This is a genomic window from Flavobacterium sp. TMP13, from assembly GCF_050847115.1.
Lineage (GTDB): Bacteria > Bacteroidota > Bacteroidia > Flavobacteriales > Flavobacteriaceae > Flavobacterium.
On sequence record NZ_CP193656.1, the window covers coordinates 865,070 to 980,412 of the forward strand.

The 115,343-nt window shown below is 34.8% G+C and carries 102 protein-coding genes and 1 tRNA gene; 47 read left to right on the plus strand and 56 right to left on the minus strand.

Annotated features, from left to right (window positions below):
- Nucleotides 1-98: 98 nt before the first annotated feature.
- Complete coding sequence (locus tag ACRASX_RS03800) at nucleotides 99-1,274, plus strand: dicarboxylate/amino acid:cation symporter (protein WP_432222466.1); 1,176 nt, start codon at nucleotides 99-101, stop codon at nucleotides 1,272-1,274.
- Here ACRASX_RS03800 and ACRASX_RS03805 read toward each other — a convergent pair.
- Both ACRASX_RS03805 and mtgA read right to left on the minus strand, forming a co-directional pair.
- Nucleotides 1,263-2,213, minus strand: a complete 951-nt coding sequence (locus ACRASX_RS03805; RefSeq protein WP_432222467.1) for a lipid A deacylase LpxR family protein — start codon at nucleotides 2,211-2,213, stop codon at nucleotides 1,263-1,265. The genes ACRASX_RS03800 and ACRASX_RS03805 overlap by 12 nt on opposite strands.
- Nucleotides 2,210-2,866, minus strand: a complete 657-nt coding sequence (gene mtgA / locus ACRASX_RS03810; protein WP_432222468.1) for a monofunctional biosynthetic peptidoglycan transglycosylase — start codon at nucleotides 2,864-2,866, stop codon at nucleotides 2,210-2,212. Before mtgA ends, ACRASX_RS03805 begins: the two co-directional genes overlap by 4 nt.
- On the opposite strand from mtgA, the gene ACRASX_RS03815 reads away from it, so the two are divergent.
- The 3 genes from ACRASX_RS03815 to ACRASX_RS03825 all read left to right on the plus strand — a co-directional run bounded on the left by ACRASX_RS03815 (nucleotide 2,766) and on the right by ACRASX_RS03825 (nucleotide 7,647).
- Nucleotides 2,766-3,002: a hypothetical protein gene (locus tag ACRASX_RS03815; RefSeq protein WP_432223105.1), complete on the plus strand. Its 237-nt coding sequence runs from the start codon at nucleotides 2,766-2,768 to the stop codon at nucleotides 3,000-3,002. The two genes, mtgA and ACRASX_RS03815, sit on opposite strands and share 101 nt — an antisense overlap.
- 235 nt (nucleotides 3,003-3,237) lie before the next feature.
- A complete protein-coding gene (locus ACRASX_RS03820; RefSeq protein ID WP_432222469.1) occupies nucleotides 3,238-5,139 on the plus strand; it encodes a S9 family peptidase in 1,902 nt (633 codons plus the stop codon).
- A 75-nt stretch (nucleotides 5,140-5,214) separates the two neighbouring features.
- Entirely contained in the window at nucleotides 5,215-7,647 is a 2,433-nt protein-coding gene (locus tag ACRASX_RS03825) for an ATP-binding response regulator (protein WP_432222470.1), read from the plus strand.
- On the opposite strand, the gene ACRASX_RS03830 is transcribed toward ACRASX_RS03825, so the two are convergent.
- The 12 genes from ACRASX_RS03830 to pdxA all read right to left on the minus strand — a co-directional run bounded on the left by ACRASX_RS03830 (nucleotide 7,644) and on the right by pdxA (nucleotide 15,988).
- Nucleotides 7,644-8,981: a sigma-54-dependent transcriptional regulator gene (locus ACRASX_RS03830; RefSeq protein WP_432222471.1), complete on the minus strand. Its 1,338-nt coding sequence runs from the start codon at nucleotides 8,979-8,981 to the stop codon at nucleotides 7,644-7,646. The genes ACRASX_RS03825 and ACRASX_RS03830 overlap by 4 nt on opposite strands.
- A gap of 121 nt (nucleotides 8,982-9,102) precedes the next feature.
- Complete coding sequence (locus ACRASX_RS03835; protein WP_432222472.1) at nucleotides 9,103-9,396, minus strand: hypothetical protein; 294 nt, start codon at nucleotides 9,394-9,396, stop codon at nucleotides 9,103-9,105.
- A gap of 5 nt (nucleotides 9,397-9,401) precedes the next feature.
- Nucleotides 9,402-9,698, minus strand: coding sequence for a hypothetical protein (locus ACRASX_RS03840; RefSeq protein ID WP_066311480.1), 297 nt, complete (start codon nucleotides 9,696-9,698; stop codon nucleotides 9,402-9,404).
- 41 nt (nucleotides 9,699-9,739) lie between these two features.
- Entirely contained in the window at nucleotides 9,740-10,036 is a 297-nt protein-coding gene (locus tag ACRASX_RS03845) for a hypothetical protein (protein ID WP_432222473.1), read from the minus strand.
- 42 nt (nucleotides 10,037-10,078) lie between these two features.
- The gene (locus ACRASX_RS03850; protein ID WP_432222474.1) at nucleotides 10,079-10,375 is read right to left on the minus strand and encodes a hypothetical protein; all 297 of its coding nucleotides are present in this window, start codon (nucleotides 10,373-10,375) and stop codon (nucleotides 10,079-10,081) included.
- Nucleotides 10,376-10,417: 42 nt separating this feature from the next.
- The gene (locus ACRASX_RS03855; RefSeq protein ID WP_066311488.1) at nucleotides 10,418-10,714 is read right to left on the minus strand and encodes a hypothetical protein; all 297 of its coding nucleotides are present in this window, start codon (nucleotides 10,712-10,714) and stop codon (nucleotides 10,418-10,420) included.
- 257 nt (nucleotides 10,715-10,971) lie between these two features.
- Nucleotides 10,972-12,321: an acetyl-CoA carboxylase biotin carboxylase subunit gene (accC, locus tag ACRASX_RS03860; RefSeq protein ID WP_066311490.1), complete on the minus strand. Its 1,350-nt coding sequence runs from the start codon at nucleotides 12,319-12,321 to the stop codon at nucleotides 10,972-10,974.
- A 92-nt stretch (nucleotides 12,322-12,413) separates the two neighbouring features.
- On the minus strand, nucleotides 12,414-12,887 hold the full coding sequence (gene accB, locus ACRASX_RS03865) for an acetyl-CoA carboxylase biotin carboxyl carrier protein (RefSeq protein ID WP_066311493.1): 474 nt from the start codon (nucleotides 12,885-12,887) through the stop codon (nucleotides 12,414-12,416).
- 24 nt (nucleotides 12,888-12,911) lie between these two features.
- Complete coding sequence (locus tag ACRASX_RS03870) at nucleotides 12,912-13,910, minus strand: beta-ketoacyl-ACP synthase III (protein ID WP_066311495.1); 999 nt, start codon at nucleotides 13,908-13,910, stop codon at nucleotides 12,912-12,914.
- Nucleotides 13,911-14,085: 175 nt separating this feature from the next.
- Nucleotides 14,086-14,280 carry a 50S ribosomal protein L32 gene (rpmF, locus tag ACRASX_RS03875; RefSeq protein ID WP_066311504.1) on the minus strand — a complete coding sequence of 65 codons (195 nt, stop codon included), beginning with the start codon at nucleotides 14,278-14,280 and terminating at the stop codon, nucleotides 14,086-14,088.
- 9 nt (nucleotides 14,281-14,289) lie between these two features.
- A complete protein-coding gene (locus ACRASX_RS03880; protein WP_432222475.1) occupies nucleotides 14,290-14,832 on the minus strand; it encodes a YceD family protein in 543 nt (180 codons plus the stop codon).
- A gap of 106 nt (nucleotides 14,833-14,938) precedes the next feature.
- Entirely contained in the window at nucleotides 14,939-15,988 is a 1,050-nt protein-coding gene (gene pdxA, locus ACRASX_RS03885) for a 4-hydroxythreonine-4-phosphate dehydrogenase PdxA (protein WP_432222476.1), read from the minus strand.
- Between the two features lie 59 nt (nucleotides 15,989-16,047).
- On the opposite strand from pdxA, the gene ACRASX_RS03890 reads away from it, so the two are divergent.
- Nucleotides 16,048-16,632, plus strand: coding sequence for a riboflavin synthase (locus ACRASX_RS03890; protein ID WP_432222477.1), 585 nt, complete (start codon nucleotides 16,048-16,050; stop codon nucleotides 16,630-16,632).
- Between the two features lie 32 nt (nucleotides 16,633-16,664).
- Here ACRASX_RS03890 and ACRASX_RS03895 read toward each other — a convergent pair whose 3' ends face one another.
- The 5 genes from ACRASX_RS03895 to ACRASX_RS03915 form a co-directional block, all read right to left on the minus strand.
- The gene (locus tag ACRASX_RS03895) at nucleotides 16,665-16,967 is read right to left on the minus strand and encodes a hypothetical protein (protein ID WP_432222478.1); all 303 of its coding nucleotides are present in this window, start codon (nucleotides 16,965-16,967) and stop codon (nucleotides 16,665-16,667) included.
- 52 nt (nucleotides 16,968-17,019) lie between these two features.
- Nucleotides 17,020-17,093: transfer RNA gene (locus ACRASX_RS03900), tRNA-Ile, on the minus strand.
- A gap of 145 nt (nucleotides 17,094-17,238) precedes the next feature.
- Nucleotides 17,239-17,640 (minus strand): methylmalonyl-CoA epimerase, encoded by a 402-nt coding sequence (gene mce, locus ACRASX_RS03905; protein WP_432223064.1) that lies wholly within the window; start codon nucleotides 17,638-17,640, stop codon nucleotides 17,239-17,241.
- Between the two features lie 33 nt (nucleotides 17,641-17,673).
- Complete coding sequence (locus ACRASX_RS03910) at nucleotides 17,674-19,971, minus strand: hypothetical protein (RefSeq protein ID WP_432222479.1); 2,298 nt, start codon at nucleotides 19,969-19,971, stop codon at nucleotides 17,674-17,676.
- Nucleotides 19,931-20,935: a hypothetical protein gene (locus tag ACRASX_RS03915; protein ID WP_432222480.1), complete on the minus strand. Its 1,005-nt coding sequence runs from the start codon at nucleotides 20,933-20,935 to the stop codon at nucleotides 19,931-19,933. The genes ACRASX_RS03910 and ACRASX_RS03915 overlap by 41 nt, the downstream gene beginning before the upstream one ends.
- Nucleotides 20,936-21,116: 181 nt before the next feature.
- Here ACRASX_RS03915 and ACRASX_RS03920 point away from each other — a divergent pair, with 181 nt between their 5' ends.
- A complete protein-coding gene (locus tag ACRASX_RS03920; RefSeq protein ID WP_432222481.1) occupies nucleotides 21,117-22,820 on the plus strand; it encodes an Ig-like domain-containing protein in 1,704 nt (567 codons plus the stop codon).
- Nucleotides 22,821-22,822: 2 nt separating this feature from the next.
- Here the strand turns inward: ACRASX_RS03920 and ACRASX_RS03925 are convergent, their stop codons facing one another.
- Nucleotides 22,823-23,590, minus strand: a complete 768-nt coding sequence (locus tag ACRASX_RS03925) for a nitrilase family protein (RefSeq protein WP_432222482.1) — start codon at nucleotides 23,588-23,590, stop codon at nucleotides 22,823-22,825.
- Nucleotides 23,591-23,809: 219 nt separating this feature from the next.
- Here ACRASX_RS03925 and ACRASX_RS03930 point away from each other — a divergent pair, with 219 nt between their 5' ends.
- The 4 genes from ACRASX_RS03930 to ACRASX_RS03945 are packed head-to-tail and all read left to right on the plus strand — an operon-like array spanning nucleotide 23,810 to nucleotide 27,848.
- Nucleotides 23,810-25,129, plus strand: coding sequence for a GntP family permease (locus tag ACRASX_RS03930; protein ID WP_432222483.1), 1,320 nt, complete (start codon nucleotides 23,810-23,812; stop codon nucleotides 25,127-25,129).
- 3 nt (nucleotides 25,130-25,132) lie between these two features.
- The gene (locus ACRASX_RS03935) at nucleotides 25,133-25,597 is read left to right on the plus strand and encodes a RidA family protein (protein ID WP_066311545.1); all 465 of its coding nucleotides are present in this window, start codon (nucleotides 25,133-25,135) and stop codon (nucleotides 25,595-25,597) included.
- A 45-nt stretch (nucleotides 25,598-25,642) separates the two neighbouring features.
- Nucleotides 25,643-26,758: a D-TA family PLP-dependent enzyme gene (locus ACRASX_RS03940; protein ID WP_432222484.1), complete on the plus strand. Its 1,116-nt coding sequence runs from the start codon at nucleotides 25,643-25,645 to the stop codon at nucleotides 26,756-26,758.
- Nucleotides 26,759-26,777: 19 nt separating this feature from the next.
- Nucleotides 26,778-27,848 carry a dipeptidase gene (locus tag ACRASX_RS03945; RefSeq protein WP_432222485.1) on the plus strand — a complete coding sequence of 357 codons (1,071 nt, stop codon included), beginning with the start codon at nucleotides 26,778-26,780 and terminating at the stop codon, nucleotides 27,846-27,848.
- On the opposite strand, the gene ACRASX_RS03950 is transcribed toward ACRASX_RS03945, so the two are convergent.
- Nucleotides 27,845-28,618, minus strand: coding sequence for a DeoR/GlpR family DNA-binding transcription regulator (locus ACRASX_RS03950; protein WP_432222486.1), 774 nt, complete (start codon nucleotides 28,616-28,618; stop codon nucleotides 27,845-27,847). The genes ACRASX_RS03945 and ACRASX_RS03950 overlap by 4 nt on opposite strands.
- Nucleotides 28,619-28,799: 181 nt before the next feature.
- Between ACRASX_RS03950 and ACRASX_RS03955 the strand changes: the two genes are divergently transcribed.
- Nucleotides 28,800-31,106: a family 20 glycosylhydrolase gene (locus ACRASX_RS03955; protein ID WP_432222487.1), complete on the plus strand. Its 2,307-nt coding sequence runs from the start codon at nucleotides 28,800-28,802 to the stop codon at nucleotides 31,104-31,106.
- Nucleotides 31,107-31,167: 61 nt separating this feature from the next.
- Here ACRASX_RS03955 and ACRASX_RS03960 read toward each other — a convergent pair whose 3' ends face one another.
- The 3 genes from ACRASX_RS03960 to ACRASX_RS03970 form a co-directional block, all read right to left on the minus strand.
- Nucleotides 31,168-31,914 (minus strand): succinate dehydrogenase/fumarate reductase iron-sulfur subunit, encoded by a 747-nt coding sequence (locus ACRASX_RS03960; RefSeq protein ID WP_066311561.1) that lies wholly within the window; start codon nucleotides 31,912-31,914, stop codon nucleotides 31,168-31,170.
- Between the two features lie 76 nt (nucleotides 31,915-31,990).
- Nucleotides 31,991-33,991, minus strand: coding sequence for a fumarate reductase/succinate dehydrogenase flavoprotein subunit (locus ACRASX_RS03965; RefSeq protein WP_432222488.1), 2,001 nt, complete (start codon nucleotides 33,989-33,991; stop codon nucleotides 31,991-31,993).
- 4 nt (nucleotides 33,992-33,995) lie between these two features.
- Complete coding sequence (locus ACRASX_RS03970; protein ID WP_432222489.1) at nucleotides 33,996-34,829, minus strand: succinate dehydrogenase cytochrome b subunit; 834 nt, start codon at nucleotides 34,827-34,829, stop codon at nucleotides 33,996-33,998.
- A gap of 354 nt (nucleotides 34,830-35,183) precedes the next feature.
- Between ACRASX_RS03970 and ACRASX_RS03975 the strand changes: the two genes are divergently transcribed.
- Both ACRASX_RS03975 and ACRASX_RS03980 read left to right on the plus strand, forming a co-directional pair.
- Complete coding sequence (locus tag ACRASX_RS03975; RefSeq protein ID WP_432222490.1) at nucleotides 35,184-36,545, plus strand: hydroxymethylglutaryl-CoA synthase family protein; 1,362 nt, start codon at nucleotides 35,184-35,186, stop codon at nucleotides 36,543-36,545.
- A gap of 185 nt (nucleotides 36,546-36,730) precedes the next feature.
- A complete protein-coding gene (locus ACRASX_RS03980; protein ID WP_066311579.1) occupies nucleotides 36,731-38,023 on the plus strand; it encodes an aminopeptidase P family protein in 1,293 nt (430 codons plus the stop codon).
- A 148-nt stretch (nucleotides 38,024-38,171) separates the two neighbouring features.
- Here ACRASX_RS03980 and ACRASX_RS03985 read toward each other — a convergent pair whose 3' ends face one another.
- Nucleotides 38,172-38,690 carry a ferritin gene (locus ACRASX_RS03985; protein ID WP_066311582.1) on the minus strand — a complete coding sequence of 173 codons (519 nt, stop codon included), beginning with the start codon at nucleotides 38,688-38,690 and terminating at the stop codon, nucleotides 38,172-38,174.
- Between the two features lie 89 nt (nucleotides 38,691-38,779).
- A complete protein-coding gene (locus ACRASX_RS03990; protein ID WP_066311585.1) occupies nucleotides 38,780-39,136 on the minus strand; it encodes a hypothetical protein in 357 nt (118 codons plus the stop codon).
- A 226-nt stretch (nucleotides 39,137-39,362) separates the two neighbouring features.
- Here ACRASX_RS03990 and ACRASX_RS03995 point away from each other — a divergent pair, with 226 nt between their 5' ends.
- Nucleotides 39,363-40,145: an alpha/beta fold hydrolase gene (locus tag ACRASX_RS03995; protein ID WP_432222491.1), complete on the plus strand. Its 783-nt coding sequence runs from the start codon at nucleotides 39,363-39,365 to the stop codon at nucleotides 40,143-40,145.
- On the opposite strand, the gene ACRASX_RS04000 is transcribed toward ACRASX_RS03995, so the two are convergent.
- The 12 genes from ACRASX_RS04000 to gdhA form a co-directional block, all read right to left on the minus strand.
- The gene (locus ACRASX_RS04000) at nucleotides 40,131-40,805 is read right to left on the minus strand and encodes an ATP-binding cassette domain-containing protein (protein WP_432222492.1); all 675 of its coding nucleotides are present in this window, start codon (nucleotides 40,803-40,805) and stop codon (nucleotides 40,131-40,133) included. The two genes, ACRASX_RS03995 and ACRASX_RS04000, sit on opposite strands and share 15 nt — an antisense overlap.
- Before the next feature lie 2 nt (nucleotides 40,806-40,807).
- Nucleotides 40,808-41,107, minus strand: a complete 300-nt coding sequence (locus ACRASX_RS04005; RefSeq protein ID WP_066311590.1) for a hypothetical protein — start codon at nucleotides 41,105-41,107, stop codon at nucleotides 40,808-40,810.
- A 9-nt stretch (nucleotides 41,108-41,116) separates the two neighbouring features.
- The gene (locus ACRASX_RS04010) at nucleotides 41,117-43,879 is read right to left on the minus strand and encodes a PD-(D/E)XK nuclease family protein (RefSeq protein ID WP_432222493.1); all 2,763 of its coding nucleotides are present in this window, start codon (nucleotides 43,877-43,879) and stop codon (nucleotides 41,117-41,119) included.
- 64 nt (nucleotides 43,880-43,943) lie between these two features.
- Nucleotides 43,944-45,425: an OmpA family protein gene (locus ACRASX_RS04015; protein WP_432222494.1), complete on the minus strand. Its 1,482-nt coding sequence runs from the start codon at nucleotides 45,423-45,425 to the stop codon at nucleotides 43,944-43,946.
- 110 nt (nucleotides 45,426-45,535) lie between these two features.
- Nucleotides 45,536-46,732: a glycine C-acetyltransferase gene (kbl, locus tag ACRASX_RS04020; protein ID WP_066311595.1), complete on the minus strand. Its 1,197-nt coding sequence runs from the start codon at nucleotides 46,730-46,732 to the stop codon at nucleotides 45,536-45,538.
- Between the two features lie 70 nt (nucleotides 46,733-46,802).
- The gene (locus ACRASX_RS04025) at nucleotides 46,803-49,964 is read right to left on the minus strand and encodes a UvrD-helicase domain-containing protein (RefSeq protein WP_432222495.1); all 3,162 of its coding nucleotides are present in this window, start codon (nucleotides 49,962-49,964) and stop codon (nucleotides 46,803-46,805) included.
- An 87-nt stretch (nucleotides 49,965-50,051) separates the two neighbouring features.
- Nucleotides 50,052-50,645: a lipoprotein signal peptidase gene (locus tag ACRASX_RS04030; protein WP_432222496.1), complete on the minus strand. Its 594-nt coding sequence runs from the start codon at nucleotides 50,643-50,645 to the stop codon at nucleotides 50,052-50,054.
- A gap of 84 nt (nucleotides 50,646-50,729) precedes the next feature.
- The gene (locus ACRASX_RS04035) at nucleotides 50,730-51,110 is read right to left on the minus strand and encodes a TraR/DksA family transcriptional regulator (RefSeq protein WP_066311603.1); all 381 of its coding nucleotides are present in this window, start codon (nucleotides 51,108-51,110) and stop codon (nucleotides 50,730-50,732) included.
- A gap of 6 nt (nucleotides 51,111-51,116) precedes the next feature.
- Entirely contained in the window at nucleotides 51,117-54,518 is a 3,402-nt protein-coding gene (gene ileS, locus ACRASX_RS04040; protein ID WP_432222497.1) for an isoleucine--tRNA ligase, read from the minus strand.
- Between the two features lie 80 nt (nucleotides 54,519-54,598).
- Nucleotides 54,599-55,312 carry a DNA repair protein RecO gene (gene recO, locus ACRASX_RS04045; protein WP_066311617.1) on the minus strand — a complete coding sequence of 238 codons (714 nt, stop codon included), beginning with the start codon at nucleotides 55,310-55,312 and terminating at the stop codon, nucleotides 54,599-54,601.
- 47 nt (nucleotides 55,313-55,359) lie between these two features.
- A complete protein-coding gene (locus ACRASX_RS04050) occupies nucleotides 55,360-57,642 on the minus strand; it encodes a T9SS type A sorting domain-containing protein (RefSeq protein ID WP_432222498.1) in 2,283 nt (760 codons plus the stop codon).
- 127 nt (nucleotides 57,643-57,769) lie between these two features.
- Nucleotides 57,770-59,113 carry an NADP-specific glutamate dehydrogenase gene (gene gdhA / locus ACRASX_RS04055; RefSeq protein ID WP_066311622.1) on the minus strand — a complete coding sequence of 448 codons (1,344 nt, stop codon included), beginning with the start codon at nucleotides 59,111-59,113 and terminating at the stop codon, nucleotides 57,770-57,772.
- A gap of 279 nt (nucleotides 59,114-59,392) precedes the next feature.
- Between gdhA and ACRASX_RS04060 the strand changes: the two genes are divergently transcribed.
- Entirely contained in the window at nucleotides 59,393-60,184 is a 792-nt protein-coding gene (locus ACRASX_RS04060; protein WP_432222499.1) for a THC0290_0291 family protein, read from the plus strand.
- A 58-nt stretch (nucleotides 60,185-60,242) separates the two neighbouring features.
- Here the strand turns inward: ACRASX_RS04060 and ACRASX_RS04065 are convergent, their stop codons facing one another.
- Entirely contained in the window at nucleotides 60,243-61,385 is a 1,143-nt protein-coding gene (locus ACRASX_RS04065) for a cystathionine gamma-synthase (protein ID WP_432222500.1), read from the minus strand.
- 196 nt (nucleotides 61,386-61,581) lie between these two features.
- Between ACRASX_RS04065 and ACRASX_RS04070 the strand changes: the two genes are divergently transcribed.
- Nucleotides 61,582-62,325 (plus strand): DUF3298 domain-containing protein, encoded by a 744-nt coding sequence (locus tag ACRASX_RS04070; protein ID WP_432222501.1) that lies wholly within the window; start codon nucleotides 61,582-61,584, stop codon nucleotides 62,323-62,325.
- 3 nt (nucleotides 62,326-62,328) lie between these two features.
- Here the strand turns inward: ACRASX_RS04070 and ACRASX_RS04075 are convergent, their stop codons facing one another.
- Genes ACRASX_RS04075 through ACRASX_RS04085 form a run of 3 tightly spaced genes read right to left on the minus strand, consistent with a single transcriptional unit; the run spans nucleotide 62,329 to nucleotide 65,123 of the window.
- Nucleotides 62,329-63,468 (minus strand): ATP-binding protein, encoded by a 1,140-nt coding sequence (locus ACRASX_RS04075; protein WP_432222502.1) that lies wholly within the window; start codon nucleotides 63,466-63,468, stop codon nucleotides 62,329-62,331.
- 3 nt (nucleotides 63,469-63,471) lie between these two features.
- Entirely contained in the window at nucleotides 63,472-64,227 is a 756-nt protein-coding gene (locus ACRASX_RS04080) for an SDR family NAD(P)-dependent oxidoreductase (protein WP_432222503.1), read from the minus strand.
- Nucleotides 64,228-64,250: 23 nt separating this feature from the next.
- Entirely contained in the window at nucleotides 64,251-65,123 is an 873-nt protein-coding gene (locus tag ACRASX_RS04085; RefSeq protein ID WP_432222504.1) for an aldo/keto reductase, read from the minus strand.
- Nucleotides 65,124-65,336: 213 nt separating this feature from the next.
- Here ACRASX_RS04085 and ACRASX_RS04090 point away from each other — a divergent pair, with 213 nt between their 5' ends.
- The 8 genes from ACRASX_RS04090 (at nucleotide 65,337) to ACRASX_RS04125 (ending at nucleotide 74,507) form a co-directional block, all read left to right on the plus strand.
- On the plus strand, nucleotides 65,337-66,341 hold the full coding sequence (locus ACRASX_RS04090; protein ID WP_066311651.1) for an AAA family ATPase: 1,005 nt from the start codon (nucleotides 65,337-65,339) through the stop codon (nucleotides 66,339-66,341).
- An 81-nt stretch (nucleotides 66,342-66,422) separates the two neighbouring features.
- Nucleotides 66,423-67,286 carry a DUF58 domain-containing protein gene (locus ACRASX_RS04095; RefSeq protein WP_066311653.1) on the plus strand — a complete coding sequence of 288 codons (864 nt, stop codon included), beginning with the start codon at nucleotides 66,423-66,425 and terminating at the stop codon, nucleotides 67,284-67,286.
- Nucleotides 67,287-67,342: 56 nt separating this feature from the next.
- Nucleotides 67,343-68,974, plus strand: a complete 1,632-nt coding sequence (locus ACRASX_RS04100; protein ID WP_432222505.1) for a hypothetical protein — start codon at nucleotides 67,343-67,345, stop codon at nucleotides 68,972-68,974.
- On the plus strand, nucleotides 68,974-69,975 hold the full coding sequence (locus ACRASX_RS04105; protein ID WP_066311666.1) for a vWA domain-containing protein: 1,002 nt from the start codon (nucleotides 68,974-68,976) through the stop codon (nucleotides 69,973-69,975). Before ACRASX_RS04100 ends, ACRASX_RS04105 begins: the two co-directional genes overlap by 1 nt.
- A gap of 102 nt (nucleotides 69,976-70,077) precedes the next feature.
- Nucleotides 70,078-71,112, plus strand: a complete 1,035-nt coding sequence (locus ACRASX_RS04110) for a vWA domain-containing protein (protein WP_432222506.1) — start codon at nucleotides 70,078-70,080, stop codon at nucleotides 71,110-71,112.
- 35 nt (nucleotides 71,113-71,147) lie between these two features.
- Entirely contained in the window at nucleotides 71,148-71,906 is a 759-nt protein-coding gene (locus tag ACRASX_RS04115; RefSeq protein ID WP_432222507.1) for a tetratricopeptide repeat protein, read from the plus strand.
- 57 nt (nucleotides 71,907-71,963) lie between these two features.
- Nucleotides 71,964-73,724: a BatD family protein gene (locus ACRASX_RS04120; protein WP_432222508.1), complete on the plus strand. Its 1,761-nt coding sequence runs from the start codon at nucleotides 71,964-71,966 to the stop codon at nucleotides 73,722-73,724.
- A 36-nt stretch (nucleotides 73,725-73,760) separates the two neighbouring features.
- A complete protein-coding gene (locus ACRASX_RS04125; protein ID WP_432222509.1) occupies nucleotides 73,761-74,507 on the plus strand; it encodes a tetratricopeptide repeat protein in 747 nt (248 codons plus the stop codon).
- A gap of 42 nt (nucleotides 74,508-74,549) precedes the next feature.
- On the opposite strand, the gene ACRASX_RS04130 is transcribed toward ACRASX_RS04125, so the two are convergent.
- Together ACRASX_RS04130 and ACRASX_RS04135 are read right to left on the minus strand one after the other, a co-directional pair.
- Nucleotides 74,550-75,119: a 5-formyltetrahydrofolate cyclo-ligase gene (locus ACRASX_RS04130; RefSeq protein ID WP_432222510.1), complete on the minus strand. Its 570-nt coding sequence runs from the start codon at nucleotides 75,117-75,119 to the stop codon at nucleotides 74,550-74,552.
- A complete protein-coding gene (locus ACRASX_RS04135) occupies nucleotides 75,106-76,086 on the minus strand; it encodes a succinylglutamate desuccinylase/aspartoacylase family protein (protein WP_082706659.1) in 981 nt (326 codons plus the stop codon). The genes ACRASX_RS04130 and ACRASX_RS04135 overlap by 14 nt, the downstream gene beginning before the upstream one ends.
- 133 nt (nucleotides 76,087-76,219) lie before the next feature.
- Here ACRASX_RS04135 and uvrC point away from each other — a divergent pair, with 133 nt between their 5' ends.
- The 15 genes from uvrC to nadD all read left to right on the plus strand — a co-directional run bounded on the left by uvrC (nucleotide 76,220) and on the right by nadD (nucleotide 95,037).
- The gene (uvrC, locus tag ACRASX_RS04140) at nucleotides 76,220-78,016 is read left to right on the plus strand and encodes an excinuclease ABC subunit UvrC (RefSeq protein WP_066311685.1); all 1,797 of its coding nucleotides are present in this window, start codon (nucleotides 76,220-76,222) and stop codon (nucleotides 78,014-78,016) included.
- Nucleotides 78,017-78,019: 3 nt separating this feature from the next.
- Nucleotides 78,020-80,371 carry a patatin-like phospholipase family protein gene (locus tag ACRASX_RS04145; RefSeq protein ID WP_432222511.1) on the plus strand — a complete coding sequence of 784 codons (2,352 nt, stop codon included), beginning with the start codon at nucleotides 78,020-78,022 and terminating at the stop codon, nucleotides 80,369-80,371.
- A 201-nt stretch (nucleotides 80,372-80,572) separates the two neighbouring features.
- Complete coding sequence (locus ACRASX_RS04150) at nucleotides 80,573-81,730, plus strand: homogentisate 1,2-dioxygenase (RefSeq protein ID WP_432222512.1); 1,158 nt, start codon at nucleotides 80,573-80,575, stop codon at nucleotides 81,728-81,730.
- Between the two features lie 188 nt (nucleotides 81,731-81,918).
- Nucleotides 81,919-83,079 (plus strand): 4-hydroxyphenylpyruvate dioxygenase, encoded by a 1,161-nt coding sequence (gene hppD / locus ACRASX_RS04155; protein ID WP_432222513.1) that lies wholly within the window; start codon nucleotides 81,919-81,921, stop codon nucleotides 83,077-83,079.
- Nucleotides 83,080-83,374: 295 nt separating this feature from the next.
- Nucleotides 83,375-84,145 carry a DUF3108 domain-containing protein gene (locus ACRASX_RS04160; protein WP_066311691.1) on the plus strand — a complete coding sequence of 257 codons (771 nt, stop codon included), beginning with the start codon at nucleotides 83,375-83,377 and terminating at the stop codon, nucleotides 84,143-84,145.
- Entirely contained in the window at nucleotides 84,145-85,080 is a 936-nt protein-coding gene (locus ACRASX_RS04165) for a tryptophan 2,3-dioxygenase family protein (RefSeq protein ID WP_432222514.1), read from the plus strand. Before ACRASX_RS04160 ends, ACRASX_RS04165 begins: the two co-directional genes overlap by 1 nt.
- Before the next feature lie 28 nt (nucleotides 85,081-85,108).
- A complete protein-coding gene (locus ACRASX_RS04170) occupies nucleotides 85,109-86,332 on the plus strand; it encodes a peptidoglycan DD-metalloendopeptidase family protein (protein WP_432222515.1) in 1,224 nt (407 codons plus the stop codon).
- A 120-nt stretch (nucleotides 86,333-86,452) separates the two neighbouring features.
- On the plus strand, nucleotides 86,453-88,096 hold the full coding sequence (pgi, locus tag ACRASX_RS04175) for a glucose-6-phosphate isomerase (RefSeq protein ID WP_432223065.1): 1,644 nt from the start codon (nucleotides 86,453-86,455) through the stop codon (nucleotides 88,094-88,096).
- A gap of 310 nt (nucleotides 88,097-88,406) precedes the next feature.
- A complete protein-coding gene (locus ACRASX_RS04180; RefSeq protein ID WP_432222516.1) occupies nucleotides 88,407-90,968 on the plus strand; it encodes a TonB-dependent receptor in 2,562 nt (853 codons plus the stop codon).
- 103 nt (nucleotides 90,969-91,071) lie between these two features.
- A complete protein-coding gene (locus ACRASX_RS04185; protein WP_066311701.1) occupies nucleotides 91,072-91,494 on the plus strand; it encodes a hypothetical protein in 423 nt (140 codons plus the stop codon).
- 87 nt (nucleotides 91,495-91,581) lie between these two features.
- Nucleotides 91,582-92,076 carry a septal ring lytic transglycosylase RlpA family protein gene (locus ACRASX_RS04190; RefSeq protein ID WP_066311703.1) on the plus strand — a complete coding sequence of 165 codons (495 nt, stop codon included), beginning with the start codon at nucleotides 91,582-91,584 and terminating at the stop codon, nucleotides 92,074-92,076.
- Nucleotides 92,077-92,327: 251 nt separating this feature from the next.
- The gene (locus ACRASX_RS04195; RefSeq protein ID WP_432222517.1) at nucleotides 92,328-92,678 is read left to right on the plus strand and encodes an arsenate reductase family protein; all 351 of its coding nucleotides are present in this window, start codon (nucleotides 92,328-92,330) and stop codon (nucleotides 92,676-92,678) included.
- A 100-nt stretch (nucleotides 92,679-92,778) separates the two neighbouring features.
- Nucleotides 92,779-93,639: a YicC/YloC family endoribonuclease gene (locus ACRASX_RS04200; RefSeq protein WP_066311709.1), complete on the plus strand. Its 861-nt coding sequence runs from the start codon at nucleotides 92,779-92,781 to the stop codon at nucleotides 93,637-93,639.
- 75 nt (nucleotides 93,640-93,714) lie between these two features.
- Nucleotides 93,715-94,287, plus strand: coding sequence for a guanylate kinase (gene gmk / locus ACRASX_RS04205; RefSeq protein ID WP_432222518.1), 573 nt, complete (start codon nucleotides 93,715-93,717; stop codon nucleotides 94,285-94,287).
- Between the two features lie 168 nt (nucleotides 94,288-94,455).
- A complete protein-coding gene (nadD, locus tag ACRASX_RS04210; protein ID WP_066311714.1) occupies nucleotides 94,456-95,037 on the plus strand; it encodes a nicotinate (nicotinamide) nucleotide adenylyltransferase in 582 nt (193 codons plus the stop codon).
- A gap of 2 nt (nucleotides 95,038-95,039) precedes the next feature.
- Here nadD and ACRASX_RS04215 read toward each other — a convergent pair whose 3' ends face one another.
- Entirely contained in the window at nucleotides 95,040-95,933 is an 894-nt protein-coding gene (locus ACRASX_RS04215) for a LysR family transcriptional regulator (RefSeq protein ID WP_432222519.1), read from the minus strand.
- Between the two features lie 85 nt (nucleotides 95,934-96,018).
- Here ACRASX_RS04215 and ACRASX_RS04220 point away from each other — a divergent pair, with 85 nt between their 5' ends.
- The 4 genes from ACRASX_RS04220 (at nucleotide 96,019) to ACRASX_RS04235 (ending at nucleotide 100,284) form a co-directional block, all read left to right on the plus strand.
- Nucleotides 96,019-96,789, plus strand: a complete 771-nt coding sequence (locus ACRASX_RS04220) for a type 1 glutamine amidotransferase domain-containing protein (RefSeq protein ID WP_432222520.1) — start codon at nucleotides 96,019-96,021, stop codon at nucleotides 96,787-96,789.
- A gap of 100 nt (nucleotides 96,790-96,889) precedes the next feature.
- Nucleotides 96,890-98,047, plus strand: a complete 1,158-nt coding sequence (locus ACRASX_RS04225; protein WP_432222521.1) for an iron-containing alcohol dehydrogenase — start codon at nucleotides 96,890-96,892, stop codon at nucleotides 98,045-98,047.
- A gap of 298 nt (nucleotides 98,048-98,345) precedes the next feature.
- Nucleotides 98,346-99,341: an NAD(P)H-dependent glycerol-3-phosphate dehydrogenase gene (locus tag ACRASX_RS04230; protein ID WP_066311717.1), complete on the plus strand. Its 996-nt coding sequence runs from the start codon at nucleotides 98,346-98,348 to the stop codon at nucleotides 99,339-99,341.
- Nucleotides 99,342-99,540: 199 nt separating this feature from the next.
- Nucleotides 99,541-100,284, plus strand: coding sequence for a COG4705 family protein (locus ACRASX_RS04235; protein WP_432222522.1), 744 nt, complete (start codon nucleotides 99,541-99,543; stop codon nucleotides 100,282-100,284).
- 58 nt (nucleotides 100,285-100,342) lie between these two features.
- On the opposite strand, the gene ACRASX_RS04240 is transcribed toward ACRASX_RS04235, so the two are convergent.
- The 3 genes from ACRASX_RS04240 to ACRASX_RS04250 all read right to left on the minus strand — a co-directional run bounded on the left by ACRASX_RS04240 (nucleotide 100,343) and on the right by ACRASX_RS04250 (nucleotide 102,329).
- The gene (locus ACRASX_RS04240) at nucleotides 100,343-100,750 is read right to left on the minus strand and encodes a hypothetical protein (protein ID WP_066311724.1); all 408 of its coding nucleotides are present in this window, start codon (nucleotides 100,748-100,750) and stop codon (nucleotides 100,343-100,345) included.
- Between the two features lie 77 nt (nucleotides 100,751-100,827).
- Complete coding sequence (gene pheS / locus ACRASX_RS04245) at nucleotides 100,828-101,847, minus strand: phenylalanine--tRNA ligase subunit alpha (protein ID WP_432222523.1); 1,020 nt, start codon at nucleotides 101,845-101,847, stop codon at nucleotides 100,828-100,830.
- A gap of 125 nt (nucleotides 101,848-101,972) precedes the next feature.
- Complete coding sequence (locus tag ACRASX_RS04250; RefSeq protein ID WP_432222524.1) at nucleotides 101,973-102,329, minus strand: hypothetical protein; 357 nt, start codon at nucleotides 102,327-102,329, stop codon at nucleotides 101,973-101,975.
- Nucleotides 102,330-102,473: 144 nt separating this feature from the next.
- Between ACRASX_RS04250 and ACRASX_RS04255 the strand changes: the two genes are divergently transcribed.
- Complete coding sequence (locus tag ACRASX_RS04255; RefSeq protein WP_432222525.1) at nucleotides 102,474-103,010, plus strand: CvpA family protein; 537 nt, start codon at nucleotides 102,474-102,476, stop codon at nucleotides 103,008-103,010.
- 78 nt (nucleotides 103,011-103,088) lie between these two features.
- Here ACRASX_RS04255 and ACRASX_RS04260 read toward each other — a convergent pair whose 3' ends face one another.
- The 3 genes from ACRASX_RS04260 to ACRASX_RS04270 all read right to left on the minus strand — a co-directional run bounded on the left by ACRASX_RS04260 (nucleotide 103,089) and on the right by ACRASX_RS04270 (nucleotide 106,347).
- Nucleotides 103,089-104,078 carry a Gfo/Idh/MocA family protein gene (locus ACRASX_RS04260; protein WP_432222526.1) on the minus strand — a complete coding sequence of 330 codons (990 nt, stop codon included), beginning with the start codon at nucleotides 104,076-104,078 and terminating at the stop codon, nucleotides 103,089-103,091.
- 243 nt (nucleotides 104,079-104,321) lie between these two features.
- Nucleotides 104,322-105,089, minus strand: coding sequence for a TIGR03915 family putative DNA repair protein (locus tag ACRASX_RS04265; protein ID WP_432222527.1), 768 nt, complete (start codon nucleotides 105,087-105,089; stop codon nucleotides 104,322-104,324).
- Entirely contained in the window at nucleotides 105,067-106,347 is a 1,281-nt protein-coding gene (locus ACRASX_RS04270; RefSeq protein ID WP_432222528.1) for a putative DNA modification/repair radical SAM protein, read from the minus strand. Before ACRASX_RS04270 ends, ACRASX_RS04265 begins: the two co-directional genes overlap by 23 nt.
- A gap of 197 nt (nucleotides 106,348-106,544) precedes the next feature.
- Between ACRASX_RS04270 and lepA the strand changes: the two genes are divergently transcribed.
- Both lepA and ACRASX_RS04280 read left to right on the plus strand, forming a co-directional pair.
- A complete protein-coding gene (gene lepA, locus ACRASX_RS04275; protein ID WP_066311740.1) occupies nucleotides 106,545-108,341 on the plus strand; it encodes a translation elongation factor 4 in 1,797 nt (598 codons plus the stop codon).
- Between the two features lie 129 nt (nucleotides 108,342-108,470).
- Nucleotides 108,471-109,430, plus strand: a complete 960-nt coding sequence (locus tag ACRASX_RS04280; RefSeq protein WP_432222529.1) for a helix-turn-helix transcriptional regulator — start codon at nucleotides 108,471-108,473, stop codon at nucleotides 109,428-109,430.
- 44 nt (nucleotides 109,431-109,474) lie between these two features.
- On the opposite strand, the gene ACRASX_RS04285 is transcribed toward ACRASX_RS04280, so the two are convergent.
- On the minus strand, nucleotides 109,475-109,954 hold the full coding sequence (locus ACRASX_RS04285) for a DinB family protein (RefSeq protein WP_066313425.1): 480 nt from the start codon (nucleotides 109,952-109,954) through the stop codon (nucleotides 109,475-109,477).
- A 192-nt stretch (nucleotides 109,955-110,146) separates the two neighbouring features.
- On the opposite strand from ACRASX_RS04285, the gene thiL reads away from it, so the two are divergent.
- Nucleotides 110,147-111,202: a thiamine-phosphate kinase gene (thiL, locus tag ACRASX_RS04290; RefSeq protein WP_066311744.1), complete on the plus strand. Its 1,056-nt coding sequence runs from the start codon at nucleotides 110,147-110,149 to the stop codon at nucleotides 111,200-111,202.
- Between the two features lie 35 nt (nucleotides 111,203-111,237).
- Here the strand turns inward: thiL and ACRASX_RS04295 are convergent, their stop codons facing one another.
- The 4 genes from ACRASX_RS04295 to ACRASX_RS04310 all read right to left on the minus strand — a co-directional run bounded on the left by ACRASX_RS04295 (nucleotide 111,238) and on the right by ACRASX_RS04310 (nucleotide 115,310).
- Nucleotides 111,238-111,927 (minus strand): response regulator, encoded by a 690-nt coding sequence (locus ACRASX_RS04295; RefSeq protein ID WP_432222530.1) that lies wholly within the window; start codon nucleotides 111,925-111,927, stop codon nucleotides 111,238-111,240.
- Nucleotides 111,920-113,836 carry a tetratricopeptide repeat-containing sensor histidine kinase gene (locus ACRASX_RS04300; protein WP_432222531.1) on the minus strand — a complete coding sequence of 639 codons (1,917 nt, stop codon included), beginning with the start codon at nucleotides 113,834-113,836 and terminating at the stop codon, nucleotides 111,920-111,922. The genes ACRASX_RS04295 and ACRASX_RS04300 overlap by 8 nt, the downstream gene beginning before the upstream one ends.
- Nucleotides 113,837-114,071: 235 nt before the next feature.
- A complete protein-coding gene (locus ACRASX_RS04305; RefSeq protein WP_432222532.1) occupies nucleotides 114,072-114,320 on the minus strand; it encodes a hypothetical protein in 249 nt (82 codons plus the stop codon).
- Nucleotides 114,321-114,494: 174 nt separating this feature from the next.
- Nucleotides 114,495-115,310 carry a LytR/AlgR family response regulator transcription factor gene (locus ACRASX_RS04310; protein WP_432222533.1) on the minus strand — a complete coding sequence of 272 codons (816 nt, stop codon included), beginning with the start codon at nucleotides 115,308-115,310 and terminating at the stop codon, nucleotides 114,495-114,497.
- Nucleotides 115,311-115,343: the final 33 nt, after the last annotated feature.

Genomic DNA, 115,343 nt, shown 5'->3' on the forward strand with positions numbered 1-115,343 from the left:
GCAATCATATTGTGCTGTTTTATCACATTGCATTATATTCGCCACCTTAAAATAATCTATACTAGGCCTTAGCAGTCTTGAAGTAATCAGCATGTATTATGAAACGTTTATTATCTAACTTACTATTTAAAGTTTTTTTAGCCATCGTATTAGGTATTGTTTTCGGACTGTATTTACCTGAATCTATAAACCGAATATTCACAACCTTTAATGCTTTTTTCGGACAGTTTTTAAATTTTGCTATTCCGTTAATCATAATGGGTTTAATAATGCCCGCTATTTCTGATTTAGGAAAAGGTGCTGGTAAACTACTATTGCTCACTGCTGCTATTGCTTATGGTTCGACTTTATTTTCGGGGTTCATGACTTATTTTGTTGTTTCAGATATCTTTCCACAACTTTTAGAATCGCATGTTACTACTGTTGCTGAAGTTGGAAATTCAGCTGCCGAACTAACTCCTTATTTTACAATCAGTATTCCTCCTGCTTTGGATGTAATGACGGCTTTAGTTTTTGCTTTTGTTATTGGATTGGGATTGTCTTTTCAAGAAAAATCAAGCTTGAAATTAGTCGTAAAAGATTTCGAGAAGATTATCATGCAAGTGATTGAAAATGTAATCGTGCCTTTATTGCCTTTGTTTATATTGGGTATTTTTGCAAGTATGTCTTTTAACGGAAAAGTATTCTCCATTTTATCCGTTTTTATTAATATCATCGGAGTGATTTTCGCCTTACACATCATCTTATTATTACTACAATATACTATTGCAGGTATCATTACAAAGAAGAATCCTTTTAAATTATTACTAACAATGATGCCTTCTTACTTTACTGCATTGGGCACTCAATCTTCGGCAGCTACTATTCCAGTTACACTTGAGCAAACCTTAAAAAACGGCGTTTCTGAAAAAATTGCTGGTTTTGTAATTCCGTTATGTGCTACAATTCACTTATCTGGCAGTACTATGAAAATTACTGCTTGCGCAATTGCATTAATGATTTTGCAAGGAGTGCCGTTTGACTTTACGCTTTTTGCTGGTTTTATATTTATGCTGGGTATCGCAATGGTTGCAGCGCCCGGCGTTCCAGGTGGAGCGATCATGGCTGCGGTGGGAATTTTACAATCGATGTTGGGCTTTAACGACGAAATGATAGGACTAATGATTGCCTTATATATTGCAATGGACAGTTTTGGTACTGCGTGTAACGTTACGGGCGATGGAGCTATTGCTTTGGTTGTGGATAAAATAACCAAGGATAAATTAGTTTCTTGACCCGAACAAGTACGAAATTCCAATTGATCCATAAAAGAAACCAGTTGCCGCACTTTCTGCTACTTCTTTGGTTGTATACACAAACGAATAAGAAAGGTTCAAGTTGTTTTTTTGATAAGCGAAACCTGCTTTGGCATTGAATCGAAACGGGTTAATTGGAAATGATAACGGACTATCGCCATTAAATAGACTACCCTGAATTGTGGCATCATAAATTTGATATCTGATACTCGGTGCTAGATAAAAATAGAATTCATCGTTGCTCGATTTAGTTGCCCCCAGAGAAGCTCCAAAAAGATTTGAATCTGAAATTGCTACTAGCTTTTTAAATCCGATACGCGTTACAAATCCACTACTGATTCCCGTAAAAATGGTTCCCATATCAGCCTCCGATTGCCAGTTAAAATCAATAAAATCTTGATTTTTGTGAGGAAATAGCTTTTTTGAAAATAAAACATGCGCCTGAAAACCCAAAGCATTCTGAATTTGATTTTCCCAACCATACACTTCTCTATATTGAAATGCTTTATGAAAGTTTTCTTGAAATTCTTTAGCATGCGAATTGGGACCAATTGTACCAACTTGAAGCGCAACTTTCAGCACATTTTGATTGGCATAAAAAAAACCTTTTTCAAATCCTCCAAAAAGATAACCTGCAAAAGGTCGATCGTTTATGTCGACTGCTTCAATATTTAAAAACCGGGGTGTATACACATATTGTCCAATTTTAATTTCATTGATTTTCTTTAGTACGTTGTCGCTTTTAGATTTTCCTAAAAAGCGATAATAAAAAGCCAATCCGTTGGTGTAATATTTGTCGTTTCTACTAGAAGTATATAAATCGTTGTCGGACAATATCCCAATTTCGTTAGTCCTGATTTGTGCAAAAGTCAAGCTAGAATAAAACAGCAGAAAAGAAATACTTGTTATTAATCTCATTTGTACTCCACTTTTCCGATGCTATGCATAATTTTAACAATTTTATTTTTTCGTTTGTTTATGTAACTCGAAGAACCTGTTGCTTTAAACTTTCTCGGGTTGGGCAAAATAGCAGCAATTCCTGCCGCCTCTTTTTCGGTTAAACTAGCACAGCCTTTTCTATACCAATGTTGACAAGCTGCCTCGGCACCATAGACACCATCACCCATTTCTATGCTATTCAAGTACACTTCCATAATTCGTTCTTTACTCCAAATAAGCTCAATTAAAACAGTAAAATAGGCTTCTAATCCTTTACGAACATAACTTTTTCCTTGCCAGAGAAACACGTTTTTTGCCGTTTGCTGAGAAATTGTACTTCCACCACGAACCTTTCTGCCGCGTTCATTGCTTTTATACGCTTTGTGCATGGCCTCAAAATCAAAACCACTGTGCTTTAAAAAACGGCCATCTTCACTCGAAATTACCGCTTTTTGTAAATTCATTGAGATTTTTTCAATCGGTTCCCAATCGTGATCAAAATACACTTCTTTTCCATCCATTTTGTTTTCGATGGCACGGATAACCATTAAAGGGGTAAAAGGAACTGGTACAAATTTAAAGAAAACGACCGACCCAATTGAAAGTGCAAAAAACCACAAAATAACTTTCAAGACAAATCGCCCAATTTTACTTGAGGATGACTTAGTTGATTTTTTTGAAGTTTGCCTCGTTGATTTAACGACGGTTTTTTTAGGTATCGGTTTTTTGACTGCCATTGTAATTAGTAAGGTAATTTGGTGGTATTAAGCATCAATTAAAAATACAAGCATTTAAAATAATGAATTGGTAAAATTACCTTTTTTACTAAATCTTCCAATTTTTTTTAAAGGTTTTCTACTTCTTTTCGATCGCTACTTATATACCGCAGAAAAAAGTATAACTAGAAAATTTTATGTTTCTTTTAAGGAAATCTAAAGGCGCTAAAATCGGCGTTCCCTTATATTATTTGTACATTTAAATTCTCAAAAAATACAATACTATTATGAAAAGAATATTAATTACAACATTGATACTGATGAGTTTAAGCGCCACATCACAAAACGTGATGACTCCAAAATTGCTATGGGAATTAGGAAGAGTTTCAGCTTTGGGAATTACAAAAGATGGAAAAAACATCGTTTACAAAGTAACTACTCCTTCAGTTACCGAGAATAAGTCAAATTCTAAATTTTATACTGTCCCCGTAAACGGAGGAAATGCAATTGAAGTGAAAGAGTATAAAACACTTTTGACGGATAAAAATATTTCGGCAAACGGCAAATACATCGTTTATGATAAAGCAGTAAAAATTGACAAAGTTTTAGGAAAAGACTTTTACACTGATTTAAAAAAATCTGATGTTCAAATTTATGATGGATTAGATTACCGCCATTGGGATACTTGGAATGATGGAAACTTTAACCACGTTTTTTATAGAGAAAACAAAAAAGACGCCAAAGGAATTGACATAATGCCAGGTGAAAATTTTGATTCTCCGCAAAAACCTTTCGGTGGAGATGAAGATTACATTTGGTCTCCAGACAGCAAATCGATTTTATATGTGTCTAAGAAAAAAGCGGGTACAGCCTATGCTATTTCTACTAATACCGATATTTACGAGTACAACTTAGAGACTAAAAAGACAACCAATAGAACCGAAGCTAATTTGGGTTATGATATGGCACCACAATTTTCTCCTGAAGGAAATTTGTCTTATCTACAAATGAAACGTGACGGTTACGAAGCCGATAAAAACGATATTATTGTCGATTATAAAGGAGCAAAAACCAACTTGACCGCCAATTGGGACGGAACGGTAGATGGTTTTATGTGGAGCAAAGACAGTAAAAACGTCTACTTTGTTGCTCCAATTGACGGAACCAAACAATTGTTTGTGGTTAATTATCCTGGTTTAACCAAAATAATGCCTCGTGTAGAACAAATTACAAGAGGAGAATTTGATGTGAGCTCTATTGTTGGTTTTGTAGACAATTCGGTTATTGTAACCCGTCAAGATATGAATCATGCGGATGAGATTTTTTCTTATAATTTAAATAAAAATACGTGGAAGCAACTTAGCAATGTCAATACTAAAACCTACGATTCACTTGCTTTAAGCAAAACCGAGAAACGCTACGTAACGACAACTGACGGTAAAAAAATGTTAGTTTGGGTTATTTTACCTCCAAACTTTGATGCGACTAAAAAATATCCAACCTTGTTGTATTGTCAAGGTGGACCTCAAAGTGCCTTAACCCAATTCTACTCTTTCCGTTGGAACTTTCAATTGATGGCAGCAAACGGTTATATAGTTGTTGCACCAAATCGCCGAGGAATGCCGGGTCATGGTGTAGAATGGAATGAGCAAATTAGTAAGGATTGGGGCGGTCAAGTAATGGATGATTATTTATCAGCTATTGATGCCGTTTCAAAAGAATCGTATGTTGACAAAGATCGTTTGGGCTGTATTGGCGCCAGCTACGGTGGTTATTCTGCTTTTTATTTAGCTGGAATTCACAACAACCGATTTAAAACATTTATAGCACACGATGGTGTTTTTAATACGCAAAGCATGTTTGGCACTACCGAAGAAGTCTTTTTTAACAATTGGGATTTTGGTGGCGCTTATTGGGAAAAAGACAATGCAATCGCTCAAAAAACGTACACTACTTTTAATCCAGCGACGCATGTAGATAAATGGAATGCTCCAATATTAATTTTTCAAGGAGGACTTGATTTCCGTGTACCAATTGGTCAAGGACAAGAGGCTTTCCAGGCAGCACAACTTCGCGGAATCAAAAGTAGATTTGTGTATTTTCCTGAAGAAAATCACTGGGTATTGAAACCTCAAAACGCACAAGTTTGGCAAGGTGAGTTTTTTAAATGGTTAAAAGAAACCTTGTAAAATAAAGTATTAGTATTACATTTATTTAGCCACAGTTTCGTTAATAGCAACAATACTGTGGCTAATTTTTATATTATGAGTTCAAAAAATAGTTACATTCCGGTTAAAGTTTTTATCAGCTACATTGCACTTGCGGCTTTGGTAGTAAGTGTTGGTTGGATTTTATATACTGAGAATGTAGTATATTCTAAGATTGAAAATAAAATTGCCTTTGAAAAAAGTAAAGTGCTCCGGGTGAGTAAACTTTTTTCGAATGTATATAAAACCGAAAGTTTAGCTAGAAAGACCATCCAATCCAATTCTGAAACTGATTTTCAAGATTATCTTAGACAGACTGATTCTTTACAAATCGGAATTGATTCTTTAAAAAGAGACGTTTCTAGTCAATATCAAATAAAGTTGCTAGACAGTGTAACCATTTTATTAACAGAGAAAACACAAAACATTCGGCAGCTCAAAGAAATAAAAAATAAAACCACCGACGAAGCTTCGGTAACGGATGCCATTCAAGAATTAACGCAACTCGAGTTTTCGCTTCGCAAACTACAACTGAGCGATTTTACCAAAGAACCAGATCAGCTCGGCAGTTACCAACGCAATGTTTTGCAGCGTTATGTCGATTATCTTAACCAAAATATTCCCGACGACAGTACCAATACCTTAACAAAAAAGGCAACCGATTCTATTTTATCAGCTTCTAAACGTTTGCTTAGCAAAGTTAAAGTTGAGACCGAGAAGAAAAAAGAATCATTAAGTGTACAAGAGAATAAGTTGCTTACCAATGAAATCTTAATTTCAGATCAACTGCGAAAAGTACTTCGAATAATTGAAAGTGAGATCATTGTATACTCTATTAAAAACAATACCGAAAAAGAAAAGTCCCTTAAACGAATCAATGAAATTGTTACGTATGCTGCTATTGCCGGATTGTTGCTTACCATTTTCTTTTCTGTTTTAATTACCAGCGATCTCTCCAAAACGCAATCCTATAAAAAACAATTAGAGCTTGCTAATTTTAAAACCCGCAATTTACTGCGAAGTCGCGAGCAACTTATTTCCACAGTAAGTCACGATTTAAAAACGCCATTAAGCACGATTGTTGGTTATACCGAATTATTAGGCCATTCTGATTTAACAACAAAACAAACTTACTATACCACCAACATTAAGAATTCGTCTGAATATATTTCGCGACTAGTTCAAGATTTATTAGATTTTTCGCAAATAGAAGCGGGTAAAATTGCTATCGAAAAAATTTCGTTTCAGCTAGATGAAACCATCACTGAGGTGGCGAAAAACGTCCAATCGGTTCATAAACAAAAAGAGATCGAACTAATTATTTCTATCGCTGAACAGTTAAAAAACCCTATTATTGGAGATCCTTTTCGATTGAAGCAAGTGTTGATTAATATTATTGGAAATGCCTACAAGTTTACAACCACTGGTTTTATAAAAATAAGTGCAACTATTTCTGCAAATGAACGAATTGCCTTTATAATTATTCAGGACTCAGGAATTGGAATTGCCAAGGAAAGCCAAGAATTGGTATTCGAAGAATTTGCGCAAGCCAATGAAACTATTGAGAAAAAATATGGAGGAACTGGTCTCGGATTGGCAATTTCAAAAAAAATAACCACACTTTTAGGTGGCGAACTGTATTTAAAAAATAGCTCTGACAAAGGAAGTTGCTTTGAAATTCGCTTACCACTGGTTTTTGATACACCAACCAACGAGATTAAAATAAGTCCAGTTGTTTTTAAAACAACGCATCAAAACAAAACAATTGTGGTTGTAGATGATGATACTGACTTATTAGGACTTTCAACCGAAGTTTTAAAACAACGTTTTAACATTATTCCTTTTTCGAACTCAGAAACTGCGTTACAATTTATGCGCTCTAATGCTTTTGATCTTTTAATTACCGACATCCAAATGCCTATTATGGATGGTTTTGAATTGGCAGCGGCTCTGCAAAATGACAAAAAAAGTAAGTATGCTAATCAGCCGCTTATTGCCGTTACAGGCCGTGCTGATTTAAGCGATGACGTGTACCAAAAAGCTGGTTTTACTACGGTAATCAAAAAGCCGTTTTCTCCGAATATTCTGCTACAAACGATTGACGCCTTGTTGTACAAAACTTCATTGCCCATTCAAATAAAAGAAGAGTTTAAGTCTAAAGCAACCGATTTATATTCTCTGCATTCACTTGAATTGTTTTTAAATAATGACAGAGAAGCGATCAAAAATGTATTAGAAACTTTTATCACTTCGACCAACTCTAATTTATTTATACTTCAAAACACTATCGAGTCAATTGAATATGAGAAAATAAAACAAGTTGCCCATAAGATGGCACCGATGTTTAAACAAATTGAAGCGATGGAAATTGCAACTATTTTAAATCAATTGGAATTAAATGAGTATTCGAAAGTCGAAATGAAGAAATTATTTTCGCTACTAAAATCAAAAATTAGAGCTTTATTTTCTGAACTAGAAAAAGTAATTTAAGTGATGTCGTACAATTTGAGTTTATTGTATAAAGTCTTACGTGTTATTTTTAACAATTTTGCTGCTTCTGATTTATTGTTTTGTGTCTTAATCAAAGCATATTCAATGGCTTCTTTTTCATTTTCTGATAAAGAAAGTGAATCTGTTTTACTTTCTTGCTTCTGAAAAAATTCAGCTGGTAAAACCGTTGCTTCAATAAAATCGCCTTGCGTTAGTAACGTCGAGCGTTTTACACAGTTTTGCAATTCACGTAAATTTCCGGGCCATGAATAATTTTGAAAAATAGTGACAACTTCTTTCGAAAAACCAATAACCTCTTTGTTTAGTTGTTCATTTGCTTTCTCTAAAAAGAATTCTGCAAAAATCATTAAATCTTCGTCTCGCTCTGAAAGCGCCGGCGAATGAATCGAGAATTCGTTTATTCTGTGATATAAATCTTCTCTGAATTCACCATTTTTAACTGCTTCACGCAAATCTTCGTTGGTAGCCGTTATAATACGAATATCAACATCTAATTCTTTATTACTCCCAACAGGCTTTATTTTTCGCTCTTGCAAAGCACGCAACAACTGAATTTGATTTTCATAAGATAAGTTACCTATTTCATCCAAAAAGATAGTTCCTCCATTCGCTGCTTCAAAATAACCCATTTTATCAGTAATAGCCCCAGTAAAAGATCCTTTTAAGTGACCGAAAAATTCACTTGCAGCCAATTCTTTTGGAATTGCGCCACAATCAACTGCGATAAAATTTTCGCTTTTTCTATTGCTTTGTTGGTGAATACTTTTTGCAATAATCTCTTTTCCCGTTCCACTTTCGCCAATTATTAAAACGGACATGTCAGTAGGGCTAACCAATTGAATGTGCTGCGCTAATTTTTTAGATTCAGTTGAAATTCCCTGAACATATTCGCTGGATCCTTTCGTTTTCTTAGCAGGCTTTGGAAGTTCCTTTTTTGGTACTACAGCTTTTGTTTCAATTTGCAGAGCGTTGGTAATAACCAGCAGAACCTCGTCGGGGTTGAAAGGTTTCGAAATATAATCGGAAGCTCCATTTTTTATAGCTTTAACCGCAGTGTTAACATCAGAATAACCTGTCATTAAAACGACCGGTATCTCTGAATTTAATTTTTTAAACTCATTCAACAAATTAATTCCGTCCGCATCTGGTAATCGCAAGTCGGTTAAAATTAAGTCGAATGTTTCGTTTTGAATCGCTACTCTAGCATCAGCTGCAGAAAAAGAAGTAGTTACTTCGTAACTATTTTTGATCAGAAATTTTTCTAATAGTTTACAGAAGGAAATATCATCTTCAATAATTAAAATCTTGGGCATTGGTCTAGGTGCTTTTTACGCTAAATTAAGGCTAAAATTATTGTAATGTCATAATATTATGCAAAAAAAAGAGACTGCATATAGCAGCCTCTTTTCCAAAACATAAACTTAATCCACCTAATTATATTTTTAACCAATTGCCAGCGACATCTGCGTAAACAGTAGCCTTCTGGTCTTCGACTTCAATTTCTAATTTGTATTCCTTTTTATCATTCACATACGCTTTTACCAACTTTGCAGAAGGATACGCTTTGCTCAAGACTGTTTGCACAAGAACTGGAACCGATTCAGGAGACACTTCTATATAATCGTCTTGAGCAATTTTAGACAGTTCGATTACACTATATGTCGCTACCGAAGCATAGGTTGTTAAACCTACCAAAACGAAGGTAATCGCTAAGGTTAATCTTTTCATCACCGTTACTTTTTGATGATTTTACCTTCGGCATCTGTAAACACGGTATAACTTTTTTCGCCCATAGCAATTTCTAGTTTATACTCTTTATTTTCGTTACTATACGCCTTTAGCAATTTAGCCCCAGGAAAAGAATTTCCAATCGTTGCTGTAACCGCTGCAGGAACTGCATCTATCGCTATTTCAGTGAATCCATCTTGCATAATCTCAATTCCGTTCGTACCAATTATTGGTACCAGTGGAGTTGCAAATGTGCTCATTGTTCCTAATAAAATAGCTGCTGAGAAGATTAATTTTTTCATGATATTATATATTTAGTTATTGACAACTCAAGAGTTATGGCTTATTTTTGAATCCAGTTTCCTGTTTCATCTGCAAATAAATTTCCTTCTTTATCTCCTACTTTAACGTCAAGTTTGTATTCTTTATTTTCGTTAACATAGGCTTTAGTAAGAACTGCATCTGGATACGCTTTTTTTAGTGCATCAATGATGGCTGCTGGAACTTCTTCTACTTTAATTTCAGTGTAATCATCAGCAATAATTACTGATTTTACAATTGGATTTACATTTGAAGCTGTTGCTGTAATTGTTGACAAACTCCCTAATACTATTGCTGCTGATAAGATTAATTTTTTCATAGTGTGTATATTTAATTTGTTATATAATTGAATGTTCTAGTGTTATTTTTGAATCCATTTACCGCTTTCGTCTGCGTATAAAAACCCTTCTTTGTCTCCAATTTTAACCTCAATTTTATATTCCTTAGTTTCGTTGACGAACGCTTTATTTATTATTCCTTCTGGGTAAGCTGCTTTAAAAGCCTCGCTAATTGCAGCAGGTACTTCAGTTACTTTAATTTCTGTGTATTCATCAGCAATTATCACTGAATTTACAATCGGATTCACATTTGTTGCTGTTGCTGTAAATGTTGACAAACCTCCTAATATAATTGCTGCTGATAAGATTAACTTTTTCATAGTGTGTGTATTTAATATGTTATTTGTTTGATTGCTTTTTAATTATTCCTGAATCCAATTTCCACTTTCGTCTGCAAATAAAGAACCTTCTTTATCACCGACTTTCAGATCTAATTTGTATTGTTTGCTTTCATTGATGTATGCTTTTGTAAGAACTGCGTCTGGATATGCTTTTTTTAATGCTTCAGTAATTGCAGCTGGCAATTCTTCGATCTTAATCTCTGTATATTCATCAGCAATCGTTACTGACTTTACTGTAGGATTTACTGTTGATGCTGATGCTGTAATCGTTGATAAACTTCCTAAAACGATTGCTGCTGATAAGATTAACTTTTTCATAATGATATGTTTTTAATATTTGATAGTCTTGTTTTACACTTCAGACAATGAAATAACTGTGCCTATAAATTAATTTTTCTAGCTCCATGTCTAAATTACTGATTGTCAATTGATTGCTTTATTTATTGAAAATTGAACTGACACACAAAACTGTGTAATAACCACATACGCTGTGTAGTTTTTATACACTTCTTAAAAAAAAGCACAAAAAAAAGCCGCACTACTGTGCGGCTTTGTCATAAAAAATAATAAAAATATTATTCTTGTAATGGTTTCATTTTAAATGTATCCATAAAAGCAGTTGTATAATCTCCCTCTATATATTTTGGATCATCCATTAATTGTCTGTGAAAAGGTATTGTTGTTTTTACTCCTTCGATAACGAATTCGTCTAAAGCTCTTCTCATTTTACTAATTGCTTCTTCTCTTGACTGCGCCGTTGTAATCAACTTAGCAATCATCGAATCGTAATTAGAAGGAATAGTATATCCTGAATAAACGTGCGTATCTAAACGAACTCCATGTCCACCTGGCATATGCAAAGTAGTTATTTTTCCTGGAGAAGGGCGAAAATCATTATATGGATCTTCGGCGTTGATACGACATTCAATTGCGTGTAATTCTGGCAAATAGTTTTTACCTGAAATCGGAATTCCAGCTGCAACCATAATTTGTTCGCGAATTAAATCGTAATCAATAACTTGTTCTGTAATTGGGTGCTCTACCTGAATACGAGTATTCATTTCCATAAAATAGAAATTACGGTGTTTATCAACCAAAAACTCTACTGTACCTGCGCCTTCATATTTAATAAATTCTGCAGCTTTAACTGCTGCATCACCCATTTTCTGACGCAATTCGTCAGTCATAAAAGGGGATGGTGTTTCTTCTGTCAATTTTTGGTGACGGCGTTGCACTGAACAATCTCTTTCAGAAAGATGACATGCTTTACCATACGCATCTCCAACAACTTGAATTTCGATATGTCTTGGTTCTTCAATTAATTTCTCCAAGTACATTCCGTCATTTCCAAAAGCAGCGGCAGATTCTTGACGTGCTGACTCCCAAGCTTTCAATAAATCTTCTTGTTTCCAAACTGCACGCATTCCTTTTCCACCACCACCAGCAGTTGCTTTAAGCATTACTGGATAGCCAAATTCGCCTGCAATTTGTTCTGCTTGTTCGTAGGATTCTAAAATTCCATCAGAACCTGGCACGCAAGGAACTCCTGCAGCTTTCATGGTTGCTTTAGCCGAAGCTTTATCGCCCATTCTATCAATCATTTCTGGAGCTGCACCAATAAATTTGATCCCGTGCTCTTGACAAATTTTTGAAAATTTAGAGTTTTCAGATAAAAATCCGTACCCTGGATGTATTGCATCTGCATTGGTAATTTCGGCAGCAGCAATAATATTTGACATTTTCAAATACGACAAATTACTTGGCGGAGGTCCAATACAAACGGCCTCATCTGCAAATTTCACGTGTAAACTTTCTGCATCTGCGGTAGAGTAAACGGCAACAGTTTTGATTCCCATTTCTTTACACGTACGAATAACACGAAGCGCAATTTCACCTCTATTTGCTATTAATATTTTTTTAAACATCTTTTTTGAGTTATGAGTTATGAGTTATGAAGTTTTTAAAATTATGATTGATCAATTCAATTCATAATTTATAATTCATAATTGATAAATAATTAAGATGGATCTACTAAAAATAATGGTTGATCGAATTCTACAGGAGACATATCATCTACTAAAATCTTAACAATTTTACCTGAAACTTCAGATTCGATTTCGTTAAATAATTTCATTGCTTCAATTACGCAGAGTACGTCACCAGTTCCAATTGAAGTTCCTACTTCAATAAAAGAAGGTTTATCTGGAGATGGTTTTCTATAAAAAGTACCAATAATTGGAGATTTGATCGTGATGTATTTAGAATCTTCTGTTGGTGCTGCTGCTACTGGAGCCGCAACAACTGGCGCTGCCATTTGAGATGGTGCAGCTTGCATTGGCAACTGCTGTACATACGTACTTTCTGTTGTTCCACCGCCACCTTCAATAGTTGATCTAATGGTAATTTTCACATCATCCATTTCTAACTTTACCTCAGCAACTCCCGAATTTGCTACAAATTTAATTAGGCTTTGAATTTCTTTTAAATCCATAATGATTTCTTTTTAGTTTAATTTCTATTTTGTGTCGTATGCCCATTTTAAGTAAATAGATCCCCAAGTGAATCCACCACCAAATGCAGCAAAAATAACATTATCTCCTTTTTTAAATAAATGTTCGAAATCAGCCAAAACTAAAGGCAAAGTTGCCGATGTAGTATTACCGTATTTTTCGATATTCATTAAAACTTTTGAATCTTCTAAGTTCATTCGACTAGCAGTTGCATCAATGATGCGTTTATTAGCTTGATGTGGTACTAACCAATTTACGTCTTCATTGGTCAAATTATTTCTTTTCAAAATTAATTCGCTCGCGTCAGCCATATTTGTAACAGCAAATTTAAATACGGTTTTACCATCTTGCATAATGTTATGCTGATTGTTTTTAATCGTCTCTAAAGATGTTGGAACTAACGAGCCTCCTGCTGGAATTTTTAAGAAGTCTCTACCAACAGCATCGCTTCTTAAGTACTCATCTTGCAAACCTAAGCCTTCATAATTGGGTTCAAACAATGCCGCTCCTGCACCATCTCCAAAAATAATACAAGTAGAACGGTCGGTATAATCAACAATGGAAGACATTTTATCTGCTCCAATTACTAATATTTTTTTGTATCTCCCTGATTGAATGTAGGCTGCCGCTGTAGACATTCCGTATAAAAAACTAGAACAAGCAGCTTGTAAATCGTAAGCGAAAGCATTAGTTGCTCCAATTGCAGACGCCACGTAAACGCCTGTTGCAGCTACCGGCATATCTGCTGTCGCAGTAGCCATAATAACCATATCGATTTCTAGTGGATCGATGTTGCCTTTTCTCATTAAGTCTTCCGCAGCTTTTATAGCAAGGTATGAGGTCCCTTTATCGGCGTCCTTAAGAATTCTTCTTTCTTTAATTCCCGTACGAGAGGTAATCCACTCGTCATTGGTATCTACCATGGCTTCGAGAGCTTTGTTGGTAAGAACAAAGTCTGGAACATATGATCCAACAGCGGTTATTGCGGCTGTGATTGTGTTCATTATATTCTATTATTTCTCTTCAAATAAAGCGCTATTTGAAAAATTTTTCAAAGACTTGAAAATTACAAAAAAAAATCCAAACGTATTGTCAGCTATTTCCTTAAAAAAGGAAAGTTATACGAAACAAAAAAAACTCTCACATAGTGAGAGTTCTAATATCATTCGCTAAAATGTATTAAGCAACCGCTTGTGATTTATCAATCACAACTTGCCCTCTGTAGTACATTTTACCTTCATGCCAGTAAGCTCTATGGTATAAATGCGCTTCTCCAGTAATAGGACATGTAGCGATTTGAGCTACAGTAGCTTTATAATGTGTTCTTCTCTTATCTCTTCTTGTTTTCGAGATTTTTCTCTTTGGATGTGCCATTTTACTATATTATTTATCCGTTAATAGTTTCTTTAATTTGTCCCAACGTGGGTCAATATCTTCTTCGTTTGTACTCTCTTCTTTTTGTTCTTTTACTGTTAATTCAGCTAGCTTATCGAGTACGTCGCTTTGCAATGTACCATCTTTAATACCAGTATGAATTCGTTTCTGAGGAACCGACAATACAATCATTTCATAAATGTATTGCATAACATCCAGTTCAAATTCGCCATGAGGTAAAATCAACAACTCTTCGTTGTCATTATTTAACTCATCTCCAAAACGAACAATTAAGTTCATTTTTCCTTTAATGGGCAAATCAAAATCTTCTCCTGTTAGATCACAAGGCACATTTACAGTTCCCTTATGCTTAAAACTCAACTCTAACATAGAGCTCTTTTTATCAAAAACCAAACTAACCTTGACGTCTGCGTCTTGAAATTCGTTGAAATCAAAGCTCTCAAAGAACTTGTTATTTATCTGATACTCAAAATTGTGTTTTCCTAACTTTAATCCCGCGAACGGAATTAAAAATTCTTTTATCTTACTCATGCTAACATCAATTTGAACAATTTTGAACTTCTAAACGAAGGTCAGAATTGGGGTGCAAAGATATAAAATTATTGTAAAACAAATAATCTTATTCACCTTTTTTTGTTTATAACTGTTTTTCTTTTATTTTAAGAGGTTTTGCACTTATTTCGGCATACAGATTTCGCGAACGATAAATGTCAATTGCCAAATAAACTGCTTCCTTAAACGAACCAAAATCAGCCTCATCTTTTCCAGCAATATCGTAAGCTGTTCCGTGATCTGGCGATGTTCTAATCTTATCCAAACCGGCTGTATAATTCACTCCTTTACCGAAAGACAAAGTTTTAAAAGGAATCAATCCTTGGTCGTGATAGGTTGCGATAACTGCATCGTACTTATCGTACTGGTTACTTCCGAAAAAGCCATCTGCGGCAAATGGGCCAAAAACCAAAGTTCCTTTTTCGAACAACTTTTTAATAACTGGTTTTAAGATCTCATCGTCTTCTTTTCCAATCACTCCACCATCTCCACAATGCGGATTCAATCCTAAAACGGCAATTCTCGGTTTGTTTATACTAAAGTCTTGAATTAAAGACTTTCTAACAGTTTCTATTTTTTTCTTAATTAAATCCTCTGTTAAATGAGAAGCAACTTCACTTAATGGAATATGATCGGTCAATAGACCAACCCGCAAATTATCTTGTACCATCATCATTAACGCATTTCCTTCCAACTCCTGATCTAAATAATCAGTATGCCCAGGGAATTTAAAATCTTCTGATTGAATGTTGTACTTGTTTATCGGCGCGGTAACCAAAACATCAATCACGCCTTCTTTTAAGGCGGCTGTGGCAGCAACAAATGACTTGATTGCATATTCTCCAATCTTAGCATCATTTACGCCTGCATTTACATCAAGCCCTTCCTTCCATAAATTAAAAACGTTTACTTTTCCGGGAGTAATTTGATCCAATCGATCTATGCCGTGCATCAATACAGTCGACGTAAAATTTTTCTTTAAAAAAGAAAGAATTTTTACATTAGCAAAAATAACTGGCGTACACAATTCAAGCATTCTAGAATCTTCGAATGTTTTTAGAACAACTTCGCTTCCAATACCGTTTAAATCTCCAATTGAAATTCCGACGATTATATTTTCTGCACTTTTTATCATGACCTGAGGTTATTTATTACTAATTTTGATGTTGCAAATTTAGTAAAATAAAACAAGAAATGTTTACAGGAATCATAGAAACCCTTGGCACAATCAGCGAAATACAAAAAGAAAAAGGCAATCTTCACATTACAATAGGCTCTAGCATCACGACCGAACTTAAAATTGACCAAAGTGTTGCTCATAATGGCATATGTCTTACGGTAGTCGCGATTAAAGATTCACTATATACAGTTACTGCAATTGAAGAGACTATTAAAAAGACCAATATTGGTTCGTGGCAACAAGGAGACATTGTAAATTTGGAAAGAGCGATGAAGCTTGGAGATCGTTTAGATGGCCACATTGTACAAGGACACGTAGACCAAACAGGAACCTGCATAGCAATAGAAGAAGCCAACGGAAGCTGGAATTATACTTTTGAATACGACTCAACTTTAAGTAACCTCACTATCGAAAAAGGATCTATAACAGTAAATGGAGTAAGTTTAACGGTAGTAAATTCGAAAGAAAGTCAGTTTAGCGTATCGATAATTCCATATACTTACGAACATACTAATTTTAAGGATTTCAAATTAGGATCAGTTATTAATTTAGAATTTGATGTAATCGGAAAATACGTTTCGCGACTGTATAAGAAGTAAAAAAAAACTTTAAGACAAAAAAAAATCCAGTTTTAAACTGGATTTTTTTGTTTTTGATTGTATCTGTAAATCATGTAGGATCCGAAAATTAAAGCAAATACGAAAACTGCAATAATATAGTCGTCTATAGGAAGCCCCGGGAGAACTGGCGGCCCACCACCACCTGGCGGACCACCTGGCGGAGACGGCGGCACTTGCGCAAGAGTCATCGTAGTACTCAGTAAACACAAAAGGTTTGCTACATATCGATAAATATTTTTTTTCATAAGAAGCATTCCCTCTCTATTATTTGAATCATTCAAACGTGGCTTTTGAATGGTGTAAATATATAACAATTCATTTATATAAAAAAGCCTCTACATTGCTGTAAAGGCTTGATTTTACTAGTGGTCCCACCTGGGCTCGAACCAGGGACCACCTGATTATGAGTCAGGTGCTCTAACCAGCTGAGCTATAGGACCGGTTTTGAGAATGCAATATTACTACTATTTTTTATGTACTGCAACTATTTTTATCATTGATTTGTATCTCTATAAGAGATTTATACTCCATTAAATAAAATGTACTGACTGTCAAAGTACTAAATAGTAATTAAATTACTTTTTTTTAATTTATTTCTTCGCAAAGCTCGATTAAAACACCATTGGTGCTTTTGGGATGTAAAAAAACAATACGTTTATTATCAGCACCAAGTTTAGGTTGGTCATTTAAAACAACAAAACCTTCCTTCTGCAGCCGAACAGTTTCGGCTTCGATATCACTTACATCAAATGCAATGTGATGAATTCCTTCTCCCTTTTTTTCTAAAAATCTTGCAATCGGACTGTCAGGATTTGTAGCTGCTAAAAGTTCAATTTTATTCGGTCCACTCTTAAAAAAAGAAGTAAGTACACCTTCACTCTGCACTTCTTCGGATTTGTAAGGAGCAATACCCAGTAATTTTTCAAATAAAAGATTCGAAGTTTCTAGATCCTTTACCGCAATTCCAATATGTTCAATTTTATTAATCATTCTTTTACCTTTAAATTTACAAAAATCGTACTATAACTGATTAACATAAGTTCCAAAATAACCACATTCACGAATTACATCCTTGTAATATTGGGTGTCCGAGTAGTCGTTTTGCAGTGATTTAAATCCGCTCCAAGCTTTAAAATTTATTTCATCACCGTAAACATCCCAATAATCTTTATTGAGAGCGTAATACCTTTTATTATAAAAATCATTGCGCTCGCATTTGGCTAATAAGTACATGCATTTGGCTTTTTGTTCTTTTGTCGTAGCTGCTGCTAGCGCCATTTGATAGTACCTTTTTGAAACGGAACAATCGACAATCATCTTTTTCATCGGTTCTCTAAAATAAGTCGGATTAGAGCCATAACCGACTATACTTTTCTCGTAAAAAGTTCTCGCATTGCCAAAGTGAGATATATTATAAAACGCATTTCCTAATAATATGCTGTTGTTATACACATCTTCGTTTTGAATTACCTTAGTTTGCATCTCACTCAGCAAAGTAAGAAAATCAATTTCTGTAAACTTCCTTTTTTGATTCGCCGAATGGTCACAATCATGACAGTCTTTAATTGTACCGTTGAATGGGTTTCCTAAAAGTGTACTACTTCCTAAACTATCTCCTTCATTCATAAATGCAATCGCTTCTGGTATTTTATTTTGGAATGTTGCTTTTATTGCTTGAAAATTAGAAATATCGCTCACATCCAATGTATAAATAGCAGCGCCAATTTCTTCTATTTCTGTTTTGTTCTTTTTAGACAGAAAAGCTTTCATCGCTAACAAATCTTTCTCATTATCATAAAAAGCATTACCGGTATTTCCCCAATAATCATCTTGAGATTGACCAAAAATTTCTGCCATTACTTTATTTCCTTGATCTTTATAAAGCGCTGCTAAATACATTTTACTCCAACTTGAAGCATTTTGATATCTAAAAACACTTTCTTCATTTTCAGTTTTGGGCAATTCTTGGTACAACCAATTTAAATCTTTCAGAATTATTTTTTCGTTTTTAGCGTTCAACTTTTCAATTGCACTTAAATTATTCACAAATCGAAGCAATCGCAATTGGTTTGTAGCCAGCGCTGTTTCAGGAAGTTCTTTTGCCGCTTTAATAAAACTTTCGTTTGCCTTTTTATAATCGCCACTTAAAGTTTGCAAATAACCCGCCGCCATATTCCACATAAAAGGCTGGTTTGTTTTTCCAGACGATGCAATTTTTGTAACCAATGCCAAAGTTGTTTTGCTAATTTTAAGTTGTTCCTTTTTCTTATTGGCAGCAAGCGAATTGTCCTTAAAAGAATTGTCTGCTTTATTTTCCTGATTGTTTACCAATCGGGTCAATAAATAATTAAGATGCTCGCTTGAAGGTTGTAAATCAAAAATTTTAGAAATTGCCTCTTCCTCGTCGTTATAATATGCTCGAATCGCCCAAAGTGCTACTTGCTCGTCGGTGTTTTTGGCCATTTGCAACGATTGATTCCAGTCTGCATCTTCTTCTGGATGAAAACTATAAGCCGCTACAACTCTCATTTCGGGACATTTATCAAATACTCGACTGTACAAATAATTAGAAGTTGCATAATTGCCTTGCTTGTAATTGATACCCGCTAAATAACCAATTGCACGATAATACAAACTGTTTTTAGGAACCAAAGCCTCGGTTTTATTAAAAAATGTAATCGCATTTTCTTTAGAACTGCTATAAAAATAAGCCTTGATCGTTTGAAACCAATACCTGTTTTTAAGAAATTCATCTTTAGTGGTATTGTATTTATTCTCAATTTCTTTAATCAACTTTAAGTCATCAAAGCTTTTAGTAACGACAGGCTCATAACTCCATCTTTCGTCAGAAATTGAAGCCGTTTCAATTTGTTGTGCTAGGTATAAAAACGCTATAAATTCTTTAGTCTTTGTATCTTTTAAATCAATTTTAGAAGCATAGCCAACCGAAGATTCATTTTTGTTCTTCGTTTTATAAAAGGAGTACAATTCTTGAACCGCCATTTTTCGATCGCCATTTAATAAAAAAGCATTCACTTCCTCTGGCTTCATTTTTCCTTTTAAGAACGATTGCCAGTCAGATGTAATTTGATCGTTAAAACGTGAATTGTGTTCGGTATCAAATCCAATTCGGTAAAAAACATCTCCCGATAAGAATAAAGGCGCATATGATGGATCTACAAATGTCTCGGGCGTAAAATTAGAGTTAGTGCCAAAATAGTTCCAATCGCCATCTGCGCAAGCGTAAATTACACCACCTACAAAAAGTACGAGTACACTAAAAGCGAGTACTAACTTGTTTAAAAATACTTTTTTCATAATTCTTTAAATTCAATTCGTCTAAGTCGTAAAAAATAATTTCTTTAGGTTGTTGATTTAAATTTTCTTCCAAATCACTAGCCATTTCTTTTAAATCAGCCGCACTTATGGCTTCGATTTTTACAATATCTTCTTTTTGATAAAAAACTCCTTTTCGATAATTAGACTTGTTCACTCTAAAAGTTATTTCATCAATTTCAGTAAAATTTTTATCTGATTGCAAATCTTCGACCGTTAATTTACTTCTTAAACCCACAATAGCATTATCTCTAATATGAATTCCCCAAGCATAAATTGGTAACGCTATATTTAAAGGTAACGGATATTTTTTTAAACTAGATACATACCGCTTCGCAATTCCTCTATCATAGATTGAGTTCAACGATTCTACTGCAATAGTTCCCATATTATAATACATTAAAACACCCGAATCCACATTTGGAATTTTAGTTTTTTCGAAATACTTTACCTGATGCAATCGAATCGTTGCCGATAATTTTTTGTTCGAAATACGCTTGAAACTTTCTATAAACGCCAAATAATTAGACTTGCTTTTTAACGTCCAGTCACAATCAATTTGAATTTCATTACAAGAAAGTTTATTCTTTAGATTGATTAGTTCCACATAATCAAACGTTTTTTGTGCTAATTCCTCCACATTCAAATTATCCTGCAGCATGACATTGTTTTTAATGTAAATGACAGGAACAATGTTTTTAATTTGTGGTTTATGAAGGAAATGGATTGGACTTCTTGGAAATGCTTCTTTCGTTTTGATATCTAAATCAACATCAAAATAGCGAACGTACAACTTCTGAACGTTATTTTCATCTAGCGTTTCCTGTTCAAGCGGAGTCAATTGGTAATTGGTTTTCCAATAATAAAACGAGATTACGGGGCTCTCTTTTTTATCACAAGAAATAAGTATAAAAAATAAAAATATATATAGAAATTGCTTTTTCAAAAAAAATAGATTTAATACTAACAAAAGTAAGAAATCACTTGATGAGAAACCAATTATTCACGATTTTTAAAATGAACAAAAGACTTCTTATTTAATTCTATATTCCTTAATAAATCATTAAAAAATTTCAATTACAGTAAATATAATCGTTATTTTGTGCTACTAATTTTCAATAGAAATCATGTTGCAAAAATCTGCAAAATACATACTTTTTTTATCGGTCTTGTTTTTGGCAAGTTGTGCTAAACGCGGCAGCATTACTGGCGGATTAAAAGATACTTTAGCTCCTGTTTTAAAAAATAGCCTCCCAAAAAACTTTAGTACTCAATTTAAAGGAAACGAAATTAAGTTGACCTTTGATGAATACATTAAACTAAAAAACATAAACAAACAGCTGATTGTTTCGCCTCCTATGAAAAATGAGCCGATCATCACTCCAACTACTGCAAGCAAATATATTAGCATAAAAATTAAGGATACGTTACTGCCTAACACAACGTACAGCTTTAATTTTGGTCAAAGTATTGCTGATAATAATGAAGGAAATCCATACAATCAGTTCAAGTATGTTTTCTCTACGGGAGAATATATCGATTCGTTAGCGATCGGCGGAAGAATTAAAGATGCGTACGACAAAGAGGTTACTAATTTTGTTTCGATAATGTTGTATGAAGTGAACGAAAATTATACTGATTCTATCATTTATAAAGAAGCTCCGCGTTACATTACCAACACCTTAGACAGTTTAAAAACGTTTCGATTGGAAAATCTAAAAGCAGGTAAATATCTTTTGGTTGCTTTAAAGGATCGCAATAACAACAATAAATTCAATCCAAAAGAAGAAAAAATTGGCTTTATCAAACAGCCTATCACTATTCCGAATGATACTGTTTTTGAACTCGAACTATTTCAAGAAAAATTACCTTTAAAAGCATACAAACCAGTACAGGTTTCAGGAAACAGAATTTTAGTTGGTTATGATGGCACCCAAGATTTTAAAAAGAATCGACCAAAAATTGTATTAAAAAACAACGACGAAATACTAGAGACAATTGTAACGCAGTTTCCTAAAAAAGATTCTTTGCAAGTTTGGTACAAGTCTGTAAAAGCAGATTCGCTGCAAATGGAAATTAGCACTGCAGAATATCAGAAAAATTATTCGTTTAAAATTAAAAATCAGAAAAAAGATTCATTAAACGTTCGAGCACTACAAAGTGGTGGACTGAATTTTAGAGACCGTTTTACATTAGAAAGCGAAACGCCTTTGGTGAAATTTGATTCTACTAAAATTAAAATCATCAATAAAGATTCTGTTTCTGTTAAATACACTACAGAATACGATGCTTTTAATCAGCGTTTGTATTTTGATTTTAAGAAAGAACCTTTAGAAAAGTATTCGGTTACACTTTTACCGAATGCACTAACTGATTTTTATGAAAAACAAAACGATACTTTATTGTATCAGTTGACTACAAAAGAATTGGCTGACTACAGTAATTTGACAGTTACGCTGCAAAATGTAAAACGTTTTCCCCTTATTATTGAACTAACGAATGCAAAAGGAGATGTTATTGCCTCCGAATATTCTGAAGGAAAAACCTCTATTGAATTCGGCTTATTGCAGCCTGACCTTTTATGGCTTCGAGCGATCTACGACGACAACAAGAATGGCGTTTGGGATTCAGGAAATTTCATGGAAAAGCGTCAAGCCGAAGAAGTCATTTATTCTTCTAAAGGTTTAGAAAGCATACGAGCAAACTGGGATCCGATAGAAAATTTTGACCTAAGCATGCCTTATGTTCCAGAGACAAAAAAGAAAGTAGAAAAGAAAAAAGAAGATCCAGCAAAGAAAAAGAAACGTAGTAGCCGCAGCAGTATTTTTTAAATCTAATACCGAATCGTAAATTCATCTTGGTCTTCTAAAAATGCCACCTTTTTGCGTGTTTTTACCAGTTCCGTTTTATCAATATTCACAATAAAAATACCTTCGTTTTCTTGTGGAGATAAAATGGAATTGCCTAAATAATCATTGACTTGTGAGTGACCAACATGTTCAAAATTATGCGCATCTATCCCCACCCGATTTACACCTATTGAGTAACAAACGTTTTCGATAGCGCGCGCTTTTAACAAAGCATTCCACGCTTGAGTTCTTATTTTTGGCCAATTGGCAACGTAAATCAAAACATCGTAGTTTTCAGTATTTCTAGAAAAAACAGGAAAACGCAAATCATAACAAATTAACGGACAAATTTTAAAGCCCAAATAATCTACTATTAATTTAGACGTTCCTTTGGTATAACACTGATCTTCATTTGCCAACGTAAATAAGTGTCGCTTGTCGTAAAACTGAACTTCACCAGAGGGAAACACAAAGACCAAACGGTTGTAAAAGTTCCCGTTGTCTGTGATAATTAGACTTCCTGTTAGTGCAAGATTTCGATGTTTTGCCAAATTCTTCATCCAACTTATTGTTTCTCCTCGCATGGTTTCTGCTTGAGATGTTGCATGCATCGAAAAACCAGTAGTAAACATCTCGGGCAAAATGATCAACTGAACTTCCTCAACAATTGAATTGATTTTTGCCTCGAAACTAGTTCGATTTTTTTCTACATTTTCCCAAACCAAGTCCGATTGAATTAAGGCGATTTTCATACGCGTATTTTTTAACCTAAAGATAAAAACTAAAAGACAGCTCCAATTAAAATGATTATACTTTATTTTGCGAAAAATATGCAATATCTGCGAAAAATACGCAATTTGTAAATAAAATTTCTATATTTGAAATTCTGTTGAACCACTTTTCTAAGCACTTGTATTTGCTTTTTGAAATGCAGAAGCTATTAACCTAAATCCAAAAATCACCTCAAAATCATGAGTATTTTAATTCTTACCGCATGTATTGTTTTTTTAATTCTGCAAATAACGTGGTTTAAAATTAATCCTTTCCTTGCCTTTGTTTTTACCTCCTTACTAGCTGGTTTCTGTTTAGGGCTACCTATTGATAGTTTGGCACCATCCATCGAAAAAGGTCTGGGCGAAATGTTAGGTGCTGTCGCACTGATTATTATATTTGGAACTTGCATTGGTAAACTAACTGTAACTTCGGGTGCAGCAACTAGTATTGCACAAACTGTAATGCAATTTACCGGTGAAAAATACATTCGCTTAGGTTTAATGATTACAGGCTTTATTGTTGGCATTCCACTTTTTTACAGCGTGGGTTTTGTTTTATTAGTTCCGCTTATTTTTTCCGTCGCACATCAATTTAAATTACCAAAAGTATATTTAGGAATTCCGATGCTAGCCTCTCTTTCTGTAGCTCACGGCTTCTTGCCTCCTCACCCGTCCCCAATGGCGTTGAGTCAAGTACTTAATGCAGATCTTGGGCTAGTTTTGGTTTACGGTATCATCATTGCAATTCCAACTATTTTAATCGCGGGCTTGTATTTTTCTAATTTTCTTAAAAACATAAAAAGTGAACCAACCGACGGGATTTTAAAAATCGACGAACTAAAATTACCTGCCAAACTTCCTGGATTTGGTATCAGTTTATTTTCGTCTCTTTTTCCTGTTTTTGGTTTAACACTTACCACACTCTTACCTTTAGTTTTCAAGAATGAACAACTTGAACTAATCTGTAAAACAATTGGTCAGCCAACCATAATAATGTTAATATCTGTTATCCTTTGTACCTATACATTGGGTTTACGAGTGGGACGTTCTATAAAATCAATAATGGACGATTATAGCGAGGCGATAAAAGATGTTGCACTAATTATCTTTATTTTAGGTGGCGCAGGTTGTTTAAAAGAAATTATGGTTGCAAGCGGAGTGGATCAATCTATTGTAGCATTGCTAAACCAAGTAAATATTCATCCCTATTTATTAGCATGGATGATGGCAGCGATTCTTCGCATTTGCGTAGGTTCTGCTACTGCTGCGGGTTTAATGACGGCCAGCGTTTTACTGCCTTTATTACAACTGAGCGGCTTAGACTCTAATTTGTTAGTATTGTCCATCGGTGCAGGAAGCTTAATGTGTTCGCATGTTAACGATCCTGGTTTTTGGATGTTCAAAGAATATTTTAATATCAGCCTAAAAGACACTTTTAAATCATGGACCGTAATGGAATCTTTGGTGTCTGTTTTAGGAATTGTTTTCGTTTTTATATTAAACTCACTTATACATTAAATCATGAATTCTGCACAAGAAAAATTTGAATCATTAGGATTGTCATTGCCACCAGCACCACAACCATTAGGAATTTATAAACCATTTTTAGTTGATGGGAAGTACTTATATCTATCTGGACATGGTCCGGTACAAGATGATAAGTCTTTAATTATCGGAAGAATTGGCGATGATATGGATATCGAACAAGGGAAATTAGCGGCAAGACAAGTGGGCTTGACCATGTTATCGACCATTGTGAGCAACTTTGGAAGTTTAGACAAAATAAAAAGAGTCGTTAAAGTACTCGGAATGGTGAATTGCAACAGTTCTTTTGAGCGCCATCCGTATGTGATTAATGGTTGCAGCGAGTTATTTGCTGAAATATGGGGACAAGAAAATGGAATCGGGGTTAGAAGTGCTGTCGGAATGGGTTCATTGCCCGATAATATTCCAGTTGAAGTAGAAGCTTTATTCGAATTATATTAAAAATCTCTTTTTAATCATTTTATCTAATTTAGAAATAAGAAAAAGATGCAAAATAATTGGTGGGAAATAAATCGCGACACACAAATAGACACGCCTTTCTTGGCTGTCTACGAAGATCGCATGCAATCGAATATAAACAGTCTGATTGCAGCGGTTCAAGGTGATCTTTCGAAACTAAGACCGCATATAAAAACGCATAAAATTGGTGAAGTTTTAGAATTGTTCAAGAAAAACAACATAGACAAGATAAAGTGCGCTACGATTGCTGAAGCAGAATTGGCGGCAATGTATCAAGTTTCTGATATTTTATTAGCGTATCAACCTATCGGATTAAAAAAGCAGCGATGGATAACGCTTATCGAGAAATATCGTGATGCCAGATTTTCGACCATTGTTGACAATTTAGAATCTGCCAAAGAACTGAATAGTATTGCTAAAAAAAATAACCTTCAACTGACCGTTTATTTAGATTTGAATACTGGAATGAATCGAACGGGAGTTGCACTTTCTGAAGATTGGATTTCCCTTGCTAGATCAATTATGAAATTGAAGCATTTACACTTCGTCGGATTTCATATTTATGACGGTCACGTAAAGGGAGCAATTGAAAATCGTACTGTCGAAGTTGCCGAATCTTTTCAAAACATAATCGCGAATATTAATAAATTGCAAGAAGAGACCAATCAAAAATTTTTGGTTGTTGCCGGTGGCTCTAATACTTTTCCGTTTTATGCGACGCAAGAAAATGTAGAATGCAGTCCCGGAACTTTTATTTTCTGGGATGTAAATTATTCGACTAATTTACCCGAACAAGATTTTAAAACCGCAGCTGTACTTGTAGGTACTATAATTTCTCAACCTACTCCAACTACGCTTTGCATTGATATTGGCTACAAATCTGTTGCATCAGAAAACACTTTAGACAAACGATTGGTTATTTTAAATGATGAAAATTTAATTCCAATTTCACATTCCGAAGAGCATTTGGTTTTAGAGAATCACGGTAATTATAACTACAAAGTAGGCAATACCATTTATGCGCTGCCGTATCACGTGTGCCCTACTTGCAATTTATATGAGACGGTTCAAGTTGTAAATAACCAGAAAGACATCTACACGAATTGGAAAGTTCTTGCCCGAAATAAAAAAATAAGTATCTAATAAGTAATACCAAAAATGTATGTTTATAATTGATGCCCATCTGGACCTTAGCATGAATGCGATGGAATGGAATAGAGATTTAAGAAATGAAGTTCCTGTTCTACGAAATTTAGAGAAAGGAATGACCGATAAACCAGATCGCGAACGCGCGACTGTTTCTTTACCTGATCTACGAAGAGGAAATATTGGAATTGTTGTAGCTACGCAAATTGCGCGCTTTGTAAAACCCGAGAGTAAAATACCTGGTTGGAATTCTCCTGAGCAAGCTTGGGCGCAAACGCAAGGACAATTGCAATGGTACAAAGCGATGGAAGAAGCGGGAGAAATGACTGCTATCACTGATAAAAAATCGCTCCAAAAGCAATTGGATTTGTGGAATGACGGAACTGCTAATGAGAAAAAGCCAATCGGTTATATTTTGAGTTTAGAAGGAGCCGATTCTATAGTTGATCTTTCTTATCTCGAAAAAGCATACAATTATGGACTTCGTGCTATCGGTCCCGCACATTACGGACCAGGTAGATATGCCAATGGAACCGATGCGACTGGAAAAATGAATCAAAACGGTTTAGATTTACTAACAGAGATGCAACGCTTGAATATTATTCTCGATGCGACTCATCTATGCGATGATGCATTTTGGCAAGCGCTAGATCATTTTAATGGACCAATTTGGGCGAGTCATAATATGTGTAGAAGTTTAGTTAATCATAACCGACAGTACAGTGATGAGCAACTTAAAGCATTGGTAGAAAGAGGCGCCGTAATTGGTGGCGCATTAGATGCTTGGATGTTAGTACCGAATTGGGTACGTGGCGTTTCGACTCCAACTACCACAAATTGCAACTTAGAAACGGTTTTTAAGCACATGGATCATATTTGCCAATTGGCTGGAAATGCTAATCACGTTGGAATTGGGTCAGATTTGGATGGTGCTTTTGGAACCGAGCAATGCCCATCTGACTTAGACACAATTGCTGACCTTCAAAAATTAGTAACCATTTTTAGAACTCAAGGATACGCTGAAGATGATTTAAATAAAATTTTCCATCAAAACTGGATTAACTTTTTAATGAAAAACTGGGATTAAAGAAATTTTAACGTGGGAACTTTTAGTTTGTATCGCTTTAATTTCTCGTGGTTGGCTTCTACATCAGTGATAATGTAATCGACCTCTGATAATTTAGCAATTCTCATTTTCTGAACGGTGTCTAACTTTTCAGAAATAGTTAATATAGCTGATTTTTGAGAGGCTTTTATCATAGCTTTTTTAACCTGAACAGTATCCCAGTCAGAATCTGAGAATCCGCCTTTAACGTCTAGAGCATTCGTGCCAAGTATTAGTAGATCAGCACTAATTGTACTTAATTGGTTGTACACATCACCGCTTACGCACATCTGACTGTAAGGAGAAATACTACCGCCAATCATGATTACCTTGACATTGGGTTTGTCTAAAAGTTCTACAGCAGAGAGAGCCGTCACTGTAAAAACAGTCAAGTTCATATCATTTGGAATCATTCGTATAAATTCACGAATTGTGGTACCGCCACCTAATAATAAAACCATTCCATCATGAAGTAAGGTAACCGTTTTTTGAGCTATAATTTGTTTTGCTTCGCTAGCATACGTTTGAGAAGAAGATGAATGATGATAGGCCTTAGTCATAGCACCGCCTTTCACTTTGATCAACATCGACTCGACTTCTAATTCATTAATGTCACGTCTAACAGTGTCTTCTGACACAGACAATTGATCTGACAGTGTAGCAAAGTTTACACGCGTATGCAAATTGATTTCTTTAAGAATATGATTTTTTCGTTCTTCTTTAGAGAAATTTACGATTTCGTTAGCATCCATTTAAAATAATTAGGTAAAACAAAAGTAATTAATAATTGCAATAATATTGCTAAATTTCTTGCAAGCAGCAAATAGAGTTACAAAGCAAGTACTGCTATATTAAAATAAAGGCTTAAAATGCAAAAAAATTGCACTCCACAACATTAAATATATAAATTCAATTCATTCTCAACATCCAATCATGAAAAAAATTGCTGTATTTCTCCTATTCTTAAGTAGTATAATTGCTTCCTCTCAAGAACATTTTGTAAATCGCACGATTATTCCCATGCCTAATTTCTACAAAACAACTGGTGATAGCTTGACTATTTCTGGTAATATAAAAATTATTTTTGAGGGAAATAAATTTAGCGCCAAAGAAGTCCAATCAGCTATGTTATTTCAAGAAGCTGTAAACTCAAATTTCAACAAACAAAAGGCTGCTATAAAAGTTATTTTCAAATCTGAAAGAATAAGTTCCGCAAAACAAACTTCTGAAGCCTACAAAATAGAAATTTCCCCTAAAGAAATTAGAGTGACCGGACAAGAAATTGGTCTTTTTTATGCCGTCCAAAGCTTATTACAACTATTACCGAATGAACCACCCAAGAACAACGCTGTAAAAATACCCTGTGTAACCATAAATGATGAACCTCGTTATTCGTATCGTGGTTTGCATTTGGATGTAAGTCGTCATTTCTTTTCGACAGCAGTTATCAAGGATTTCATCGATCAAATGGCTTATTACAAATTAAATAACTTTCACTGGCACTTAACAGACGATCAAGGTTGGCGTATCGAAATTAAAAAATATCCAAAACTAACTGAGATAGGTTCGAAAAGAGACCAAACCTTAGTAGGAAATAAATTTGAACGTTTTCCGAGATTTTTTGATAATACTCCTTACGGCGGTTTCTACACGCAAGAAGAAGTTAAGGAAATAGTAAAATATGCCGAATCAAGATACGTTAACATAATTCCTGAAATCGAAATGCCTGGACATGCTTCGGCTGCGGTAGCTGCTTATCCCACCTTAGCTTGCTTTCCTTCTAACGATTTTAAAGTTATCGAATCTTGGGGTATTTTCGAAGATGTATTCTGCGCTGGAAAAGAAGAAACTTTTACTTTTTTAGAAGATGTTTTAAAGGAAGTTATGATGCTTTTTCCGAGTACCTATATTCATATTGGCGGAGACGAATGCCCAAAAACAAGATGGGAAAAATGTCCAAATTGCCAAAATAGAATTAAAAAAGAAGGATTAAAAAACGAGCATGAATTGCAAAGTTATTTTATTAAACGAATTGAAAAATATCTAAATGCCAATGGAAGACAAATTTTTGGCTGGGATGAAATTCTTGAAGGCGGCTTGGCGCCAAATGCAGCAGTGATGTCTTGGCGCGGAGAATCTGGTGGAATTGCAGCAGCAAGAGACAAACATGATGTTATTATGACTCCAGAAGAGTATGTTTATTTTGATCACAATCAAGGCTATTCTTTAGAAGAACCGCTAACTGTTGGCCGCTTGACAACCGTCGAAGAAGTGTATCAGTACAACCCAACTCCAGCAGACAGCTTAACTAGTGATCAACAAAAATACATTAAAGGAGTTCAAGGTAATCTTTGGTCGGAATATTTAACGAGCCCTGCGAAACTAAACTATATGTTGTATCCTAGAATATTTGCTTTAGCAGAAATTGCTTGGACTGAAACTTCTCAAAAAAATTATACTAATTTTGTTTTAGATCGAATTCCATTTCATTTAGGAAAGTTAGATATGGTAAAACGATTGTATAAAGTACCAACTCCTTTCGGAATAAAAGATACTGCAATTGTTGCTTCAAAATATGAATTAAATCTAAAACCAACCGTTAAAAATGGGCAAATATTCTATACAATTGACGGATATAATCCTGATGAAACTGCCAACTTATACAAAAATAAAGTTACAATTACAGTTCCCGAAGGAGAACACCGAATAATAAAAGTAGTTCAAATTAGCCAAAGCGGTAGAAGAAGTTCCATTACTAAAATTGCCGTTACCAATTCAAAAACACTCCCTGCATTAGTTGTTAAACCAAAGAAGAAAGGTCTGAAATACAAAATGTACCATAATTTATTTCAACAAACAATTGAAATGAATTTGTTAAAACCTGCCAAAAGTGGTATCCACGAAGGTGCAATCGAAATGGAAAAATACAAATCAAAAGAAAATCGCTATTTAGGTCTACAGTTTGAAGGCTACATTTACATTTCAGAAACCGGTACCTACACTTTTTCAACTATTGCAGACGACGGTGCAACAGTACTAATAGACAATCAATTGATTGTTGATAATGATGGTAGACATTGGATCAATGAAGCTTTTGGTGCATCCAAACTAGAAAAAGGCTTTCACAAAATAAACATCAATTATTTCAATGCCGATGGAAGTTCAGCGCTACAGTGTTTCATTCAACAACAAGGAAAAGAAAAACAAGAAATTAGCGCTTCGCAATTATTTTATGAATAGAAAACAAAAAAACGCATTCAAATTAATGAATGCGTTTTTTATTTATAAACAGTAGTCTAATTTATGAGGTCAAACTTGCAGATAAATATTCACGGTTCATACGTGCTATATTTTCTAAAGAAATTCCTTTCGGACATTCTACTTCACAAGCTCCAGTATTAGTACAGTTACCAAAACCTTCTTGATCCATTTGGTGAACCATGTTCATAACACGGTCGTGTGCTTCAATTTTTCCTTGTGGCAACAATGCATATTGCGATACTTTGGCCGAAACAAAAAGCATTGCAGATGAGTTTTTACAACTCGCTACACAAGCACCGCAACCAATACAAGTAGCAGCATCAAATGATTTATCTGCATCGTCTTTATTGATTGGAATCGTGTTGGCGTCAATTGTGTTTCCAGAAGTATTTACCGAGATAAATCCTCCCGCATGCTGAATTCTGTCAAAAGCACTTCTATCCACAACTAAATCTTTAATTACCGGAAATGCTTTTGCTCTAAATGGCTCAATAAAAATTGTATCACCATCGTTAAACATACGCATGTGCAATTGACAAGTGGTTACTCCTCTGTCTGGTCCGTGCGCTTCTCCGTTAATATATAAAGAACACATTCCGCAAATTCCTTCGCGACAATCGTGATCAAAAGATACTGGATCTCCTCCTGTGTTAATTTGTTGGTCGTTAAATACGTCAAGCATCTCTAAGAATGACATATCAGGTTCGATCCCGTCGATTTTATATTCGACTAACGCTCCTTTATCTTGGGCGTTTTTCTGACGCCATATTTTTAATGTAAGTTTCATACTCTTTTAGTTTGAAAATCATAAAGTCTAAAGTAGAAAGTCAAAGGACTACAAACTTTTGGCTTTTGACTAATTGCTATTTGTAATTTCTTTGAACTAGTTTAATCGCCTCAAATTCTAAAGGTTCTTTATGCAAAACGGCATCACTAGGTTTTCCTTTGTATTCCCAAGCAGCAACGTACGCAAAGTTTTCGTCATCACGAAGTGCTTCTCCATCTTCAGTTTGGTATTCTTCACGGAAGTGTCCACCACACGATTCGTTTCGATGCAAAGCATCTTTTGCAAACAATTCACCCAATTCTAAGAAATCGGCAACACGAGTCGCTTTTTCTAATTCTTGATTAAATCCTTTATCTGTTCCTGGAACTTTCACTTCTTTATAAAACTGTTCTCTTAACGCAGCAATTTCTTCGATAGCCTCATTTAAACCTTGAGCATTTCTAGCCATTCCTACTTTGTCCCACATGATTTTTCCTAATTTTTTGTGGAAATAATCAACAGAATGTGTTCCGTTATTATTCATAAACTTCGCAATTTGATCGGCAACTCCTTTTTCGGCAGCATCAAATTCTGGAGTGTTTGTTGGAATTGCACCTAACTTGATATCTGGAGCCAAGTAAGCACCGATAGTGTAAGGAAGAACAAAGTATCCATCAGCTAAACCTTGCATTAAAGCAGAAGCTCCTAAACGGTTTGCACCGTGATCAGAGAAATTAGATTCACCAATAGAGAAACACCCTGGAATAGTTGTCATCAAATTGTAGTCAACCCAAGTTCCACCCATTGTATAGTGAACCGCTGGATAAATCATCATTGGATGCGTGTACGGATCTTCATCGATAATTTTAAAATACATTTGGAATAAATTCCCGTATTTACTGCGAATGATGTCTGTTCCTAACTTGGTAGTTAATTCAGTATCATTTTCATTTAATCCTTTAATGTGCGCTTGTTCTTTTCCGTAACGTTGAATCGCTGAAGCAAAATCCAAGAAAACCGCTTCACCTGTTTTGTTTACACCAAAGCCAGCATCACATCTTTCTTTAGCCGCACGAGACGCAACATCACGTGGCACTAAATTACCAAAAGCAGGATACCTTCTTTCTAAGAAATAATCTCTATCTGCTTCTGTTAAATCAATTGCTTTCTTTTTACCTTCTCTAATAGCAAGTGCATCTTCTAACTTTGCTGGAACCCAAATACGACCGTCATTACGCAACGATTCTGACATCAAAGTCAATTTTGACTGATGATCTCCCGAAACAGGAATACAAGTTGGGTGAATTTGTGTGTAACAAGGATTAGCAAAAAATGCGCCTTTTTTATGAATCTTCCATGCTGCAGTAGCATTAGAACCCATTGCATTGGTAGATAAGAAGAATACGTTTCCGTAACCTCCTGAACCCACAACAACTGCATGAGCTGAATGTCTTTCTATTTCTCCTGTAACTAAATTACGAGCGATAATACCTCTTGCTTTACCATCTACAATAACGATATCAAGCATCTCGTGACGATTGTACATTTTGATCTTTCCACGACCGATCTGACGATTCATTGCAGAATACGCTCCTAACAACAATTGTTGTCCAGTTTGTCCTTGTGCATAAAACGTACGCGAAACCAATGCTCCACCAAAAGATCGGTTGTCTAACAACCCTCCATATTCGCGAGCCAACGGAACTCCTTGAGCCACACATTGGTCAATAATATTAGATGAAACTTCAGCCAAACGGTAAACGTTTGCTTCACGAGCGCGGTAATCTCCTCCTTTTACAGTGTCGTAAAACAATCTGTACACAGAGTCACCATCCCCTTTATAATTTTTTGCTGCATTGATACCTCCTTGTGCTGCAATTGAGTGCGCGCGACGTGGAGAATCTTGAAAACAAAATGCTTTTACATTATATCCTAACTCAGCTAAAGTAGCAGCAGCAGAACCTCCTGCCAATCCTGTACCAACAACTATAATGTCTAGATTACGCTTGTTTGCAGGGTTTACTAAGTTGATGTGGTCTTTATAGTCGGTCCACTTGTCCGCCATTGCGCCTTGTGGAATTTTTGAATCTAAGCTCATATATTTATGCTTTTAAAAAGAAATGAATATAAATTGGAATAATTGCAAAAAGTAAAGGAACAATTATCGCAAATCCTTTTCCAAATCCTTTAATAATTGGATTGTATTTTGGGTAGTTCACACCCATAGATTGAAATGCGCTAGCAAGACCGTGCATTAAGTGAAAAGATAAAACGATCATCGCTATAACATATAAAATGGTAGCAATAAGACCTGTTTGAGCATCTTGAAAAAAGGCAACTGTAATTTTATGCAAATCTTTGTAACCTTCTTTTACTTTAATATTAGCCGTAGCATCAAAAAATTCAGTTCTGTTTTTAATCACTAAGCCGCTTTCATTAACTTGATCAACAGGAATATAACCCCCATCTGTAGTAACATAAAAGTCTTGCTTCTGTCCCTGCATGTCAATACTAATGGTTTGCAAAGGCATTTTATCATCAAAATGCATTACTGCCCAAAAGCTTACCATGTGCGTTACAATAAATACTAAAATCAATGTACCTAGCAATGCCATGTTTCTCGAAGCCCATGAGCTATTAGCCGCCGGATTGTTTTTTGCGTAACCTACCGGGCGAGCTGCTCTGTTTTGAATCGTTAACAGAATTCCATCAACCGCATGAAAAAGGATTGAAATGTACGTTACGTACGAAAGTAATTTTACTGCCGGATTGGTGGTCATGAACACTGCATACTGATTAAATTGTAATGCATCACTGAAAATTAATTGTAAATTTCCTGCTAAGTGACCCGCCAAAAACAAGCATAAAAATAACCCCGTTAGAGCCATCCAGTATTTTTTAGCTAATGATGACTTTAAAAGTGCCGATTTTGCCATAAGAATTAGAATAATTTGTTTTATTTAATTCCACAAAAATAAACCAAATCAGATACAACTACAACCATTTCGCCGTTATTTATAATCATTTTAAAAAGAATGGAGTTCTAAATATTCAATATGTAAAATAGCTAAAATCGAGACATTTTTAGTAACAAAATAAGTAACAACATTATAATATTCTTTAAAATTCATTCCAGCTTTACATTTTCATCAAAACTTTATGATATTACTATTTTATCTTAACTTTTAATTTGTTTTCCCTAAAAGTGACAACTCCATAAAGCTTTGCTAGTTTAAAAACCGATATATCACGGTCATAGCTTTATCTTTGCGAGCTTAAAATTTGTGATAATGAAAACCGGAATTGAAGCTATTGCTTTTGATGTAGCAAAAATACATTTACCCATACAAACCTTAGCTAATGCTAGAAACATTGAAGCCGAAAAGCTTGAAAAAGGTCTTGGATTATTACGAATGACTTTGCCTGATTTGCATCAAGATGTAGTTGTATTTGGTGCCAACGCACTAACTAAATTAATAGACGAACACAATATAGACTTAAATGAAATTAGTCGCATTTACGTTGGAACCGAAAGCTCCGTAGACAGCTCCAAGCCTATAGGTTCGTATTTAATCACTTTGATGGAACAAAAATATGGTGCAGGAGTTTTGGAAACCTGTGATGTGGTCGATTTTACTTTTGCGTGTATTGCCGGGGTCGATGCATTGCAAAATTGCTTGGATTTTATACAACTGCATCCAACAAAAAAAGCAATCGTGGTTACTACTGATTTTGCTAAATACGATTTAAATTCTACTGGAGAATATACGCAAGGCGCGGGAGCTTTAGCGTTATTAGTTAGTGCCAATCCTAAAATAATTGCTATTGATAACGTTTGGGTAACAAGTACGAAAGGCGTTTTTGACTTCTTTAAACCGCACCGAACCATTACTAAAGAGCAAATTTTATTAAATAACGTAAACGAGCCTTGGTTTGACATCTTAGAAGCTGAGATCACAATTCACAAAGACCAGCCAGTTTTTGACGGACAATATTCGAACCAATGTTACATGGACCGAACTCGAAATGCGTATTTCAACTTTAAAAAACAAAAAAATACGACCGAAACAATTTACAATAACTGGAGAAGTATCGTGATGCACTTGCCGTATTCTTTTCAAGGACGCCGCATGCTATCTGAAATATACACATTAGACCATCAGCAAAAAACAATTTCTGGAGAAGAAACTCCGGCTGAATATCAAACAAAGTTAAAAGAAATTGCAAAATCTAGCGAATACCGAGAATTCGTATCTGAGAAATTACAGGCGGCAGAATTAGCCTCTTCCTTAATTGGGAACCTATATACCGGTTCCATTTTTATGGGATTACTTTCGACCCTATCACATTTCTACAATTCTAAGGTAGAGATTAGCAATTCAAAATTCGGATTTCTTGCTTATGGAAGTGGATCCAAGTCAAAAGTTTTCGAAGGAACTATTCAACCCGAATGGAAATCGGCTATTTCAAAAGTACAGCTTTTTGAAACTTTAGAAAAAAGCACCGAAATAGATTTTGAAACCTACGAAAGACTGCATCGTAAAGAACAAAAAGAAAGCATCAGAATGGCAAAAAAAGAATGGATTTTAGATCGAATTGAAAATAAAATTCCAACTTTAATCGGCGCCCGTTATTACAAATGGATCGATTAATTTAAGCGCTAATCATAATTGCACAAAGGATAACTTCATAAATATATTTTACATTATTTCCTAAAAGCCAAACCACCTAAAATTGTTTTGGCTTTTTGACTTATGGCAAAACTTTAATACTCTAAAACTCTTCATTGTTTTAAAAATTATTAATTTTGAGTATTCTTAAACAAATCCAAATAATTATGAAATATCATCAAATAAACAATTCTCTTTTCATTAAAAATCGCGAAAAATTTGCTACACAGATGAAACCTAATGCTATTGCAGTATTTAATTCAAATGATATTTACCCCATTAGTGCCGATAGCACGATGCCATTTGCGCAACACCGCGATATTTTTTATTTAAGTGGTGTCGATCAAGAAGAAAGCATCTTATTGTTATTTCCTGACGCTCCTTACGAAAATCAAAGAGAAATTCTTTTCTTAAAAGAAACCAACGATCATATCGCTGTTTGGGAAGGAGAAAAGCTAACCAAAGAACGTGCTTTGCAGGTTTCAGGAATACGAACTGTTTATTGGTTGCAGGATTTTCATAAGATTTTAAAAGAATTAATGAGTTACGCTGATACAATTTACATCAACACCAACGAACATTACCGCGCTTCTGTTGAAACACAAACGCGTGAAGATCGTTTCATTAAATGGTGGAAAGAAACATATCCAGCACACCAAGTTGCCAAAAGTAATCCGATTTTACAGCGTTTGCGCTCTGTAAAAGAATCAGAAGAAATTGATTTGATTCAGCACGCGTGTAACATTACCGAAAAAGGATTTCGACGTTTGTTAAGCTTCGTAGAACCAAATGTTACTGAATATGAAATTGAAGCAGAATTAATTCACGAATTTGTTCGCAATCGCTCTAAAGGTTTTGCTTACACACCGATTATCGCTTCTGGAAACAATGCCAATGTTTTACATTATATTGAAAACAACCAACAATGTAAAGCTGGCGATTTAATTTTATTAGATGTTGCTGCAGAATATGCTAACTATTCCAGCGATATGTCCCGCACTATCCCTGCTTCAGGAAAATATACTGAAAGACAAAAACAAGTTTACAATGCAGTATTGCGCGTAAAAAACGAAGCTACAAAGATGCTCATGCCTGGAACACTTTGGAAACAATATCATATTGAAGTTGGAAAAATTATGACATCAGAATTACTTGGTCTAGGTTTACTAGACAAAGCTGATGTTCAAAATGAAGATCCAGAATGGCCGGCTTACAAAAAATACTACATGCACGGAACATCACACCACATGGGCTTAGACACGCATGATTATGGTTTACTACACGAACCAATGCAAGCAAATATGGTATTTACTGTAGAGCCTGGAATATACATCCCTGCAGAAGGTTTCGGAATTCGCTTGGAAGATAATGTAGTAGTTCAAAAAAGCGGAGAACCGTTTAATTTAATGAAAAACATTCCGATCGAAGTGGAAGAAATCGAATCGATAATGAATACGTAACAGAGAATTTCGATTGGATGAAAACGAAAACGCAATTAGTAATTATTAACTGCTTTTTTTACATAATAGTGTAATGCATCATTCGTAATAATGAAAAAATCCCTTACTACTTTTAAGCAGTACGGGATTTCTATTTATCGTTAATCGATTATTCTATTTTTGCGATTTGTACGTCTAATTCAAATTTTCCAGCAGCTTCGTTTTCATTGATTAATTCAAAAAGCTCCAATGCTCTTCTTGCATTTTTTTCCTCTTCTCTTTGCTCTGTCACGTACCACATCATAAAATCTTCTGTAGCGTAATCATTTTCGGCTCTACATTTTGCAATAACTCTGTTTACGGCTTTAGTAACCGCAATTTCGCTTTGCAATGCAATTTCAAAAACTTCTCTAAAAGATCCAAATTCTTGCTGAACCTCAGGAATGCTTGGTGTAATTGCAATTCCACCAACATCACTTATGTATTTAAATATTTTAAGAAAATGCTCTCTTTCTTCTTCAGCTTGCTTATACATGTAACCGGCTGTATTTTCAAAACCGTTTCTATCCAACCATGAAGCCATAGCCAAATATTTGTTAGAAGCATCACTCTCTATTTTTGATTGCAAGTTTAGTATTTGCTCAACAGCTTGAGTTAACGATGTGTTTGTTCTTAATAAATCTTTCATGACCATTTTGTTTTTAGACAAGTAAAGTTACAAAAATTTACGCCAACCACTGCAAACACTAAAACATTTGTATTTAATCTAAGTAAGCATCAAACCAAGTCAGCCAACAATACATTACATAACATGGAGTGCAAACTTAAAGTGAATTTGGTCCCATTTAATAGTTCTCGAAGTTGAACAATTTCACAAATACTAAGCGTACGAGAAAAATTACGTTTGGTAGTTTCAATAAGCTGAGCGTCGGATTGATCTGATAAATCATATAACATATTCAGAATATCAACGCTATTTACTTTTCTCTGAAAAATTAAAAAATCTTGAATTTTATACGTTGAAACGGTATTCACAAAACTGATAATTATACTGTTCGTTAGATCACACTGATAACTGTATCCTTTTTCAGTTTCAAACAATATGTTGCTGGTCAAAGTACTAATTTGTGGCATTCTTATTAATTTTTTGCTGTTGCAAATTTATAAAATTTAAACCAAATAAACGCGTAATTAAGACTAATTTAAAATAACGAATTGTTTTCTTTGTGTTAAAAATTAAAAAATAGAATCATTTTCATGACGATACAGCATTTCTTACTATAAGAATCAATCGGAGTTAAATTCTTATGAAGTCCGTTGACATTATTGTAATTTTACAATCCATTAATTGACTTCAAAATTGAAAAAAACAACATTTAAAAATACTATCGTTTCGTATACTGATGATGGTCAAGGAACTGCCATTGTTGCGCTTCATGGTTTTCTAGAAAACAAAGCTATGTTTGATCCTTTCATACCATTACTAAACAAAGGTCATAGAATCATTACAATTGATTTATTGGGTCACGGCAAAACAGAAAGTATGGGTTATGTGCATACTATGGAGGAAAATGCAGCAATTGTAACTCATATTTTAAATGAATTAAAAATTACAAAATGCTGTCTAGTCGGTCACTCAATGGGTGGTTATGTTGCTTTGGCTTTCGCCGATTTATATCCAGAAAAAACAATTGGTTTGGTACTTTTAAACTCAACTGCCTATGAAGATAATGCTGAACGCAAGCTCAACCGAACTCGCGCTATAAAGGCAGTAAAGCAAAACTTCTCTGTGTTTGTCAACATGGCAATTGCCAATTTATTCAGTGAAGAAAACAGAACGCGCTTAAGTAGAGAAATAGAATGGGTGAAAAAAGAAGCTTTAAAAACACCCCTACAAGGCGTAGTTGCTTCGCTGGAAGGAATGAAAATTAGGAAAGAACGCACATACATTTTGGAAAAAGCCATTTATCCTATTTTGTTTGTTTTAGGAAAAAAAGATCCTGTTCTGCTGTATGACGAAACAATTGTACAAATTAAAAACACGACCGTCCAGCTGCATACTTTTGCTGACGGACACATGAGTACGATTGAAAACAGAGACGAGCTGAGCCAACTTTTATTACAGTTCTTAAAGCAAATTTAATCCCGCTTCGCTAACGTAACCTAGTTCTAATAATTGCTTCTTATCTGTAATTAAATGTGTCTTTCCATTTTTAAGTAAAACAACCTTAGAGCTAATTTTTACCACACTTCTGTAATTATGATCCGAAACAATAATTCCTTTCGTTTCTGAAGCTTTTGAAATTAGAACATTTACTCTCTCAATCATTATAGGTGATAGTCCCGTATAAGGCTCGTCCAATAAAACAAATTTAGAGTTGTTTGAAAGTACTAAAAGAATTTCTAAATACCGTAATTCCCCCCCTGACAACTCCTTTACATATTTATTCTTAATTAAGTCGATAAATTCATCTGCATAAAAAGAATCGGATTTCACTTTTTCAATGGACAAACGAATAGCTTTTTGTACCGAAAATGATCGCGGTATAAAGGAGTCTTGACTCAAGTAACTAATTTCTTTAAACAAATCCGTCGGCTCTTTCTTTACGACATTATCAATTCTAACAAACTTATATTCTGCCGAAATTAGTCCGAAAACAATTTTAAGTAAGGTGGATTTACCCGAACCATTACTCCCTAACAAACCAATTACCTCTCCCGTGTGGCAGGCAACATAAACATCGGAAAGAATCGGTTTATGGTCGAAACTTTTCTGAATACTATCAATTTCTAAAATAGCCATAATTAAACTAATTGTTGAAGTACATTGAAAATCAAACGACTAATAACTAAAAGGACAAAGGTAAAAAGCCAAGAAAAAAGCCAAAGTTGTATTTTTGAAATCTGATTGTTATAATAAAACAAATATTCGTTTTTTGCATTAATTTCCTTTAGCAAAAGACTAATCAAAAAACCAAAACTAATGAATGAGTAACTAAAAGCAATAACTCCGCCAAAGAAGAAAGGTAAAATACTGACCGCAAAATTAACAGCAACCGTACTCTTAAAGAAATTAAAAACAGACTCTAGTTTGATTAAATTCATGATCGGTACTTAAATTTTCTCCTCAAAAGAAATTGTAACATCTAAGACTTCACGCAATAACACTACAATTTGTTCTAAATAATCGCTTAACATTCCTTCAGAAACAATTGATTCAGACTCTTTACCGGATTTAAATTCAAATGACAAAAACCCTGACTTTAAGTTCTTAAATGAAATAATTCCAGCTTCTATTGGAAGTCCTTTACTGTTGTTCTCATACATAAAAGCATAAGCCAAAACCTGAATTATCTTGTCATTCTTAATGTCAAGAGACAACCCTTCCCAAGATTTTAAAACCATATTTCGTTTTTCAACTTTCCCGGTTTTATAATCTATAATTCTTATTTTTCCATTACGCTCTTCAATTCGATCCACATTCCCTCTTATCAAAACTGGAAAAGGCAGATCATCATGAGTTAATGTTCTCTCGAATGTTTCCTCTAAATGTAAAATTTTAATGGCGTCACCTTGCTTAATATTTTCTAGTTCAACTTTTAGAAAGTTAGAAACATTCCGTTTTGCAACTTCAAAAGCCAGTAAGTTTTTCCCTTTGTTTATTTCACCTTCTTTATAAACCAGCTTAAACTGATTTAATACTTCTTTTTCTAATAGAGAAAAGCAGATTTTAATGGATTCTTCAGAAAGAAATTTTCCAATAAAAGGCTCGTATAACACTTTTAATGTTTCATGGATAATGGTACCTAAAGTATTCAGCGCAATATTCTCCTCTACTTCTTCCACTTCACGAATGCGCAATATTTTCTGAAAATAAAACTGAATCGGATTTCGAATGTAGCTGGTAAGCGCAGAAGGGGAAAAGCCAATTCTGGCAATTTCAGCCAAACGTTCCATGACTGCTTCCGATTTAGGAATTGACATTGGAACCGCAGCTACATCTGGCAAAATTGGATTATAAATATCCAATGTCAACGTATGATTGGGTTGTTTCTCGACTTCCAACTGTGTTATAAAACGGCTGCGTTCGCCAGCATCTAGCCCGTCACTTTCAGTATTATATAATAAGTATATATTTTTTGCTCTCTGTAATAAATGATAAAAATGATAGGTATAAATAGCGTCTTTTTCCTTAAAAGTTGGCAGTCCTAATTCCCGCTTTACATCATACGGAATAAAGGAATTTTGTGATTTCCCTGCAGGGAATTTACCTTCATTCATAGAAGTAACAATAACTGTATCAAAATCTAATACTCGACTTTCTAACACACCCATCACTTGCAAACCGTTTAAAGGTTCTCCTTCAAACGACACTTCAGCCAAATCTATAACTTGCTTATAAATTGCGTACAATGTTTCTATTTTATCAATGTGTTGGTGCTTAGCGTAATAATTAGTAAGCTTATTAATAACTTTAAAAATTGCGTACACAAATGTTTTCGCAATTTTATCCTCTTGAGTGTCTGTACTTACATTAGCTTTTATAACCAATAACAAACTAGAAATAGAATTTAGAACCGAGATCGTGCCGTTTTCCCATTTCTGAAATAGGAGCGTAAATAATTCCGAAGCATTTGGATGTAACTCACTGATTTTTTTATGAGTTATAAATGTATAATTGTTTTTATTTATAAGCTTAACTAAATCATTTCCTTTTGCATAGGGTTCAACCAATGGATGTGTCAAAATATCCAACACATCTTTATAATAAAACACATAAGAACTGCTACTTCTTGCAATTGCATTCGTATGCATTTTAAACAACTTATTTATTAAAATTTGTGTCGGATTGTTTTTACTAGAGTATCCCATTGTAATATTTAGCGCACCGACACTTTCGGGAAGCGAATACAATAAAGGAATCAATAAGTTTTCTTCACCAAGGACAACTGCTACTTTATTGAGAGAAGTATTTGGAGCATGCATAATTTTATTCTCAATTATACTTCCAACCATTTTAGCTTGCCCAATCGTTTTTGGTGTACCAATAACTTGGATGTTTTTGACTCCCGAAAAATCTTCTACAATCCATTCAAATGGATTTGATTTATAATGTTTCCAATTCTCTTTAAAACGGCGTACAAAAAGTCCCGCATCGTGAAATGGATCATTTATAAAAACCTGATCAATATCCCAGTAAATTTTAGCTTGATCATTTGCTATTAAATGCTGAATAATTTTTTCCTCGGCAGCATTCAGCGCATTGAAACCTGCAAAAATAAAATATTCATTAGCAGCACTCTTAGAAAATTGTTGTAAGTTACCTACCGCTTCTCGATAAATTAACCCTTGATAACCTACTCTTTTATTTGACAAGTGGCTGTACAACGCTTGATAATATTTGGGAAGCAATTTCCAAAAATCAATGTAGTTTTCAAGCAATTGTGTTTTACTTTCCACTTCTATTCCCCATTTCTTAATATCTTCTATATCTTTTAAATAGGTCAGAACATGATTTGGCTCTAAAAGATAGCGATCAATTTCATTAAAATCTTGCAATAATGTTTTTGCCCAGTTGGCAAACAATTCAAAAGACTGTTGATTCTTTTTATCGGTAATTGAAAGATAGACTTCATAAAACTCAAACAATAACTCAATCGAGTCTATCGATCTAACTTTAGCTACATCTTGAATAAAGTCTTCCACACTGATAATAGTGGGGCTTAATATTGTTGTATTAATTTGCTGCGCCAGCGACTCTATCAAAAAGACCTTTGCTCGCTTATTTGGTAATATTATTGTAATATCAGCTAGTCTATTAGAATAGTCTTCTATAATTTTCGCTGCAATTTTATTTAAGAATGAATTTTCTATCATGGTATAAAAATAAAAAAAGCCATTCAATTAAGAATGGCTTTTTAAAATTATTTGAAATTGTAGCTTACAATTTACCGTCGTATTTTGAACCAATATGTTTGATTTCAGTTCTTCTGTTTTGAGCTTTACCTGCTGCAGTTTTGTTAGTTGCAACTGGTTGAGTTTCTCCATAACCTTTAGAAACTAAATTATCAACATTAACTCCTCTTTCGATTAAAGCATTCATAACTGCTGCTGCTCTATCTTCAGAAAGTTTTTGGTTTAATTCATTTGAACCATCACTATCAGTGTGTCCTTCAACGCTAAATTTAGCAGTTGGGTAGTTTTTAAGAATATTGTTTATTGCATCTATTCTTGCTAAAGTTTCTTTGTCTCCAGATTTGAAAGTAGCTTTACCTGAGTTAAAGTATACTGCTCTAGCTTGAACTTTAAGATCTTCTAAAACTTCAGTTGTAACTTCAGGACATCCTCTATTACTAGCTGGACCAGCTACAGTAGGACAATCATCATCTTTATCAGCAACACCATCTTTGTCAGCGTCTAAGAAAGGACAACCGCCATTTTCTTTTGGACCTGCAACAGTAGGACATTTGTCATCTTTATCAGCAACACCATCTCCGTCAGAATCTGGACATCCGTTTAATGCAGCTAAACCAAAAACATCTGGACAAGCATCTGAAGCATCAGCAATTCCGTCTCCGTCAGTATCAGGACAACCGTTTAATGCAGCTAAACCAAAAACATCTGGACAAGCATCTGAAGCATCAACAATTCCGTCTCCATCAGTATCAGGACATCCGTTGAATTGTTTTAAACCAGCAACATCTGGACAAGCATCATCTTTGTCATAAATTCCGTCTCCGTCAGTATCTTTACCTCCAAATTGGAATACGATACCTAAAGTGTGTTGGAAATGAGAAGGAGTATCAATTTCTCCAAAACCATCTTCTCTTCCAACATTACCATTTTTACCAGCACCTACAGCCCATTTGTATTTTGTAGCAAGTTCTAAACCTACTGCATCAGAGAACCAAAATGTAACTCCAGCACCTGGATTAACAGTTCCGAAAGAATCTTTTCCTAAGAAAACATAACCACCACCCAAAGTTAACGAAGGATCGATCACTTTAGATTTGATTAATTCTTTAAAGCTGTATTTAGCATTTAAGTCAATACCGTAGTACATCAAATCACCAGGATTAGTTACAATCATTCCACGTCCATCATGACCTGGAGCAGATGGTCTAAAGTATACTGCTTTATCAATTTTATTTACAGAACCAATAAGTCCTACAGAAAAACCACTACCAACGTATTTAGATACACTTAGGTAAGATAGAGAAGGAAGGATGTTCCAGTTGTCATCAACTGCGAATGGCTGTGAGAAGTGTTGGTTGAACCAACCGTCTCCACCACCAGCACTAGTTCTAGTGTCAACGGCATTAACTCCAAAAGAGATAGCCCATGGATTGTTACTGTCTTGCGCGTGAGAAGTTAAACCCATCACCATCATCACAGCAACTAAAATTTTGTTAAGATGTTTCATACTTAATTTTTTTAATTACAATTTAGTTAATTATACACAAAAGTAACACCTAATTTTTTAAATACAAAACTAAATGTTAAAAAAAACCTACAAAAATTTTATTGGTCAATTTATTCGATCACTTTTAAGTGCTTTCCAGCTGTAATAAAGGCGTTTATAGCCGTATCTAGGTGTTCTTTGGTATGCGCAGCGGATAACTGAACTCTTATTCTCGCCTTATCTTTTGGAACCACTGGAAAAAAGAATCCAATTACATAAATACCCAACTTTAAAAGTTCATCTGCCATTACTTGCGATAATTTAGCATCGTATAGCATAACTGGAACAATTGCAGAATCACCCTCAACAATATCGAATCCGGCCTTTTTCAAACCTTCTTTAAAATAATTGGTATTCCATTCTAACTTATCTCTTAATGTGGTATCGTTCTCCAATAGCTCAAATACTTTTATAGAAGCTCCAACTATTGCAGGCGCCAAAGAGTTTGAAAATAAATAGGGTCTAGAACGCTGACGCAACAATTCGATAATTTCTTTTTTAGCAGTAGTATAGCCTCCCATTGCACCACCTAATGCTTTTCCTAAAGTTCCAGTAATAATATCGACTCTGCCCATTACTCCTTTTGCCTCGAGCGTTCCTTTTCCTGTTGCTCCAATAAAACCAGCGGCGTGACATTCATCTACCATAACCATTGCATCGTACTTATCTGCTAAATCGCAAATCTTATCTAGTGGAGCTACAATTCCATCCATTGAAAACACTCCATCTGTAACAATAATTTTAAAACGAGCTCCAGTAGCATTTGCTTTAATTAACTGCTGCTCCAGATCTTCCATATTGCTATTCTCGTATCGGTATCGAGCAGCTTTGCACAAGCGTACTCCATCTATAATTGAAGCGTGATTTAGACTATCTGAAATAATAGCATCTTCGGCTCCTAATAAAGGCTCGAAAACTCCGCCATTAGCATCAAAAGCTGCAGCATACAAAATAGTGTCTTCTGTACCGTAAAATTCTGCTATCTTTTTTTCTAATGTCTTGTGAATATCTTGTGTACCACATATAAATCGTACCGAAGACATTCCGAATCCATGTGAATCCATTGCGTCTTTCGCTGCTTGTATCACTTCAGGATGCGAAGAAAGTCCCAAATAATTATTAGCACAAAAATTTAAAACTTTTTCACCTGTAGAAATTGTAATTTCAGCATCTTGTGGAGACGTAATTATTCTTTCTTTTTTAAAAATCCCATTGTCTTCGATTGCTTGCAATTCATTTTGCAAATGCTCTTTAATTTTTCCGTACATTATTATAAATTTAAAATGTTAATTTTTAACACCTTGCGGTTGAAAAATCATTAACATCTGATTAATTATTTCACAAATTTACCACATCGATTTTGGCTCCTATATAAACCAACGCTTTTTTTAACACTTTAAAACCCATCGACTCAATTGCATGTTGATATTCTTCAATCTGAGTTTTGTATTTAGGATTATGCAACCCCGTTTTATAATCGAGCAAATACGCTTCGTTTTTTGAATTAATAACAATTCGATCGGGCTTCAAAATTTTACTTTTTCGTTGCAAAATGGTTTGTTCATTTAAAACTCGATTACCTGTCTCGAAACAAATCGAAATTTCAGGATGAGTAACAATTGCCTCAATAGCAGCCCTAACCGTTTCCACTTGATCCATTATTAGTAAACCATCGTCAATTCCTTTACTAATAGCCTCTTCGACATCATTCTTATCTTTAACAAAGGAGAGGATTTCGTGAACAACATTACCGTAAGCAATTGCTTCTTGCTGGTGCGTTCCCCACATTAATGCATCACGTTGTGCAATTTTAATATTTTGCGTCTGCAAAACTTTAGCAACAAAAGGAATGTTTTTTATAGAAGATTCTATATTGCTGTATATTGATAGTCGTTTTGGATCTCCAAAGGTGTACTGTAATACACTCTCTTCAAAATTAGAGTTCTTTTCTAAAAATTGAATAAAAAAAGACGCCATATTATTGGGCCAATCCCCAGATGATTTACTGGGCTGTTGCATTTGAGATAACACATACAACTGCTCTTCAGCTCTCGTTAGCGCAACATACAACACATTAACGTTATCTAATAATTCTTCTTGCTTTTTTACACTAAAAACTACTGCTGCTGATTCTCCAAAGCCAGCTACAGCTGAAGTATTATCAATTAATACTTTGGCAAGACCAAAATCGCCATCGTCGGCATCTAACCACAATTTATCTTTTGGCTTTCTATTGTAATCTTCGTCAGCAAAAGGCATAATTACTACTGGAAACTCCAAACCTTTAGATTTATGAATCGTCATTATTCGAACAGCGTTATTTCCTTCAGGAGATGGAATGCTAAACTTATGTCCGTTTTTATCCCAATACACCAAAAAATCAGCAATACCTGCCTGATTTCGAATATCACGCTCTAACACAATATCCAAGAAATATTGTACGTACGCATTATTAAAGGACGGTTTTATAAAGGCATGAATAATGGTTTCTACTGCTTCATAAAGTGATTTCTTTCGAACAGCGTCAAAAGAAAGCGAAATATCGTATTGCAACAGCCATTGCTCAAAATCAACTTCATTAATAAAACTCATACCTGTAGCAATAAAATCTGCGACAGCACTACTCTCTTTTTCCTTTTGAGAAATAAAATACAAGATGTGCGCCTTCGCTTCTAAATTTCCATTATTATTTAAATAATGCAAAAGATTGACGATCACATTTACTTCGGTTGCGTTCTGAATCAATAATGTTTCGGACGACAAAAGCGGAATTTTTTGTTCTGTTAGATAATTGGCAACTGCAACACCTTGATCTCTCTTACGGGTAAGGACGACGATGTCTTTGTATTCGAAGCCGTCGCTAAGTACTTTTTTAATTGTATCTAAAGTAGCCAGTACATACAATTCATTTTTACTTAAAACATCATCCTCTTCGGTATTGTCGTTCTTATCAGCAACAGGTAAAAAAGAAATATTTACATAACCTCCTTTTTTCGAGTTGCTCTTTTGATGGCTGTGATTTTCATATAAATCTTTGTAATCTTCGTGCTCAAATTGACTCGAAATAGTTTTGAAAAATGAATTATTAAAATCAATTACCTCACTATAACTTCGATAATTAGTGTCAAGATGCTCAATGTTTTTATCCTTGTTACTAAACGGATTTTTATCTTTACTTAACTCAATAAACTGCTCTGCCTTTCCGCCTCTCCAACGATAGATGGATTGTTTGGGATCTCCAACAATCATTAAAGTTCCTTTTACTCCCGCTTCATCTTGACCCGCCAAAGCATTATCAATAAGAGGAATTAAATTTTCCCATTGCATCTCTGAAGTATCCTGAAATTCATCAATAAAAAAATGACGGTAGCGCTCACCCAAACGCTCGTAAATAAATGGCGCTGGTTGATTTTGAATTTCACGATGAATGATGGCATTAAATTCTGAAATCGAAAGGACATTTTGTTCCGTCTGAATTTTATTCAATTCATTGCTAACGGTATTTAATAAAGAGAGTGGCGTAATATTTTTAAGAAAGGCTTTGTAGAAATAAATTTTTTCGAAAATCTCATAAACTGACCGTAACTTCTGCAACAATTCTGGAAGTAAAGCTTCAATTAAAGTTCTGTCTCTTGCCGTTTTATTAATCTTTATATCTTCAAACTCGTGGTATTTTTTATTACTTGGATTGAATTTACCTTCGCTAATACTAACTAAATGTTTAGGAAAATGACCTGCTGAAAAAGATTTTAAATCGATACCTCTGTTTTCAATCAACTGAAGTGCTTCTTGAGCCATAGCAGCAGTTTGCTTTTCCAAATCTGTAGCTAATTGAAATAACTTATCTTTAATACCAACAAATTCTTCAATAGATTTTTCTTTAAAATGCGAAATCTCGTTGCGGTTGTTTTCATTTAAAATCAACCTTCCTGTATCTAAAATCTCTCGAGAAACATCCCACGATTTATCATCGTCGGTTTTCTCCATCGTAAAATCGATTAACAATTTGGTCAATATGTCATCTTGGCCTGCTTGTGCGATAATTGCATCAACAGCTTCTGTCAATAAGCTTTCTGTATCTAACGTAACTTCAAAAGTCATTGGCAAATTTAAATCGTGTGCGAAAGCACGAATAACTTTATGCGTGAATTTATCAATTGTAGAAATATCAAAGGCAGCATAATTATGAATAATATGCTTTATAATTTGTTTTGATTTGGTTTTGATTTGAATAACTGAAAGATTCGTCTCTGAAGCGAGGTGCTCCATCAAGTCGAACGCTTTTTTTGAAGGTTCCTCTTTCGCAAATTCAGTCAAACTACCCACAATACGCGTTTTCATTTCGTGAACCGCTTTGTTGGTAAATGTGATGGCCAAGATATTGCGATATGCATCATTTTTCTTAGCAGAAAGAATAATTTTAAGGTACTCTTTTACTAACGTATACGTTTTGCCCGATCCAGCCGAAGCATCGTAAATAGAAAATGATGGTCTTTGCATTATTAGTACGTTTAATATCGTAAAAATAAGATTTCATAAAGACTAAAGACAACAAAAAGCTATTTATTTCAGTATCCTCAAGAGAATTTATTTATTGAAAGCTTTTTTATTAAAAACAATCAAAATGCCTACTCCAGTAGAAATGGCTACATCGGCAACATTAAAAATTGCATTAAAAAATTTAAATTCGTTTCCTCCCCAAAAAGGAAACCAAGACGGAAAATGACCGTCAATTATTGGAAAGTATAACATATCCACCACTTTTCCATGAAACAAAGTTCCGTAATGTTCTGGCGCAAACAACGTCGCTAAATTGTGGCTACTGTCGTCAAAAACAACTCCGTAAAAAATAGAGTCAATAATATTACCTGTTGCTCCAGCAAAAATTAAAGCAATTGCAGTAATTAAATACGTAGATTCTCTTTTGTTGGACGCATCGTACAACCAATAGGCTATACCGAATACGGCAAAAATTCTAAAAACCGTCAAAATCAATTTACCATATTCACCAGGAATTGTAGTTCCCCAAGCCATTCCTTCATTTTCTATGAATAGAATTTTAAACCAACTTAGAACGTTTACTTCTTCTCCTAAAACAAAGTTAGTTTTGATGTAAATTTTAGAAACTTGATCAACCAATAATATGATAAAAATAAGCAAGTATGCTTTTCGTAATGACATTTGAGATAATTTTGATGGCAAAAGTAACAATTTAATCAAAAAAAACGCCCCATGAGGAGCGTTAATTATTTTGTAATGAAAATATTATCGTTGCAAGTTTTTTGCCTCGATACTCATTGTTGCATGCGGAACGATTTTTAATCTCTCTTTTGAGATTAATTTACCCGTTACTTTACATACACCGTACGTTTTATTCTCCACACGGAAAAGTGCGTTTTTTAAGTCACGGATAAACTTTTCCTGACGAATCGCTAATTGCGAATTCGCTTCTTTCGACATCGTTTCACTTCCTTCTTCGAATGCTTTAAAAGTTGGCGATGTATCATCAGTTCCATTATTTAAATCATTCATATAAGCACTTTTTATCAAATCTAAATCTGACTGTGACTTTTGAATCTTATTTTGAATTATCTCTTTGAACTCGGCTAAATCAGCGTCTGAGTATCGTGTAATTTCATCTACCATGGTTTATTATTTTGAAATTAATAACTTTGTTTTGATCTCGTCAAACTCAACTTCTGTACCGTTTTCTACTTGATCTAAGAAAACCAAATCTTCTGTTAGGGTTTCCGATTTTATATAGGCGACATTTTTAAGAATTGCTTCTTCTAAATTGCCATCTCTTTGTATTTGTACCTTAATTTTATCAGTTACATCAAAACCAGAATCTTTACGGATATTCTGAATTCTATTTACCAATTCTCTTGCAATACCTTCATTTTTCAACTCTTCGCTGATGGTGATATCCAATGCGACCGTTATTCCATTTGAATTAGCCACCAACCAACCTTCAATATCTTGCGATGTAATTTCAACATCTTCTATCGATAAAGTTACGATATTTCCTGCAATAACAATATCGAGCGCTCCTTGCTTGTCCAATTGACTAATTTGTTCTGCAGAAAAAGACTGTATCTCCTTAGCTATCAGGCTCATATCCTTTCCAAATCGTGGACCTAAAGCTTTAAAATTAGGTTTAATTTGCTTTACTAAAACACCAGACGCATCATCTAAAAGCACAATTTCTTTCACATTTACTTCCGCTTTTACAAGCTCAGAAATAGCTTCAATTTGACTGCGTTGCTCGTCGTCAAGTACTGGTATCATTACCTTTTGCAAGGGCTGACGTACCTTTATCATTTCCTTTTTACGAAGCGACAAAACCAACGACGAAATCGTTTGCGCCTTCTGCATTTTACTCTCTAACGTTTTATTAACAAAGTTGTCAACGTATTTTGGAAACTCAGCCAAATGTACACTACTGTATTTTTCTGACTGTGTGGTTGCTGTTAAATCTATGTAAAGTTTGTCCATAAAAAATGGAGCAATTGGCGCACTTAATTTACTTACTGTTAACAAACACGTATAAAGTGTTTGGTACGCAGCAATTTTATCTTGTCCATACTCTCCTTTCCAAAAACGACGGCGACACAAGCGAACGTACCAGTTACTTAAATTCTCTTGCACAAATTCTGAAATTGCTCTCGCTGCTTTTGTTGGTTCGTACTCTTCATAGAAACCATCAACTTCTTTTATCAATGTATTCAGCTCTGAAATAATCCACTGATCAATTTCAGGTCTTTCGTTCATCGCAATTTCTGCTTCTTCAAACTTAAATTTATCGATGTTCGCATACAATGAAAAGAATGAATACGTATTGTATAATGTTCCGAAGAATTTACGACGTACCTCAGCAATTCCTTCGATATCAAACTTCAAGTTATCCCAGGGATTGGCGTTCGAAATCATGTACCAACGCGTTGCATCTGGTCCATATTCTTTAATGGTTTCAAAAGGATCTGTCGCGTTTCCTAAACGTTTGGACATTTTTTGTCCGTTTTTATCTAGAACTAAACCGTTTGAAACGACATTTTTATAGGCTACTTTATCAAAAACTAAAGTTGCAATAGCGTGTAAAGTGTAAAACCAACCGCGTGTTTGATCGACTCCTTCTGCAATAAAATCAGCTGGAAAATCTTTATTTCCATCAATTTTATCTTTGTTTTCGAAAGGATAATGCCATTGTGCGTATGGCATGGCACCTGAATCAAACCAAACATCTATCAAATCAGCTTCGCGCTGCATGGGTTTTCCTGATGGGGAAACCAGTACAATTTCATCAACTACATTTTTGTGCAAATCGACTAAATCGTAATTCGACTCCGCCATATTTCCAATCTCAAAATCTTTAAACGGATTCTCTTTTTGAATTCCCGCTGCAATAGATTTTTCAATTTCATTATATAATTCCTCAATAGAACCTATCAGTATTTCTTCTGTACCGTCTTCGTTTCTCCAAATTGGTAACGGAATTCCCCAATAACGAGAGCGAGACAAGTTCCAGTCATTGGCATTTTTTAACCAATTTCCAAAACGTCCTTCGCCAGTTGCTTTTGGCTTCCAATTGATAGTTTCGTTCAAATCGAACATTCTATCCTTTACTTCTGTTACTTTAATAAACCAAGAATCTAATGGATAATATAAAATAGGCTTATCCGTTCTCCAACAATGCGGATAACTGTGCACGTATTTCTCAACTTTAAACGCTTTATTTTCTTCTTTTAAACGAATGGCAATTTCAACATCAACAGAGCGTTCTGGCGCTTCGCCGTCATTATAATATTCGTTTTTAACGTACTTACCAGCAAATTCTCCCATGTTAGAAGTGAATTTTCCTTGTAAATCTACTAAAGGAACCGGAGTTCCATTGGCGTCTAAAACCAACATTGGCGGGATTTCAGGCGATGCTTCTTTAGCAACTTTAGCATCATCTGCACCAAAAGTTGGCGCTGTATGCACAATTCCCGTTCCATCTTCTGTAGTTACAAAATCTCCAGAAATTACTCTGAATGCATTTTCTGGATTTTGGTACGGCAAGGCATACGGCAATAATTGTTCGTAAAGAATTCCGACTAAATCTGCTCCTTTGGCTTCCGCCAAAATTTGATATGGTATTCTTTTGTCTCCTTCTTTGAAGTTTTCAAAATCGGAAGTTTCCGTGCTTACAAAAAATCCTTTTCCGAATTGCTTCCCAACTAAATTTTTAGCCAAAAGAACATTGATCGGTAAGAAAGTATATTGATTAAAAGTTTTTACTAAAACATAATCGATTTTTGGTCCAACTGTCAAAGCCGTGTTTGAAGGCAATGTCCAAGGTGTAGTTGTCCAAGCCAAAATATGAATATCTCCTAAACCTTGTAAAAAGCTTGGCAACGATTCATTTTTAGCTTTAAATTGAGCTACAATTGTAGTGTCTGTAACATCACGGTACGAACCTGGCTGATTTACTTCGTGCGAAGACAATCCTGTTCCTGCTTTTGGAGAATAGGGCTGAATGGTATATCCTTTGTACATCAAATCCTTGTTGTAGATTTGTTTCAAAAGCCACCAAACCGATTCCATATATTTGGATTTGTAGGTAATATATGGATCTTCCATATCTACCCAATAGCCCATTTTTTCGGTCAAGTCGTTCCACACATCTGTATAACGCATTACTGTTTTCTTACACGCTTCGTTGTATTCTTCGACAGTAATTGACTTTCCAATATCTTCTTTGGTAATTCCTAATTCTTTCTCAGTACCTAATTCTACCGGCAAACCGTGCGTGTCCCAGCCCGCTTTACGCTTCACTTGAAAGCCTTTTTGTGTTTTATATCGGCAAAAAATATCTTTTATCGCACGAGCCATCACATGGTGAATTCCAGGCAATCCATTGGCCGAAGGTGGTCCTTCAAAAAAGACAAATGGTTCGTTACCTTCTCTCGTAGTAACACTCTTTTCAAATATATTTTCTTCTTTCCAAAAATCAAGTACTTCTGACGCTACTTTAGGCAAGTCAAGTCCTTTGTATTCAGTAAATTTTGTGCTCATTTTATCCTTTTCTTAAATCGTCGTGCGAAAGTAAGGATTTTTAAATAAATGTTGAAAGTTGAACGTCGAAAGTTTTGATACTACGAAAATATTTCCTTCAAAACATCCAAAGATTTGGGTTTTTTAAAACCATCCAAATGATAGCTGTAATAATCAATTAAAATTTTAAGTACAATTTGTCTTTCAATAACATGAAATACTTTTTGCTGGTTGTCAAATTTCAAATTAATTAATTTCTTAAATAGGCTCGTTTCATGTTCAGACAAAGCTCTTAAGCCATGAAAAGGAGTAAAAACCCCTTCAACCATTTCGAAAAAGGACAAATCGGCATCAGATACATCAGGATAGAAACCCAAGTATTTGGTGGTTTCTAGCATTAGAATTAAATGAAAGTTCGCAATTTCATCATGAGTATCAAGCCAAAGTAATGCGGTTTCTAAAAATACAAACAGCGACTCATTATGTTCTTCTTCTTGAATAGAATGGTGCAGAATTTCAGAAATAAACATAACAATAGTACTTTTTACAATGTCGGTATGAATAGTTTGAAACGGTATTGCTGTTTTTATTTCTTTAAAATTTTCTAAAGTTCCTTTATTCTTATGAACAGCTTCTATTTCTAGAATAGATAAGGGTTGGAAATAAGCAATTTTTTGACTTGATTTTCTTCCTGAAAAAGCATCTCTTACAAAGTATGTTTTTAGTCCGTGCGAAAGCGTAAAACATTTGACAATCAAACTTTTTTCTTGAAATTTTAAAGCCGAAATTACGATTGCCTTAGTTTTTACGTTCATTTTTTTGGAAGATTGAAAAATTAAAGACTAATAAAGTCTTCACTTATTTACCTAATTATCATCAGTTTTTTAACTTTAGTTTCTCCTCCCTCTTTAGCGGCAATAAAAACCATGTACACGCCCGAAGCTACTTTGTGTTTCCCTATAGCTGTGGTATCCCATTCTATTGTTCCTCCTTGAGCTGTTGTTTCATAGACCAAATTCCCTTCAATGTCAGTTATTTTGACATTAGCTTTATCAATTAGACCCGCAATTTTTACGGTTCCTGAGTAATTAGGTCGCACTGGATTTGGATAAATATAAACTGCACTTAAATCGTCATTGGAACTCGTTGAAACTCCTTTGAAAGATACCAATCCTTTTTGTGTAGCGATAAAAACTTCGCCAGTAGCGGTATTAATTTTAATGTCATTGATTGTATTACTAGGCAGAGGTGAATTATCAATTGTAAAATGATATTTGGTCACTTGCCCATTTGATGACACCATAAAAACTCCAGAATCTGCCGTACCAATCCATTTATTGTTCGCGCCATCAACAACGATTGAGCTGATAACTTGTTCGTATAGTAATTCTTGTGCTAAACCATCGTCTTCAATAATAATGGCATTTGCAGTCATTTGGTTTTCCGACTGAAAATTATTTATTGAATTTAAAACTCGCAATCCTTTACTTGTTCCTATCCACAACTGACTATTTGTATCAATTGCTAACGCTCGAACATCTTTTGATGGCAGGTTTCCAGCTTCTTGTCCGATGGTCATTTTTTTAAACAGATTTCCATTTTCATTAAAAGCAACTACACCATCTCGATTTGTTACCATCCACTTCGTGCTATTTTTATCGATAATCATGCTACCAAAGCTGGCGTCTTCGGCTTTATCCAAAATCGATGTCATCAAATAACTTTGCCATTGCCCATTGGTTTTTAAAACTTTTAAGCCGCTATTTATTAAACTATTAGTAACCCACAAATTTCCAAGTTTATCAAAGACAGTTCCGTTAATTCGGACATCAATGTAATTAGGTCCGAGAAAAGTTAAGGTCTCCAAGCCACTATTTTTTTGATTGAATAATATAGAAGGCTCGTCGTTTTCTATCTTTAATAATCCCGAAAAAAAAGAACTAGCATACACTTCTTTTTCATTTTTCGGATTGACCACAATTCGAGTTATAGATTTAGCGCCAAAAACGTCTTGATAGGGAATATGAAACCAATTAGAATTGCTAAATTTACTCAAACCGTAACTGTCCAACCCGTACGGATTGTAATATTGATCATAATCTCCATACACTGCCCATACCGAAGTTGGAGTGACATCCATAGAAAAAATAGTATTGCGTAAAGGTCCCGTAGGCGTTTCGTTTGTAAATCCAGAAACAGTTGTAAGATGAGACGAATAGAGTCCGTTGTTTTGCGTTCCTACATAAATAATATTGTTTATTATTGTTGCACATGTAAAATTTACAGGCGTTTTGTCTACTTCAGTTGCGCTTACTGTTCTCACTAAAGCCAGTTGCTTATCATAAACCAACACAGTAGTTCCATTTGTAACAAGAAAAAAATTATCGATAGCTCTCAAATCAGTAGCAGCTTGCGTCGACGGTTGAAAAAGTTTAAAATTATCTGAATCAAAACGGTACAGATTTCCTGTACTTTCAATAGCAATTAATTGCGAGTCGTTCGATGTAATGGCATTCCAGTTTCCAGTATTTACTACAATCCATTGCTTGAAATCGATTAGGTTTGAATTGGTGATTTGAGCAACGCGGATACCATTTTGTGTAGCCGCATAAATAAAACCTTGATACAATGTCGTTTGTTTCACACTTACTTCTGCACCATTATTACCAATGAAGTAAGTATCTCCAAACTGAAGTGTTTTTAAATTAAATTGTACAATTCCGAAATCACATGAAATGTAAAGAAATCCTTCATATTCCATGAAATGATTGATTCTTTTAATTTTAGCCGACAATTGCTTACTTATAATGTCGACCAACTTGCGTATTGAGCCATCTTTCTCATCGACAACAATTAAGAGCCCATTTTCATAACCAACGACTGTTTTAGAATATGATTCGCTGCAATAAAGCGCAGAAATAGTTTGTCCTGAAAGTCCGTCAATCGTTGTTGTAGTTTTTACGATATTGGTCGCGCTGTTTTTCGAAAAAATAGCATTCTCTGAAGCGGCGAAAACACCTTTAGAAGATTGCGATACGTCTTTTATTTCATTGAACGAAAAATAACCTTGCCATTGCAATTTATTTTGCGCAAAATTTACTTGGGTAAGTAACAGCAAAAACCAGAAACAAAGATTTTTATTCATGAACTACAGCGTATTTATTGTGCAAATATACTATAAAGCGAGTAATACAAAATTTGATGGTTATTTAAAATAAAAAAGCCTTCCGACTAAAATAGAAGGAAGGCAATTGTATTAAGTGCGATTAAAACTACACTACACCTTGCGCTAACATTGCATCTGCCACTTTAACAAATCCAGCTATGTTGGCTCCCTTTACGTAATCTACGTGTCCGTTTTCATCTGAACCATATTTTACGCACGCAGTGTGCACGTTTAACATTATAGTTTTAAGCTTTTCGTCAACTTCTTCGCTGCTCCAGCTCAAACGCAATGCATTTTGAGACATTTCTAAACCAGAAGTCGCAACTCCTCCCGCATTTGATGCTTTCCCAGGTCCGAATAAGATTTTCGCATTTTGAAACACTTCTACTGCACTTGGTGTACATGGCATATTCGCTCCTTCAGCAACCACGTTACAACCATTAGCAACTAACATTTTAGCTTCTTCGGCTTCTAGTTCATTTTGTGTTGCACACGGCAAAGCCACATCACATTTTACTTCCCAAGGACGTTTTCCTTCCACAAATTTTGCGTTTGGATATTGCGTTACATACTCACTAATCCTTCCTCTCTTTTCATTTTTCAACTCCATTACAAAAGCTAATTTCTCAGCACAAATTCCATCAGCATCATAAATGTAACCGGTAGAATCTGATAATGTAACTGCTTTTCCTCCTAATTCTGTAACTTTCTCAACCGCATATTGCGCTACATTTCCTGAACCAGATACCGTTACAATTTTACCTTGAAGAGTTTGGCCAATTGTTCCTAGCATACTTTGGGTAAAATAAACCGTACCATAACCTGTAGCTTCTGGACGAATTAATGATCCTCCGTATGTGATCCCTTTTCCGGTAAGCACTCCAGTAAACTCATTTCTTAATTTCTTGTATTGTCCAAATAAATATCCTACTTCGCGCGCTCCAACACCGATATCTCCAGCAGGTACATCTGTATCTGCCCCGATGTGTCTTTGCAATTCGGTCATAAAACTTTGACAAAATTTCATTGCTTCGTTATCCGACTTCCCTTTCGGATCAAAATCAGAACCTCCTTTACCTCCACCCATTGGTAAAGTTGTTAAACTATTTTTGAATGTTTGTTCGAAAGCCAAAAACTTTAAAATACTTAAATTTACAGAAGGATGAAATCGCAAACCTCCTTTATAAGGACCAATCGCCGAGTTCATCTGAATACGATACCCACGATTTACTTGTATTTCTCCTTTATCATCCAACCATGGCACTCTAAACATCACTACACGTTCTGGCTCTACCATCCGCTCTAAAAGCATCTTGTTCTGGTATTTTTTATTCTTCTCAATAAAAGGAATAACTGTCTCAGCAACTTCTAATACAGCTTGTAAAAATTCTACTTCATTTGGGTTTTTAGCTCTGACCGATTCGATAAAAGTAGTAACACTATGTGACATGATATTGGTTTATTTAAATTTGAAATTAGAATTCTGGTTTGTTGCCAAAGATACGGGAAATTGTTAATTTCTTTCGTTTTTCTGAACCTTAAACCGCCGAATTATGCATTTAAAACAAAAGCATAGGTCAGTTTTTTGATTTATCATTTTAGGAATACTCTTGCTGACGATTATTGATTTTTTGCCCCTTTTAATCGTTATTTTTTAATCTGCTACTCTTTTAGTTTGAATAGAAATGCTTTTTTATATATTTGTCAGAGTTTTGAGACCACAATAAATATGATCAAGCACCTAACCATTGTTACACTACTCTTCTTCAGCTTTTCGGTTATTGTAAAAGCGCAGTCTACTTTGGCGCATGAAGTAGGAGTGATTTTTGGTCCCGTGGCCTTTCAATCTGACTTCGGTCAACGACACGATTTTTCGACCAATATCAACAATACTGGATTTGGAATCGGAATCGTACACTTTCTTAATTTCTCATACAATTCAAATCACAAAACTTATTTCAACGAGCATTTTAAAGTCCGTTCGGAGTTGTCTTATAACAGAACGCAATTGAATCATTTTGGAGAATGGGCAGAAAAAAAACCTGCAACAGTAGGTTCTGAACAACTTCGTTTAATGGAAGGAAAATCTTCATTGGTAAATCTAGGCCTACAATTAGAATATTCTCCGTTCATGAAAATTCATGATTTTGAAAATACCGATCACAGTTTTAGTCCTTATATTAGTTTAGGAACTCAAATAAGTTTTTATGCTACAAACATCAGCTCTTCCTTAGGTCAAATAGGAACGACAGAAGCTACTTTTCCTAAATATTTAGTCCCTTCAGACGGTCATCAATATGGTTTTTCAAATGAAAATGGCGCTGTCTGGTCTGTAACCTCTGGAATTGGAACTCATTTTAAATTGTCTGAAATGCAAGATCTACTTGTAGAAGCCCGTTTTCAATTTTATAACTCAGATTGGATTGACGGTTTGAATCCGAACAAAGATGTTTTTCCTGAAAACAAAGCCAATGATTGGCAAGTTTGGCTGCACTTTGGATATGTCTTCTATTTAAACTAAGAACTCTTTTTAATTATAATACAAAAAACCCAAATCAGACTGATTTGGGTTTCTGTTTTTATGCTAATGCCTGTTCTAAATCGGCAATTAAATCTTCTATATCTTCTATTCCTACACTTAACCGAACTAGGTCATCGGTTATACCCACTTCTTTTCGTTTTTCTGCCGGTATCGATGCGTGCGTCATTAACGCAGGATGATTCGCCAATGACTCTACTCCTCCTAATGATTCTGCCAAAGTAAACACTTTTAGCTTTTCTAGAAAAGTGATTGAATCTTCTTTTTTTCCAGATTCAAAGGAAAAAGAAACCATTCCTCCAAATCCTTTCATTTGCTTTTTAGCAATTTCATAATGTGGATGGCTTTTTAATCCTGGATAGAAAACTGTTTTAACTTTTGAATGATTGTTCAAATATTCAGCAATTTTTTCTCCGTTCTCACAATGTCTTTGCACCCGTAAATGCAACGTTTTTATGCCTCTTAAAACCAAAAAGCTATCCATTGGTCCTAAAGTTGCTCCAGTTGCAAATTGTTGAAAATGCAATTGTTCTCCCAGTTCTTTATCTTTTACAATTAAAGCGCCCGCAATAACATCAGAATGTCCGCCAAGATATTTTGTTGCTGAATGCATCACAATATCAGCACCTAAATCCAAAGGTTTTTGCAAATAAGGTGTTGCAAACGTATTGTCTACAGCAAATAATATTTTATGTTTTTTGGTGATTTTTGCAATTTCTTGAATATCGGCCAACTTCATCAACGGATTAGTTGGAGTTTCTACCCAAATTAATTTAGTGTTTTCATTGATTAGAGACTGAAATTTTTCCAAATCGTTCATGTCTACAAAATGAAACTTGATCCCTGAATCTTTATAAATTTTAGTAAACATTCGGTACGTTCCTCCATACAGATCGTCCATAGCGATAATTTCGTCGCCTGCTTTCAACGATCGCAAAATACAATCTGTAGCTGCCAATCCAGAAGAGAACGCTAATCCACGTTCTCCATTTTCAATACTTGCTAATGCATTTTCTAACGCAGATCGCGTAGGATTTGCCGCTCTACTATATTCATAATCACCCAAAGGTTGGCCTGGGCTCTTTTGTACAAATGTCGACGTTTGATAAACTGGTGGCATTACTGCTCCAGTGCTCGGGTCGTGATGCTGCCCTCCGTGTATTACTTTTGTATTGAATTTCATATAGTTGCTATTTTTTTAAGAAATATTTAAAGTACAAATTTACCTTTTAATTTATTCTTATGCAGCCTCAACTCCTTACCTTTGTATATAATTAACACTTTTTTAGAAAACTTAGCAGCTGTCGTATGTTTGTCATAAATAGCGCAAATCAATAAAAAGTAGTACCTTATCTTTTCTAATTAATAAATTAAACTCTATGAAAAAATATTTCTATTTCGCCTCCGTCCTTTTACTGTTTACAAGCTGCACTAAAGAGCTGACTTTCGAAACTCAAAGTTTTAATGAAAAGTCATCGGTGCCCTGCAAAAAGGATTGTCCCGAAATAAAAATTATGGTTCCTATTGCCCAAAATATTGAAGTAGTTGCCGATAGCATTAACAATAAAGTACTTAATACCATCAGAGAAATCGTTTATTTTGGAGAAAAACCATACGATGTATCTGATTACGATGGATTAGCCAAAGCATTTATGGGTTCTTATGAAGACATGAAAAAAACGTATCCCGAAGAAACTCTAGGCTGGATGGCAGACATTAAAGGCGATATCGAACACCAATCAGAACAAATATTAAATATAAAAATAGAACACACGACGTATACGGGTGGGGCACACGGTTATCATGGTTTTAGATCTTTATTGTTTGATCCAGAAACTGGAAAAACAATAGAAAATGACGCTTTATTTACCGACAAAGCGGCATTTACAGCTTTCGCTGAAAAGGAATTTCGCAAGAAATATCAAATTCCAGAAAATAGTGAGATCAATGCTTCTGGGTTAATGTTTGAAGGAGACAAATTTCAGTTGGCGCTCAATATATTTTTTACCAAACAAGGATTGCTTTTGTATTACAACTCCTACGAAGTTGCTTCTTATGCAGATGGCCCAAAAGAAATTGTTTTCCCGTATGAAACTGTCAAAAAATATTTAAAATACCAATAATTTCTATTGTACATCATATTTCATTTTTCGTAAAATTCGCAACGCTTCTTTAAACGATAAATAAACTTGGGTAAATGGTTTCAATACTGCTTTTGCATCGATTAATTTTTGCCTCGCATCTTCGAAGCCATTTAAATAACAAATCATAAAGGTAGATGGTAAGTTGTCTAAATCGACTAATTCTCGTTTAGACAACAACATTCCCTTCTCTAGTTTCTGCAACAACGCTAAATTTGAATTGTAGATATGATGCAACATTTTGCGGTTGAATTCTGGCGGTTGAAACAACATTTTTCGATCAATTTTATAATAGCCATTCTCAAAGAAACGAATAGTTTGTTCTTCCAACGGATAATAACTCGTTTTATCATTTAATCCCAGCGGGACATACTCGATAATAGTAAAACTATCGTCATCAAAAGTAATGGTGACAACATCTTGAGCGGAGTAAAAAAGTTTAATTTGCTCGTTGATCAGTTCGATATCAACCCGTGATAAAAATGTTTTGTCTCTAGATTTACGCGCTACGCCTGCCCAGCAAATCACAAATAACTCTTTAAAAACTTTGTATTTTGGTGACATGTCTTTATGTCTAAAATTCATAAAATCAATCACGCCATCTAATGTATGCTGAATACTATTTCGTGAATTATTTTCAATTCCGATAACCGTTTCTGTGTTTTGGTAGCTTTTTCTAACTTTCCCTTCAACTGGCGTTGAGTTACTCCCACGGCGTACAAAAATACTGTTGGCAGGAATAGTATGAATTCCTTTTTTAAAATGAGACGTTTGACTTTTTGGTTTAATAGTCACCAAACCAATTACCTTATCTTTTGGCAAGTTAGGAAAAGGTACATTTTCATACTGAATTTTTGGAGGGTTTTCTAAATAGGCGTTCACCAAATTTTGAATGCGACTGTCGTCGAAAAAGTCATCACCCACGATTTCGTTGTCCTGGTCTTCAACGCCAACAACGATATACGAGTTGTTGGCGGGATTAGAATTGGATAGTGCACAAATGTGTTTTAAGAACTTTGCTTTTCCCTCTCGAGAATGCAAATTCAACTGGCGCTTTTTATCATAAAAACTACTCTCGTCGTTGTGAGCCAGTAAGTTTTTAATTAAAAGACGCTTGTTTATCATGAACTAAAGTGTTTTATGAACAATTGTTGGCGAAGCTTGAGCAGTTGGCGTAATTACCAGATCGGCGATATTTACGTGATAGGGTCTCGTGATTACAAAATGAATAACATCGGCAATGTCTTGAGCCACTAAAGGATCAAATCCTTTGTAAACATTGGCGGCTTTTTCAGTATCTCCTTTAAAACGAACTTCACTAAATTCGGTTGCCACCATTCCAGGATGGATGGCGCCGACTCGAATTCCGTGTGCATTCAAATCAATTTGCATTCCTTTCGTAATTGCATCAACCGCATGCTTGGTTCCGCAATATACATTTCCATTTAAATATACTTCTTTGGCAGCCGTCGATCCTATATTAATAATGTGTCCCGCTTTTTGAGCAATCATTTTCGGAATAATTGCTTTAGAAACATACAATAGTCCTTTTACATTAATGTCAATCATTGCATCCCAATCGTCTAAATCTCCATTTTGTATTGGATCTAAACCATGGGCATTTCCTGCATTATTAATTAATATTTCAATTGTAGAAAAAGCTGCCGGCAACGATTCAATTGCATCAAAAACAGCTTTTTTATCGCGTACATCAAACTGCAAAGTGTGCACATTTGTGTGGGTCGAAAGTTCTTTTTGCAACAAATATAATCGCTCTTCTCGCCTTCCACAAAGAACAATATTAAAATTATTTTGTGCCAATAACTGCGCTGTTGCTTTACCAATTCCGCTTGTTGCTCCTGTAATTAAAACTGTTTTTTTCATTAGTAGTATTATAATTTAACATCTTAAGCTACTTCAGAACCTCTGCTTTCTGTCCAAATGGCGAACCAATCCTCACGATCTAATTTCAAATCGACGGCCTTCATCAAATTTTGAATTCGAGCCACATTTACTGTTCCAGCAATAGGAATTATTTTTGCAGGATGTTGTAAAATCCAACTCAACAAAATAGTATCTGCACCCACTCTATATTTTTCGACCATGGACGCCAATAAAACCTTCAATCTTCTGGTTTTCTTTTTATCTTCTCTAAACACTATTCCCAGTGGATTTCCTGACAAAGGACGAATATTATTCAATTGCATATAATCCAGACGGCCGTCGATCATAGGCTCAAAATTGGTAGCCGAAAATTGTATTTGATTGTAACTAACGTCTAATCTCTGGCGAATTAAATCCGTCTGTAAATTGCTGAAATTTGACAATCCAAATTCGACTATTTTTCCTTCCGATTTCAGTTTCTGAATGGCTTCGGCAATTTCATCTACCTGCATTAACGGACTTGGTCTGTGCAATAAAAGCACGTCTAAATAATCTGTTTGCAAATTCTGTAATGACTGCTCTACCGAATTAATAATATGTTGTTTGGAGTAGTCGTAATACCTAATTTTTGCTGGTCGATTGTGCGCCGGAATTTGAACGCCACATTTTGAAATTAATTGAATTTTTTCACGCTCAATATTGGTTGCCGCTAACCCCTTTCCGAACTCTGCTTCGGTGGTATATGAGCCGTAAACATCGGCATGGTCAAAAGTGGTTATTTTATTTTCAAAACAAACCTGAATTACGTTTGACATTTCCTTCGAAGTCAGATTTTTATCCCAGCTTCCCCAATTCATAGTGCCCGCAATTATAGGCGATAGTGTTGTTTTATTCATGATTTTTAACAATTTTCTGTAAAGGTATTTTAATGCTTTTGAAGTCTATTTAATAAAGTTCTTAAAAATAAGAAAATAGAATCACAATTCGCCCTTAAAATTAGGTCATTCGTCGAAGTTTTAACCATTCTTTAACATCTTACTTCTTAAAAAATATTCAATTTGCACTCTCAAAAAGACGGCTTAAAATTTAAGGGTTTTAAAATAATTTATATGGAAGAGAATACCGCGACTTTAGACATTAGAGCAATTAATGAAAAGATTGAAAGAGAGAGTGCTTTTATAGACCTTCTTACCATGGAAATGAACAAAGTTATTGTAGGCCAAAAACACATGGTCGAGCGTTTGTTAATTGGTCTTTTAGGTCAAGGACACATCTTGTTAGAAGGAGTTCCTGGCTTAGCAAAAACGTTAGCCATTAATACTTTAGCGCAAGCGGTTCATGGTTCATTTAGCCGTATTCAATTTACACCCGATTTATTACCAGCCGACGTTGTTGGTACGATGATTTACAACATCAAGGATAATGAATTCTCTATAAAAAAAGGACCAATTTTTGCTAATTTTGTTCTTGCCGATGAGATTAACCGTGCGCCAGCCAAAGTGCAATCGGCATTGTTAGAAGCGATGCAGGAAAAGCAAGTTACTATTGGCGACACGACTTTTAAATTAGATCGCCCGTTCTTAGTTTTAGCTACTCAAAACCCAGTAGAGCAAGAAGGAACGTATCAATTGCCAGAAGCGCAAGTCGATCGTTTTATGCTAAAAACCGTAATTGATTATCCAAAATTAGAAGACGAGCGCTTTATTATTCGTCAAAACCTAAAAGGAAGCTACGAGAAAGTAAATCAAGTGGTTTCTGTGGAGCAAATTTTACGCGCGCAAGAAGCGGTTCGTGAAGTTTACATGGATGAAAAAATAGAGAAATACATCTTGGATATTGTCTTTGCAACGCGTTATCCAGAGAAATATAAATTAGCAGACTTAAAACCGTTAATTAGTTTTGGAGCTTCACCCCGTGGAAGTATTAACTTGGCCAATGCAGCCAAATGTTATGCATTCATCAAGCGTCGTGGTTATGTAATTCCAGAAGATGTTCGTGCCGTTGTACATGATGTATTGCGCCACAGAATTGGAATCACTTACGAAGCAGAAGCAGAAAATGTAACTTCAGTTGACATTATTAATAAAATTGTAAACGAAATTGAAGTTCCATAAATAGTAATTAGTACCAGTGATTAGTGATGAGCCTTACGCTTTTTGCTATTCACTAACCGCTATTCACTAATCACTAAAAAAATGGAAACAAAAGACTTACTCAAAAAAGTTCGTAAAATAGAAATTAAAACCCGAAGGTTGAGCGATCATATCTTTTCGGGAGAATACCATACTTCGTTTAAAGGTCGCGGAATGACTTTTAGCGAAGTGCGTCAGTATCAATTTGGCGATGATATTCGTTCTATCGACTGGAACGTAACTGCACGTTACAACGAGCCGTATGTAAAGGTTTTTGAAGAAGAACGCGAGTTAACCATGATGTTAATGGTTGATATCTCGGGCTCTGAAAGCTTTGGTTCTAAAAATCAATTTAAGAAAGACATTGTAACCGAAATTGCTGCCACTATGGCTTTTTCGGCGACAACTAATAATGATAAGATTGGTTTGATTTTATTTTCGGATGAAATTGAATTGTATATTCCGCCCAAAAAGGGACGTTCACATGTACTTCGTATCATTCGCGAACTAATCGAATTCAGTCCTAAAAGTCAAAAAACAGACATCGCGCAAGCGTTGCGTTTCTTATCTGGAACACAGAAAAAGAAAGCTATTGTTTTTGTCATTTCCGATTTTATGTCAAGTGATTACGAGCAGACGTTAAAAATAGCGGCTAAAAAGCACGATATTACTGGAATCAGAGTGTATGACATTCGCGAAGAAAAAATTCCGAATATCGGAATGGTAGATATGGTCGATGCCGAAACAGGACAAACAAAGACTATTAATACGGGTTCTAAATCAGTTCGTATCAACTACGAAAAAAACTATGTGAATAGTGTCAGTTATTTCAAAGAAACTTTTAGTAAATCGGGTGCTGGTGTAGTACATACAAGAGTAGACGAAAGTTATGTGACCAAATTGCTAGGCTATTTTAAATCGAGATAAAATTTGAGTGTTTTGATTGACCAATCAACAAGCGTTAATCAACAAGCGTTAATCCTATGAAATTAAAACTTTACATATTTTTATTCTTAATGAATCTTGCTGCATTTGCCCAACAAAAGCAAATTACAACAAGCATTGATACTACCAAAAACAAAATTGGAGCTGAGTTCAAACTAAGTGTTACAGCCGTTGTTAGTTCATCTTCAAAAGTGGTGTTTCCAAAATTAAAAAATATCGGCGCTTTGGAAGTTATCGAATCGTACCCGATCGATACCATTAAGAAAAACGATGAATACCAATTAATTAAAAAATATGGTCTAACTCAATTTGATTCAGGAAAATACAGCATTCCAAGTATCAAAATTTTAATTGATAAAAAGCCATTTCTTACCGATTCCATTACTGTTGAAGTAGCTGCTGTAAAGGTCGATACCTTACAACAAAAAATGTACGACATTAAAGATATTACTCCTGTAAAAGAAGGATTAGGCGATTGGTGGAAATATATTTTAGGATTAGTTTTTATTGCTCTGATTGCTGCAGCTATATATTGGTTGATTAGAAGAAAACAAAAGAAAGCGATCGAAGAGGAAGTTTATAAAACTCCGATCGAAAAAGCGACTAGTTTATTAAACAATTTAGAGAAAAAAGAGCTTTGGCAAAAAGGTGAGATTAAAGAATACTATAGTGAACTTACCGATATTGCTCGTAATTATATTGAAGAAGCCATTGACGTTCCTGCCATGGAAAGCACTACTTCAGAACTGATTGTTGCACTACAAGCAGCTTCTATAAAAAAGAAAATGACCATTACGCCCGAAACAGTAAGTAATTTAGAGCGTGTGTTGCGTCAAGCCGATTTGGTAAAATTTGCCAAATCAAAACCATTGGATTTTGAAATTACCGAAGACCGCAATAAAATTCAGAAAGCAATTTTAACCTTAGATAATGCGATTCCGCAAGATGTCGTTGATGAAGAAGAAAATGTACTGAATGAAGCACAGCGTCAAAAGCAAATTAAAGCACAATTACAGAAAAAGAGAAAGCAACACATTCTTATTACTATTGTAAGTGTAGTGTCTTTAATTGTACTTGTCACTGGATTTTTTATCATCACCAAAGGTTTCACTTATGTAAAAGACAATATCCTTGGCCATCCTTCTAAAGAATTATTGGAAGGCGAATGGGTAAAAAGCGGTTATGGAAATCCTATTGTTTACATACAAACACCTAAAGTTTTAAAACGAGTAGACATTAGTAAAACAGTACCAAAAGAAGGATTAGCTTTAATCAAAGAAATGCAAAACTTTGGTTATGGAAGTATGTTTGATAACTTTTATTTGATGGTTTCGACAGCCAAGTACAAGCAAGAAACACAAATTGACCTCGCCAAAGCGCTGGAAGTGACTCTTAAGTATACCGAAGCACAAGGAGCAAAAAATATGATCATTAAACAAGAAGACTTTGATACTAAAGAAGGTATCCGCGGAATTAAAGGCTACGGTACTTTTACGTTCTTAAACGCAGCAACAAAATCAAGTACCAAAATGTATTATGAAATTTTAATGTTCAGCCAGGAAGGCGGCTTGCAACAAATTGCTATCTACCACGAAGAAGGTGATACCTACGCAAACGAAATTTCGCAACGTATTTTAGAGTCGGTTGAACTTCAAAAAGCTAAAAATTAATGGAAAAGATAACTTTTTTAAATCCAGAGTTTTTTTGGTTGTTTCTACTAGTTCCTGTTGCAATTGCATGGTTGTTTTGGAAAAAAAATCAACAATCACCGACCTTAAAAATGAGTTCGTTAAAAGGTTTTTCGGGCGCAGAATCATTAGCTGCAAAACTAAAACCCTTCTTAAGTGTTTTTAGAATTTTAGCACTCTGTTCTTTAATCATTGCATTGGCACGACCAAGAACAGTGGATGTAAGTAACCAAACTAAAACGACTAAAGGAATTGATATTGTTATGGCAGTTGACATCTCCGGAAGTATGCTAGCAAAAGATTTAAAACCGAACCGTATTGAAGCGTTAAAAAGAGTTGCTGCAGACTTCGTGACTGAACGACCGAATGACAGAATTGGTTTGGTTTTATACGCCGCCGAAGCTTACACTAAAACTCCCGTAACTAGCGATAAAGCAGTTGTATTAGAAGCTATTAAATCCATCAAATACGATACGCTTTTACAAGATGGAACAGCAATTGGAATGGGATTGGCTACCGCAGTTAACCGATTGAAAGACAGCAAAGCAAAAAGCAAGATTATTATTTTGCTAACAGATGGAGTAAATAACGCGGGTTTTATTGAGCCTGAAACAGCCTCTGATATTGCCAAACAATATGATATAAAAGTATACACAATCGGAATTGGAACTAACGGTATGGCAGAATCTCCATATGCGCTTTCTCCTACAGGTCAATTGCTATTTAGAAATGCTAAAGTTGAAATTGACGAACCCTTGATGAAAAGCATTGCTCGAAAAACCGATGGTAGATATTTTAGAGCAACGAGTAACAGCAAATTGGCTGAGATCTATGACGAAATTAATAAATTAGAAACGACAGAAATCGAGGAATTAAAGTTTTACGATTACGACGAAAAGTATAGACCATTTGTTTTGTTAGCAGGAATTTTGCTGCTCTTAGAAATTGGTTTACGAAATACCGTTTATAGAAGTTTTATTTAAATCTAAATTCATCAACGCAATGTAGTTGATAAGAGATTGGAATTTACAATTTTATTTTTGGACTTGAGTGTCGACGTAAAGACGACGCAATTTAAAAACACTATGGAATTAGACGAAAAAAAATATTTATATCTATTGCTAATCATCCCGATTGTGGTGTTGATTTACTTTTACAATTTATATTGGAAAAGAAAAAAACAACGTGAATTTGGTGATTTAGAATTGGTAAAGCAACTGGCTCCAAATCGCTCTAGTTTTAAACCAGTTTTTAAATTGATACTAATGCTATTGGCTTTCACGGCTTTGATTGTCGGACTTATTAATCCGAAGATTGGAACTAAAATGGAAACTGTAAAACGCGAAGGAATAGATATTGTTTTTGCAATGGACGTTTCTAAAAGTATGCTTGCCGAAGATGTTGCACCAAACCGATTAGAAAAAAGCAAACAAATCGTTTCGCAAATCATCAATCAATTGGGCAGTGATCGAATCGGAATTGTGGCTTACGCCGGAAGTGCTTTTCCACTGTTACCAATTACAAGTGATTATAGTGTTGCCAAAATGTTTTTACAAACGATGAGTCCAGACATTGTTTCATCTCAAGGAACTTCTTTGGATGAGGCGATTAAATTGTCTACCAATTATTTTGACGAAAAAAGTAAAACGAGTAAGTTACTGATATTGATTTCTGATGGAGAAGATCACTCAGATGGTGCAGAAGTTGCAGCGGAAGAAGCCAAAAAAATCGGAATGAAAATTATAACCATTGGTATTGGAACTGAAAAAGGAGCAACAATTCCACTGAAAGTAAACGGTGTCGTACAAAGTTTTCAACGAGACAATAATAATGAAATCGTTATTACTAAAATGAGTGAAGATGGCTTAAAAGCGATTGCAAAAGCTACGAATGGCGGTTATGTAAATGGAAACAACACCAAAGTGGTCATTGATTACATAAAAAATGCTTTAGATAATATTCAGAAAACAGAATTTGAATCGACACAAATGGCCGAGTTTCAATCGCAGTTTCAATGGTTCCTAGGATTTGCTTTCTTTTTACTATTCTTAGATGTTTTTTTATTAGAAAGAAAAACTAAGTGGGTTTCTTCTCTAAATTTATTCAACGAAAAAAAATAAACTTATAAATCTAATTTATAAGCAAAAAATATATAATGAGACATTTAATACTGACATTTCTACTTTGTGTTTCTGCCGTTCTTTCGGCTCAGGAAAAAGATAAAGCTTTGCCTACTGCCAACGAAGAATATGCGCAAAAAAACTACGTTGATGCCGAAGCCAACTATCGTATCTCACAGTCAAGATTTCCAAATCGCAGCGTTGCAGCTTACAATATGGGTAATACGATTTACAAACAAAAGCAGGCTGGCGAAGCGAAGTTTGCGTATGCAAATGCTATAAAAAATGCGAAAACAAAGCCGCAAAAACATAAAGCTTTCCACAATTTAGGGAATGCCTTTATGCTAGAGAAAGATTATACACAAGCAGTGGAAGCCTATAAAAATGCGCTGCGCAACAATCCTACTGATGATGAAACGCGGTATAATTATGCTTTGGCTAAAAAACTGCTAAAAGAAAATCCACCGAAAAAAGATCAAAACAAGGATAAAGATAAAGATAAAGACAAAGACAAAGACAAAGACAAAAAAGACGATCAAAAAGACAAGGATAAAAAAGACGGAAAAGACGACAAGGATAAGGATAAAAAGGATAAAGATGATCCAAATAAAGAACCTAAAAAAGACGATCCTTCCGATAAAGACAAAGAGCCAAAACCACAACCTGGCGGGATTTCTAAGCAAAGAGTCGAAAATTTATTAGACGCTGTGAACAATGAAGAAAAGAAAATTCAGGATAAAATAAATGCACAAAAAGCAAAAGCAACTCCTAGAAAAGCAGAGAAGGATTGGTAACAATTTATTCTGAAAAATTAAAAAAATAAAGCAAAGTTTCGATTGAGAAAAATCTAAATGAAAAAATATATTTTTATACTATTACTAAGTTTTCAAAGTCTATTGGCTCAAGTTCAATTTGAAGCCAGAGTCAGCAAAACTACGCTTGGATTAAACGAAAGATTGCGCATCGACTTTGCGATGAACGTGGATGGCGATAACTTTATGCAGCCTTCATTTGATGGCTTTAGAGTAATTGCTGGCCCAAGTCAACAAGTCAGCCAATCGTGGATCAATGGTAAAAGTTCATTCGAAAAAATATACTCTTATTTCCTAGTTCCCAATCAAAAAGGGAGCTTAGTGATTAAACAAGCAGCAATTGAATACAACGGGCAGATTTACAAAACTTCGCCCATAAAGATCAATGTAACCGATACCGTTGCCCAAGAAAGAGACCCGAATGATCCTCAACAACCTTCAGCCGACAATAATTTATACTTAGTTGCCGAAATTTCCAAAACGAATCCGTACGTAAACGAGCCAATTACAGTAGTTTATAAGCTGTATTTTAGCTACAACATCGGGATTACCAATTGGAGAGAATTGGATAAGCCAAAATACAATGATTTTTGGAGCCAGAACATCGACATCAAACAACTCCTTGCAGAAGAAGGCATGTATAAAGGCGAAAAGTACCGTTATGTAGTTCTCAGAAAAACAGTGCTATATCCGCAAAAATCAGGAAAACTAGAAATTGAACCTCTGGCTTTGGACATTGATGTGCAATTACCAACCAACAGACGCAGTATGTTTGGACAAGTTGTTGTAACAGATGGACACAAACGCGTATCTGCAGGATCAAAAACAATTCGTGTTAAAGCATTGCCAGAAGCCAATAAACCAGAAGATTTTAGTGGTGCTGTTGGTAAATTTGATTTTAAAGTCGTGCCTTCTAAAACCTCTTTAAAAAATGGCGAAAGTTTAGATTTACTAGTTTCTGTGTCTGGAACTGGAAACATGAAATTGTTTACCTTACCCAAACCCGTAGTTCCAAATGCGCTCGAAATGTACGACCCAGTACACGACGAAAAAGTAAACACCACTTTGGCTGGAATGAATGGAAAAATTTCAGACAGTTATACTATCGTACCGCAATACAAAGGGAATTATGCCATAAAACCATTGTCATTTTCGTATTTTGACATCGGTTCGAATAGTTATAAAACCATTACTGCGCCAGAAATAATGGTCAATGTGTTGGATGGACCAATGCCGGCAGATGCGAACGCTGCTTCAACTGCGAACTTAGACAAAAATCAAATTGCTGCGGCAGAACAATTCAAATACATTGCTTTAAAAACAGATTTAAAACCAATCAATCAGAAAGATTTTTATGGCTCCAAATTTTTCTATGCCTTATTACTCTTGCCCTTTCTACTGTTACCAATTATCATTGTAGCTAAGAAAAAGAAAGAAGCTATTGATGGTGATGTTACTGGAAACCGAATTAAAAGAAACAATAAATTGGCCAAAAAATATCTATCTGAAGCCAAGAAACAACTAAATAACAAAGAAGCTTTTTACATTGCTTTAGAGAAAGCCATGCATAATTTCTTAAAGGCAAAATTGCACATCGAGACTTCTGAAATGAGTAAAGACAACATTCAAGAACTGTTATTGTCGCAGAATGCAAAGCCAGAATCGGTAGAGAATTTCATTAATTTGACTGAAAATTGCGAGTTTGCGAGATACGCTCCGGCTTCTAGCGCAACCATTCAAGATGATTTTGATAAAGCAGTTGTGATTATTTCCGAATTAGAAAAGCAATTAAAAGCGTAAACAAAACGTTGCTCGTTACCAAATAAATAGCATCAAATGAAAAATATACTGTTTCTCTTTTTATTCATTACGCAAGTTCTTTTTGCACAATCGAGTTTCGAAAAAGCGAACGATTTATACACCAATTTAAAATATCAAGAAGCGGCCTCTGCTTATGAAGATATTTTAAAGACGGAAAAATTACAATCGGCAGACTTGTATTTCAATTTAGGAAACTGTTATTACAAGCTGAATCAAGTTGCGCCGTCGATCTACAATTATGAGAAAGCACTCGTTTTAAGACCAAATGATGCCGCTGCACTAAACAACTTAAAATTTGCAAAAAAACTAACTATTGACGAGATTAAAGACGTTCCTAAAGTTGGTTTTGCCAAATTGGTTCAGAATTTCACTGGAATTTTTACTTACAATACCTGGGCATGGATCTGCGTTGCGCTTTCATTCTGCTTTTTATTCTGCTTTATTGGCTACTATCTTTCTCAATTAACACTTGCAAAACGACTCTATTTTGCGGGAATGTTTTTGCTGATCTTCGTATTACTTTTAAGTTTTTCGGCTGCAATTTCAGAAAAACACTTTTTTAATAACAATCGACCAGCTATTGTTTTTGCCGAAATTACCGAAATACACAGTGAACCTCAAAAAGGAGCTTCAGTTATTGTCGTTTTACACGAAGGTGCAAAAGTGTATGTGAAAGAAACTTTAAATTCTTGGAAAAAAATTGAATTGACCGACGGTACAGAAGGTTGGATTGAAGCCAGTGCAATTATAGAAGTCAAGTGAAAATAATCGTTAATTGTTAATGATTAATTATTAATGATTTCTTTAAAACGGATATACTTTTTCTGGTGTCACACAATAATCCAAACGGACATCAGTTTCAAAAACATCTTCAATTTGCTCTTCTGCTTCAAAGAAAGAAAGTCCAATTTTGATCGTTTCAGGCTTGCATTCAGATAAAAATTTATCATAAAACCCTTTGCCGTAACCAATTCTGTGTCCTGTTTGATCAAATGCTAAAAGTGGCACAAAAACAACGTCAATTTTCGAACTTGGTACTTCAATGCCGTCCACCGGTTCTGGAATACCATATTGATTTGTTTTTATTGTAGTGTTATCTGTGAGTAGAAAATGCTTCATTGTTCTCGAGTCGAACTCACTTTTAGAAATAACAACTTCCTTGTCTTTTCCTGCTAAAACATGCAAAATAAATTCGGTATCGACTTCATGGTGTTTTACAATGGGCAGAAAAATATGGTAATAGGTACGGCTCCATATATCCATTTGGATTAATTGGTTAGAAATTGCCATACTTTTCTCTTCCAAGTCGTTTTCGGACATTAAAGATCGTAGTGCTTTATACTTAATTCGAAGTTCTTTTTTAGTCCAGCTCATCTTCTAATCCAGCTTTTGAAATGTGATAAATAGCATCACCTTGATAAACAATTGGTGAATGATTGGCATTAATAACGTAACCTTCATGCGGCGCTTTTACCTTCCGTTCAAATTTCCCGAAGGGATCAGTAATTGTTGCTAAAATAGTTCCTTTGGTTACAAAATGTCCAACCATATTAAAATCATGCAGCAAACCTGAACATTTAGCGCGCATCCAAACCGAATTTTTAATATAAATTGTGGGATGTAGTGCAGTTTCATCCAGTTGCTTTTCATCCAACATATTAAGGTATTTCAACAATCGTTTCACACCTCTAACCCCTTCATTGGCAATATCTTGATTGATATCTAACGATTTTCCGCCTTCAAAAAGCAGCATTTTGACATTAGATTTAGAACAAGCATTGCGAAATGAGCCTGCTATGTTTTTAGAAAACAAAGTAAAAGGCGCATTAAAGATATCCGCTAAAACTTTCAATTCAGCATCATCATCGGTCAATCGAATTTGAGCCGCATTAAAACGACTCGCTCCACCAGCATGAAAATCTACTGCGTAGTCAAGCAAGGGCAAAACATCCTCTACTAAATGAAAGGCAAACCGACTGGCCAACGAACCTCTTCGACTTCCAGGAAAAACACGGTTCAAATCACGTCCATCGGGAAATTCCCGATTTCTATTTATAAAGCCATATACATTAATGACCGGAATACAAATAATTGTACCTCGTGCCGGTTTATTAATTTTTTTATAGATCAATTGTCGAACTATTTCTACGCCATTAATTTCGTCACCATGTATTCCAGCCGAAAAAAGCACGGTCGGACCCGCAATTTTTGAACGTCGAATAATAACCGGAATATTGAGTTTGGTAGTCGTGTGCAAACGAGCTATTTCAACATTTATCGTTCTACTTTCTCCTGGCAAAACGGTTTCGCCAAAAATAATCATAGGTTTCAATTCTCTCATAACTAAAATAAAGCCTAAATATAGAAATTATTATTTGTAATTTGTAAATTTGATTCGAATTCCAGATTAAGAAAATAATTGAAGCAAAACCTTCTTAGTCGCACAAAATACTCGCTTTTCAGTACAAAATACCATGCAAAATCCATCTCTTGAACTTCAAATACAAACCTTACCCGACAATCCTGGCGTATACCAATATTACGACAAAGACGGAAAAATACTGTATGTTGGAAAAGCCAAGAACCTAAAAAAAAGAGTCTCTTCTTATTTCAATAAAGTACACGATACAGCCAAAACAAATGTATTGGTTCGTAAAATAGTAACGATAAAACACATTGTCGTTCCTACAGAAACGGACGCTTTACTACTCGAAAACAACTTAATTAAAACCTTGCAACCACGGTACAACGTGTTGCTTCGTGATGATAAAAGCTACCCTTGGATTTGCATTAAAAACGAACCGTTCTCGCGCATATTTTCTACCCGAAGAATGGTCAAAGATGGCTCTGAATATTTTGGGCCATATACCAGTTTCAAAACCGTACATACCATTTTAGATTTAATAAAAGAATTGTACCCGCTGCGAACGTGCAACTATGATTTGAGCAAATCAAATATAGAAAGCGGAAAATTTAAAGTCTGTTTAGAATACCATATTGGCAATTGCAAAGGACCGTGTGAAGGATTTGAAACGTTACAAAACTATCAAAATCACGTCGATAAAATTCGAGAAATTCTAAAAGGAAATTTCAAAGAAAGTTTGAAAGATTTCAAAAAATTAATGGTGACTTTAGCGCAAGATTTGCGTTTTGAAGAAGCACAAAAGATTAAAGAAAAAATAGAAGTGCTCGAAAATTATCAATCGCGTTCTACTATCGTCAATCCAAAAATTACCAATATCGATGTCTTTTCAATTGTTTCAGACGAAAGCGCAGCCTACGTTAACTTTTTACAAATAGCGCACGGTTCGATTATTCGTTCGCATACTTTAGAAATGAAAAAAAAGCTGGACGAAACCGACGAAGAATTGCTCGAGCTTGCCGTAGTAGAACTTCGGGAGCGCTTTAATTTACTCTCGAGAGAAATCATTGTGCCTTTTGAAATGAATCTAGGCGACAAAATAAAAGTTACCGTTCCGCAATTGGGCGACAAGAAACAGATATTAGATTTGTCCATTCGTAACGCTAAGTTTTACCGAATCGAACAACTCAAGCAACTGCAAATAGTCGATCCAGATCGCCACACCAAACGCATCATGGCACAAATGCAAAAAGATTTACGCTTACCTGTCGAGCCGCGCCATATTGAATGTTTTGACAACTCTAACATACAAGGAACTAATCCTGTGGCGGCTTGCGTGGTCTTTAAAGATGGTAAACCAAGCAAAAAAGACTACCGCCATTTCAACATTAAAACCGTTGTAGGTCCAGACGATTTTGCGTCAATGGAAGAAGTGGTGTATCGCCGCTACAAACGATTGCTGGACGAAAATGAGCCGTTGCCACAGCTAATTATTATTGACGGAGGTAAAGGCCAATTGTCTTCTGCCTTAAAAAGTTTAGACGCACTCGAATTACGTGGTAAAATTGCCATTATTGGTATCGCCAAAAGGCTCGAAGAACTCTTTTATCCCGGAGATTCAATCCCGCTGTATTTGGATAAAAAATCAGAAACCTTGAAAATTATTCAGCAATTGCGAAACGAAGCCCACCGCTTCGGAATCACTTTTCATCGCGATAAACGAAGCAAAGCTGCGCTCAATTCTTCGATGGAAAGTATACCTGGAATTGGAGAGAAAACTATGGAAACACTCATCCGAAATTTTAAAAGTGTTAAAAGGTTGAAACTTGCCACCGAAAAAGAAATATCTGAGGTCATTGGTGTATCTAAAGCCAAAAAAATTGTCGACTTTTACAAAACCAATGCCTAATTTATGCGCCTAATCCAGCTGTCCATTCCAACTGCTTTCTTTCAATCCTTTTTTTATATTGCCCCAAAAGGAGCTTCCAAGGTCGCTCTTTTAGCGCCACAAAAAATAGGCTTCAAACGGCAGCAGGTTTCCTCTTCCATCTGGGGCGTGGCTATCATTCTAGTGTTCTTCTGTTCAATTCAATCTTCATTTGCTCAAAAAACACCGCAATCAAATACCCAAAGGCAAAAAGTAGGTCTTGTTTTAAGTGGTGGTGGCGCCAAAGGCTTTGCTCATGTTGGTGTCTTAAAAGTCATTGAAGAAGCAGGAATAAAAATAGATTACATTGGCGGAACTAGTATGGGTGCCATAATTGGCGGACTTTATGCTTCGGGTTACAACGCCGCACAAATTGATTCTATTTTTCAAAAAACGAATTTCGATAATTTAATAAACGACTTCATACCCAGAGCTTCCAAAAATTTCTACGAAAAAAGAAATGATGCTTTATATGCAATCACTTTGCCTTTTAGCAATTTAAAAATTGGTATTCCACAAGCACTTTCCAAAGGGGTTTATAATTATAATTTACTAAGTAGCTTGACTCGAAATGTGAGACACGTTCATAATTTTAACAATCTACCTATTCCTTTTTTGTGTATTGGTACCGATATTGAAACGGGCGAAGAAATTGTTTTAAACAAAGGAAACTTAGCCTTAGCCATGACAGCAAGTGCTTCCTTCCCTTCTTTGTTTGCCCCTGTTGAGATCGACGGCAGATTGTTGGTCGATGGCGGTGTGGTAAACAATTATCCGCTAGAAGAAATTAAAAAATTAGGTGCAGACATTATTATAGGTGTCGATGTACAAGATGATTTACTGACTCGCAAAAACCTAAAAGATGCGACCAAAATTTTGGTTCAAATCACCAATTTGCAGTCCATTGATAAAATGAAACGCAAAATTTCTGAAACCGATATTTACATCAAACCCGACATTCGCGATTACGGTGTAATTTCGTTTGACAAAGGTGCGGAAATTATTCGTAAAGGAGAAGAAGCTTCGTTTGCGGTCTATGAGCAATTAAAATCATTAGGAAAAACAGAACATTTTTACAAAAAACCACCTTTAAAAGTAGAGTCAGATACTTTGCAAATTAAAAATATCAACTACAATTCGATCGAAAATTACACCAGACAATATGTTACTAGTAAACTTCGTTTCAAACCAAATTCTACCATAACGTATCAAGATCTAGAAACTGGAATTAATAATTTAAATGCTACCGAAAACTTCAGTACCATCTCCTATGCTTTAGAACAGCAAAAAGAGAAAGATAACTTAAATTTGACGTTGATAGAAAACCCGACCAAAACGTTTTTAAAGTTCGGACTGCATTACGACGGCTTGTATAAAAGTGGTGTGCTTATTAATTTAACGCGTAAAAAAACATTCATCAAAAATGATAATGCATCACTAGACGTTGTGTTAGGGGATAATTTTAGATATAATTTTAATTATTTTATCGAAAATGGCTTTAACATCAGTTGGGGATTCAGTTCCAAATTGCAACAATTCAACCGAAACATCTCTACAAGCATAAGCAGTTCTTTCGATAATGGAAAAAATGCTAATTTGATAAATACCGATTATTTCGACATTACCAATAAAGCCTATTTTCAATCACTATTTTTAAATAAAATATTAATTGGTGGTGGTGCCGAATACAAATTTTTACGAATAAGTTCGCAAACCATAAATGCTGACGACTCTAATATTGATAAAAGTAATTACATTAGCTTGTTTGGTTACGCCATTTTTGATTCGTACAACAAAAAGAATTTCCCCTCCAAGGGTTACTATTTCTCAGGAGATTTTCAGACCTATCTGGCCTCTTCCGATTACACCAATAACTTTAATCCCTTTTCTATAGCTAAAGGAAAAATTGGTACTGCTTTTACCATAGTTCGTAAATTATCAGTGAATGTTGAATCTGAAGCTGGTTTTTCTTTGGGTCAAGATAGTGTACCATTTTTTAATTTTGCCTTGGGAGGTTATGGTTACGACAAAATTAACAACTCTAATTATTTTTATGGTTATGATTTTTTGAGTTTCGCTGCAAACAGTTTTATAAAAGCTGCAGTGACGGTAGATTATGAGTTCATCAAAAAAAATCACGTAAATTTCTCTGCGAATTACGCCAATGTCCAAGACAACCTTTTTGAATCTGTCGATTGGATATCTGTACCAAAATATTCAGGATATGCACTTGGTTACGGAATAGAATCTAGAATTGGGCCGATCGAATTAAAATACTCTTGGTCACCTGAAAATGCAAAAGGTTTCACTTGGTTCAAAATTGGATTTGAATTTTAAATTAGTAATTTTTTTAAATAAAATTTACGATATTTGTTATAATGAAAACAAAATGGCTCGGTTTATTATCGTATTTACAATTTCTCATCAAGAGAAATCCAGAGTAATTATGTAATCAGTGAAGTAGAAACAGCGCTGATTATAATAAATCAGTCACCTCTTCCATTTATCTGATTGTTTAATTTTCTAATTAATAAGATCATGCCATTATACCATAAACTCGGGAATATTCCTCAAAAGAGACACGTTCAGTTCGAAAAACCAGACGGTGGTTTATATTACGAACAACTATTTGGGACTGAAGGTTTTCACGGAAACTCAGCCTTATTATACCACACACATCGACCAACTCAGATTAAAGAAATACTAAAATCGTACTCGGTTGAGCCCAAAATTGCCACTGGCAAAAACATCAAATCTTTATTATTAAAGGGATTTGAACTACAACCACAAAAAGACTTTTTAGACAGCCGAAAAGCAATGTTAGTCAATAAAGATTGCATCATTGGTTTAGCGGCTCCGCAAGAATCGTTGAGTACCTATTTTTATAAAAATGCCGACGCCGATGAAATGATTTTCATTCACAAAGGAACAGGAAAGTTGCGCACCATGATGGGCAATATTTCGTTTCAATACGGTGATTATCTCATTATTCCGCGAGGAATGATTTACCAAATCGAATTTGATTCATCAGAAAACAGACTATTTTACGTCGAGTCCTACGCTCCATTTTACACACCAAAGCGTTATAAAAACGAATCTGGACAACATTTAGAACATTCTCCTTTTTGTGAGCGAGACTTTAAATTACCTACAGAACTAGAAACCCACGACGAAAAAGGTGACTTTTTAATAAAAGTCAAAAAAGAGGGAATGATGCATGAAATTGTTTATGCCACACATCCTTTTGATGTTATTGGCTGGGATGGTTATAATTTTCCGTACGGTTTTTCGATTCATAATTTCGAACCTATAACTGGACGCGTGCACCAACCGCCGCCAGTGCATCAAACTTTTGAAACCGCAACTTTTGTCGTTTGCTCCTTCTGCCCGCGATTGTACGATTACCATCCAAAAGCAATTCCTGCACCCTACAATCATAGTAATATCGACAGTGATGAAGTGCTCTATTATGTAGACGGAGATTTTATGAGTCGCAACAATATCGAGCAAGGACATATTACTTTACATCCAAAAGGAATTCCGCACGGCCCAGCACCTGGAGCAATGGAGCGAAGCATTGGTCACACCGAAACGCATGAGTTGGCCGTAATGGTTGATACTTTCAGACCACTTATGGTGACCGAAGAAGCAATGGGATTGGATGACGGAAAGTACTATAAATCATGGATGGAATAATCTAATCTAGCATTATTTCACTCCAATATTAATTAGAAGCTATTTCCTGCTATCCACTAGATCTTTTGCATCTGCCGCGGCAGACACAAAAGGATGCCGCTGCTATCAGGGCTAAAAATCAAATTTCAAAAACAACATTTTTCGGTTTCTCAAATAAACGCCTAACCGATTAAAAAAAATAAAACATCATGTCAAAAGAAATTAAATCAGTAGAATACGGCTTAGAAAAAATATTCGAAGGCGCACAAGACTTTCTTCCATTAATGGGAACAGATTACATTGAATTTTATGTAGGAAATGCAAAACAGGCGGCTCATTTTTACAAAACAGCTTTTGGTTTTCAGTCGCACGCTTACGCCGGACTAGAAACTGGAATGCGAGATCGTGCCTCCTATGTTTTAAAACAAGATAAAATTCGTTTGGTTTTAACAACCGCATTAAATAGCGATTCTCCAATTGGAGAACACGTAAAAAAACATGGTGATGGTGTCAAAATAATTGCTTTATGGGTAGAAGATGCTCGTTCGGCTTTTGAGGAAACAACCAAACGTGGTGCCAAAGTTTTTATGGAACCAACGGTCGAAAAAGACGAGCATGGCGAAGTAGTTCGTGCCGGAATTTATACCTACGGAGAAACCGTTCATCTATTTGTAGAGCGCAAAAATTACAACGGTGCATTTTTACCGGGTTACAAAGAATGGAAAACAGATTACAATCCAACTTCAGTTGGTCTGAAATACGTTGACCACATGGTTGGAAACGTGGGCTGGAATGAAATGAACACTTGGGTAAAATGGTACGAAGATGTGATGGGATTTGTAAATTTTCTTTCTTTTGATGACAAACAAATTACTACCGATTATTCGGCATTAATGTCTAAAGTGATGAGTAATGGAAACGGGAGAATTAAATTTCCTATCAACGAACCAGCAGAAGGTAAAAAACGCTCACAAATTGAAGAATATCTAGATTTTTATGAAGGTTCTGGCGTGCAACACATTGCGGTTGCTACTGATGACATCATTAGTACAGTAGCCGAGATGCGCGCTCGCGGAATTGATTTTTTAAGTACTCCACCACAGACCTATTACGATGGAATTCCAGAAAGATTAAAAGATCATATGCATAAATTTAAGGAAGACATTACCGAACTTCAAAAATTAGGAATTATGATTGATGCTGATGAAGAAGGATACCTTTTGCAAATTTTTACCAAACCAGTAGAAGACCGTCCTACCTTATTTTTCGAAATTATACAGAGAATGGGAGCCAAAGGCTTTGGTGCAGGTAACTTTAAAGCCCTTTTTGAGTCGATTGAAAGAGAACAAGAATTGCGAGGAACTTTATAAATTTGCATAATTTTTTCATTTCCTCAAAAAATAACCCATATAGCAGCCAATTAATTGCAAATCTTTTGTTAAACTAGATTTTTATTGAATTATTTCTTTTCTTTCTAACTATCTTTGCACTCGCAAAACAGGAAGGGGTGGTTTCCTTCCAGATTTGATATAAATTTCATAATTTATAGTTTTTTGGTTAGTTAATAGCATAAAAACTCAGTCATTACTTGACTGAGTTTTTTTGTTTTGGTACATTTGGAACAGAATTTGCATTTCTTGTTACTAAATGTCAAATCTAAAAACTATGAAAAAAATATTTTTACTTATATTATTTCTCCCGCTATTTAGTTTTCAACCAAAAACAGACACTGCTTTTGATACCGGCGAATGGTTCAAATTCAGAATTCATTACGGCATTGTAAATGCTGGCTATGCTACGATACAAATTACAGACGCTACAATAAACAATAAAAAAGTGTACCATGCCGTGGGTAAAGGTTACACAACTGGAATGTCTCGTTTTTTCTTTAAAGTCGAAGATTTGTATGAAAGTTACTTTGATAAGATTACAGGTAAACCCTATCGTTATGTTCGTAAAATTGATGAAGGTGGCTACACTAAAGATCAAGAAGGTTTTTTTAACCAAGAGCAGAACCGAATTGTAGTTAAGGATTACAAACGCAAATCTGAAAAAACAATTCTCGTAACCGAAAATGTACAAGACATTGTGTCTTCTTTTTATTACTTGCGCAACCATCCCGATATCGATAATTTAAAAGTCGGAGAATCGATTGCAATTGATATGTTCTTTGACGACGAAATCACAAAATTTAAGTTAAAATTTGCGGGTCGTGAAGATATTACAACTAAATTTGGAACCGTGTCTACCATGATCTTCAAACCTTTAGTGCAAAAAGGTCGTGTTTTTAAAGAAAAGGAAAGCTTAACGCTTTGGATAACAGACGACAAGAATAAATTACCTGTACGCATAAAAGCAGATTTAGCGGTTGGATCTTTGAAAGCCGATATCGATGGTTTTAGAGGATTACAAAGCCCCTTAAAAATAAAAAAATAATGAACATCAGCGAGCAATCGGAATCAATTTTAAAAGAAATTGATTTAAAGTATCAAGCCATCAATCAAAAGACCGAAGTACAGCTTGAAGGACTTTTATGGTCGAAACCAATTACGTATTGGGACTATATACAAACTGATGCTCTCTTAAATCTTCAAGTGCAACGCACCACACTTCCTGACGAAAATGTATTTATCATGTACCATCAGGTCAATGAATTAATTTTTAAAATGATTTTGTGGGAAGTGGAGCAAATTGCAGACAAAGAAACAATTGACACCGCTTTCTTTAGTGATCGATTGTCGCGAATTAGCCGTTACTTTGAAATGCTTACTACTTCTTTTGACGTCATGAAAGACGGAATGGACGTCGATCAATATATGAAATTCAGAAATACCTTGACGCCAGCCAGTGGTTTTCAAAGTGCACAATACCGTTTAATCGAGTTTTCTTCGACTGACCTTATTAACCTTACTGACCATCGCTACAAATCTGTTATAAATTCGGACAGCTCTTTAGAAGATAATTTTGAACATTTATATTGGCAAGCAGCCGGAAAAGACTACAAAACAGGTAACAAATCCTATTTGTTACAGCAATTCGAAAAGAAATACAAAGCACAATTTCTAGTTCGAATGCAAGCGTATAAGTCCAAAAACATATGGCAAAAATTCAAACAACTTCCAACCGAAGATCAAAACAATCCGCAATTAGTTTCTGCAATGCGTCATTATGACTATACTGTAAACATTACGTGGGTGATGCAGCATTTAAAAACTGCCATAAAATATATTGTCGAAAGTGGTCAAGGATCTGGTGAAGCAACCGGAGGAAGTGATTGGCAAAAATACATGCATCCAAAATACCAACGTCGCATCTTCTTTCCTGAACTTTGGAGCGCAGAAGAGTTGGCTACTTGGGGACACGAAAAATAAAGGAATAAATACTTTAAAAAGAATTGATTTGAAAAGAATAGGTGTAATTATATTAGTATTACTTTCAATACTCTCGTGCGATAAAAAAGCAGATAAAGTTGAAACTAAGATTGTGAAACCAAAAAAAGCTGATAAAGTTGAATTTGGCTTTAATTACGCTGATTATAATGTCATCAAAGACACCATCAAAAAAGGAGATACTTTTGGAACCATTATACAGAGTCAAAATATTGGTGATCAAAAAATATTTGATATTGTTAATAATGTTCGCGACACATTTAATGTCAGAACAATGCGCTATCACAAAGTGTATACCTTATTTCGGACCAAAGACAAAACTAATAAACTGCAATATTTCGTTTACCAACCCGATGCACTTAACTATTATGTGATCGATTTACGAGACAGTATTCCCGTAGCATACAAAAAAACAAAACCAGTAACCTATAAAAGAAAGGTCTTGGGCGGAGTATTAAAAGGATCATTATCTGAAACCTTAGGCAACCAAAAAGTAGATGTAGGTTTAGCATCTCAAATCACACAAATATTTGCTTGGTCAGTCGATTTCTTCAAATTAAAAAAAGGAGATCGCTACGGTTTAATATTCAACGAACGCTTTATTAACGATACCGTTTATGACGGTGCCGAAGATATAGAGGCTGCCTTTTTTGAATACAAAGGGAAGATTGTGTACGCTTTTCCATTCATACAAGACACGGCATCGGGAAAAGTTGCTTATTATGATGAGGACGGTAAAACATTAAGGAATTTTTTCTTAAAGACACCCATTAAATTCAGCCGCATAAGTTCTCGCTTTACCTCTAATCGCTTTCATCCGGTACAAAAAACATGGAAAGCACACAAAGGAACGGATTACGCTGCGCCGAGCGGAACACCAATATCGAGTACCGCAAGTGGTGTGATCGAGCGAACAGGTTATACTGCCGGAAACGGTAATTACGTAAAAGTAAAACACAACGGTACCTACTCTACTCAATATTTACACATGTCGAGAATCTTGGTTCGTAAAGGCCAACAAGTTTCTCAAGGTCAAACCATCGGCTTAGTAGGAAGTACTGGTTTAGCTACTGGCCCTCATGTATGTTACCGGTTTTGGAAAAATGGCGTGCAGGTTGATGCCTTAAAACTTAATTTACCTTCGGGCGAACCTATGGTTGGTAAAAACAAAGAACGTTTTTTAAGAGAAATCGAACCCCTTAAAAGAGAGTTAGACAGCATTGGAAATTTATAAATCAATCTTTTAAAAAAACATTTAAAAGTTAAAGCATTTGTTATAAAAAAGTAAAGAATCTAAATTTCATACAAGAATTCAGTATTTTTGAATAAAATAACCACTCAAGATACTTTACAGATGGCACTACGCACTACAAATCCAACAGAAAGCGCTGCTTGGAAAAATCTCCAAGAACACTATAACAAAACATATAGTACGAACATGCAGGAACTATTTGCTGCAGACCATTTACGTACAGATAAATTTCACATTACTTGGAATGATTTTTTAATTGATTATTCTAAAAATAATATTACCGAAGAAACAATTTCGCTATTACTAAATCTTGCTAACGAAGTCGGATTGAAAAGTGCGATTTCTGATTATTTTGGTGGAGCAATTATCAATCAAACAGAAAACAGAGCTGTCTTACACACCGCATTACGCGCCCCTGAATCGGCTGATATAAAAGTAGACGGCGTAAATGTGATTCCCGAAGTGTATCAAGTTAAAAACAAAATTAAGAACTTCACCAACGAAATTACTTCTGGACATAGAAAAGGATACACGGGAAAACCTTTTACCGACATTGTTAATATCGGAATTGGTGGGTCAGACTTAGGCCCCGATATGGCGGTAGAAGCGTTACAGTATTATAAAAACCATCTGACTACTCATTTTGTTTCGAACGTCGATGGCGATCATGTTACCGAAATTATTAAAAAATTAAATCCAGAAACCACTTTATTTGTTATTGTTTCTAAAACATTCACAACTCAAGAAACCCTAACTAATTCAGTTACGCTTAAAAAATGGTTTTTAAAATCTGCAAAACAAGAAGATATTGCCAATCATTTTGTAGCAGTTTCTACCAATATTGAAAAAGTGACCGAATTCGGAATTAATCCCGACAACATATTCCCAATGTGGGATTGGGTTGGAGGTCGTTTTTCTTTATGGAGCGCAGTGGGTCTAAGCATTAGTTTATCTGTAGGTTTTGATAATTACAACGATTTACTACTCGGGGCATACGAAATGGACGAGCACTTTAAGTCTGCAGAATTTGATGGCAATATTCCTGTTATTCTTGCTTTGTTAAGTATTTGGTACAATAATTTTTATGGTGCAGAGAGCGAAGCAATAATTCCATATACCCAATATCTAAAAAAATTAGCTCCTTATTTGCAACAAGCAACCATGGAGAGTAACGGAAAAAGCGTAGGTCGCGACGGAAAACCTGTAAACTACCAAACCGGAACAATTATTTGGGGAGAACCAGGAACCAATTCACAACATGCTTTTTTTCAACTAATTCATCAAGGAACTAAATTGATTCCGACCGATTTTATCGGCTTCGTTCATTCGTTGTACGGAAATAAAGACCACCACGACAAATTAATGTCGAATTTCTTTGCACAAACAGAAGCGTTGCTTAACGGTAAGACGGCAGAACAAGTTCAAGCTGAATTTGACAAACAAGGACTAGCTGCTGATAAAGCTTCGTATTTAGCACCTTTTAAAGTCTTTACTGGCAACAAACCTACAAACACTATTTTAGTAAACAAATTGACTCCAAAAACATTGGGTTCATTAATTGCGATGTACGAGCACAAAATCTTTGTACAAGGAATCATTTGGAACATCTTTAGTTACGATCAATGGGGCGTAGAACTAGGTAAGCAATTAGCGAATTCTATTTTAAACGAAATCGAATCAGCCACCGTACAAAAGCACGACTGCTCTACTTCTTTTTTATTAAACTACTTTATTTCAAATAAGTAAATAGCCTATTATACTACAATCAAAAGCCACCGCATTTTAGCTAATGCGTTGGCTTTTTTGCGTTTAGCCATAAAATAATAAACTTGCAAATAAGGATTACATCGTTAATAAAATTGAAAATATTAATAATTTAACAAAAAATAGCTAATAAAATGCACTTAAAGCGCGTAATATTTATTACTAATTAAAAAAACACCTTTAATATGCAAAGAATTACACAAAACAACCATTTATTAACGTTTCGATAACATTATCTCATAATTTTGTTATAATTTTGCCCAAAACAATTAACGATCAAAAAATGAAAACAATGAAAACCTGGTTACTCACCGGATTACTATTCATGGCTATTTCGGCAACCTATGCACAAGGTAAAATTACAGGAATTATTTCTGACGGCTCAGGACCTCTTCCGGGCGCAAATATCGTTGTAAAAGGAACTTCTGAAGCTACTTCTGTCGATTTTGACGGAAAATTTACTCTTACTACTACTAAGAATTCAGGAGAAGTAGTTGTTTCATTCATTGGAAATGAGAACAAAACCATAAAATTTAATTTCGTTAATGGATCAACAGTAGATTTAGGAACAATCGTTCTTTCTTCAAGCTCAAATCAATTAAATGAAATTGTAGTGATGGGTAAAGGTATTATTGACCTTGCGACAGAAAGAAAAACTCCTATTGCCGTTTCAACAATTAAAGCCGCAGAAATCCAAGCAAAAGTAGGAACCTCTGATATTACACAAACGATGGTAAATACTCCTTCTGTATACGTTGCTGGACAATCGGGCGGATTTGGTGATTCTAGAATTAGTGTTCGTGGATTTGCGCAAGATAATACTGCCTTCTTATTAAACGGACAACCAATTAATGGGATGGAAGATGGTAAAATTTACTGGTCTAACTGGTCTGGAATGTCTGATATTGCTAATGCAGTGCAAATTCAAAGAGGTTTAGGCTCATCTAAATTAGCAATATCTTCTGTTGGAGGTACTGTAAACTTTATTACCAAAGCTACTGACAAAAGAGAAGGTGGTTTTGCTTCAGTAGGTGTAGCAAACGATAATTACTTCAAAACTACGGCTGCTTACAGCACTGGAATGAGTGAAAGTGGATGGGGAACTAGTGTAATGTTGTCTCACTGGCAAGGTGATGGATACAATGATGGTACTGCTGGACAAGGTGAAACTTATTTTATATCTGTTGGATACAAAGCAAACGAAAGACATAATTTTAATTTCCTTCTGACAGGTGCTCCTCAAGAACACGAGCAAAACTACGGCAAGAAATTAAGTGTTTATGAAAAGTACGGTAGAAAATACAATAATAACGGTGGTGTTTTAAATGGTGAATATTTATCTGCTGTTGGGAACTATTATCATAAACCAGTAGCGAATTTAAACTGGGATTTTGATATTACAGAAAAATCTAGTTTATCTACTGTATTATATGCCTCTTGGGGTAGAGGTGGTAGTATTGGAACAGTTGGTTCTACAAAAAGAACTGCCGATGGATATGTAGATTATGATGCTATTATCGCAGCTAATGAAGCTAGCGCTGATGGTGCTGCTACTTTCGCTTTACGCAACTCTGTCAATAACCACGAATGGTATGGATTGGTTAGTAATTTCAAAACAGCCTTAACAGAAAACCTTTCGTTAAATACAGGTCTTGACTTAAGAACGTACCAAGGACTTCACTTTAGACAAATCACCAATCTTTTAGGCGCAGACTTTTACTTAGATAAGTTCAACAAAAATATTCCAAATAATAAAATCTTTGAAACATATTCAACTGATAGATATTCGGTTTTAACGAACTATGCAGACAAAAAAAATAGATATTCTTGGGATTATGATGAAACAATTAACTACGGGGGTATTTTTGGACAATTAGAATACTCTAAAAATAATTTCTCGACTTTTTTCCAAGGATCTTTATCTAGTCAATCACACACACGTACAGATAGATATGCATACTTTCCTGAGAATCAAGAAGCAGAAAAGGTTAACAACATAGGATATAATGCAAAAGGTGGAGCAAGTTATAAAATTGATCAAATTGGATCATTTTATGCAAATGCCGGATATTATTCAAGACAACCTTACCACGACAATATTTACTTGAATTTTGGTAACGAAGTAAATCCGTTAACGAAAAACGAAAAAATATTAGGGCTAGAATTAGGATACACTTACAGTTCTGAATTCTTAACTGCTAGCGTTAATGCATACCGTACGTCTTGGAAAGATAGAGTTACTACTACATCAACAGAAGTAAACAACTTACAAGAGTACAAAACTAATGAGGGTGTAGAACAATTGCACACAGGTGTTGAATTAGATTTTGTTGCTAAACCATTGCCTAATCTTGATGTTACAGGTTTTGCTTCGGTTGGTAACTGGGAGTATGCTGGAAACTCAGTAATTACCATTAGAGATGAAGATAGAAATGTAATAAGTAGTGAGATTGTTGATGTGGATGGAGGAAAAGTAGGTGATGCGGCTCAAACCACATTCGGATTAGGAGCTAAGTATGAAATTTTTACAAGATTCTCAGTAGATGCTGATTGGAGAAATTACGCTAAATTATACTCTAATGCAGGAGCTGTTAAAAATAATTTAGAATTACCTAATTATGACATAATGGATGCTGGTATTTCATATAAAATATTAGCTGGTACAACGAAACAAAATTCTATTTTGTTGCGTTTGAATGTTAACAACGTTTTTGACGAAGTGTACATCTCAGAATTGACAACCAACATTGCTTCAAATGGCACAGACCTAAATGTAAGAGGTATTAATACCAATAACAATGGTTATTATGGATTAGGTAGAACTTGGAACTTTAGTGTTCGTTTCAACTTCTAATTCAAAACCATTTTAAATATTAAAACGGCAAAGTGCAATTCGCATTTTGCCGTTTTTTTTATGCCTTTTTTGTTTATATTTGTTAAAAACAAACATTTAATTTATGTACGAATTCATTCAAAAAATGCACTCAGGTTGGGCTTACCTGGTGTTACTTTTATTAGTTGTAGCAGTAGTAAATGCTTTAATCGGATTTTTTTCTAAAAAAGAATTTACTGCAAAAGATCGCAAAATTGGTCTTTTCGGCCTTATCGTAACGCACATCCAATTACTTATCGGAATCGTTTTGTACTTTGTTTCTCCTTTTGGAAAAGCAGCTTTTGGACAAATGAGCGATGCAGCACTACGATTGACCTCATTAGAGCACCCATTAATTAATATTATTGGTATCGCTTTAATTACAATTGGTTGGTCGAAACATAAAAAATTATTAACTAGCGAAGCTAAATTTAAAACTTTCGCCATTTTCTACGGAATTGGTTTACTTTTAATTTTGAGCCGTTTGCCATGGAATCTATGGTTATAGAAAACAAATAAGCCCGTTCCTACCGGGCTTTTTTTTCTCGGCATATTATTTGAACATACTCCCCAAGTTTGAACGAAAAAAAATATTATGAAGAACAAAACAAACCTATTTCTTTTGCTCACCAGCTTGACTTTTGCCATACTAAGTGTGTCTTATGTATACAGCCAAGCAAAACCAAAAACGATTCCGATTGCACAAGACTCGCTAAAACTGGCTAAAATAAAAGCAGCCATTTTTGACAAAGACACGACAGTCGTACTCGAAAAACCATTGAAATTAAAACTACACAAAAAATCAGCACATGCCTCTTACTACGCTGATCGTTTTAATGGTCGAAAAACCGCCAGCGGCGCCAAATTTGACAACAACAAGTACACCGCGGCACATAAAAAACTACCTTTTGGCACCAAAGTAAAAGTAACAAACGAGTTGAATGGCGAATTTGTAATTGTAGAAATTACAGATCGTGGTCCTTTTGTTAAAACACGCGATATCGACTTATCAAAACGCGCTTTTATGGACATTGTAAAGCGCAGTGGTGCTGGTATTATGACAGTAACACTTGAGGTGGTTGAAAACTAAAACTTCAAAAGAAACGTGTTACTGTTAATTAAAACGCAAACTATTTCTCTCAAAAAAAAATTGCCGCATTAATTTCAACTTAAGAATAATATTCTTTCTTTTATTATTTATCAGAACTTATAGACAACACTTTTCATCTGACTTTCGTTTAAAAAATTAAAGCCATCATTGAGAAACGAACTTTTAAAATTGTTTTGCGACTAATTGGTACTATTGTCTAAAGTGACTAATAAAATAAAAAACACCAACAAATGAATAAAATATACTACCTCGCTTCTTGTGATACCTGTCGTAAAATCATTAAAAACTTACCACAAGGAATTGAATTAGAATACCATGATATTAAACAAGATCCTATCTCTGAAAAAGAATTAGAAGAATTACATCAACTTGCTGGCAGCTACGAAGCATTATTCAGTAAAAAAGCACAGTTGTACAAGTCAATGGATTTAAAAAATAAAACGCTAACTGAATCAGATTACAAAAAATACATCTTAGAACATTATACCTTTATTAGTCGTCCCGTTTTTATAATCGACGGTAAAATTTACATTGGCAACAGCCAAAAAAATATTATAGAAGTAATGAAAGCTTTTAGCTAATACTAAAATATTTTGTCTTCAAACAACAAATAAACAACCTAAACTGCCGCAGTTGAGACTGAATTGTTTTTAGTACCTTTACCTCTTTATATCCAATTATATGATACAATCGATGACGGGCTTTGGTAAAGCAACTTTGCAATTACCAACAAAAAAAATTACAGTTGAAGTAAAATCGCTAAATAGCAAAGGGCTCGATTTGAACGTAAGAATGCCTTCGGTATATCGCGAAATGGAATTGGGGTTACGCAACCAAATTGCATTGCAATTGGAGCGCGGAAAAGTTGATTTTGCAATTTATATTGAAAGTACTGCAGAGCAAACGTCTACTAAAGTAAATGTTCCTGTAGTTAAAAATTACATAGCGCAACTAAAGGAAGTGTATCCCGACGCAGATGAAACAGAATTAATGAAGATGGCAGTTCGTATGCCCGATACTTTAAAAACAGAGCGCGAAGAGATTGACGAAAATGATTGGCAACAAATTCAGACGATAATTACTGAAGCTTTACAAAACATCAAAAATTTTAGAAACGACGAAGGTCAATCACTAGAAAAAGAATTCAATTTACGAATTTCAAATATTCGTCAATACATGAATGATGCTTTGGCTTTAGATCCGGAGCGTGTGCAAGCCATAAAAGATCGTTTGCAAACTGCAATTTCCGAGTTGAAAGTGAATGTTGATGAAAATCGTTTCGAACAAGAGTTGATTTATTATTTAGAAAAATTAGATATTACGGAGGAGAAAGTTCGCTTAACCAATCACTTGGATTACTTTTTAGAAACTATTGCAGGAACAGAAGCAAATGGTAGAAAATTGGGTTTCATTACACAAGAAATGGGCCGTGAAATTAATACCATGGGTTCGAAATCTAACCACGCACAAATGCAGAAATTAGTGGTTATGATGAAAGATGAATTGGAAAAAATAAAGGAACAAGTTTTGAACGTACTATAGCATAATTAGCAACTAGCGAAAAGCCTTAGCGTTTAAAACACAAGCACTATTGCTTTTTGCTACTGACTTATAAAGATGAAAAAAGGAAAATTGATTGTATTCTCAGCTCCTTCAGGATCGGGAAAAACTACAATAGTGAAGCACTTGTTAGCGCAGAAAGAGTTAAATTTAGATTTTTCAATCTCTGCAGCTTCTCGAGATGCTAGAGGAGAAGAAATAAACGGAAAAGATTATTACTTTATTTCGCTAGAAGAATTTAAGCAACACATTAAAGCAGAAGATTTTTTAGAATGGGAAGAAGTATATCGTGACAATTTTTACGGTACTCTAAAATCAGAAATTGATCGCATTTGGGCTTTAGGTAAGAATGTTATTTTTGATATTGACGTGGCCGGTGGCTTGCGCATTAAAAGTAAATATCCAGATGAAACTTTGGCTGTTTTTGTAAAACCACCAAGTATCGATGAGCTTAAAATTCGTTTAAAAAAGCGTTCGACAGAAAGTGATGATAAAATTAACATGCGCATTGCAAAAGCTTCGGTAGAATTAGCGACCGCACCGCAATTTGATGTCGTTATAAAAAATTACGATTTAGCAGTAGCCTTGGAAGAAGCAACTGCTTTGGTAAAAAATTTTGTTTCACAATAATTGAAAATTAGGAAAAGTAAGAATAAGGAAGGTGCAGCATCAACTGAAAAGTTCTGCAAAATCCTTTTTTAGCCTTTTTGAAAGAAAATCAAATAAGCAAAAGAGAAGCAAACATTCAAAAAAATTTGTGAATCTCTCTGAAAATTTTGTGAACCTCTGCGAAACGAAATGAAAATAGGACTCTACTTCGGCACCTTTAACCCCATACACGTAGGACATTTAATTATTGCCAATCATGTCGCGGAGTATTCTGACTTAGATGAAGTTTGGATGGTTGTAACGCCACACAATCCACTAAAGAAGAAAAACACCTTGCTTGACGACTACCATCGTTTAGAAATGGTTCATCTAGCAACGGAGAACTATCCTAAAATTAAACCGTCCGATTTTGAGTTTAAATTACCTCAACCCAATTACACCGTAAATACCTTGGTTCACTTCGGAGAGAAATTTCCACAACATGAATTCTCATTGATTATGGGTGAAGATAATTTACGTACACTACCAAAGTGGAAAAACTACGAGGTTATTTTAGAAAACAATTCAATTTACGTATATCCTCGTATTTCGACAGAAACGGAGAATATTGCTCTTAAAGAACATCATAATGTTCATATGATCGATGCGCCCGTAGTTGAAATTTCATCTACTTTTATTCGAAATAATATAAAAATCGGTAAAAACATTCAGCCCTTGCTGTCTGAAAAAGTATGGAATTACATCGATCATAATTTATTCTACAAGAAATAATCTCACAATATCGTTTGCAGCTTATTTGCAATATTTTCAAAAATAGGCTGCAGTGCTTCATTTTTTCTCGAAATTAAAAACACTTCTTCTGCTGGCATTGTTGCCGCATCCCAAAGCAATTGCACTTTATTACTTTCGATCATTTCTTTTGCATTGCAGTTATAGGTTACAGCCACGCCATTGTTTTCTGCAACTGCCGATAACATTTCATATTCATTTGGAATAATATAATTAAGGCTCATCGAAGGTCTTTTTTTATTAAAGACATGTAGCCAAAATAATTTAATATGCGGAATTCGCGCATCATGACTGAACCATTTGTACTGATTTAAATGTCCTTCGATTGTAAACAAATCCATTCGCTCAATGTGATTTATAATACCACTAATTTCTAAATTAGGAGAAGCTACCATGATCAACTTTATAGAACCCACCTTCTTTATGTTGGTGTCAAATGTATCGAATCGCTTGGTTACAATAGCAAAGTCTAATTTTTTTGCGTTGACCAATTCAAACAGTGCATCATTTTCCTGAAAAGTAAAATCGATAAAATCAAATTCAGCAATGAGAGCACTACCTAAACTAGAAAATAAATGTTCGGAAATACCAACTGAAATCAAGCGATTGGCATCCGAAGCCTTCGCGCGAAAACCTTGCTCTACATTTTCTAGTCGGTCAAGCGCATCTATAATCAAGTTATTCAGTAACTTAGCATATTCCGTTGCCTCTACTCCTTTCGATTTACGATTAAATAATTTATAACCTACATGCGCCTCTAGCATTACAATTTGTTGGCTCACTGCTGGCTGACTGATAAAAAGCTCTTTGGCAGCCAATGAGAAATTACCGTTTTTATAAACAGATTTAAATGTTCTGTACCACTCTAGATTTACCATGATATAAATATATTTATCACAAACATAATTTAATTTATTTTTACTAATATCATAATAAGCGTATTTTTGTATCAACATATATAAAATGAAACACACAAAACTTGTATTATTAATTGCTTTTACAGCGCTAAGCTTTGCTGCAAATGCTCAAAAAAAACATACTAAACAGATGAAAAAAGTATTATTTGTGCTTACGAGCCACGAAAAATTAGGAGACACGGGAGAAAAAACAGGATTTTGGATTGAAGAATTTGCTGCACCCTATTACGCTTTAACAGATAAGGGATATGAAGTAACCGTTGCAAGTCCCTTAGGCGGACAACCACCAATTGATCCCAAAAGTGATGATAAAAGTGCCGCTACCGACGACACTAAAAGATATGATGCCGACACTGCGGTACAAAATAAAATAAAAAACACGCACAAATTAAGCGACATCGATCAAAAGGATTATGATGCAGTATTTTATCCAGGCGGACACGGACCAATGTGGGATTTGGCTACAGATAAAAATTCGATTGCATTGATTGAATCTTTTTATATGCATAATAAACCAGTAAGTTTTGTGTGCCACGCACCAGCAGCATTGAAAAATGTAAAAGTGAACGGCGACTATTTAGTTAAAGGAAAGAAAGTAACTGGATTTTCAAATACTGAAGAAGAAGCAGTTGGTTTAACCAATGTGGTTCCGTTTTTGTTGGAAGATGTCTTGAAACAAAACGGCGGAGAATACTCAAAAGGAGAAGACTGGAGCGTGTATGCTGTAGAAGACGGCCTATTGATAACCGGTCAAAATCCAGCGTCTTCCAAACTAGTTGCTGAAAAATTAATGGCGCAATTGAGCGCTAAAAAATAGATTCTAAGACATAAAGGTTCTAAGTTGTTCCGATTTTAAGTAAATTATTTTACTAGAAATTATAGCTCTTAGAACCTTCATAACTTTTAAACAAAATAGTATGTTAAACTTCGAATTATACAATCCGACTAACTTAGTTTTCGGAAAAGGACAAATAGAAAAATTAGGATCTTTAGTTCCTAAAAACGCAAAAATTTTATTGGCTTATGGAGGTGGAAGCATCTTTAAAAACGGTATTCACGAGCAAGTAATTAAAAACCTAGAAGGCTTTGAAATTATAGAATTTGGCGGTATTGAACCAAATCCACATTTTGAAACTTTAATGAAGGCCGTTGCAGTAATTAAAGCTGAAAAAATAGATTTTATATTAGCTGTTGGTGGTGGTTCTGTAATTGACGGTGTAAAGTTCATTTCGGCAGCTGCTGATTTTGAAGGCAATCCGATGGATATTTTACAAAAACGACTGTTAATTAAAGAAAATGCTGTTCCGTTTGGTTCGATTTTAACTTTACCTGCTACAGGAAGTGAGATGAACTCTGGGGCAGTTGTTACCATTGAGTCTACACAAGAAAAATTAGCTTTCGGAGGTTCTGCATTATTTCCAAAATTTTCTATTTGCGATCCAACCGTAATTACATCTTTACCTAAAAGACAATTGCAAAATGGTGTGGTCGATGCTTATACCCATGTTTTAGAGCAGTACTTAACTTATCCGCACGACGGAATGTTGCAAGACCGAATTGCCGAAGGAATATTGCAAACATTAATTGAAGTTGGACCAGGAGTAGTTGAAAATCCTGCCGATTATAAGTTGGCTTCTAACTTTATGTGGAGTTGCACGATGGCCTTAAATGGTTTGATTCAGAAAGGTGTCCCTTCAGACTGGGCAACGCACATGATCGGACATGAACTGACTGCGCTGTACGGCATTGATCATGCACGAACGTTGGCAGTAATTGCACCAAACTTATACCGCGTTATGTTTGAAACAAAAAAAGGGAAATTAGCGCAATACGGAAAACGTATTTTTGGATTATCAGGATCTGAAGACGAAATTGCAAATGCAGCTATTGAAGCAACTGTTTCATTTTTACACCAAATGGGAATGGAAACAAAACTTTCTGATTACACTGACAAATACGACTCTAGTGCCGATTTTATTGTAAAGCGATTTGAAGAAAGAGGTTGGATTGGTTTAGGCGAAAAACAGTTGGTTACTTTGGATAAAGTGAAAAAAATTGTTGAAATGAGTTATTAAAAATCTTATCTCTTATAAAAACAGAAAGGGCGTTCACATTAAGTTGGGAACGCCTTTTCAAGTTACTAAAACAAAACTAACTAACTCAATTCGGATTTTATTCATTTAAGAAATTCATTTGTAATAAGTTACAACGTGCTCATTGTTTTTTTATTGTGTGAAAAGTTAAAAAAATCTCGTTTTTATCAAAAATTTTCCTAAAACCTTGCAAATAGTCCTCTTTTACAAATTTCTTTACACTCTTTTTTTGCATGATTAGTACTTTATTAAGTACTTTTGCTTCAAATTAATAAAATAAATGAGCGAAAATTTAAAATTTGCGGTAATTGGTGGTGGAAGTTGGGCAACAGCTATTGCGAAAATGCTATGCGTTAATCTTTCTGAAATCGCGTGGTACATGCGTAATGATGCCGCAATCGAGCATTTAAAAACCCACAAACACAATCCAAATTATTTGAGTTCAGTAGAGTTTGATCCTGCTAAGCTTAAATTGACAAACAATATTAATGAAGCAGTCGCTTATGCAGATTACATAATTTTTGCAATTCCCTCGGCTTTCTTAAACGGAGAACTAGAAAAGTTAGAAGTGTCTTTGGAGAATAAAATTATTTTTTCGGCCATTAAAGGAATTGTTCCTGAAACTAGCTTAATTGTCGGCGAGCATTTTCATGTAAAATACAATATCCCATATTATAACATTGGTGTCATTACAGGACCTTGTCACGCAGAAGAAGTAGCCTTGGAACGTTTATCGTATTTAACAATTGCATGTGGCGACGAAGAAAAGGCGAAAAATGTAGCGGAAAGGCTTTCTGGAAATTACATTAAAACAAAAATTACAGACGATATTATTGGTACTGAATATGCTGCCATGCTTAAAAACATTTACGCAGTTGCCGCAGGAATTGCGCACGGTTTAGGTTATGGCGATAATTTTCAATCGGTTTTGATGAGTAATGCCATTCGTGAGATGAAGCAGTTTATCAAAAAAGTGCATAAGATGAAACGAAACATTAACGACTCTGCTTATTTGGGCGATTTATTAGTTACGGGTTACTCTATATTCTCTAGAAACAGAACTTTCGGAAATATGATTGGAAAGGGCTACACAGTAAAAAGTGCAATGATGGAAATGAGCATGGTTTCTGAAGGATACTACGCTACTAAAAGCGCCTATAACCTCAACAAAGGTTATGGAGCGGAAACGCCAATTATAGACGCTGTTTATGCCGTTTTGTATGAAGGAAAAGATCCTAAAAAAGTATTCAAAAAATTAACTGATTTCTTGGATTAACAAAATAGCATGACAAGTATTATAAAGCCGCTTCTTGACCAAGAATGCGGCTTTTTTATTTTCTGTCAACCTATTGATTCATCTGTTCTTTATAAAAATTATAATTTTTAAGCGATATTTGGTTTTATCTAACTCAAATCTTAATCTAATCTTTAGATGACTAAGGCACAAAACTAAGTACCTTTCTTATTTAAAAATTATGGAAAATTTAAATAAAGTTACCAAAATCACAATGTTGTTCTGGATAATGAAAATCGTGGCAACAACCCTGGGAGAAACATTGGGAGATTATCTCTCGATGACTTTAAATCTTGGTTATTTTGTTGGCATCTTAATTACTTTTCTGTTTTTTACTTTGGTGCTTGCCAATCAACTTCGAGCAAAAAAATTCATCCCTACTTCTTACTGGTTGGTTATTATTGCGACAACCACTCTCGGCACCGAAATATCTGATTTTCTAGATCGAAGTCTGCAATTGGGTTATGCTGTAGGTAGTTGTTTTTTATTAATGAGTTTAGTATTGGTTCTGTTTCTTTGGTTTAAAAAGTACAGCTTATTAGCAGTTTATCCCATTTTTGACACCACCAAAGAATTATATTATTGGATTGCTATTTTATTTTCGAATAGTTTAGGAACTGCTTTTGGCGATTTTTTAAGCGATGTGCTTGGATTCTCCTATTTAACCGGTGCTCTTGTAACCGCAAGTATTATTGTGTTCGTTCTTCTTCTGCATTATTGCACAAAGATAAACGAGATACTACTTTTCTGGATTGCCTTTATTTTTACAAGACCATTCGGAGCTACTTTTGGAGACTTTTTAACCAAACCAATTGCAAAAGGAGGACTAAACTTAGGAACACTAAACGCTTCGCTCACCGCTCTATTTCTGATGGCGTGCTTGATATTGTTTTCGCACTGGCAATTAAAAAAGATACGAAAATAAAAAAAGGCAGTTTCTCAATTTAGAAAATGCCTCATATAATTTACGCAACAGTATTATATTACCTTACAATCACTCCGTCTACAAAAAGAATAGGAACTTCTTCCATATTACCTTCAGAAATGGAGTTCGCCTTAAAAATAAATTTTTTATCGTAAAGTGTGTTTCCGATAAAAAAAGTGACCATAAACTCATTGTTTAATTGCAAGACACTTTTCTCAATCATCTCAATTTTCACTACAGAAACTGCCGGAATTTCTGCAAATGCATGGCGCAAAAGAGAAGTTTTTTTCATTTCTCCATCCAAAGTTCCAAATGCTTTTGAAACTACCATGACACCATCGATCTGAAAATCACTATCGTTTACTAAATAAGCAAACCAAACTTTTTCCATAAAATCGTCGCTCCATTCTTGAACAGTCGCAATGAATACGTTTTCTACTTCGGGTATAACAATGTCTTTTTTCATATGGTAATGGATGCTAAAAAAAATAGTGTTTAGCAGAAAAAGTATCCACTAATCACTATTTAGCTATAATTATATTTTTAAATACTTGCTTTAAACTGCTCTAAGAAACGAACGTCATTTTCGTAAAACATACGAATATCGCCAATTTGATACAGCAACATGGCGATACGCTCTACTCCAACTCCAAAGGCGAAACCATTATATTCGTCTGGATTAATATCGCAATTTTTAAGAACGTTTGGATCTACCATACCGCAACCACCAATTTCTAACCAACCGGTTCCTTTGGTAATTCGGTAATCCGTTTCTGTTTTCAATCCCCAATAGATATCAATTTCGGCACTTGGTTCTGTAAATGGAAAATACGAAGGGCGCAAACGAATCTTTGATTTCCCAAACATCTCTTTCGTAAAATAAAGTAACGTTTGTTTTAAATCTGCAAACGATACGTCTTTGTCAATGTACAAGCCTTCCACTTGATGGAAAATACAGTGTGAACGAGACGAAATTGCTTCATTACGAAACACGCGACCTGGCGAAATAGTACGTATGGGTGGTTTATTATTTTCCATATATCGCACTTGAACCGATGAAGTATGCGTGCGCAAGAGTACATCGGGATTGGTTTGAATGAAAAAAGTATCCTGCATGTCACGTGCCGGATGGTATTCTGGCAAGTTCAATGCGGTAAAATTATGCCAATCGTCTTCAATTTCTGGTCCTTCAGAAACATTGAAACCAATATTGGCAAAAATATCTATAATTTGATTTTTAACAATCGAAATCGGATGACGAGAGCCAATGATTACTGGTTCTGCTGAACGCGTTAGGTCGCCAAAAACACCTTTGGACTCTTCTCTGCTTTCCAACAGTTCAACAATTCCTTTTACTTTATCTTCGGCAGCCGTTTTTAAAGCATTAATTACTTGACCAAATTCTTTTTTCTGATCGTTAGGAACGCTTTTAAACTCAGCAAAAAATTCATTTAAAATTCCTTTTTTACTTAAGAATTTGATGCGAAAAGCTTCTAATTCTTCTTTATTCTCTGTCGTAAAAGCGTCTGCTTCGCCGATATAATCTTTAATCTTGTCTATCATTGTCATTCCGTAATTGAGATTACAAATTTAATTTTTTTTGCTGACTACTGAAAAGTTATTGGTAAATACTCCATAAACTTTAACAATCATACTAAGTGCTGTATTGAAATTCAAAAAACAGCAAACTATTCAATAACTTTTCTTTCTAAAAAATAATTTACGATTGCTTCTTTCATCAAAACCGATTGCTCTCCAGCTTTTAATGGCGGTAATTCTTCCTTCACTGTATAATGCGGCCAACCTTCATCATCAAAGAAGTCAAATTCATAAAAACCATACGGCTCTAATAAACGGCAAATGGCAATGTGCATTAAGTTTAGTTTTTCATCTTTCTTGAATTCTCTATGCAATTTACCTAATTCTTGAACTCCGACTAAATAAATAATTGCATCCAAATCTAAATCTTCACCTTGCGAAAATTGATTGGAAAGTATATCGACGAGCTTTTCCCAGCGCTCTTTTAATTGTGTATCTCTTGACATTTTTATTGTAATTGTAAATTATGAGGTATAAAGCAAACGTTCAAAATCGTGGTTCTTTATCTTTGCAAAGATACGACCTTGAAAATTAGAATGAATCCTTGATAATTCTTTTATCTTTGTTTTTGAATTAAAAAAAGATTTCTATTGACGACTTTCGATATGATTTTGGGTGTACTGTTGGTTTACGGATTGTATAAAGGAATCCGAAACGGTCTTTTTGTAGAATTGGCTTCTCTAATTTCTCTTTTGGCTGGAATTTATTTCGCCATAAAATTTTCATCTTTTTTGAAAGACCTTATTAGCAAACAGGTTTCGTGGAATCCCAATACCATTCAGATTATTGCTTTTGTACTTACCTTTCTCGCAGTGGTTATTGGCATTATGCTTTTGGCTAAAATATTTACCAAGCTGGCCGATTTTGCTTATTTAGGTTGGATTAATAAACTGGGCGGTGGCGTATTTAGACTACTGAAAATGATTTTAATTTTGAGTGTCGTTTTTACACTTTTCGAAAAAGTAAATTTTGACAATGCCATTGCCAAGGAAGAAACCTTGGATGCTTCGCTCTTTTATCGTCCGATTCAAAAAGTTTCTGGCTTTGTATATCCTTCTATTGATAAATTTTATGAAAAGCTGAAAGAAGAAAAAAATACAGACGTACGAAATGAAAAATCGATTTGATTACTTTATAAAACAAGAAAGCAAAACCTTCTTTCATAAAAGACCCATTTTTAAAATCGGTACTATTTGCAATATCTACTACTTTATTTTACCTAAAATTTTATCCATCGCCCAGCTCGCGTGCGCTCCTGAATTACCTTTGCAAGGATGTTTCCTTTTTTCTAATAAATCATCTCTCATGGCTTGAACGTGAAAAAACTGCACGTTTTCGGGATTTCTCATATTCAAACTCATTTCTTTTTCTGTCGTTAGCAACGTAATGGGTTGTTCTTCAAAAACCGAAAAAGAAATTTTTCCTTTGCTGCCGTAGATGGTAACAAAGTCTTCTCGAAAAGCAGTTCCAAAATTCCAACTTCCAGAACCTGTAACGCCCGATTTGTGCAACCAACTCGCGGTAATAGCATCTTTGGCAGTATATAATTCTTGCTGATTGGTGCTTATTCCTTGCACTTCTTTAAAATCTCCTAATAGAAAAGCAAATAAGTCCAATCCATGACTGGCCAAATCATCAAAATAACCACCAGCTGCAACAGGCGCATCGGTTCTCCAATTGTAGTTTTTGGACACATCGATATTGTTTGCTGGCTTACTCAAATGCCAACTGATGTGGCGCAGTTCTCCTATTTTTTGATCATCCAACCATTGTTTCACTTGTAAAAATCGAGGCAAGGATCGACGGTAATAGGCGGTATAAAGTGCAATATTTTTAATTTCAAAAGCTGATGTAATTGCTAAGCAATCAGCATGATTGGGTGCTAAAGGTTTTTCGATGCAGCATGGTTTTCCTGCTTCAGCTACTTTTAAAGCGTAATATCTATGAGAATCGGGCGGTGTTGCAATATAAACGGCATCCACTTCTGGATCGTTGATCAGATCATCGGCGTCCGAATAGTATTTTTTAATTCCGTGTCTTTTGGCATAATCTGCAGCTTTTTCGGCATCTCTCCGCATTACTGCAACAATTTCAAAACCTTCCGTTTTTTGATACGCGGGACCGCTCTTTTTTTCAGTTACCGCTCCACAGCCAATAATTCCCCAACGAATTGTCTTTGCTTTATAATCTGGCATTATCTTCTATTTTTAATCTTTTTTATACTTGCTTCGGAATTTCAAAGATACCTTCTTTATAAAAATTTGTTTGTGAAAATATCGCAATACTCGTGCATCAAGTTCTTTATTTTAACTTTAGTTAATGATGCCTAAGTCTTTTTGCAGCATAACTTTTTGTCGCGAAGTGGACGAATATAACAAATTAACTTCCGATAAAAAATTATTTATTTCAGTGCAGTCCACTGATTTCTATTGAAAATTTCAAAAAGTCTTCTTCTCCGTCAGGTATTTCCAATAGCGCTTTGGAACGTGTTGCAAGTGTAACTTCATGTTTTTTCGCTCTTTAATATTAGTATGGTCAAAGTACTCCCACCATAATTTTTGATATTCAATCTCTGCATCAGAAAAAATACTACTGTCTTTGTTTTCAATTAACTTCAAGTCTAAATCCAATGAGATAATCTCGACATTTTCTAAATCATAATAAATGCCATACTTTCGACGAAGGTCATAAATCAACCATTTCTGGTCTTGGTATCTCTTTTTAAAATGTGTCATAATCAAAGTTAACACATCAAAGTCAGGATCAATTTTTGCAAAATAAATGCCGTCTTTCAGCAATTCAAAACGCACAAAAGCTTCCATACGATGCTTTTCTCTTCCAACACTTTTGGTCAATTGTGAAATTTGCAATACCGCTTCGTTCGAATAATCTTTCATCACATTGCGGCTTTTATTAGCAACAGCATAATTTATAACGGTAAACAAGACATCCTCTACTCCTGCTTTCTCAGATAAAAAAGCATAAATTAAACTTCGCACGCCATCTCTTTCCAATTGCAGATTCAGTTTCTGAATCACCCGATCCGACTTTGTAATATCTGTGACAATCTCAATGGGATTTGCGAACAAGTTTTGTTGCAGGTCTTCCTTTTTTATAATCTTTGGATTGATATACTTGAATTCAAAAATTTCAAAAACGGCCGTCAGAAAACCTTCAAAAGTACTATCGTAAGAAAGTAGCGTCATTGAGTAATGATAATTGGTTACAGAATGGATTTTCGAATTTTGACTTCATGTCGTTCAAAATTATTTCTTTCAAATTCAAAGCATTCAAATATTTAAGGTGCGTATTTTCATTGCTCACCGATATAAAATAGCGCGCCCTGTTGGTAGAAACTCCAATTTTTTTAAGGTGTTCTAAAGTGAGATTTTGAAATTTTCGGGCCTGAACAATTTTATAAGCCGATTTTACTCCGATTCCAGGAACCCGAAGAATCATTTCCAAAGCTGCGTTCTGAATAATTACCGGAAAAAGCGTGATATTACGCAACGCCCAACCCATTTTGGGATCTACTTCTAAATCTAAAAAAGGATTGCTTTTGTCTAATATCTCATTGGCTTTAAAACCGTAAAAACGCATCAACCAGTCTGCTTGATACAATCTATTTTCTCGAACTAGCGGAACTTGCGTACCAATTGCTGGTAATCTTGCATCGTTTGAGACTGGCACGTAACCCGAATAATAAACCCGTTTTAAGTTGAAGTTTTTATAGAAATGGTCCGCAACATGAATAATTTGAAAATCATTTTCTTGCGTTGCCCCAACAATTACTTGAGTACTCTGACCTGCTGGCGCAAATTTAGGCGTGTTTCTGAACTTCTTTTTATCTTCTTTATATTGAATTAATTCATTTTTGACAAATTCCATCGGTTTTATCATTTGCTGATGGTCTTTGTCTGGCGCCAAAAGTTTTAAGCCAGATTCAGTCGGAATCTCGAGGTTCATGCTCAATCGATCGGCATACAAACCAGCTTCTCGCATCAAATCATCTGAGGCACCCGGAATACTTTTGAGGTGAATATAGCCATTAAAATTATGCTCAAGTCGTAACTTTTTTGCCACACGAACCAAGCGTTCCATCGTATAATCGGCATTTTTAAATATTCCTGAACTTAAAAATAAACCTTCAATATAATTTCTTCTGTAAAAATTAATCGTTAGATCAACCACTTCTTCTACTGTAAATGCTGCGCGCTCAATATCATTACTTTTGCGAGTCACACAATAGGCACAATCATAAATACAAAAATTAGTAAGCAAAATTTTCAGCAAGGAGACACACCGTCCATCTTCGGTATAAGTGTGACAAATTCCAGATGCGGATGAATCGCCCAATCCTTTATTGGTGTTTTTGCGATTGCCGCCACTAGAAGAGCAAGACACATCATATTTTGCGGCATCAGCGAGAATTTCTAACTTACCTTTTAATTTTTCGTAGTTCAATAGGGCTCTTTTTTAAAAGTTTGAGGTTAACAAAGTTAAGTGTATTTTGCTTTTAAAATTTCATGATTTTTGTTAATTAACAGTGCCAAAAAGGAGAAAATATAATGAAAATCAAATACACAATTTGTTTAAACTTTACATTATCTTTGCCGATTAAATGCAGTTGCGTTTAATCCTTAAAATTACAGATACAGAACATGAAAAAGATACGTAACTTTTGCATTATTGCACATATTGACCACGGAAAAAGCACACTAGCAGACCGATTATTGGGCGCTACACAGACTGTAACCGCGCGTCAAGAAAAAGCGCAATTGCTTGATAGCATGGACTTGGAGCGCGAACGTGGCATTACCATAAAAAGTCACGCCATACAAATGGAGTATACGTACAAGGGCGAAGAATACATCTTGAACCTTATTGACACCCCGGGTCACGTAGATTTTTCATACGAAGTTTCTCGATCAATTGCTGCTTGCGAAGGCGCTTTATTGATTGTAGATGCCGCACAAAGTATTCAGGCACAAACTATTTCTAACTTATACTTGGCTTTAGAAAATGATTTAGAAATTATTCCAATTTTGAATAAAGTCGATCTTCCTAGTGCCAATCCTGAAGAAGTTAGTGATGACATTATCGATTTGCTAGGCTGTAAATTAGAAGATATTATTCATGCATCAGGTAAAACTGGTTTGGGTGTCGAAAATATTTTGGCAGCCATTATAGAAAAAATTCCACCGCCAACAGGAAATGTAGATGAACCGTTGCAAGCTTTGATTTTTGACTCTCACTACAATCCATTTCGTGGAATCGAAGTTATTTTCCGTGTAAAAAATGGAGAAATAAAAAAAGGTCAAAAAATTAAATTCATGGCTACTGGCAATGAATATTATGCCGACGAAATTGGTACTTTGAAACTGAATCAAGTTCCAAAAAATGTAATATCTGCTGGTGATGTTGGTTATTTGATTTCTGGAATTAAAGAAGCAAAAGAAGTAAAAGTTGGAGATACGTTGACTGATGCGAAAACGCCAACGCAAAATATAATTACTGGTTTCGAAGATGTGAAACCAATGGTATTTGCTGGAATTTATCCTGTTGATACTGAAGATTACGAAGAATTGAGAAATTCAATGGAAAAATTACAACTGAACGATGCTTCGTTGGTATTTTTACCTGAAAGTTCTGCTGCTCTAGGTTTTGGTTTCCGTTGTGGATTTTTAGGAATGTTACACATGGAGATTATTCAGGAGCGTTTAGAGCGTGAATTTAACATGACCGTTATTACAACAGTGCCTAACGTTTCCTACTTGGCTTATACCAAAAGAGAACCGACCACAGCGCTAATTGTAAACAATCCATCTGATTTACCTGAACCATCAAAATTAGAACGTGTTGAGGAGCCTTTTATAAAAGCAACCATTATTACTAAAGCAGATTATGTAGGTAACGTAATGAGTTTGTGTATTGAAAAACGTGGCGTGATCACGAATCAAACTTATTTGACTACCGAACGTGTGGAGTTGAACTTTGATATGCCATTGGCAGAAATTGTATTCGACTTTTACGATCGATTGAAAACAGTTTCTAAAGGTTATGCTTCATTTGATTATACACCAATTGGAATGCAAACGTCTAATTTGGTAAAAGTTGATATTTTATTAAATGCAACAATTGTAGATGCTTTGTCATCTTTGATGCACGTTGACAATGCTTACACTATTGGTAAAAAAATGTGTGAAAAGTTGAAGGAATTAATTCCACGTCAACAGTTTGACATTCCAATTCAAGCCGCAATTGGTGTAAAAGTAATTTCGCGTGAAACCATTAAAGCATTGCGTAAAGACGTCACCGCCAAATGTTACGGTGGAGATATTTCTCGTAAACGTAAATTATTGGAAAAACAGAAAAAAGGTAAAAAGAGAATGCGTTTAGTTGGAAACGTTGAGATTCCGCAAGAAGCATTTATGGCTGTTTTGAAATTGAATGATTAAATTTAGTATTAAGAGATAAGTACAAAGTATTAAGATAGAAACCTGATGATGTAAAATTGTCAGGTTTTTTTATTTAAACACTTAACACAAGAACAATTGATCGCTTTGTAATTATAAAAATGAAATAGAATGTCCGACGAAACTTTAAATAAATTTGACCGCATTGTTGCTATTTTAATTCAATTACAGTCCAAAAAAATTGTAAAAGCGCAAGAATTAGCGAATCGTTTTGAAGTAAGCTTACGAACTATTTATCGCGACATTCGAACTTTGGAAGCTTCTGGAGTTCCAATCTACAGTGAAGCTGGAGTTGGCTATGCTTTAATGGATGGTTACCGCTTACCGCCAGTGATGTTTAGTCGAGAAGAAGCCAGCAGTTTTATTGCTGCGGAGAAATTGATGCAAAAATTCACTGATACAACACTAGGAAATCATTACGCATCGGCTATGTACAAGCTTAAAGCAGTACTCCGAACGGATGATAAAGTCTGGGTTGAGCGTATAGAATCAAATGTTTTAATGCAATCTTCGGAAAAGCTTTTTAATGATAAATCTCCAAATACTTTAGCTCTTCTGTTTGAAAGCATTGCCCAAAAAACACAAGTTTTACTTTCTTATGACGCGTTTAATTCAGCGGAAATAACAGAACGGAAAATTGAACCTGTAGGTGTTTTTCATGATAATAACAATTGGTATGTTGTAGGCTATTGTCATTTGCGCAAGGATTACAGACAATTTCGAGCAGATCGCATTCATAAAATTATAAAAACAGAAGCGGCATTTACAATAAAACATAATTCTTTAGAAACGTATTTAGATAAAGAAAAAACCATTTCGACAATCAAAATTCGCATTCTTGTAGAAAAAGAAATTGCGCATTACCTAGCATACGAACGAAAATATTACGGTTTTGTATCTGAAAAAGAAATAGGTGATAAAATAGAAATGACTTTTATAACTCGTGAAATAGAAGAAGGTTTTCCGCGTTGGTATTTAATGTTTGGCGATTATGCAAAAATACTAGAACCTGAAAAATTAAAAACTAGAGTGCTAGAATTATTAGAACGGAACAAACAAAAACTTTTATAAAACAAAACACCTAAAATGAAAATCATCTTAGGCATTTTATTTTTTTATCTTTCCCAGAAAAATGGAGGGTCAATATTCAAGGCTCTTAAGTAAACATATCCTTGACCTCGATGATGGACTTCATTGTCTATAAAATATAGAATATTTTGAATGACAGGAAATTCATATTGTCCAAACAAATTAAAAGTTTTACTAAAATCGTCAGCTGATAATTTATGCCAGTAGGTATTAATTTTTAAGGTCGATTCGTCCCATTTTTCAAGATACTGCGCTTTAGAGATTAAATTTTCTTCGCCTTCGCCAAAAGGCTTTACTTCTTGTTCGACAATAGCTTTAAGTGCAGGAAAAGCAATGGATAAAAGTTCATCAATTATTTTGGAAAAAGGACGCATTCCTGCAATTGAAAATTCAAAGAAATCTTTTTCAGGAAATAGTTCAATAACTTTGCGTGTTAATGCACGATGTCCTTGCCAGTGTTTCAATAAATCTTCAGATGTAATAATTTGCGCTTCAATTGTTTTCATAATTTTATTTTTTTTTGTACTTCAAAGGTAGATTCATCGAGTGACAACAGTTTGTCAGTAGCGAAAATTAAAAATTATTCTAGAATTTACAGAACTATAAAAATTGGGCAAAAATGGATACTTTTTTAAATTAGAGAAAACCTTCACAACTTTGTATCTTTGCATCTTAAAAATCACTGGAATTCATAAAAAATGATAGAAGATAAAAATCCACAAAGAACGAGCATTGCACAATTGGGTGAATTTGGTTTGATTGAACATTTGACTAAAGATTTTGACATCAAACAAGAATCTACACTGAAAAGTATCGGCGATGATGCTGCGATCTTGGACTTTAAAGATAAGAAAGTAGTCGTTTCGACGGATTTACTGATTGAAGGTGTTCACTTTGATTTGGCTTACATGCCGTTGAAGCATTTGGGCTATAAAGCAGTGGTGGTAAATCTCTCTGATATTTGCGCAATGAATGCAAAACCGACACAAATCACGGTTTCAGTTGCCGTTTCTAATCGTTTCCCTTTAGAAGCTTTGGAGGAATTATACGTTGGAATCTCGTTGGCAGCCAAAGAATACAATATTGATGTTATTGGCGGCGATACGACCTCATCACAAACTGGTTTAATTATAAGTATTACTGCTCTTGGCGAAGCTGATGAAGCTGAAATTGCCTATAGAGATGGAGCAAAAAAAACAGATTTGTTAGTAGTTACCGGAGATTTGGGCGCCGCTTACATGGGCTTGCAAATTTTGGAGAGAGAAAAACAAGTTTTTCAAGTAAATCCAAACTCACAACCAGATTTAGATTTATATACTTATTTAATTGAACGTCAATTGAAACCAGAAGCTCGTAAAGATGTTCGCACCTTGCTTCATGCTCTAGAAATAAAACCGACTTCGATGATCGATATTTCTGACGGATTATCTTCAGAAATCATGCATCTCTGCAAACAATCCAAAGTTGGTTGTAATTTATACGAAGATAAATTGCCTTTAGATCCTCAATTTATTTCGGCTTGCGAAGAATTCAATATTGACAGTACTACCGTGGCTATCAATGGCGGTGAAGATTACGAACTTTTATTTACTATTGACATTAATGATTTTGATAAAATAAAAGGAAATCCGAACTTCTCTGTGATCGGTCACATGTGCGACGAATCCGAAGGTATCCATTTAGTCACACGAGCAGATACCAAAATTGCTATAAAGGCAAGAGGCTGGAACGCTTTAAGCGAAGAAACAGAATAGAACAAAAAAGCGGCATTATTTAAATGTCGCTTTTTTTATATAAATCCTTTTAATTTAGCCTCTTTAATTAGCTCAGAATCTAATCCTGATTTGATCTTAAATAATTTCTTTAACTCTACTTTTCTGCGTTCAATTGCACTTAAGGTAATCGGAATGTATTTTGGGAATTCTTTGTCTTCTGTGCCTTTAGATAAATGAAATAAAATCTCTCTATCAAACTGATCCAATTCAATTGCATTATTCTTTGATTGTTGCAGCATTTTGAGAACAGATTTACTGTAATATTTCTCGTTGTTTATTACTTTATCAAAACCGAACAGCAACTCATCAAAGGTTAAATCATTTTTAATAATTAGTCCACTAGGATTAATCTTCTTTATAATGGTTTTTATCTTTAACATTTCGGTAAACATGGTTAACAAAATGACTTTGCAAGTCCCCATTTTAGCGTTTATCAATTTTGCTAAATCTTCTCCGGTAAAAATGTTTTTTTCTTCGTAAGCTGGCATACTTATATCCAAAAAAGCGATGTCAAAAGGATTTACTGTTGAACCAGTGATAATGTTATACGCAGATTCGCAATCTTTAGCTTGAGTGATCGAAAACTCGTATTCATCTGACTTATATCTCGCGATTCCGTTTTTGTATCCTTCAATTATAAAAGGATGATCGTCAACTATTAAAATGCTTTGCTGAATTTTTTTCGACTTGTTGGTATTAGACATCGTAGTTTTTTAAATTATGTTTATTGGGTTTGATCGGGAAAATAATTGTGATCACAGTACCATTTGTGTCCGAGTTAATTTCAAATTTTCCATTACATTCTTTAATCCTATACTGTATATTTTGCAAACCAATTCCCTTTTTGGATTGTCTAATATTAAAACCAATTCCGTCGTCAATTATTGTTAAGACCAGTGTATTTTTTTGCTTTTTTAGAACGATATCTATTTTTTGAGCTTTGGCATATTTATTTGAATTTTGCAAAGCTTCTTGAATGATCCTGTAAATATTGATTTTTTTCGCATTTTCAATATTTTCCCATTTAATGGCCCTGTCAATAGCAACTGTTAAGCACGTTTCAAAATTTCGTTTTTGATCTTCTAATAATTTATCAAGAATAGTAACGAAATTATTAATTAATTCTGACTTTTCTTTGCTCAAATCATGTGATATTTCTCGAATGTCTTGTTCGATATTTTTCAATTCATCCAAGTAAACAGTTCTTTTTTTCGAGGCATCGTCGTCATTTATTTGATTGATGCTATCTAGGCTCATGCGCAATCCGAACATTCGACTTAAAACACCATCATGTAATTCTTGAGCAACTCGTTTTTTTTCATTAATCCTAATGCCTTCAATTTGATTTTGCTGCTGAATCATTAAGTTATAAATATCCTCGTTTGCCACTTGTTGCTGCTGTCTAAAGATCAACTCGCGGTGTTTAATTTGTTGTGATTTGTAGCTATAAAAAAACAATCCAATCAGACATAAAATACTAAACACATAAAACAAAGTTCGGTTTTGCATACTCAGTGCCTGATTTTCATTAATAACCTGATCTGTTTCATATTCTATACGGGTAAACTTATCTCCCATCTTGCGCTCTGCTTTTTGCAAACTATCATTGATACGAATATAGCTTTTTGAGTAAACGGAGGCTTTTTGAGGCTCTAAAACCGAAAGTTGCTTTAGAGCAACGAGAACATTACGAGCGTTTCCCGATTTTTTCGCAGTCGCCAAGACTTCTTTTAAGTACTGAAGTCCTTTTACCTTGTCATTATTAGCAATATAATATTCAGATAAGTGCAGTTTACTAGCAATAATTCCTGCAGTTAGTTGTAAACTATCTCGTATTTTTAATGATTTGTAGAATAGTTTTGGTAAACCGCTCGTATCTTTCATTTTGAATTTAGCATATCCCAAATTATCCAGTAACATGGCATACACTATTGGTTTTTGCTTGTTGACCAGTCGCTGACGTAATCCTTCCTTAAAAGATTTTTCAGCATTTAAATAGTCTTGCTTATTTAAATATACAACACCAATATTATTTAAAGAAGTAGCTTTTGATTGAAACTCTACAGGTATGTAATTATCATCAATACTAGTAACCGCTTTTTCATGAAATTCTAATGCTTTATCATAATCGCCTTGCTCATTGTATAAAACACCTAATAGGTTGTAAGAATCATAAGTTATATCATTATTTTTGATATGCTTAGTTGAGTTTAAAGCATTAAAAACATTTTTCTCACTACCATAATAATCGCCAGCACTGAATTGAAGAGAAGCTTTGTTTAATCTGACTTGAGCAAGTTTCACAAAGTCGTTCTTCAAAGAATAAATTTTTTCCGATTTATTATAAAAAAGGAAAGCACTATCAGGAAAGGATTCCTTTTGATAATAATCTCCTAAGTAATCATAAGCTTTGGAAAGCGATATGGAATCTCTACTTTCAACAGATTTTTTTAAAACCGCATTTACGGTTTCTTTATAATCGTTAAGCAGGTTCATATTGTAATAGCGATTGGCCACTTTAAAAAGATTTACTCGGCTTGCAGAATCATTTGACTGGTTTTGAATGACTTCAAACGCCTTCCTATTAGATAAAGCTCTCTCTGCTGGCTTCAAACTGAAATTATTTGCTTGCTCTAGATATATAGAAGCACTATCGCTAGTAACCTGCAGATTACGATCCGATGTCTTTTTTTTAGTACAGCTGCTTATTAGCAGTACTAAAAATAAAAAAAAGAAGTGCGTTTTTTTCAATTGTAATAGTATAACAAAATCTACAAGCAAAACTAAGACATAAAAAAAGGCTATCAAAAAATTGATAGCCAAAGATTTTATTTGTAAGGGACTAAAATTAATCTACTTTACGATCTTTTCCTACTGATTGCGTTCCATTAATGTCAACTTTACGATCCTTACCTACTGATTGTGTTCCACCAATATCTACTTTACGATCTTTACCTACTGACTGTGTTCCTCCAATATCAATAGAGTTAGAAGTTATATTCATTGCAATATTTTCATTCGAAACTTCTGGAGAAAATGAAGAAGTTAATACCATTACTGAAGCTAAAAGACCGAATGTTAAGATAGATTTTTTCATGTTTTGTTGGTTTTATGTTTTTATATTTTTTACTACTTTTGGACCTGCTTACTGCAAATCTTGGTGTAAAACTAAAACCTAAACCCCCATTTTTTAATACATAAAAGCCTCTTTATGGTACAAGTAACTCGTACACTAGCGTGCGTATAGTCATACAAGGTAAATTACTAATTCTTAGACTTCTAAGTAATTGTCTTCTGAAAAATTATCAATAATTAACTCAATATTAGACCTATAAGACTTAGAAAACGGAATTTTTTTAACCGTATTTCGAAGTGTACATAACTTACTACCAGTATGTATGCGCGCAATATAACTGCTGTTAATTAAATAGCTGTTGTGAATTCTATAAAACGGATTCCGTAATAAACCTTCAAAATGCTTTAACGTTTTAAAAGCAGTGATCATCTCGCCAGTCTGCAAATAGATGTCCGTTGAATTATTATCGGCTTTAAAATAAACGACTTCATTGGCCCGAATGTATCGGTAATCACCATATGATTTCACACACAATAACAATGATTTTTCGGAACTAATAACATTCGAAACAAAATTAGATTCAACATTACCGTCTAATAATGAAAGCGCTTGCTGCTGCATTTGTTCTAATTTACTCGTTTTTGTAATAGCTAAAACCGCTTGAAAAAATTCATTTCTGTGAATCGGCTGCAATAAATATCCCGAAACCTGAAAATTAATCGCTTCAAAAGCCAATTCCTTAGACTTTGCTGTCACTATGACTTTCGGAACAACAGTCAAATATTTATGTAGTGCATTAATAAAATGCAGCGACAATTGACTCTCCTTAGCTTTAGGATCTATCGCAAGAAATATTATCTTAGGTGTATGTGCTAAGACTAAGTCTAAACCTTTTTGATACTCAGTGGCCGAAGCTACAAAGAGTAACTCTTGACAATCATCAGCATAATCCTTAAGCTGCGCAGTAGTTTCAAGACAATCATTAATAATAATATAGGTTAATGCACTCATTCTATTTTTCTACTATTTAAATTGGCACCGCCA

Bases quoted from the DNA above. Each gene is read 5' to 3' on its own strand.
- ACRASX_RS03935 (WP_066311545.1), top strand. From the start codon at position 25,133: ATGAATTCTGCACAAGAAAAATTTGAATCATTAGGATTGTCATTGCCA.
- ileS (WP_432222497.1), bottom strand. From the start codon at position 54,518: ATGAGCACAAAATTTACTGAATACAAAGGACTTGACTTGCCTAAAGTA.
- ACRASX_RS04305 (WP_432222532.1), bottom strand. From the start codon at position 114,320: ATGAAAAAATCTATCTTAACATTCGGTCTTTTAGCTTCAGTAATGGTA.
- ACRASX_RS04100 (WP_432222505.1), top strand. From the start codon at position 67,343: ATGAAATTAAAACTTTACATATTTTTATTCTTAATGAATCTTGCTGCA.
- ACRASX_RS03880 (WP_432222475.1), bottom strand. From the start codon at position 14,832: ATGAGTAAGATAAAAGAATTTTTAATTCCGTTCGCGGGATTAAAGTTA.
- ACRASX_RS03945 (WP_432222485.1), top strand. From the start codon at position 26,778: ATGTTTATAATTGATGCCCATCTGGACCTTAGCATGAATGCGATGGAA.
- accB (WP_066311493.1), bottom strand. From the start codon at position 12,887: ATGGATTTAAAAGAAATTCAAAGCCTAATTAAATTTGTAGCAAATTCG.
- ACRASX_RS03805 (WP_432222467.1), bottom strand. From the start codon at position 2,213: ATGAGATTAATAACAAGTATTTCTTTTCTGCTGTTTTATTCTAGCTTG.
- ACRASX_RS03850 (WP_432222474.1), bottom strand. From the start codon at position 10,375: ATGAAAAAGTTAATCTTATCAGCAGCAATTATATTAGGAGGTTTGTCA.
- ACRASX_RS04235 (WP_432222522.1), top strand. From the start codon at position 99,541: ATGGAAAATTTAAATAAAGTTACCAAAATCACAATGTTGTTCTGGATA.
- ACRASX_RS04120 (WP_432222508.1), top strand. From the start codon at position 71,964: ATGAAAAAATATATTTTTATACTATTACTAAGTTTTCAAAGTCTATTG.
- ACRASX_RS03825 (WP_432222470.1), top strand. From the start codon at position 5,215: ATGAGTTCAAAAAATAGTTACATTCCGGTTAAAGTTTTTATCAGCTAC.
- ACRASX_RS04085 (WP_432222504.1), bottom strand. From the start codon at position 65,123: ATGAATAAAACAACACTATCGCCTATAATTGCGGGCACTATGAATTGG.
- ACRASX_RS03870 (WP_066311495.1), bottom strand. From the start codon at position 13,910: ATGAACACAATCACAGCCGCAATAACCGCTGTTGGATCATATGTTCCA.
- ACRASX_RS04150 (WP_432222512.1), top strand. From the start codon at position 80,573: ATGCCATTATACCATAAACTCGGGAATATTCCTCAAAAGAGACACGTT.
- ACRASX_RS04080 (WP_432222503.1), bottom strand. From the start codon at position 64,227: ATGAAAAAAACAGTTTTAATTACAGGAGCAACAAGCGGAATTGGTAAA.
- hppD (WP_432222513.1), top strand. From the start codon at position 81,919: ATGTCAAAAGAAATTAAATCAGTAGAATACGGCTTAGAAAAAATATTC.
- ACRASX_RS03965 (WP_432222488.1), bottom strand. From the start codon at position 33,991: ATGAGCTTAGATTCAAAAATTCCACAAGGCGCAATGGCGGACAAGTGG.
- ACRASX_RS04310 (WP_432222533.1), bottom strand. From the start codon at position 115,310: ATGAGTGCATTAACCTATATTATTATTAATGATTGTCTTGAAACTACT.
- ACRASX_RS04105 (WP_066311666.1), top strand. From the start codon at position 68,974: ATGGAAAAGATAACTTTTTTAAATCCAGAGTTTTTTTGGTTGTTTCTA.
- ACRASX_RS04025 (WP_432222495.1), bottom strand. From the start codon at position 49,964: ATGCAAAGACCATCATTTTCTATTTACGATGCTTCGGCTGGATCGGGC.
- thiL (WP_066311744.1), top strand. From the start codon at position 110,147: ATGATAGAAGATAAAAATCCACAAAGAACGAGCATTGCACAATTGGGT.
- ACRASX_RS04000 (WP_432222492.1), bottom strand. From the start codon at position 40,805: ATGGCTATTTTAGAAATTGATAGTATTCAGAAAAGTTTCGACCATAAA.
- ACRASX_RS04010 (WP_432222493.1), bottom strand. From the start codon at position 43,879: ATGATAGAAAATTCATTCTTAAATAAAATTGCAGCGAAAATTATAGAA.
- ACRASX_RS04075 (WP_432222502.1), bottom strand. From the start codon at position 63,468: ATGATAAACAAGCGTCTTTTAATTAAAAACTTACTGGCTCACAACGAC.
- ACRASX_RS04050 (WP_432222498.1), bottom strand. From the start codon at position 57,642: ATGAATAAAAATCTTTGTTTCTGGTTTTTGCTGTTACTTACCCAAGTA.
- ACRASX_RS03975 (WP_432222490.1), top strand. From the start codon at position 35,184: ATGAAAACCGGAATTGAAGCTATTGCTTTTGATGTAGCAAAAATACAT.
- ACRASX_RS03840 (WP_066311480.1), bottom strand. From the start codon at position 9,698: ATGAAAAAATTAATCTTCTCAGCAGCTATTTTATTAGGAACAATGAGC.
- ACRASX_RS04225 (WP_432222521.1), top strand. From the start codon at position 96,890: ATGTTAAACTTCGAATTATACAATCCGACTAACTTAGTTTTCGGAAAA.
- accC (WP_066311490.1), bottom strand. From the start codon at position 12,321: ATGTTTAAAAAAATATTAATAGCAAATAGAGGTGAAATTGCGCTTCGT.
- ACRASX_RS04230 (WP_066311717.1), top strand. From the start codon at position 98,346: ATGAGCGAAAATTTAAAATTTGCGGTAATTGGTGGTGGAAGTTGGGCA.
- ACRASX_RS03970 (WP_432222489.1), bottom strand. From the start codon at position 34,829: ATGGCAAAATCGGCACTTTTAAAGTCATCATTAGCTAAAAAATACTGG.
- ACRASX_RS04005 (WP_066311590.1), bottom strand. From the start codon at position 41,107: ATGAATTTAATCAAACTAGAGTCTGTTTTTAATTTCTTTAAGAGTACG.
- ACRASX_RS04285 (WP_066313425.1), bottom strand. From the start codon at position 109,954: ATGAAAACAATTGAAGCGCAAATTATTACATCTGAAGATTTATTGAAA.
- lepA (WP_066311740.1), top strand. From the start codon at position 106,545: ATGAAAAAGATACGTAACTTTTGCATTATTGCACATATTGACCACGGA.
- ACRASX_RS04260 (WP_432222526.1), bottom strand. From the start codon at position 104,078: ATGCCAGATTATAAAGCAAAGACAATTCGTTGGGGAATTATTGGCTGT.
- ACRASX_RS04195 (WP_432222517.1), top strand. From the start codon at position 92,328: ATGAATAAAATATACTACCTCGCTTCTTGTGATACCTGTCGTAAAATC.
- ACRASX_RS04145 (WP_432222511.1), top strand. From the start codon at position 78,020: ATGCGCCTAATCCAGCTGTCCATTCCAACTGCTTTCTTTCAATCCTTT.
- ACRASX_RS04240 (WP_066311724.1), bottom strand. From the start codon at position 100,750: ATGAAAAAAGACATTGTTATACCCGAAGTAGAAAACGTATTCATTGCG.
- ACRASX_RS03990 (WP_066311585.1), bottom strand. From the start codon at position 39,136: ATGCCACAAATTAGTACTTTGACCAGCAACATATTGTTTGAAACTGAA.
- nadD (WP_066311714.1), top strand. From the start codon at position 94,456: ATGAAAATAGGACTCTACTTCGGCACCTTTAACCCCATACACGTAGGA.
- ACRASX_RS03920 (WP_432222481.1), top strand. From the start codon at position 21,117: ATGTTGCAAAAATCTGCAAAATACATACTTTTTTTATCGGTCTTGTTT.
- ACRASX_RS04200 (WP_066311709.1), top strand. From the start codon at position 92,779: ATGATACAATCGATGACGGGCTTTGGTAAAGCAACTTTGCAATTACCA.
- ACRASX_RS04135 (WP_082706659.1), bottom strand. From the start codon at position 76,086: ATGAGAGAATTGAAACCTATGATTATTTTTGGCGAAACCGTTTTGCCA.
- ACRASX_RS04110 (WP_432222506.1), top strand. From the start codon at position 70,078: ATGGAATTAGACGAAAAAAAATATTTATATCTATTGCTAATCATCCCG.
- ACRASX_RS04185 (WP_066311701.1), top strand. From the start codon at position 91,072: ATGTACGAATTCATTCAAAAAATGCACTCAGGTTGGGCTTACCTGGTG.
- ACRASX_RS04190 (WP_066311703.1), top strand. From the start codon at position 91,582: ATGAAGAACAAAACAAACCTATTTCTTTTGCTCACCAGCTTGACTTTT.
- ACRASX_RS04070 (WP_432222501.1), top strand. From the start codon at position 61,582: ATGAAAAAATATTTCTATTTCGCCTCCGTCCTTTTACTGTTTACAAGC.
- gmk (WP_432222518.1), top strand. From the start codon at position 93,715: ATGAAAAAAGGAAAATTGATTGTATTCTCAGCTCCTTCAGGATCGGGA.
- ACRASX_RS03940 (WP_432222484.1), top strand. From the start codon at position 25,643: ATGCAAAATAATTGGTGGGAAATAAATCGCGACACACAAATAGACACG.
- ACRASX_RS03955 (WP_432222487.1), top strand. From the start codon at position 28,800: ATGAAAAAAATTGCTGTATTTCTCCTATTCTTAAGTAGTATAATTGCT.
- ACRASX_RS04250 (WP_432222524.1), bottom strand. From the start codon at position 102,329: ATGTCAAGAGATACACAATTAAAAGAGCGCTGGGAAAAGCTCGTCGAT.
- ACRASX_RS04295 (WP_432222530.1), bottom strand. From the start codon at position 111,927: ATGTCTAATACCAACAAGTCGAAAAAAATTCAGCAAAGCATTTTAATA.
- ACRASX_RS04065 (WP_432222500.1), bottom strand. From the start codon at position 61,385: ATGAAATTCAATACAAAAGTAATACACGGAGGGCAGCATCACGACCCG.
- ACRASX_RS03835 (WP_432222472.1), bottom strand. From the start codon at position 9,396: ATGAAAAGATTAACCTTAGCGATTACCTTCGTTTTGGTAGGTTTAACA.
- ACRASX_RS04060 (WP_432222499.1), top strand. From the start codon at position 59,393: ATGATCAAGCACCTAACCATTGTTACACTACTCTTCTTCAGCTTTTCG.
- ACRASX_RS03815 (WP_432223105.1), top strand. From the start codon at position 2,766: ATGGCACGGATAACCATTAAAGGGGTAAAAGGAACTGGTACAAATTTA.
- ACRASX_RS04125 (WP_432222509.1), top strand. From the start codon at position 73,761: ATGAAAAATATACTGTTTCTCTTTTTATTCATTACGCAAGTTCTTTTT.
- ACRASX_RS03820 (WP_432222469.1), top strand. From the start codon at position 3,238: ATGAAAAGAATATTAATTACAACATTGATACTGATGAGTTTAAGCGCC.
- ACRASX_RS03925 (WP_432222482.1), bottom strand. From the start codon at position 23,590: ATGAAAATCGCCTTAATTCAATCGGACTTGGTTTGGGAAAATGTAGAA.
- ACRASX_RS04265 (WP_432222527.1), bottom strand. From the start codon at position 105,089: ATGACGCTACTTTCTTACGATAGTACTTTTGAAGGTTTTCTGACGGCC.
- ACRASX_RS03910 (WP_432222479.1), bottom strand. From the start codon at position 19,971: ATGAAAAAAGTATTTTTAAACAAGTTAGTACTCGCTTTTAGTGTACTC.
- ACRASX_RS04030 (WP_432222496.1), bottom strand. From the start codon at position 50,645: ATGTCATTACGAAAAGCATACTTGCTTATTTTTATCATATTATTGGTT.
- uvrC (WP_066311685.1), top strand. From the start codon at position 76,220: ATGCAAAATCCATCTCTTGAACTTCAAATACAAACCTTACCCGACAAT.
- ACRASX_RS04015 (WP_432222494.1), bottom strand. From the start codon at position 45,425: ATGAAACATCTTAACAAAATTTTAGTTGCTGTGATGATGGTGATGGGT.
- ACRASX_RS04130 (WP_432222510.1), bottom strand. From the start codon at position 75,119: ATGAGCTGGACTAAAAAAGAACTTCGAATTAAGTATAAAGCACTACGA.
- recO (WP_066311617.1), bottom strand. From the start codon at position 55,312: ATGAACGTAAAAACTAAGGCAATCGTAATTTCGGCTTTAAAATTTCAA.
- ACRASX_RS03890 (WP_432222477.1), top strand. From the start codon at position 16,048: ATGTTTACAGGAATCATAGAAACCCTTGGCACAATCAGCGAAATACAA.
- ACRASX_RS03980 (WP_066311579.1), top strand. From the start codon at position 36,731: ATGAAATATCATCAAATAAACAATTCTCTTTTCATTAAAAATCGCGAA.
- ACRASX_RS03960 (WP_066311561.1), bottom strand. From the start codon at position 31,914: ATGAAACTTACATTAAAAATATGGCGTCAGAAAAACGCCCAAGATAAA.
- ACRASX_RS03950 (WP_432222486.1), bottom strand. From the start codon at position 28,618: ATGGATGCTAACGAAATCGTAAATTTCTCTAAAGAAGAACGAAAAAAT.
- gdhA (WP_066311622.1), bottom strand. From the start codon at position 59,113: ATGTCACATAGTGTTACTACTTTTATCGAATCGGTCAGAGCTAAAAAC.
- ACRASX_RS04215 (WP_432222519.1), bottom strand. From the start codon at position 95,933: ATGGTAAATCTAGAGTGGTACAGAACATTTAAATCTGTTTATAAAAAC.
- ACRASX_RS04280 (WP_432222529.1), top strand. From the start codon at position 108,471: ATGTCCGACGAAACTTTAAATAAATTTGACCGCATTGTTGCTATTTTA.
- pdxA (WP_432222476.1), bottom strand. From the start codon at position 15,988: ATGATAAAAAGTGCAGAAAATATAATCGTCGGAATTTCAATTGGAGAT.
- ACRASX_RS04180 (WP_432222516.1), top strand. From the start codon at position 88,407: ATGAAAACCTGGTTACTCACCGGATTACTATTCATGGCTATTTCGGCA.
- ACRASX_RS03985 (WP_066311582.1), bottom strand. From the start codon at position 38,690: ATGAAAGATTTATTAAGAACAAACACATCGTTAACTCAAGCTGTTGAG.
- rpmF (WP_066311504.1), bottom strand. From the start codon at position 14,280: ATGGCACATCCAAAGAGAAAAATCTCGAAAACAAGAAGAGATAAGAGA.
- ACRASX_RS04160 (WP_066311691.1), top strand. From the start codon at position 83,375: ATGAAAAAAATATTTTTACTTATATTATTTCTCCCGCTATTTAGTTTT.
- ACRASX_RS04090 (WP_066311651.1), top strand. From the start codon at position 65,337: ATGGAAGAGAATACCGCGACTTTAGACATTAGAGCAATTAATGAAAAG.
- ACRASX_RS03830 (WP_432222471.1), bottom strand. From the start codon at position 8,981: ATGCCCAAGATTTTAATTATTGAAGATGATATTTCCTTCTGTAAACTA.
- kbl (WP_066311595.1), bottom strand. From the start codon at position 46,732: ATGTACGGAAAAATTAAAGAGCATTTGCAAAATGAATTGCAAGCAATC.
- ACRASX_RS03930 (WP_432222483.1), top strand. From the start codon at position 23,810: ATGAGTATTTTAATTCTTACCGCATGTATTGTTTTTTTAATTCTGCAA.
- ACRASX_RS04095 (WP_066311653.1), top strand. From the start codon at position 66,423: ATGGAAACAAAAGACTTACTCAAAAAAGTTCGTAAAATAGAAATTAAA.
- ACRASX_RS04220 (WP_432222520.1), top strand. From the start codon at position 96,019: ATGAAACACACAAAACTTGTATTATTAATTGCTTTTACAGCGCTAAGC.
- ACRASX_RS03845 (WP_432222473.1), bottom strand. From the start codon at position 10,036: ATGAAAAAATTAATCTTATCAGCAGCAATAGTATTAGGGAGTTTGTCA.
- ACRASX_RS04035 (WP_066311603.1), bottom strand. From the start codon at position 51,110: ATGGTAGATGAAATTACACGATACTCAGACGCTGATTTAGCCGAGTTC.
- pgi (WP_432223065.1), top strand. From the start codon at position 86,453: ATGGCACTACGCACTACAAATCCAACAGAAAGCGCTGCTTGGAAAAAT.
- ACRASX_RS03855 (WP_066311488.1), bottom strand. From the start codon at position 10,714: ATGAAAAAGTTAATCTTATCAGCAGCAATCGTTTTAGGAAGTTTATCA.
- ACRASX_RS04115 (WP_432222507.1), top strand. From the start codon at position 71,148: ATGAGACATTTAATACTGACATTTCTACTTTGTGTTTCTGCCGTTCTT.
- ACRASX_RS03800 (WP_432222466.1), top strand. From the start codon at position 99: ATGAAACGTTTATTATCTAACTTACTATTTAAAGTTTTTTTAGCCATC.
- pheS (WP_432222523.1), bottom strand. From the start codon at position 101,847: ATGATAGACAAGATTAAAGATTATATCGGCGAAGCAGACGCTTTTACG.
- ACRASX_RS04165 (WP_432222514.1), top strand. From the start codon at position 84,145: ATGAACATCAGCGAGCAATCGGAATCAATTTTAAAAGAAATTGATTTA.